This is a genomic window from Methylovorus menthalis (assembly GCF_020523625.1).
Lineage (GTDB): Bacteria > Pseudomonadota > Gammaproteobacteria > Burkholderiales > Methylophilaceae > Methylovorus > Methylovorus menthalis.
Genome location: NZ_JAJAQH010000006.1, coordinates 226,138 through 341,480 on the forward strand (window position 1 = coordinate 226,138; position 115,343 = coordinate 341,480).

At 53.1% G+C, this 115,343-nt stretch carries 109 protein-coding genes and 2 tRNA genes (2 of these 111 only partly in view); 44 read left to right on the plus strand and 67 right to left on the minus strand.

Translation table 11 applies throughout. From position 1 onward, the window contains the following. The 5 genes in view from LG204_RS06890 to LG204_RS06910 are tightly spaced (at most 59 nt apart) and all read left to right on the plus strand, a layout consistent with a single transcriptional unit that may run on beyond the window. Window positions 1-145, plus strand: the final stretch of a protein-coding gene (locus LG204_RS06890) for a TolC family protein (RefSeq protein ID WP_230336576.1). Its footprint begins 1,085 nt before the window's first position; 145 of the gene's 1,230 nt are visible here — the last part of the coding sequence; the start codon falls outside the window, past its left edge; its stop codon occupies window positions 143-145. Beyond that, window positions 142-1,260: an efflux RND transporter periplasmic adaptor subunit gene (locus tag LG204_RS06895; RefSeq protein WP_230336577.1), complete on the plus strand. Its 1,119-nt coding sequence runs from the start codon at window positions 142-144 to the stop codon at window positions 1,258-1,260. The genes LG204_RS06890 and LG204_RS06895 overlap by 4 nt, the downstream gene beginning before the upstream one ends. After that, window positions 1,260-4,325: an efflux RND transporter permease subunit gene (locus LG204_RS06900; protein ID WP_230336578.1), complete on the plus strand. Its 3,066-nt coding sequence runs from the start codon at window positions 1,260-1,262 to the stop codon at window positions 4,323-4,325. The genes LG204_RS06895 and LG204_RS06900 overlap by 1 nt, the downstream gene beginning before the upstream one ends. A 10-nt stretch (window positions 4,326-4,335) precedes the next feature. Further along, the gene (locus tag LG204_RS06905) at window positions 4,336-4,671 is read left to right on the plus strand and encodes a DUF3240 family protein (RefSeq protein WP_230336579.1); all 336 of its coding nucleotides are present in this window, start codon (window positions 4,336-4,338) and stop codon (window positions 4,669-4,671) included. A 59-nt stretch (window positions 4,672-4,730) separates the two neighbouring features. Further along, a complete protein-coding gene (locus tag LG204_RS06910) occupies window positions 4,731-5,945 on the plus strand; it encodes a malic enzyme-like NAD(P)-binding protein (RefSeq protein WP_230336580.1) in 1,215 nt (404 codons plus the stop codon). Between the two features lie 104 nt (window positions 5,946-6,049). Here LG204_RS06910 and LG204_RS06915 read toward each other — a convergent pair whose 3' ends face one another. Further along, entirely contained in the window at window positions 6,050-8,602 is a 2,553-nt protein-coding gene (locus LG204_RS06915) for a methyl-accepting chemotaxis protein (protein ID WP_230336581.1), read from the minus strand. A 367-nt stretch (window positions 8,603-8,969) separates the two neighbouring features. On the opposite strand from LG204_RS06915, the gene LG204_RS06920 reads away from it, so the two are divergent. Next, entirely contained in the window at window positions 8,970-10,241 is a 1,272-nt protein-coding gene (locus tag LG204_RS06920) for a S1C family serine protease (RefSeq protein WP_230336582.1), read from the plus strand. Between the two features lie 134 nt (window positions 10,242-10,375). Here the strand turns inward: LG204_RS06920 and nadS are convergent, their stop codons facing one another. The 4 genes from nadS to LG204_RS06940 all read right to left on the minus strand — a co-directional run bounded on the left by nadS (window position 10,376) and on the right by LG204_RS06940 (window position 14,477). Then, window positions 10,376-10,663, minus strand: a complete 288-nt coding sequence (gene nadS, locus LG204_RS06925; protein ID WP_013442922.1) for a NadS family protein — start codon at window positions 10,661-10,663, stop codon at window positions 10,376-10,378. Window positions 10,664-10,665: 2 nt separating this feature from the next. Continuing rightward, window positions 10,666-10,977: a type II toxin-antitoxin system RelE/ParE family toxin gene (locus LG204_RS06930; protein ID WP_230336583.1), complete on the minus strand. Its 312-nt coding sequence runs from the start codon at window positions 10,975-10,977 to the stop codon at window positions 10,666-10,668. A 147-nt stretch (window positions 10,978-11,124) separates the two neighbouring features. After that, entirely contained in the window at window positions 11,125-13,524 is a 2,400-nt protein-coding gene (locus LG204_RS06935; protein WP_230336584.1) for a catalase, read from the minus strand. 260 nt (window positions 13,525-13,784) lie between these two features. Next, entirely contained in the window at window positions 13,785-14,477 is a 693-nt protein-coding gene (locus LG204_RS06940) for a PEP-CTERM sorting domain-containing protein (RefSeq protein WP_230336585.1), read from the minus strand. 702 nt (window positions 14,478-15,179) lie between these two features. Here LG204_RS06940 and LG204_RS06945 point away from each other — a divergent pair. The 6 genes from LG204_RS06945 to LG204_RS06970 all read left to right on the plus strand — a co-directional run bounded on the left by LG204_RS06945 (window position 15,180) and on the right by LG204_RS06970 (window position 21,083). Next, window positions 15,180-15,413, plus strand: a complete 234-nt coding sequence (locus tag LG204_RS06945) for a hypothetical protein (RefSeq protein ID WP_230336586.1) — start codon at window positions 15,180-15,182, stop codon at window positions 15,411-15,413. Between the two features lie 471 nt (window positions 15,414-15,884). Then, a complete protein-coding gene (locus LG204_RS06950) occupies window positions 15,885-16,628 on the plus strand; it encodes an SDR family NAD(P)-dependent oxidoreductase (RefSeq protein WP_230336587.1) in 744 nt (247 codons plus the stop codon). Between the two features lie 239 nt (window positions 16,629-16,867). Next, a complete protein-coding gene (locus LG204_RS06955; RefSeq protein ID WP_230336588.1) occupies window positions 16,868-17,803 on the plus strand; it encodes a hypothetical protein in 936 nt (311 codons plus the stop codon). Between the two features lie 86 nt (window positions 17,804-17,889). After that, a complete protein-coding gene (locus LG204_RS06960; RefSeq protein WP_230336589.1) occupies window positions 17,890-18,426 on the plus strand; it encodes a hypothetical protein in 537 nt (178 codons plus the stop codon). 338 nt (window positions 18,427-18,764) lie between these two features. Then, window positions 18,765-20,792 carry a C1 family peptidase gene (locus LG204_RS06965; RefSeq protein ID WP_230336590.1) on the plus strand — a complete coding sequence of 676 codons (2,028 nt, stop codon included), beginning with the start codon at window positions 18,765-18,767 and terminating at the stop codon, window positions 20,790-20,792. A gap of 48 nt (window positions 20,793-20,840) precedes the next feature. Then, window positions 20,841-21,083 carry a hypothetical protein gene (locus LG204_RS06970; protein WP_230336591.1) on the plus strand — a complete coding sequence of 81 codons (243 nt, stop codon included), beginning with the start codon at window positions 20,841-20,843 and terminating at the stop codon, window positions 21,081-21,083. 15 nt (window positions 21,084-21,098) lie between these two features. Here the strand turns inward: LG204_RS06970 and LG204_RS06975 are convergent, their stop codons facing one another. Beyond that, a complete protein-coding gene (locus LG204_RS06975; RefSeq protein ID WP_230336592.1) occupies window positions 21,099-21,569 on the minus strand; it encodes a restriction endonuclease in 471 nt (156 codons plus the stop codon). A gap of 1,314 nt (window positions 21,570-22,883) precedes the next feature. Here LG204_RS06975 and LG204_RS06980 point away from each other — a divergent pair. The 4 genes from LG204_RS06980 (at window position 22,884) to LG204_RS06995 (ending at window position 30,363) form a co-directional block, all read left to right on the plus strand. Beyond that, complete coding sequence (locus LG204_RS06980) at window positions 22,884-26,534, plus strand: DUF6531 domain-containing protein (RefSeq protein WP_230336593.1); 3,651 nt, start codon at window positions 22,884-22,886, stop codon at window positions 26,532-26,534. 11 nt (window positions 26,535-26,545) lie between these two features. Further along, window positions 26,546-27,565 carry an RHS repeat-associated core domain-containing protein gene (locus LG204_RS06985; RefSeq protein ID WP_230336594.1) on the plus strand — a complete coding sequence of 340 codons (1,020 nt, stop codon included), beginning with the start codon at window positions 26,546-26,548 and terminating at the stop codon, window positions 27,563-27,565. Between the two features lie 6 nt (window positions 27,566-27,571). After that, window positions 27,572-28,096 carry a suppressor of fused domain protein gene (locus LG204_RS06990; RefSeq protein ID WP_230336595.1) on the plus strand — a complete coding sequence of 175 codons (525 nt, stop codon included), beginning with the start codon at window positions 27,572-27,574 and terminating at the stop codon, window positions 28,094-28,096. A gap of 530 nt (window positions 28,097-28,626) precedes the next feature. Next, window positions 28,627-30,363: an AIPR family protein gene (locus LG204_RS06995; RefSeq protein WP_230336596.1), complete on the plus strand. Its 1,737-nt coding sequence runs from the start codon at window positions 28,627-28,629 to the stop codon at window positions 30,361-30,363. A 36-nt stretch (window positions 30,364-30,399) separates the two neighbouring features. On the opposite strand, the gene LG204_RS07000 is transcribed toward LG204_RS06995, so the two are convergent. After that, complete coding sequence (locus LG204_RS07000; protein ID WP_230336597.1) at window positions 30,400-33,021, minus strand: AAA family ATPase; 2,622 nt, start codon at window positions 33,019-33,021, stop codon at window positions 30,400-30,402. Window positions 33,022-33,037: 16 nt separating this feature from the next. Beyond that, window positions 33,038-33,784: a restriction endonuclease subunit S gene (locus LG204_RS07005; protein WP_230336598.1), complete on the minus strand. Its 747-nt coding sequence runs from the start codon at window positions 33,782-33,784 to the stop codon at window positions 33,038-33,040. A gap of 46 nt (window positions 33,785-33,830) precedes the next feature. Between LG204_RS07005 and LG204_RS07010 the strand changes: the two genes are divergently transcribed. Then, window positions 33,831-34,802, plus strand: coding sequence for a tyrosine-type recombinase/integrase (locus LG204_RS07010; protein WP_230336599.1), 972 nt, complete (start codon window positions 33,831-33,833; stop codon window positions 34,800-34,802). Window positions 34,803-34,814: 12 nt separating this feature from the next. Here LG204_RS07010 and LG204_RS07015 read toward each other — a convergent pair. From LG204_RS07015 to recA, 6 genes are all read right to left on the minus strand, one after another. Next, window positions 34,815-34,891 (minus strand) — tRNA-Arg (locus LG204_RS07015). Between the two features lie 69 nt (window positions 34,892-34,960). Next, window positions 34,961-35,054 (minus strand) — tRNA-Ser (locus LG204_RS07020). Window positions 35,055-35,116: 62 nt separating this feature from the next. Continuing rightward, window positions 35,117-36,340 (minus strand): aspartate kinase, encoded by a 1,224-nt coding sequence (locus LG204_RS07025; RefSeq protein WP_230336600.1) that lies wholly within the window; start codon window positions 36,338-36,340, stop codon window positions 35,117-35,119. Between the two features lie 78 nt (window positions 36,341-36,418). Next, window positions 36,419-39,043 carry an alanine--tRNA ligase gene (alaS, locus tag LG204_RS07030; RefSeq protein ID WP_230336601.1) on the minus strand — a complete coding sequence of 875 codons (2,625 nt, stop codon included), beginning with the start codon at window positions 39,041-39,043 and terminating at the stop codon, window positions 36,419-36,421. A 30-nt stretch (window positions 39,044-39,073) separates the two neighbouring features. Continuing rightward, window positions 39,074-39,670: a regulatory protein RecX gene (locus tag LG204_RS07035; RefSeq protein ID WP_230336602.1), complete on the minus strand. Its 597-nt coding sequence runs from the start codon at window positions 39,668-39,670 to the stop codon at window positions 39,074-39,076. After that, a complete protein-coding gene (gene recA / locus LG204_RS07040; protein ID WP_013442912.1) occupies window positions 39,651-40,685 on the minus strand; it encodes a recombinase RecA in 1,035 nt (344 codons plus the stop codon). The genes LG204_RS07035 and recA overlap by 20 nt, the downstream gene beginning before the upstream one ends. Window positions 40,686-40,967: 282 nt before the next feature. Here recA and LG204_RS07045 point away from each other — a divergent pair, with 282 nt between their 5' ends. Next, window positions 40,968-41,273 carry a hypothetical protein gene (locus tag LG204_RS07045; RefSeq protein ID WP_230336603.1) on the plus strand — a complete coding sequence of 102 codons (306 nt, stop codon included), beginning with the start codon at window positions 40,968-40,970 and terminating at the stop codon, window positions 41,271-41,273. Window positions 41,274-41,376: 103 nt separating this feature from the next. On the opposite strand, the gene LG204_RS07050 is transcribed toward LG204_RS07045, so the two are convergent. The 5 genes from LG204_RS07050 to mog all read right to left on the minus strand — a co-directional run bounded on the left by LG204_RS07050 (window position 41,377) and on the right by mog (window position 45,222). Next, entirely contained in the window at window positions 41,377-41,877 is a 501-nt protein-coding gene (locus LG204_RS07050; RefSeq protein WP_230336604.1) for a CinA family protein, read from the minus strand. Then, window positions 41,850-42,344 carry a phosphatidylglycerophosphatase A family protein gene (locus LG204_RS07055; RefSeq protein ID WP_230336605.1) on the minus strand — a complete coding sequence of 165 codons (495 nt, stop codon included), beginning with the start codon at window positions 42,342-42,344 and terminating at the stop codon, window positions 41,850-41,852. The genes LG204_RS07050 and LG204_RS07055 overlap by 28 nt, the downstream gene beginning before the upstream one ends. Before the next feature lie 91 nt (window positions 42,345-42,435). Beyond that, complete coding sequence (locus LG204_RS07060) at window positions 42,436-43,530, minus strand: PEP-CTERM sorting domain-containing protein (RefSeq protein ID WP_230336606.1); 1,095 nt, start codon at window positions 43,528-43,530, stop codon at window positions 42,436-42,438. 128 nt (window positions 43,531-43,658) lie between these two features. After that, window positions 43,659-44,621: a thiamine-phosphate kinase gene (gene thiL, locus LG204_RS07065; protein WP_230336607.1), complete on the minus strand. Its 963-nt coding sequence runs from the start codon at window positions 44,619-44,621 to the stop codon at window positions 43,659-43,661. A gap of 10 nt (window positions 44,622-44,631) precedes the next feature. After that, window positions 44,632-45,222: a molybdopterin adenylyltransferase gene (gene mog, locus LG204_RS07070; protein WP_230336608.1), complete on the minus strand. Its 591-nt coding sequence runs from the start codon at window positions 45,220-45,222 to the stop codon at window positions 44,632-44,634. Window positions 45,223-45,321: 99 nt separating this feature from the next. On the opposite strand from mog, the gene LG204_RS07075 reads away from it, so the two are divergent. Continuing rightward, the gene (locus LG204_RS07075; protein WP_230336609.1) at window positions 45,322-46,098 is read left to right on the plus strand and encodes a PDZ domain-containing protein; all 777 of its coding nucleotides are present in this window, start codon (window positions 45,322-45,324) and stop codon (window positions 46,096-46,098) included. Window positions 46,099-46,215: 117 nt separating this feature from the next. Beyond that, entirely contained in the window at window positions 46,216-48,201 is a 1,986-nt protein-coding gene (locus tag LG204_RS07080; protein ID WP_230336610.1) for a site-specific recombinase, read from the plus strand. Window positions 48,202-48,273: 72 nt separating this feature from the next. On the opposite strand, the gene yjgA is transcribed toward LG204_RS07080, so the two are convergent. Further along, window positions 48,274-48,837 (minus strand): ribosome biogenesis factor YjgA, encoded by a 564-nt coding sequence (gene yjgA / locus LG204_RS07085; RefSeq protein WP_230336611.1) that lies wholly within the window; start codon window positions 48,835-48,837, stop codon window positions 48,274-48,276. A 39-nt stretch (window positions 48,838-48,876) separates the two neighbouring features. Between yjgA and pmbA the strand changes: the two genes are divergently transcribed. After that, window positions 48,877-50,244 (plus strand): metalloprotease PmbA, encoded by a 1,368-nt coding sequence (gene pmbA, locus LG204_RS07090; protein ID WP_230336612.1) that lies wholly within the window; start codon window positions 48,877-48,879, stop codon window positions 50,242-50,244. 106 nt (window positions 50,245-50,350) lie between these two features. Here the strand turns inward: pmbA and LG204_RS07095 are convergent, their stop codons facing one another. After that, window positions 50,351-51,091: an MlaA family lipoprotein gene (locus LG204_RS07095; protein ID WP_230336613.1), complete on the minus strand. Its 741-nt coding sequence runs from the start codon at window positions 51,089-51,091 to the stop codon at window positions 50,351-50,353. 233 nt (window positions 51,092-51,324) lie between these two features. On the opposite strand from LG204_RS07095, the gene LG204_RS07100 reads away from it, so the two are divergent. Next, window positions 51,325-52,326 carry a class 1 fructose-bisphosphatase gene (locus LG204_RS07100; RefSeq protein WP_230336614.1) on the plus strand — a complete coding sequence of 334 codons (1,002 nt, stop codon included), beginning with the start codon at window positions 51,325-51,327 and terminating at the stop codon, window positions 52,324-52,326. 20 nt (window positions 52,327-52,346) lie between these two features. Here the strand turns inward: LG204_RS07100 and LG204_RS07105 are convergent, their stop codons facing one another. Continuing rightward, a complete protein-coding gene (locus LG204_RS07105) occupies window positions 52,347-52,661 on the minus strand; it encodes a hypothetical protein (RefSeq protein ID WP_013442899.1) in 315 nt (104 codons plus the stop codon). 118 nt (window positions 52,662-52,779) lie between these two features. On the opposite strand from LG204_RS07105, the gene LG204_RS07110 reads away from it, so the two are divergent. Next, window positions 52,780-54,180: a sugar porter family MFS transporter gene (locus LG204_RS07110; RefSeq protein ID WP_328441380.1), complete on the plus strand. Its 1,401-nt coding sequence runs from the start codon at window positions 52,780-52,782 to the stop codon at window positions 54,178-54,180. Here LG204_RS07110 and LG204_RS07115 read toward each other — a convergent pair. The 18 genes from LG204_RS07115 to LG204_RS07200 form a co-directional block, all read right to left on the minus strand. Then, window positions 54,177-55,622, minus strand: coding sequence for a cryptochrome/photolyase family protein (locus tag LG204_RS07115; RefSeq protein ID WP_230336615.1), 1,446 nt, complete (start codon window positions 55,620-55,622; stop codon window positions 54,177-54,179). The two genes, LG204_RS07110 and LG204_RS07115, sit on opposite strands and share 4 nt — an antisense overlap. A gap of 15 nt (window positions 55,623-55,637) precedes the next feature. After that, on the minus strand, window positions 55,638-56,105 hold the full coding sequence (gene rlmH, locus LG204_RS07120; RefSeq protein ID WP_230336616.1) for a 23S rRNA (pseudouridine(1915)-N(3))-methyltransferase RlmH: 468 nt from the start codon (window positions 56,103-56,105) through the stop codon (window positions 55,638-55,640). 10 nt (window positions 56,106-56,115) lie between these two features. Next, entirely contained in the window at window positions 56,116-56,478 is a 363-nt protein-coding gene (gene rsfS / locus LG204_RS07125) for a ribosome silencing factor (RefSeq protein WP_230336617.1), read from the minus strand. Then, window positions 56,479-56,871 (minus strand): aspartate 1-decarboxylase, encoded by a 393-nt coding sequence (gene panD / locus LG204_RS07130; RefSeq protein ID WP_230336618.1) that lies wholly within the window; start codon window positions 56,869-56,871, stop codon window positions 56,479-56,481. 150 nt (window positions 56,872-57,021) lie between these two features. After that, on the minus strand, window positions 57,022-57,984 hold the full coding sequence (locus LG204_RS07135; RefSeq protein ID WP_230336619.1) for an alpha/beta hydrolase: 963 nt from the start codon (window positions 57,982-57,984) through the stop codon (window positions 57,022-57,024). A 72-nt stretch (window positions 57,985-58,056) separates the two neighbouring features. Then, window positions 58,057-58,899, minus strand: coding sequence for a pantoate--beta-alanine ligase (panC, locus tag LG204_RS07140; protein WP_230336620.1), 843 nt, complete (start codon window positions 58,897-58,899; stop codon window positions 58,057-58,059). 26 nt (window positions 58,900-58,925) lie between these two features. Next, entirely contained in the window at window positions 58,926-59,738 is an 813-nt protein-coding gene (gene panB / locus LG204_RS07145; RefSeq protein ID WP_230336621.1) for a 3-methyl-2-oxobutanoate hydroxymethyltransferase, read from the minus strand. A gap of 2 nt (window positions 59,739-59,740) precedes the next feature. Then, complete coding sequence (locus LG204_RS07150; RefSeq protein WP_230336622.1) at window positions 59,741-60,388, minus strand: deoxynucleoside kinase; 648 nt, start codon at window positions 60,386-60,388, stop codon at window positions 59,741-59,743. Window positions 60,389-60,392: 4 nt separating this feature from the next. Beyond that, the gene (gene folK, locus LG204_RS07155; RefSeq protein WP_230336623.1) at window positions 60,393-60,881 is read right to left on the minus strand and encodes a 2-amino-4-hydroxy-6-hydroxymethyldihydropteridine diphosphokinase; all 489 of its coding nucleotides are present in this window, start codon (window positions 60,879-60,881) and stop codon (window positions 60,393-60,395) included. Beyond that, a complete protein-coding gene (gene pcnB / locus LG204_RS07160) occupies window positions 60,878-62,245 on the minus strand; it encodes a polynucleotide adenylyltransferase PcnB (protein WP_230336624.1) in 1,368 nt (455 codons plus the stop codon). Before pcnB ends, folK begins: the two co-directional genes overlap by 4 nt. Before the next feature lie 119 nt (window positions 62,246-62,364). Continuing rightward, window positions 62,365-62,769 carry a DUF6691 family protein gene (locus tag LG204_RS07165; protein ID WP_230336625.1) on the minus strand — a complete coding sequence of 135 codons (405 nt, stop codon included), beginning with the start codon at window positions 62,767-62,769 and terminating at the stop codon, window positions 62,365-62,367. Between the two features lie 23 nt (window positions 62,770-62,792). Continuing rightward, window positions 62,793-63,221 carry a YeeE/YedE family protein gene (locus LG204_RS07170; protein WP_230336626.1) on the minus strand — a complete coding sequence of 143 codons (429 nt, stop codon included), beginning with the start codon at window positions 63,219-63,221 and terminating at the stop codon, window positions 62,793-62,795. Between the two features lie 84 nt (window positions 63,222-63,305). Beyond that, a complete protein-coding gene (locus LG204_RS07175; protein WP_230336627.1) occupies window positions 63,306-64,592 on the minus strand; it encodes an OmpP1/FadL family transporter in 1,287 nt (428 codons plus the stop codon). A gap of 137 nt (window positions 64,593-64,729) precedes the next feature. Further along, a complete protein-coding gene (locus LG204_RS07180; RefSeq protein ID WP_230336628.1) occupies window positions 64,730-65,797 on the minus strand; it encodes a sulfate/molybdate ABC transporter ATP-binding protein in 1,068 nt (355 codons plus the stop codon). A gap of 11 nt (window positions 65,798-65,808) precedes the next feature. Next, complete coding sequence (gene cysW, locus LG204_RS07185) at window positions 65,809-66,705, minus strand: sulfate ABC transporter permease subunit CysW (RefSeq protein WP_230336629.1); 897 nt, start codon at window positions 66,703-66,705, stop codon at window positions 65,809-65,811. 27 nt (window positions 66,706-66,732) lie between these two features. Then, window positions 66,733-67,566, minus strand: coding sequence for a sulfate ABC transporter permease subunit CysT (gene cysT, locus LG204_RS07190; RefSeq protein ID WP_230336630.1), 834 nt, complete (start codon window positions 67,564-67,566; stop codon window positions 66,733-66,735). A gap of 176 nt (window positions 67,567-67,742) precedes the next feature. After that, entirely contained in the window at window positions 67,743-68,612 is an 870-nt protein-coding gene (locus LG204_RS07195) for an EAL domain-containing protein (protein ID WP_230336631.1), read from the minus strand. 12 nt (window positions 68,613-68,624) lie between these two features. Beyond that, the gene (locus LG204_RS07200) at window positions 68,625-69,608 is read right to left on the minus strand and encodes a sulfate ABC transporter substrate-binding protein (protein ID WP_230336632.1); all 984 of its coding nucleotides are present in this window, start codon (window positions 69,606-69,608) and stop codon (window positions 68,625-68,627) included. A gap of 310 nt (window positions 69,609-69,918) precedes the next feature. Here LG204_RS07200 and epsC point away from each other — a divergent pair, with 310 nt between their 5' ends. From epsC to LG204_RS07215, 3 genes are read left to right on the plus strand one after another with little or no spacing between them, the layout of a single operon-like run. Continuing rightward, window positions 69,919-70,923: a serine O-acetyltransferase EpsC gene (gene epsC, locus LG204_RS07205; RefSeq protein WP_230336633.1), complete on the plus strand. Its 1,005-nt coding sequence runs from the start codon at window positions 69,919-69,921 to the stop codon at window positions 70,921-70,923. A 48-nt stretch (window positions 70,924-70,971) separates the two neighbouring features. After that, window positions 70,972-71,889 carry a family 2A encapsulin nanocompartment shell protein gene (locus LG204_RS07210; protein ID WP_230336634.1) on the plus strand — a complete coding sequence of 306 codons (918 nt, stop codon included), beginning with the start codon at window positions 70,972-70,974 and terminating at the stop codon, window positions 71,887-71,889. Continuing rightward, a complete protein-coding gene (locus LG204_RS07215) occupies window positions 71,876-73,747 on the plus strand; it encodes a family 2A encapsulin nanocompartment cargo protein cysteine desulfurase (protein ID WP_230336635.1) in 1,872 nt (623 codons plus the stop codon). The genes LG204_RS07210 and LG204_RS07215 overlap by 14 nt, the downstream gene beginning before the upstream one ends. Window positions 73,748-73,851: 104 nt before the next feature. Here LG204_RS07215 and LG204_RS07220 read toward each other — a convergent pair whose 3' ends face one another. From LG204_RS07220 to LG204_RS07245, 6 genes are all read right to left on the minus strand, one after another. Then, a complete protein-coding gene (locus LG204_RS07220) occupies window positions 73,852-74,067 on the minus strand; it encodes a TOBE domain-containing protein (RefSeq protein WP_230336636.1) in 216 nt (71 codons plus the stop codon). A gap of 46 nt (window positions 74,068-74,113) precedes the next feature. Beyond that, a complete protein-coding gene (locus LG204_RS07225; RefSeq protein ID WP_230336637.1) occupies window positions 74,114-74,455 on the minus strand; it encodes a DUF2325 domain-containing protein in 342 nt (113 codons plus the stop codon). Between the two features lie 69 nt (window positions 74,456-74,524). After that, on the minus strand, window positions 74,525-75,535 hold the full coding sequence (locus tag LG204_RS07230) for a sulfate ABC transporter substrate-binding protein (protein ID WP_230336638.1): 1,011 nt from the start codon (window positions 75,533-75,535) through the stop codon (window positions 74,525-74,527). 29 nt (window positions 75,536-75,564) lie between these two features. Further along, on the minus strand, window positions 75,565-76,989 hold the full coding sequence (locus tag LG204_RS07235) for an OprO/OprP family phosphate-selective porin (protein ID WP_230336639.1): 1,425 nt from the start codon (window positions 76,987-76,989) through the stop codon (window positions 75,565-75,567). Window positions 76,990-77,049: 60 nt separating this feature from the next. Next, window positions 77,050-77,250, minus strand: coding sequence for a YezD family protein (locus LG204_RS07240; protein WP_230336640.1), 201 nt, complete (start codon window positions 77,248-77,250; stop codon window positions 77,050-77,052). 159 nt (window positions 77,251-77,409) lie between these two features. After that, window positions 77,410-77,961 (minus strand): cob(I)yrinic acid a,c-diamide adenosyltransferase, encoded by a 552-nt coding sequence (locus LG204_RS07245; RefSeq protein ID WP_230336641.1) that lies wholly within the window; start codon window positions 77,959-77,961, stop codon window positions 77,410-77,412. Window positions 77,962-78,080: 119 nt separating this feature from the next. Between LG204_RS07245 and murI the strand changes: the two genes are divergently transcribed. Next, the gene (gene murI, locus LG204_RS07250; RefSeq protein ID WP_230336642.1) at window positions 78,081-78,902 is read left to right on the plus strand and encodes a glutamate racemase; all 822 of its coding nucleotides are present in this window, start codon (window positions 78,081-78,083) and stop codon (window positions 78,900-78,902) included. Between the two features lie 18 nt (window positions 78,903-78,920). On the opposite strand, the gene LG204_RS07255 is transcribed toward murI, so the two are convergent. Both LG204_RS07255 and LG204_RS07260 read right to left on the minus strand, forming a co-directional pair. Beyond that, the gene (locus tag LG204_RS07255) at window positions 78,921-79,115 is read right to left on the minus strand and encodes a zinc-finger domain-containing protein (protein ID WP_013442869.1); all 195 of its coding nucleotides are present in this window, start codon (window positions 79,113-79,115) and stop codon (window positions 78,921-78,923) included. Window positions 79,116-79,133: 18 nt separating this feature from the next. Beyond that, the gene (locus LG204_RS07260; protein WP_230336643.1) at window positions 79,134-80,054 is read right to left on the minus strand and encodes a branched-chain amino acid transaminase; all 921 of its coding nucleotides are present in this window, start codon (window positions 80,052-80,054) and stop codon (window positions 79,134-79,136) included. Window positions 80,055-80,302: 248 nt separating this feature from the next. Between LG204_RS07260 and LG204_RS07265 the strand changes: the two genes are divergently transcribed. The 11 genes from LG204_RS07265 (at window position 80,303) to LG204_RS07315 (ending at window position 90,950) form a co-directional block, all read left to right on the plus strand. Further along, window positions 80,303-81,001 carry an OmpW/AlkL family protein gene (locus LG204_RS07265; RefSeq protein ID WP_230336644.1) on the plus strand — a complete coding sequence of 233 codons (699 nt, stop codon included), beginning with the start codon at window positions 80,303-80,305 and terminating at the stop codon, window positions 80,999-81,001. A 233-nt stretch (window positions 81,002-81,234) separates the two neighbouring features. Beyond that, window positions 81,235-82,698 carry a cytochrome-c oxidase, cbb3-type subunit I gene (gene ccoN / locus LG204_RS07270; RefSeq protein ID WP_013442866.1) on the plus strand — a complete coding sequence of 488 codons (1,464 nt, stop codon included), beginning with the start codon at window positions 81,235-81,237 and terminating at the stop codon, window positions 82,696-82,698. A 27-nt stretch (window positions 82,699-82,725) separates the two neighbouring features. Continuing rightward, window positions 82,726-83,460 carry a cytochrome-c oxidase, cbb3-type subunit II gene (gene ccoO / locus LG204_RS07275; RefSeq protein ID WP_013442865.1) on the plus strand — a complete coding sequence of 245 codons (735 nt, stop codon included), beginning with the start codon at window positions 82,726-82,728 and terminating at the stop codon, window positions 83,458-83,460. Between the two features lie 21 nt (window positions 83,461-83,481). After that, entirely contained in the window at window positions 83,482-83,643 is a 162-nt protein-coding gene (locus LG204_RS07280; protein WP_230337859.1) for a cbb3-type cytochrome c oxidase subunit 3, read from the plus strand. 18 nt (window positions 83,644-83,661) lie between these two features. Next, window positions 83,662-84,600 (plus strand): cytochrome-c oxidase, cbb3-type subunit III, encoded by a 939-nt coding sequence (ccoP, locus tag LG204_RS07285; protein WP_230336645.1) that lies wholly within the window; start codon window positions 83,662-83,664, stop codon window positions 84,598-84,600. Between the two features lie 113 nt (window positions 84,601-84,713). Then, on the plus strand, window positions 84,714-86,138 hold the full coding sequence (gene ccoG / locus LG204_RS07290) for a cytochrome c oxidase accessory protein CcoG (protein WP_230336646.1): 1,425 nt from the start codon (window positions 84,714-84,716) through the stop codon (window positions 86,136-86,138). Window positions 86,139-86,146: 8 nt separating this feature from the next. Continuing rightward, window positions 86,147-86,947 carry a FixH family protein gene (locus LG204_RS07295; protein ID WP_230336647.1) on the plus strand — a complete coding sequence of 267 codons (801 nt, stop codon included), beginning with the start codon at window positions 86,147-86,149 and terminating at the stop codon, window positions 86,945-86,947. A gap of 9 nt (window positions 86,948-86,956) precedes the next feature. Beyond that, window positions 86,957-89,368: a heavy metal translocating P-type ATPase gene (locus tag LG204_RS07300; protein WP_230336648.1), complete on the plus strand. Its 2,412-nt coding sequence runs from the start codon at window positions 86,957-86,959 to the stop codon at window positions 89,366-89,368. A 225-nt stretch (window positions 89,369-89,593) separates the two neighbouring features. After that, window positions 89,594-90,079, plus strand: a complete 486-nt coding sequence (gene bfr / locus LG204_RS07305; RefSeq protein WP_230336649.1) for a bacterioferritin — start codon at window positions 89,594-89,596, stop codon at window positions 90,077-90,079. A 17-nt stretch (window positions 90,080-90,096) separates the two neighbouring features. Next, complete coding sequence (bfr, locus tag LG204_RS07310; RefSeq protein ID WP_230336650.1) at window positions 90,097-90,573, plus strand: bacterioferritin; 477 nt, start codon at window positions 90,097-90,099, stop codon at window positions 90,571-90,573. A 155-nt stretch (window positions 90,574-90,728) separates the two neighbouring features. Continuing rightward, window positions 90,729-90,950 (plus strand): (2Fe-2S)-binding protein, encoded by a 222-nt coding sequence (locus LG204_RS07315; protein WP_230336651.1) that lies wholly within the window; start codon window positions 90,729-90,731, stop codon window positions 90,948-90,950. A 113-nt stretch (window positions 90,951-91,063) separates the two neighbouring features. Here LG204_RS07315 and LG204_RS07320 read toward each other — a convergent pair whose 3' ends face one another. The 8 genes from LG204_RS07320 to lnt form a co-directional block, all read right to left on the minus strand. Continuing rightward, a complete protein-coding gene (locus tag LG204_RS07320; protein ID WP_230337860.1) occupies window positions 91,064-92,251 on the minus strand; it encodes a globin domain-containing protein in 1,188 nt (395 codons plus the stop codon). 81 nt (window positions 92,252-92,332) lie between these two features. Next, window positions 92,333-92,785 carry an Rrf2 family transcriptional regulator gene (locus tag LG204_RS07325; protein ID WP_230336652.1) on the minus strand — a complete coding sequence of 151 codons (453 nt, stop codon included), beginning with the start codon at window positions 92,783-92,785 and terminating at the stop codon, window positions 92,333-92,335. 57 nt (window positions 92,786-92,842) lie between these two features. Further along, a complete protein-coding gene (locus tag LG204_RS07330) occupies window positions 92,843-93,553 on the minus strand; it encodes a M48 family metallopeptidase (RefSeq protein WP_230336653.1) in 711 nt (236 codons plus the stop codon). Further along, entirely contained in the window at window positions 93,546-94,262 is a 717-nt protein-coding gene (locus tag LG204_RS07335; RefSeq protein ID WP_230336654.1) for a lysophospholipid acyltransferase family protein, read from the minus strand. The genes LG204_RS07330 and LG204_RS07335 overlap by 8 nt, the downstream gene beginning before the upstream one ends. Continuing rightward, window positions 94,263-94,805 (minus strand): D-glycero-beta-D-manno-heptose 1,7-bisphosphate 7-phosphatase, encoded by a 543-nt coding sequence (gene gmhB / locus LG204_RS07340; protein ID WP_230336655.1) that lies wholly within the window; start codon window positions 94,803-94,805, stop codon window positions 94,263-94,265. It lies immediately after the preceding gene. A 2-nt stretch (window positions 94,806-94,807) separates the two neighbouring features. Further along, a complete protein-coding gene (gene glyS / locus LG204_RS07345) occupies window positions 94,808-96,913 on the minus strand; it encodes a glycine--tRNA ligase subunit beta (protein WP_230336656.1) in 2,106 nt (701 codons plus the stop codon). Then, window positions 96,910-97,848: a glycine--tRNA ligase subunit alpha gene (glyQ, locus tag LG204_RS07350; RefSeq protein WP_159355208.1), complete on the minus strand. Its 939-nt coding sequence runs from the start codon at window positions 97,846-97,848 to the stop codon at window positions 96,910-96,912. Before glyQ ends, glyS begins: the two co-directional genes overlap by 4 nt. A 119-nt stretch (window positions 97,849-97,967) precedes the next feature. After that, window positions 97,968-99,389, minus strand: a complete 1,422-nt coding sequence (gene lnt, locus LG204_RS07355; protein ID WP_230337861.1) for an apolipoprotein N-acyltransferase — start codon at window positions 99,387-99,389, stop codon at window positions 97,968-97,970. A 244-nt stretch (window positions 99,390-99,633) separates the two neighbouring features. Here lnt and mscL point away from each other — a divergent pair, with 244 nt between their 5' ends. Next, the gene (gene mscL / locus LG204_RS07360) at window positions 99,634-100,053 is read left to right on the plus strand and encodes a large conductance mechanosensitive channel protein MscL (RefSeq protein WP_230336657.1); all 420 of its coding nucleotides are present in this window, start codon (window positions 99,634-99,636) and stop codon (window positions 100,051-100,053) included. Between the two features lie 128 nt (window positions 100,054-100,181). Here mscL and LG204_RS07365 read toward each other — a convergent pair whose 3' ends face one another. The 9 genes from LG204_RS07365 to LG204_RS07405 all read right to left on the minus strand — a co-directional run bounded on the left by LG204_RS07365 (window position 100,182) and on the right by LG204_RS07405 (window position 108,712). Further along, window positions 100,182-100,607 carry a hypothetical protein gene (locus LG204_RS07365; protein WP_230336658.1) on the minus strand — a complete coding sequence of 142 codons (426 nt, stop codon included), beginning with the start codon at window positions 100,605-100,607 and terminating at the stop codon, window positions 100,182-100,184. A 100-nt stretch (window positions 100,608-100,707) separates the two neighbouring features. Then, window positions 100,708-101,547, minus strand: coding sequence for an HlyC/CorC family transporter (locus tag LG204_RS07370; RefSeq protein ID WP_230336659.1), 840 nt, complete (start codon window positions 101,545-101,547; stop codon window positions 100,708-100,710). Between the two features lies 1 nt (window position 101,548). Next, on the minus strand, window positions 101,549-102,016 hold the full coding sequence (gene ybeY, locus LG204_RS07375; protein WP_230336660.1) for an rRNA maturation RNase YbeY: 468 nt from the start codon (window positions 102,014-102,016) through the stop codon (window positions 101,549-101,551). Then, a complete protein-coding gene (locus LG204_RS07380; RefSeq protein ID WP_230336661.1) occupies window positions 102,009-102,992 on the minus strand; it encodes a PhoH family protein in 984 nt (327 codons plus the stop codon). Before LG204_RS07380 ends, ybeY begins: the two co-directional genes overlap by 8 nt. A gap of 57 nt (window positions 102,993-103,049) precedes the next feature. Beyond that, window positions 103,050-104,381, minus strand: coding sequence for a tRNA (N6-isopentenyl adenosine(37)-C2)-methylthiotransferase MiaB (gene miaB / locus LG204_RS07385; RefSeq protein WP_230336662.1), 1,332 nt, complete (start codon window positions 104,379-104,381; stop codon window positions 103,050-103,052). 165 nt (window positions 104,382-104,546) lie between these two features. Then, entirely contained in the window at window positions 104,547-105,389 is an 843-nt protein-coding gene (locus LG204_RS07390; RefSeq protein ID WP_230336663.1) for an ABC transporter ATP-binding protein, read from the minus strand. After that, on the minus strand, window positions 105,386-106,432 hold the full coding sequence (locus tag LG204_RS07395; protein ID WP_230336664.1) for a FecCD family ABC transporter permease: 1,047 nt from the start codon (window positions 106,430-106,432) through the stop codon (window positions 105,386-105,388). Before LG204_RS07395 ends, LG204_RS07390 begins: the two co-directional genes overlap by 4 nt. Before the next feature lie 220 nt (window positions 106,433-106,652). Then, window positions 106,653-107,564 carry a heme/hemin ABC transporter substrate-binding protein gene (locus tag LG204_RS07400; protein WP_230336665.1) on the minus strand — a complete coding sequence of 304 codons (912 nt, stop codon included), beginning with the start codon at window positions 107,562-107,564 and terminating at the stop codon, window positions 106,653-106,655. Then, the gene (locus LG204_RS07405; protein WP_230336666.1) at window positions 107,561-108,712 is read right to left on the minus strand and encodes a hemin-degrading factor; all 1,152 of its coding nucleotides are present in this window, start codon (window positions 108,710-108,712) and stop codon (window positions 107,561-107,563) included. Before LG204_RS07405 ends, LG204_RS07400 begins: the two co-directional genes overlap by 4 nt. Window positions 108,713-108,921: 209 nt before the next feature. Between LG204_RS07405 and cysG the strand changes: the two genes are divergently transcribed. Further along, window positions 108,922-110,313 carry a siroheme synthase CysG gene (gene cysG / locus LG204_RS07410; protein WP_230336667.1) on the plus strand — a complete coding sequence of 464 codons (1,392 nt, stop codon included), beginning with the start codon at window positions 108,922-108,924 and terminating at the stop codon, window positions 110,311-110,313. Window positions 110,314-110,384: 71 nt separating this feature from the next. On the opposite strand, the gene LG204_RS07415 is transcribed toward cysG, so the two are convergent. Together LG204_RS07415 and ompR are read right to left on the minus strand one after the other, a co-directional pair. Further along, on the minus strand, window positions 110,385-111,704 hold the full coding sequence (locus tag LG204_RS07415; RefSeq protein ID WP_328441416.1) for an ATP-binding protein: 1,320 nt from the start codon (window positions 111,702-111,704) through the stop codon (window positions 110,385-110,387). Between the two features lie 48 nt (window positions 111,705-111,752). Next, complete coding sequence (ompR, locus tag LG204_RS07420; RefSeq protein WP_328441418.1) at window positions 111,753-112,481, minus strand: osmolarity response regulator transcription factor OmpR; 729 nt, start codon at window positions 112,479-112,481, stop codon at window positions 111,753-111,755. Between the two features lie 395 nt (window positions 112,482-112,876). On the opposite strand from ompR, the gene LG204_RS07425 reads away from it, so the two are divergent. The 4 genes from LG204_RS07425 to LG204_RS07440 all read left to right on the plus strand — a co-directional run. Further along, window positions 112,877-113,425: an EF-hand domain-containing protein gene (locus LG204_RS07425; protein ID WP_230336669.1), complete on the plus strand. Its 549-nt coding sequence runs from the start codon at window positions 112,877-112,879 to the stop codon at window positions 113,423-113,425. Between the two features lie 154 nt (window positions 113,426-113,579). Then, the gene (locus LG204_RS07430) at window positions 113,580-113,804 is read left to right on the plus strand and encodes a glycine zipper 2TM domain-containing protein (protein ID WP_013442833.1); all 225 of its coding nucleotides are present in this window, start codon (window positions 113,580-113,582) and stop codon (window positions 113,802-113,804) included. A gap of 206 nt (window positions 113,805-114,010) precedes the next feature. Next, a complete protein-coding gene (locus LG204_RS07435; protein WP_230336670.1) occupies window positions 114,011-115,135 on the plus strand; it encodes a GNAT family N-acetyltransferase in 1,125 nt (374 codons plus the stop codon). Window positions 115,136-115,196: 61 nt separating this feature from the next. Then, a protein-coding gene (locus LG204_RS07440; RefSeq protein WP_230336671.1) for a LexA family protein crosses the window boundary here: on the plus strand, window positions 115,197-115,343 show its 5' end (the start). 432 nt of this gene lie beyond the right edge of the window; 147 of the gene's 579 nt are visible here — the first part of the coding sequence; its start codon is at window positions 115,197-115,199; its stop codon lies beyond the right edge, outside the window.

The following is a 115,343-nucleotide window of genomic DNA, read 5'->3' on the forward strand; positions in this document are numbered from 1 at the left end:
ATTCCAGCTCGGCGAAACCGATCTGGTCGGCCTGATGCGCATACAGGCGCTGGCCTATGAGGCCGAGCGCGCACTCACTACCCGGCGCATACAGCTGCAATGGGACATTGCCCGATATAACCAGGCGGTTGGAGTATTACCATGAAGAACATTATTAAGAACACCATGAAACAGACAATCTGGATATGCACCCTGATGCTGGGCTTGTTGCCCGGCCAGTGCGTGCAAGCGGCGGATATCGCCTTTACCGAAACACAACAAAACACCTTGGGCATCCGCGTGGCCGCCCTGGGGCGCAATACGCCGGTCAGCAGCCATCGTCTGCCTGCCGAAATCATGATCCCCATCGGGCAGGAGCGCATGGTCTCCGCACCGCAATCCGGCCTGGTAGATACCCTGTATGTGGCCGCGGGCGAAGATGTCAAAGCCGGTCAGCCGCTGGCGCATATCAGCAGCCCGGAGCTGATTGCCCTGCAGCGCGATTACCTGCAGGCACTCACGCAATATCGTCTGGCGCAAAACAACCTCAAGCGCGATCAGGAGCTGTATCAGGATGGCATTATCGCCAAGCGGCGTTTCCAGACTACGCAAAGCGGGCAGGAAGAACTGAGCGCGCTGCTCAACCAGCGCAAGCAGGCCTTGCAGCTGGCAGGCATGGGCGCGGGGGGTATCGCCCAGCTGGAAAAATCCGGCCGCATGACGAGTGGCATTACGCTCACGGCCCCGGCCGCCGGGCAGGTGCTGGAGCAACTTGCCGCCGTAGGCCAGCGGGTGGATTTGTCAGCGCCGATTTACCGTATCGGGCGCCTGCATCCGCTGTGGCTGGAAATCAGCGCGCCTTTGGAAGTGCTGCCCTATGTCAGCGTTGGCATGCCGGTGAGCGTGCCCAAGTTCGGCGCCAGCGGCAAGCTGATCCATATCGTGCGTAGCGTGAACAAGAACGACCAGACCGTGCATTTGCGCGCCACCATTACCACCGGCACCGAGAAGCTGGCCCCCGGCCAGTTTGTCGAGGCAGAAATCGGCGGGCTGGGCACCAGCACGCATTTCAGCGTGCCGCGTCCCGCCATTGCCCGGCATGATGGCAAGACTTATGTGTTTGTAAAAACCGCGCAGGGCTTCCGTGCCATGCCGGTGGAGGTGGTATCCGAGCAGTTTGAAGAAGTCGTCATCAATGGCGATTTCACCGGCAAGGAGCAAGTTGCCGTCAGCGGGCAAGCCGCCATCAAGGGGCGCTGGCTGGGACTGGGAGCTGAGTGATGCTGGCAGCCCTGATCCGGTTATCCCTGACCCAGCGCGTATTGATGCTGGTGCTCACCGCCATGCTCTCCTTTGCCGGGGTGCAGGCGTTTCAACAACTGCCGATTGATGCGTTTCCGGATGTTTCATCCACGCAGGTCAAGATCATCATGAAGGCGCCGGGCATGACCCCCGAAGAGGTGGAGGCCCGCATCACCGCGCCGATTGAGGTGGAAATGCTGGGCCTGCCCAGGCAGACCATGCTGCGCTCGGTGGCGAAATATGCGCTCACCGATATCACCATCGACTTTGCCGAGGGCACTGACATTTACTGGGCACGGCAGCAGGTCAATGAGCGGCTGAGCGCCGTGCTGGCTAACCTGCCGCCGGATGTCTCGGGTGGCGTTGCGCCGATGACTACACCGCTGGGCGAGATGTTCATGTTCACGGTGGAAGCGCCTAATCTCAGCCTGGCCGAGCGCCGCAGTCTGCTGGACTGGGTGATACGGCCCCAGCTGCGCACGGTGCCGGGCGTGGCGGATGTGAATTCGCTGGGTGGCCTGGTGCGCAGTTTCGAGATCATTCCCGATAACTCGCGCATGTATGCCCGCGGCGTAACGCTCGATGCCCTGCAAAATGCCCTGATCGAAAACAACAACAACGATGGCGCTGGCCGCCTGAATGATGGTGAGGAATCGCTGCTGGTGCGCGCCGAAGGCCGCCTCAAGACGCTGGAAGACGTGCAGAACACCGTGATCCGCACCGAAGATGGCATTCCGGTGCGGGTAGCGGACGTTGCCGCCATCCAGCTCGGTGCACTTACCCGCTATGGCGCCGTGACCAGCAATGCCAAGGAGGAAGTGGTCGAAGGCCTGGTGCTGGGCCTGCGCGGCGCCAATGCCCGGCAGGTGGTAAGCGGCATCAAGGCCAAGCTGGCCGAGATGCAGCCGACCTTGCCCAAGGGCGTCAGCATTCATGTGTTTTATGACCGCAGCAGCCTGGTGGATAGAGCCGTGTACACCGTGTCCAAGGCGCTGGTGGAAGCCATTGTGCTGGTGCTGGTGTTGCTGCTGCTGTTCCTCGGCAATCTGCGGGCGGCGCTCACCGTGGCGCTGATCTTGCCACTGGCGGCCTTGTCCACGTTTTTGCTCATGCAAGAGTTTGGCCTCTCCGCCAACCTCATGAGTCTGGGCGGGCTGTCTATCGCCATCGGCATGCTGGTGGATGCCGCCGTGGTGGTGGTGGAAAACATCGCCTCGCATCTGGCGGATAACAAACGTGGCGCCGGGTTGCCGCGTTTGCATCTCATCTACCGTGCGGTGCGCGAAGTGAGCGTGCCGGTGGCGGCGGGCGTGCTCATCATCATCACGGTATTCCTGCCCTTGCTGACGCTGGAAGGGCTCGAAGGCAAGCTATTTCGCCCGGTGGCGATGACCATCGTGTTTGCCCTTTCCGCCTCGCTGCTCCTTTCGCTGACGGTGATTCCGGTGCTGGCTTCTTTTCTGCTGCGCAAGATGCCCCACGAAGAACCCTGGGTAGTGCGCAAGGCGCTGGCGCTGTATGACCCCGCGCTGAGGTGGGCGCTTGCTCACGGCCGAGCCCTTGTCATGGCTGCGTTTGTTGCATTGGGGTTGACGGTGGTGGTGTATCTGCAGATCGGCAAGATTTTCATGCCGACGCTGGATGAAGGCGACATTATTGTCGGCGTGGAAAAGCTGCCCTCGATCAATTTGCAGCAGAGCCTGACCACCGACATGAATGTGCAACGCGCCATTTTGCAAAACGTGCCGGAGGTAAAGGAAATCTATTCGCGCACCGGCGCCGATGAGCTGGGGCTAGACCCCATGGGCCTGAACCAGACCGATAACTTCCTTATCCTCAAGCCGCAATCCGAATGGCGCCAGCCGGATAAGGCCGCCCTGATCAACGATCTGCGCAAGGTAATGGAAGAGCTGCCGGGCCTGGCCTACAGCTTCACCCAGCCGATTGACATGCGCGTGAATGAAATGATCCTCGGCGTGCGCGGCGATCTTGCCATCAAGATTTTTGGCAACGATCTGGATGTGCTGGACCAGAAAGCTCAGCAGCTGGTGCATATCCTTCAGGGCATCCCCGGCAGTCAGGATGTCTACACCCCGCAAAACAGCGGCGTGCAGTACATGCGCATTGCCATTGATCGTCTCGCGGCTGGGCGGCTCGGGTTCAACATGACCGAGATCGAGTCCATTCTTCGTGCGCAGCTCGAAGGCAAAGTGCTTTCGGTGGTGCAAGAAGGCCAGCGCCGCACACCCTTGCTGGTGCGCGGTGGCGAGAGCCTGCGCCAGTCCGCCGCTGACTTTGGCAACCTGATGCTGACACTGCCCAATGGCCGCAACATTCCGCTCTCTGCCGTGGCCAAGCTGGAACGGATAGAAGGCCCGGTGAAGATAGACCGCCAGCGCGGCGCCCGCATGGTGATTGTCACCAGCAATGTGCGTGATCGCGATCTGGTGGGCTTTGTGGAAGAAGCCAAAGCCCGCGTGCAAAAAGAAGTTCAGCTGCCCGAAGGCTACTCCATGAGCTGGGGCGGCCAGTTTGAAAACCAGCAGCGGGCGGCGGCGCGTCTGGCGATTGTGGTGCCTGCGGCCATTACCATGATCTTCCTCATCCTGTTTGCCACCTTCCATTCGGTGCGGCAGGCCACGCTCATTCTGTGCAATATCCCGTTTGCCATGATAGGCGGCGTGTTTGCCTTATGGCTGTCGGGCGAATACCTGTCGGTGCCTGCGTCGGTGGGTTTCATTGCGTTGCTGGGCATTGCCGTGCTTAATGGGGTAGTGATGATGTCGTATTTCAACCAGTTGCACGTGCAAGGCCTGCCCATGCTGGAGGTGGTGACCGAAGGCGCCAGGCGTCGCCTGCGGCCAGTGCTGATGACGGCCTGCATCGCCGCCTTTGGTCTGCTGCCCTTGCTGTTTGCTACCGGCCCCGGCTCCGAGATTCAACGCCCGCTGGCGATCGTGGTGATCGGCGGCTTATTTACCTCCACCGTGCTCACGCTCATTCTTCTGCCCATGCTTTATCAGCGCTTTGCGCATGCCAAATAAGGAAAAACAAATGCAAGAATCCGTTACCACCATGGCCCTGTTACAAGTAAGCGTACAGCCGGAGCACGAAGAGCAGATGGTGGATTATATGATCCAGGCGCTCCCCGGCGTGCGCTACAGCAGCCAGATGATCAGCCTGCATGGTCAGCCCGAAGGTGGGCTGTCCTTGCGCGAGCAAGTGCTGGGCACCACGCGGCGCTGCCTCTTTAGCGTGCAGGCCGAGGCCGGGCGCTTGCAGGCATTAGCCGCTGCGCTGGAGCAGGGGGCGGTGTCTTTCCCCGTGGAATACCGCCTGTTGCCGTTGTTGCTGGCGGGCGAATACGCACCCAGCATGCAGCGCGATTAAGCTGGCAGGGTTGATGCTTACAGGCTAAGGTGTCTTATCAATGCCGTGGAGAAAAGCTTATGCCGGATATGAAACAGCGTGCCCTGGATTACCACGCATTACCCACGCCGGGAAAACTCTCGGTGGAGTCGAGCAAGCCCTGCGCCACTGCGGCTGACCTGGCGCTGGCCTATACGCCCGGCGTTGCCGAGCCAGTCAAGGCCATCTACCAGGATCCCGCTGCCGCTTATCGCTACACCAATAAGGGCAACCTGGTGGCGGTGATTACCGATGGCACCGCCGTGCTTGGCCTGGGCAATGTCGGTGCACTCGCGGGCAAGCCGGTGATGGAAGGCAAGGCGGTGTTGTTCAAGCGCTTTGCCAATATTGATGTGTTTGATATTGAAGTCACCGCGCCCAGCATCGAGAGCTTTATCGAGACTGTGGTCAATATTGCCCCCACTTTTGGCGGCATCAATCTGGAAGATATTGCCGCCCCGCATTGCTTTCGCATTGAGCGCGAGCTGCGGGCCCGGCTCGATATCCCCGTGTTTCATGATGACCAGCACGGCACGGCGGCGATTATTGCCGGGGCGCTGTTGAATGCGCTGGAGCTGCAAGGCAAAACCCTACCTACTGCCCGCATTGTGTTTCTGGGCGCGGGCGCTGCTGGCATGGCAACCGCCCGGCTGCTCAAGGCCATGGGCGCGCAAAATATCATGCTGGTGGATATCGCCGGGGTGCTGCATGCCGGGCGTGACGACATCAGCGAATATGGCCGCGACCTGCTGCGCGAAACCTCGGCCCGCACGCTGGCCGATGTGATGCCGGGTGCCGATGTGTTTATCGGCGTCTCTGCCGCCAATGCGCTGCCTCCAGACCTGCTTAAGCTCATGGCGCCCCGGCCCGTGGTATTTGCCCTGGCAAACCCGGACCCGGAAATACTGCCCGCCACCGCCATGGCCGTGCGTGACGATCTGATCATGGCGACTGGCCGTTCTGATTTCCCTAACCAGGTGAATAACGCGCTGTGTTTTCCGTATCTGTTTCGCGGCGCGCTCGATGCCAAGGCACGCCAGATCACCACCACCATGCAGGTGGCCGCCGCCCATGCGCTGGCGGCGCTGGCGCGTGAAGAAGTGCCGCAAGAAGTGCTCGACGCCTATGCCATCAGCGAGCTGCACTTTGGCCGCGATTACATTATCCCCAAGCCGTTTGATCCTCGGCTGCTGGAGAAAGTGGCAGGCGCCGTGGCCGAGGCCGCCCGCGCCGAGATGGTTTCAGCTAGCGCTTAAGCCCGCTGATGTTGGATGTGAGGCGAGATGATTAGCGGGCCAGAGGGTTAAAAGGCTAGCGGATTAGGCGGCGACAGGATTTGAGTCAGTCGCCCCGCTGAACCCTAGCGATTCACCAGCTTGAGCGGCGCCCGCAACACGGGCAGCTCAGCCGTGCGTGCGCTGAGGCGGAAAGCACTCACCGTGGCAAACAGCTGATCCGATTGCTGCAACAGTGATTCCGCGGCTGCGGCCGCTTGCTCCACCAGTGCTGCATTCTGCTGCGTTACGCCATCCATCTGGTTCACCGCCATGCGCGCCTGCTGTATGCCCAGGCTCTGCTCGTGCGATGACGCCGCAATATCGTCCATGAATTCACTGGCGCGCTGCACGGCGGTCATCACCTCCTGCATGGTGCTGCCCGCTTGCGCGACCAGCGCGCTGCCCTGGTTGGCCTTGCTCACCGAGTCTTCAATCAGCTGGCGTATCTCGGTAGCGGCGGAGGCCGAGCGCTGTGCCAGCGAGCGCACTTCGCCCGCCACCACGGCAAAGCCACGGCCTTGCTCACCCGCGCGTGCCGCTTCCACGGCGGCATTCAGCGCCAAAATATTGGTCTGGAAGGCAATGCCATTGATCACGCCGATGATGTCTTCAATCTTCTGCGCACTCTGGTTGATCGCCGTCATGGTCGCCACCACATCGTTCACCACAATATCGCCTTGCTTGGCTACACCGGCGGCGGTTTTCACCAGACCATTGGCCTCTTGTGCCCGGGCGGCGTTTTGCCGTACGGTGTCGGCCAGCTCGTCCATGTTGGAAGCCGTCTCTTCCAGTGCCGAAGCTTGCGACTCGGTGCGGGCAGATAAGTCCGCATTGCCCTGAGCGATCTCCTGCGCGGCTACGTGAATAGTCTCGGCCGAGGTTTTCACCTGCAACATGGGCTGCACCAGTATCTCCAGCGTGTTGTTCACGCCCTCGATAATGCGGCGGAAATCGCCCTGATGGCGGCTGGCATCGGCCCGCGTCATGATATTGCCCGCCTTGGCCGCGGCCGCCAGCATCTGCGCATCGTCATTCAGCGCCTGCAGCTTGTGGCGTATGGTGTCCATGGTGTGGTTGATGTACGCCTGCTGGCCGGGGAAGTTTTCCAGCGGCGCATCAAAATCGCCCTCGCTGAATTGCGCCATGCAGGCCAGGGTTTTGCGGTTGATGGTGATGTGGTTTTCCAGCGTGCGGTTCATGCTCTGCATGATCAGGGCATAGTCGCCCTCAAACGCCTCCGGGTTCAGCATCTGGTCGATCTCGCCACGCGCATGCGCCGCGGCCAGCTGCGAGAGCGAGTCGATCACCGCCTTCAGGTGGGCCCGCACGCCTTCAATATTGTCGTTGATCGAGGCCAGCTGCCCGGGGAAGCGCTCCAGCGGCGTATCAAAATTGCCACGGCTGAAGGCCTGTATGCAGGCCAGCACCTTGTGGTTGATGGTGAGATGCTGCGCTACCATGGCATTCACGCCCTCGGCCACCCGCTGAAAATCGCCCTGGTAATTCGCCGCCGGAATCCGGCTATCCATCAGACCGGCATCGTGGTCTTGTGCCATGCGCTGCATGTCTGCCATCAGCTGGCGAATGTTGTGCCGCAGCTTTTCAATGCCGGTGTTGATCATCGCCTGCTTGCCGGGGAAGGCCGGTAGCCGCGCATCAAAATCCCCCTCGGCAAAGGCATGCACGCAGGCCATGGATTGCTGCATGAGCTGCACATAATTCAGCAGCATGCGGTTCAGCCCCTCTGCCAGCGCCTGGTATTCGCCGGTGTAAGGCGTGGTATCAATGCGCGCATCCATATCGCCCGCCTCGTGGCGGTCCGAGAGATCGCGCATATCATGTATCAGCCGCTGCAGCGTGTACGACATATCGCGCATAGAAGCCATCAGGCTCTGTTTATCATGCGGGGCAATGGTAATCGGCGCCGACAAATCGCCATCGGCAATGCGCCGCGCCATCTCCGCCGCGGCATGCGGCTCGCCGCCCAGCTCGCGCTCCACCGAGCGTATCACCCAGTAGCCAATCAGGCTCAGCACAATCAGCAAGCCCAGCGTGACAATGCCGCCAATCAGCATGGTGCGCGCAAACGCTGCCTGCGTGGCCGCCACCGCCTGCTGCGCCAGCTGGCTCTTGTAGCTGAAGAGCGCCTTCAGCGCCGCATCCACGCGGTCAGCGTATTCCATGTTATCCATGTACGATTCGCGCGCCTCAAAAAACGAGTTATCACGCGAAAACTGCAACGACTCATCAATGCGCGGCAGATAACGCTGCATCGCCTGCTCGGCATTTTTCAGCAGTGCTGCATCCTGCGGGTCCGCAATCAGGCGCTGGTAATTCGCCAGCCCGGCCTTCAGTTCAGCGATGGATTGCTGAATTTCCTTATCCAGCGTGGCTTTTTTGGCCGTGTCGTTATTCAGAATAAACGCCGAAATCTGCAAACGCAGATCACCAAACAAAGCCTTCTCCCGCCCCAGGCTTTCCAAGCTAGGCACCGCATTCAGGTTCACCACACTCGCCCCCGCCTGTAGTTTGCTCAGATAGGCATACGCCCAGCCCGCAAAGCCCGCCAGGCCGAGATACGCCGCAAACAGCAAGATCAGCATGCGTTTGTTTACAGTGAGTTTAGGGATGTTCATGATGGCGCTCCTAAGTCCCCGCGGGGGCGGGGAGGGATTCAGATTAGGAGCTTAGTTTGTGGAGGGGGTGTTACTGGTTTGTGACACTTCCATTCACTGTGACAGTTTTGGTCAGATTTAGATCGAGGCTTATTCACCCTTAGATGTTTGCGATAGTTAGGTGCAAATTTTGTTGGTCCAGCTAATTTCCTAGTTCTTCAACGCAGCAGCCAAGCGTAAAAGTGGGGCTTAACTATTTTTACAGATCAAAATAGATATTCCAAGTAAGGTATTTTTTTGGACACATTACTTCTAAACATTGCATAATCAAAATGTATAAACTAAAAAAATTCCAAGATCCAGGTTTAATTTTTACTAAAGGGGAATCATGCGCTACTTATCTTCCGCACTACTTATTGCTCTATTGGCTGGATGTGTTCCACCTGCAACAATAAAGCCAGTATCTGATCAACTCGTGGAAAGTCTTCCGGCAAACACGAATATTAAGCCGATTCAATTCTCAAAAATTGTTGTTAAGATGAAAAGAGGTGAGAAGATTGGTGCCTTGCAGATGGGCTTGCTGTGCGTTGGTCAAGGTAGCCTTGATTGGAAAGGGGGGAAGCTTAGTATTGATTCTGATGAGTTTACTGAAGCCTTCAAAGATGAATTAGAAAAAGCATCTTTTAAAACCGTTGGTGACTCAAATGCTTTGTTTGAAGATCCATCGACATGGAAGTCAGAAATTTTAGTTGCAGGCTTGGTAAAAGATTTAAAAGCGAATATTTGCTATCCAAATGCTGGCTTCGGGGATTTTAACTCAGCTAAAGGTGAAGCCTACCTTAAAGTTGACTGGCAAATATATTCAAAATTGGATCGTGCAGTCGTGCATAGCGTTATAACAGAGGGAGCTGCTAAAAGCACAACAGCAGTGGGTGGCGGCGATATTAATATTGTGCTGAATGCTTTCGCCCAAGCGACAAGAAATCTTTTGGCTGATGATAAGTTTCGATCAATTGTCATGCGTGGAGGGCAAACAATCAATGACACTGTGACAGTTTCCGGAGAGCAGGTAGTTATTTCAAATAACAAAGCGAAGCGAATAGGTAATAACCCGAGTGAGTGGTCTAGTGCTGTTGCTACAGTTTTTGCGGGCAATGGCCACGGAAGTGGCTTCTTGATTTCCGATAATCTGATTTTAACAAACCAGCATGTGGTTGGAGATGCGAAAGCTGTCAATGTTAAATTTGGCAATGGTCTTGAGCTAGTGGGGAATGTAATTGCCACCAACTCAGCGCGTGATGTGGCTCTTGTGAAGCTAAATGCGGTGTTACCGAAATTCTTTAATATAAGCAAAACACTCCCAGATATTGGTGCTGAAGTGTATGCCATAGGTACTCCACTGGATCAAAGTTTAAGCTCAACAATCTCTAAAGGAATAGTAAGCAACATCCGGGATATTGATTCTAAAAACTTTATCCAAAGTGATGTAAATATTCGGCCAGGTAATAGTGGTGGTCCACTGCTAGATAAAAACGGGAATGTTATTGGAATTGCGGTTTCCGGAGTTGTTATCAATCAAGTTTCCCAGGGTATAAACTTTTTCATACCTATAAATGACGCATTAAAAGTTTTGAACGCAATATATGCATCAGGCTCATAGATTTACAATGTAAATTAAGCTTAACGCTGGTATGTCAGCAGCTAATGACAGCCGATTTGCTAAGAGGCATCCAAACTGGGTGCCTCTTTTTAGTAGTCATCGGATCATGAGTTTCTTTATTCCGCTGGACAGTTCTAATGCAATGCCCTCAGCGCCGCCGCTGGTTCTTTCTCCACAATCGTCAACAACGCCGCTGCTGCCCCTGTTGGTTTACGCCGGTTCTGCTCCCAATTTCGCAAGGTGGCTACCTTTACGCCGATGAGTTGGGCAAACTCTGTCTGGCTCAGGCCGACTTTGTCGCGGATTGCCTTGGCGTCTGGCGTGTGGATTTCAGTGACTTTGCCGGGCGCTATCTCGCTGCGGCGAATGGCAACGGCTTCTTTCAGGCTTTGTTGCAAATCTTCAAACAATGTTTTGTCCATGTTCATAACTCCTTTACCAACTTGCGCAATATTGCGGTTTCTTTATCTGTGAGGTTGTCTTTTACGTTCTTGGGGTAAGCCACCAGCATCAAAATCTGGTCGTCTTCGGTAATCCAGTAATAGATCACCCGTATGCCGCCACTTTTGCCGCTGCCTGTTCTTTTCCAGCGTAGCTTGCGGATTCCTCCGCCATTCTTGATGAGATCACCTGCATCTGGCTGGCGGGCAAGCTCTTCTTGCAATTTGCCATATTCCTCATCGGGGAGCAGGTCTGTAATCAGTCTGGTGAATGTAGGCGTTTCAATGAAAATCATCCGGAAACTATACGCCATTGGCGTATTTATTCAAGAGGTGTGCGGGTGGTTTATAACGAAAATATCTAAATCAATCAAAGCCAAAGGGCTAGAAAAAGCTAGCCCTTTGGCTTTGTGGTAATGCTTAAGTGCTTGGCACTAATACATCTAAACCATAGGCGGATCCGTCTCCCGGGCAAAGCTTCTCGGGCTACCCACTAGCTGCACAAAGTTTTGCAATGCGTCTTCCAACGCATTCACTGCCAGCAACGTTGGGTCTGGCGAGCCATCGACCAGGGTTTCCGGGATGCCTGCGGTTTGCAGTAGTTGACGGCTGGTGCCGATGGCGAGCATGGGTTTGCAGTGGCGGTATTGGTCGCGCAGGAATTCCAGGGTTTGGCCGCTGGCGGCGAGGTTTTCGGCGACGAGCTTGCCATCTGGCAGGGCGACGGCGTCGAACAATACGCTGGGCATGGTTTCTATGCTGCCTTCGGCATCGAGTGCTGCGCCGCTATCTGCTTTTACCGGGCCTAACTGCAGGCCGAGTAGGCGGGGCACGCCACCGTCGGCGAGGATGGCGTCGTAAAGCGTTTGCACGCTGTCACCATCTACACCATCGGCCACGAGTATGGCGACGCGGCGGCCGAGCAGCATGCCGTTGCCGGGGAAGTGTTGCTCGGAGAGGGCGGTGGAGGGTGGTGGCACGGGGAAGTCTGTGCTGCTGGCGAGTGGGGCGGCCTCGGGCAGGGCAATGCCTAACCCGGCGGCGACGCCTGCGGCCAGCTCTTCATCCACATTTACCAGCAATGAGACGACGCGCTCGCGTATGGCCTGGGTTTGCACGCGGGTGAGCTCAAAGCGGAAGGCGTTGATGATGTGCTGCTGCTCGGGTGGGGATTGGCTGATCCAGAACAGCCGGGCTTGCGAGTAGTGGTCGGCAAATTTCTCTGGGCGGCCGCGCACTTTGTCTTCGGTGATGGTTTCGGGGAAGCTGGTGAAGCCTTGCATGCCGGCCTGAAACGGACAGCCGCCCGCCAGGGAGTTGGGCTCATACGCGACACGGCCACGCGGAATGGACTGGCGGTGCATGCCATCGCGCTGGTTGTTGTGCACGGGCTTGAGCGGGGCGTTAATAGGCAGCTCGTGAAAGTTGACGCCACCGAGGCGGCTGATCTGCGTATCCAGATAAGAGTGGATGCGGCCTTGCAGCAGGGGGTCGTTGCTGAAGTCGATGCCGGGGATGATGTGGGCGGTGCAAAACGCCACTTGCTCGGTTTCGGCAAAGAAGTTGTCGGGGTTGCGGTTTAGCACCATTTTGCCGATGGGGGTGACGGGCACCATTTCTTCGGGGATGAGCTTGGTCGGGTCCAGCACGTCAAAGCTGAATTCCTCGGCCTGCGCTTCGGTGAATACCTGCACGCCCAGCTCCCACTCGGGGTAGGCGCCTGCTTCGATGGCTTCCCACAAATCGCGGCGGTGAAAGTCGGGGTCGGCGCCGCCCAGTTTCACGGCTTCATCCCACACCAGCGAGTGCACGCCAGCGATGGGTGTCCAGTGAAACTTGCAGAACACGGATTCGTTTTTGTCATTCACCAGGCGGAAGGTGTGCACGCCAAAGCCCTGCATCATGCGGTAGCTGCGCGGAATGGCGCGGTCCGACATCTGCCACATCAGCATGTGGGTGGATTCGGGCATCAGCGAAACAAAATCCCAATAGGTATCGTGTGCGCTGGAGGCCTGCGGCATGCCAAAGTGCGGCTCGGGCTTCACGGCGTGAACCAGGTCGGGGAATTTCATCGCATCCTGGATGAAAAACACGGGGATGTTGTTGCCGACCAGATCCCAATTGCCTGCGTCGGTATAAAACTTGACGGCGAAGCCACGCACATCACGCGCGGTATCCATGGAGCCACGCTCGCCCGCCACGGTGGAAAAGCGCACAAATACCGGCGTCTGCTTGCCCGCCTCGTTAAACGGCGCGGCCTTGGTGAGGTCGGTGAGCGGTTTGTAATTCTCAAAATAGCCATGGGCAGCGGAGCCACGCGCATGCACCACGCGCTCGGGGATGCGCTCATGGTCAAAATGCGTGAGCTTTTCACGCAGGATAAAGTCTTCCATCGCCGTCGGTCCGCGCAGACCGATCTTCAGCGAATCCTGATTGCTGGCGACATTCACACCTTGATTGGTGGTCAGCATCTGCCCGGCGGAATCTACCCGCACACGGTCCAGATCGCCCTTCATGCGGTTTTCACCCGCAGGCGCTTTGCCTGCGCCGGTCTTGGGCGATGCCACGGTTTCATTCACTGTGCTGCCGGTAGTCGCAGGCGAATCCGGCAAACTGAATGCCCCGGTGTAAGGGCAACGCGCCGCCTCGCCATACTCCTGAGCCTTGGAAGGGTTGTGCGGAATACTCGACGAGAGTTGATCCGTGCCGCTGACTTTTTCTACCAGCTTGGCAGGCCCGGCCGCCTTGGGCGTGGCCGGTGGTGTATGTGTAGAAGGGCCCGACACCGTGCCCTGCGCTGCCCCTGTACCAATCGAATTCTTAGCCTTACGTTGAGACGCCATGACAGTTCCTTATGAGGTTGGGAATGCGTTGCCGCAGAAGACCCCGAGCATAGGTGGAACCACCATGCCCTCTAATCGGTAAAGTCCTTAAAGGGGTGTAGGAGGATTTGGTGGGGAGGGGAAAGGTACGCTGGTGGGACTCGCTTAGCGAGGGAGTGCCTTAGTTCCTGAGCTTAAAACGAGAAAGCAAGAAGCCTCCCGAAGGGCCAACGTAAGTTTTGTATACCTAAAAATAAACCCCGAATAATTCGGGGTTTATTTCATGATTTAACTTTTTTACGTCTTGAAACTGTCATCATCAGTCCGAGTCCTGCTGCAAACAAAGCTAAACTACTAGGCTCTGGAACAGCAGACGCATATGGTGTTCCAACATCACCAGCATGAACTGCCCAAGCATAAAATTTTAACACTTTTCTATCTGTGCCTTGATTTCCACCTTCAGTGGAAAACAGCCAAGCTTCTGACCTTCCATACGAATCATTAAGCCAATAATAATAGCTAGCGATGTTGTCGAATTCGGCCGTGTTTTTCACTCCATAACCAGAGCTAGGATATCCTGCATTTCCCAATGTAATGTAATATAGGTGCGCCAACTCCGAAGTCACTGGGTTGGGCCGATAACCAGCATTACTTCCCCCTTGAAAGTTATAGTTTGGCCCACCGGTACCTAAGTATGCTGGTAAACGCCAGCCACTCACTCCAGCAATATTTAAGTTGGATACCCACGCTTGAGCATCATCCCAACTAGCAGTTGAATTTAGGCCGCCTGCATCCTTTAACCAAGTAATATTCAACGATGAATCATAGTATGCCTCAAACCCGTTTTTAGCATTTCCATCCATATCTCGTCCATGTAGCGTTGTTTCCCATGTGCCTTGTCCAGCAAGGGGGCCTGCAAGAGCAAATGAAGATAAAATTAAGCCAATAATGACTTGAAGAATCGCTGTATACATCCTTATACCACTCCCATTGTTTTTATTTGAGTACTGAGATTATTACTTACCTTAACTAATCCTATCTATAGGGCGAATGAACTAATAACTCTCAGCTCTTGAGTCTCCTCTAATTACGGGACCAGATATTGGGCTGTCTCACTCGTATGTTACGTTATTGCTGCTCTTGAGGATCAGCATAGTGTTCGAGCTAACCTTCTTAAATAACTGCGTAGCTCACATGTTCCATGTTCGATATGAGGCTCTTAGATGGTCTTGATACTCCACCCAGCGAGCCGTTTCGGTGACACGATCTTCGTCACACAATTGGCAAGGGCCGCGCCCAAAAATGAACGCTATTGAATGTTTTGCAGGAGCTAGGCGGCTGGGCTATGGGAGATGTAACAGCATTACGCACACTCTCGCTGCTGGGCCGGCTCAATAGCTAACTCGTCCCGTCCGCCACAAGGCAAGGGACTGACATTTTTATTAAGGAAAAGCAAAAAGCCAGCCGAAGGTGGCTTTTTATATTGGTGCGCCCGAAGAGATTCGACCTGACCCCTTGGATATGCTATTGGCCAATAGCAGGGGCTTGCAAATGGTGTTAGATTGGACGAATGATCATATTGTGATGAATGAGTTTTGATTTGGTTGGCAAAAATAGTTAACCAATCCCTAGCCTAACAATTTTAGAGTGCGATTTAATCTACTTCAGGAGAATCCATGGAATCCAACCCAAGAGAGCATTTGGAATTTGTCAGAAACTTAGATATATCAAGTGAGATTTATGACGCTTATTCTTATGAAAATATCGTTGGGAAACTGGTCTATGTCCACGCAACCGATAGCTATCATTACCATGATTACACAGTGACACCGAACCAATCCCTAGATTTGGCCTCTGAAAATTTGGAAATTTGTGAAGAAAAAGTGGCAGACTATTACTTATCTAAGTAAAGCCAGGCGCATTGATCTGTCTGAAACCTACTGGGAAAAGTCAGATGAAAAATCGAGTATTTAACGCGGCCTGAAAGCTAAGGCATCACAAGGCGGCATGGCAGTGCCAGAAATGACAAAAGGCTAGCATAAGCTAGCCTTTTGTTTGTTTGGTGCGCCCGAAGAGATTCGAACTCCTGACCCCTTGGTTCGTAGGACGAAATTCTTGGTAAATCGCTATTGTAAACAGTCACTTATGACGCCTGCGAATTTCATATTTAGCTGCAATTAGCGTGATTAAAGCCTAAGTTATACCCACTGCGTTACAATTTCCCTACAGCAGTGTCTGCTATCAGCCAAAAGCGGACATTCAGAAAATAGCCCCGCCTGAAAAATGATAGCGCTGGCGTATACTCTTGGGCACTTCAACCCGATCAAAGCACACAATTAGTATTCCGCTAAATTCGGCAACTATATGCTTATCAAATCCCTATGAAACCTCAACCCCCTGTCGCACTTGTCACCGGCTCAACTTCCGGTATCGGCGCTGCCATCGCTCGCCGACTCTCCATGGAGGGATTCTTAATCGTCTTACATTCACGCAATTCGGCTGACGCGGGACATGCGCTTGCCCGTGAACTCGGTTCGGCAGCTTATGTGCAAGCAAATTTGGCCGACGATGCGGATAGAGTGAGACTCATCCGTGAATCCATAGCCGTATGGGGTCAACTCGACATTCTGATCAACAATGCCGGAATCAGTCGGGTTATTCCACACAATGATCTGACTGCGGCCACATCGGATATTTGGCAGGAACTGCATGAGGTAAATGTCGTTGCACCTTTTCGTTTGGTGGCAGAAGCAGAATCTGAGCTTCGTAATGCTGCTGGAAGAGGCAGGCCCGGCTGCGTTGTTAACATCAGTTCGCACGCTGGCGTCCGACCAAAAGGGGCGTCAATTCCTTATGCTGCGACCAAGGCCGCGTTAAATCATGTGACTCGATTGCTCGCGCTTTCACTAGCCCCAGATATCCGTGTAAATGCTATCGCTCCCGGTTTAGTAGACACACCACTCACATCGAGCTGGACACAGGCGCAGCAGCTTTGGAAAGAGCGAGCTCCTATGCGTCGAGCGGCTAGCCCCGAGGATATTGCTCAGGCTGTCTCAATGTTAGTCGCATCAGACTTTATGACTGGAGAAATTCTGCTTTTAGATGGTGGATTGAACCTAACTTAGGAAGCTCTTGTTAATCGATTGCCGCTTTGGGTAGATAGCAGACCATTTTTGCGTTGGAAGCCCATAGTTATATCGAACCAAATTATAAAAGGCTGAACCTTTGACGAATCAGCCTTTGTATTTGTTGCGCGACCATTAAGATTTGAACTGCTGACCCGATGGGTCATGGGACGAATGCTCATTGTTTTTCTTGATCATCAGAAGCTATGATTGCATAAACCTTCATGAAAGAACATTGTATGAATGTGATTGAAATACCAAAAGAAGTTAATCGGTTTGTTCTTTACTTCAACACGCAAAAATATGATGTCAATGCATACGCACTAGCCACAGCTCTAATTGGATTGGCTGATGCGGTGAAGGAGGTTAACGCAGCCGTGAACCCTGGATATCGGGTTGAGGTTGTCGTTGAGACCTTGGTGGATGGTAGTTTTCAAGCAGTTGTACGAACGGTCTATGAAAAGGCGAAGAACCTTTTCTCTAATGAAGCTGTAAAAGCAATTGTTTATGGGATCATTTCGACGCATATTTATGAAACCTTAATTCAGACGAATACCCCACCAAGAATTGAAGTTAGCAAAGAGATGGTCATTATTGAGTCTGGGGATAATAAGATTATTGTGGATAGAAGTGTCTATGAGGCGAAGAAAGGGCTCGAAAAATCAGAACGTTTCAACGCTGCGATAGGTAAAGTTTTTCATGGGGCATTGGCTGATCCTGAAGTTTTGGGTATAGGACTTAAAACTGACTTTAGTAAACCCCCCCCATTAATCTATGTGCCACGTGATAGATTTGTAATATTCGATCACAGACGGATAGAGGAGGATGGGGTAAGAGAAATCGTCGAGTTCGCTAATTTAGAGATTTCCAGAGCAATCCTTTCCCGTGGAAACCGAAAATGGGAGTTTTTTTGGAGGGGAATTAAGATTTCAGCACCGGTAATGGATAGTCGATTCTATGATCGGTTCTTCGCGCATGAAATAACGATAGCGCCGGGCGATGGCTTATATGTGGCATTGAGGATAGTGCAACGCCAAGATCCGGACACTGGAATATTTAAGAATGAGCGTTACGAAGTTATTGAGGTGCATGAGCATCTGCCAAAGATGCAGCAGCAGTTGATTAAACAAAACGATGAGCCGGGGGGCATGGAGTCAAAAGCAGGATCTTGGTGAGATTCCGCAAACCAGATTCTTTCAAATTTTATCTGAGCCTGAAATTCCATGCCCTTATAACTGTTTAGCTTTCAAAGAGGAAACTCATGCAAACCACACTAGGCACGATGAAGCTTTGGTTGGAAATAGCCGCCTTCGGTTTCGCAGCGGTTTTCATTCTTACTAAGCTGATCGGAGGTCAATTCAATGCTGGAGCGGAAATGTCAGTGGAGACAATCAGAGAGCATATCCCAGGAAATCAAGCTGAAGATTTTGTAGCGATAGTCATCATACTTAAGCGATCGGATATCGGCCGCATTGAGGTCCACGACATACTGATTGAAGCAACCGACCTTAATGATGGGTCCAAGATCAAAGTGCCGAGGCAAGAGAGACTGGTCACCGAACGCACAACTGAAAAGGACCAAAATGGGCGATTCCAGGCAACTGAGAACCTATCAAATGAAGGAGTATTTCTTCCTCCTGGTGACGCCACGCAGTTCGCCTATTTGCTACGGGTTAAACGAACCGCACCAGTTATTGTCGATGCCACGATACTGGCAAGCAGGTCAGGGCCATGGATCGGCCAGCCGCAGTGGCGAGGTTCGGCCGTCTCCCTGCCAAAGGAAAACAGTAACAACTAACCTTTCCTTCAAGCGGACAGCCCATAGCTATCATTTACTTTTCGCGGTTTAAATTTTCTAAAGATTGCCTGCACAATATTACCATCATGATAATAAAAACCTTACACATTGGCTTTTTAAACTGCAATGTTTAATCTCAGTGGTTTATTATGACTCTAGTATGTCTATTGACACGTATTTCTATAGATGAGATATTTGCGATTATTAATCATCTTGCTGAATTATCTAGTAAATTTTAGAATTTTGGACTTATAAAATCAATTTTTCACAAGATTAAATAATTAAAGATTGATTTGTTGTTTGACGTTTTTGTTTATCCATATTGTCAGGGGATGCAAATGGCCAAGACGCAAAAAAAATCTTCTTTTAGCCCAACTGCTGCGCACACTTCATTCAAAGATAGAGTGCTTAACGCCCGCCCGGATACCACTGATTTCCGTGACAAGATGTATATCCCCACGTTAGTCGAAGTTGGTCAAGAAATTCCCCTCGATAACTATCGTAAATCTAAAACCCCAGTTCTGGATCAGGGTAGTGAAGGGGCATGTACAGGTTATGCCTTAGCAACTGTAGCAAATTATTTGTTAAGACGTCGTACTGTTAGTCCTGATGCAATTGATGTCAGCCCCTCTATGTTTTATGAACTTGCTAAAAGATATGATGAATGGCCTGGTGAAGATTACTCAGGGTCTAGTGCCAGAGGGGCTATGAAAGGTTGGAATAAACATGGCATATGTTCACACGCGGTATATCTTGCAGACCAGAAAAATAAGGTTGAAGGGTTGTCAGAGGCAAAATCTAGAGATGCTCGGTGCAGGCCACTAGGAGCCTATTTCAGGGTTAACCATAAAGACATCGTTGCAATGCATAGTGCAATTGCAGAAGTAGGGATCCTGTATGCGACCTCTGTAGTGCATTCAGGTTGGAGCAAAGTAGATAAAAAAGGCGTTATTCCTTACTCTAACGAATCACTTGGAGGCCATGCATTTGCTATTGTCGGATACAACTCCCAAGGATTCTGGATTCAGAACTCATGGGGTGCCAGCTGGGGATACGAGGGTTATGCCCTAGTTACCTATGATGACTGGCTCGAGAATGGCACTGATGTTTGGGTCGCCAGATTAGGCGTGCCAATAACTTTAAAAACACCCAATGCTGTCTCACAGCAACATGCTGCATTAAGCGGATCTTCCAAAGCTTATTCTTATACAGATCTTCGCCCTCATATTATAAGCATTGGTAATAACGGCAAACTATTGCCTGGCGGTGACTACGGTACTAGCCCCGCTGAGCTTAAAAATATTTTTACCCGTGATTTCCCTCGAATTATGAAGGACGTCAAGAAACCACGATTGTTGATTTTTGCTCATGGGGGGTTGGTGGCGGAGGAGGATGCAGTCAATAGGGTAGCCGGATACCGGCAGGCATTGTTGGATGAAGGAGTTTATCCAATATCATTCATATGGCATTCCGACTACTGGTCAACAATTACAAATATTCTTAAAGATTCAATGAGGAATCGACGTCCGGAAGGATTTATTGATGATGCCAAAGATTTCATGTTGGATAGAGTTGACGACACTCTAGAGCCGTTAGCCAGATTTCTTACCGGAAAATTGTCTTGGGATGAAATGAAGTCCAATGCCATAGCTGCCTCCGATAATGACGGCGGCGCGTATTTGGCCTTTCAACACATCGTAGAGCTAAAGAATAGTTACCCTAATCTGGAAGTGCACTGTGTTGGGCATAGTGCAGGTGCAATATTTCACTCTGCATTTTTACCCCTTTTGGCTTCAAAAGTTGAAGTGGAAACCCTCACTTTATGGGCACCAGCATGTACCACTAAAGTTTTCAAAAAAGCTTATATTCCACTTATCGAAAGCAAAAAAATTAAAAAGTTTTCACTGTTCGTACTAAATGATCAAACAGAACAGGATGACAATTGTGCTAAAGTGTATAACAAGTCACTGCTGTATCTTGTGTCAAATGCTTTTGAAGAAAAGGAAAAAATTCCATTATATAGGGATGGTGAGCCTATCCTTGGTATGGAAAAATTCATTCAAAAAGATTCTAAAATACAGAGATTATTCACTACTTCGAATTGCGAACTAATATTAACGCCAAATAATTTGACTGAAGGTGATAGATCAGCATCCAGGGCTAAATCACATGGTGACTTTGATGATGATCCAGCAACAGTGAAAGCTGCACTTGTTAGAATCTTAAATAGTTCAGTAAATACTGTTACTACACTTGCGCCGGCGCTTGAAGGCAAAAAAATGGAGTTTAATATATCTAGGTCATCGCTAAGAAGGCGGCGAATGCAGATTCTTAGCCAATCTGATAATAATTATAAAGATTATTAGTAGATTAATTTTTTTGGCTGTTAAATTAATCTAAAATAGGAGAAGGTAATGTCTTGTCCAGGCGATAAAAAACCTGTAATTGCGCAGTTTTGTAATGATGCTGAGTCTTTTTGGGAAGAGTTTAAGAAGGAAAATCCAGGTAAATCTGAAATTGCATTAAGTATTTTTTTTGATGAGCGTTATGGGCGGTGCTTTGGAAGAAACGCCCCCCCTCATTCTCCAGCAACATCTTTTAACCTTGATCAAGAGATTAAAGATGCAGTTAAAGAATGCATGCTAAAGCATGATTAGGCGCTTGAGCGGGATTCATTGATTTAGTAGATCAGTTACAGACTCTGCTACTACAAAACAGGCAAAGTTCTGATCAATTTTTAGTGATTGGAAATGTGCCTTGCCGCAAGCAATCTTTGCGTTTTCGCTATCACGTAATTCGTCGTAAAACAGCGTGCTTTTCGATTCCACCACGAAGTAAAGACGTTCGCCGCCGCCATCTTCAACCACTAGTGCCCAATCTGGGTTGTAGGAGCCAAGAGGGGTTGGAATTTTGAACCACCCAGGTAGCTTTGCATATACCTTGATGTTTTCATTTTTCTCCAGAGCATATGCGAAGTCACGTTCGGTGTTGGAATCATATATTACGTACTCATAGACTGATTTCTTTGTATCTTTAAGCATTTTTTTTATATAGCCAGTCACCTCTTCTTGTTCGAAGAGTTCTTGGGCGTAATAATGCTCATCACCAATGCGTTGATACTTGATGCCATTGATCAGGGCCATACGTTTGCATCGCTCGATTACATCTGCGACGAGATCAATAAATTGCTAGGGTTATGCTTGAAATCATTGAGACGGCCACTTTCAGTCAATATTCGGACAATAGTTCGACGAGTAAGATGAATCCGATTTTGCAAATCTGTCAGCAAGTCCGGTAATTCAATATCCGCCTCATCAAGCACTACTGGCATAGTGCCAGTGGTTTCAGTTGCCTCCCCCCAGCTTTCTCTATGGCAATTTCCGCCTTGCGCCAAACCAACCGCGTTTTGGTGATAGGCGGCGCGCTCTGCAATGATGCTACGCAGTCGGTACAGACGTTTTTACTACGGAAAAGAAAAAGGCCACCGAGGTGGTGGCCTAATTCCTTGATGTATGGTGCGCCCGAAGAGATTCGTACTCCTGACCCCCTTGGTTCGCAGGTTATATTTGATAGTAAGTATTTGACTTAATGACAAATTTCCATAACGTTCCTCTATACTGTGCTGCTTTGCTCACTTGTGTTCCCCGATTTCCACAAATCTCCCCAATGCCGAGAAAAAATAAGACATACCTCTCATATGCAAAAAACTGTATTACTTAGTTTTGTTAGTGGATATTTGTTCATATGAACTTTTCATCAGAATTTTTTTAGTGAATTGGAGCGCTGAGGGTGCCTGAATGGGCTTATCACGAAATTTCGACAATTAAGCGATCAATTTTCGAAGTGACTACTACACCATTATCCCCATCGGATTGATTCGCCCCTTCTACGGCTACGCCTATAAAGAGTTTATTGTTATCAAAATCAGGACCCCCGCTGTATCCGTTGCTTTCAAGCTTAATGTAGCGATTTGTAAAATATTTAATAAATTCAAGTAATTAAAATTCAGCGAGGATGACTAGATGTAAATAATAAATTGTATTATCATGATAATGATTCCTATTAACATTAATGGGTTGTGTATAGGTCGCCTGAATTAATGGGTAATTACAGGAGGGGCGCGGACTCAGAATTTTTTTAGACTTGGTGGCTGGGGCCATACATAAAGATTAGCAGGGGATATCTATTTGTGAGCGAGCAAGTTATGCGCAAATAGAGATGAGATTTTAAAGAAAATTGAGTGACAATCAATGCAAAGTTATCTTGCATTTATAGTGTCGGATAAGTTTGTGAATAAGTTTGGGTTTTTTTAAAGGCAATCAGATTATATGCATAGCTAATAATTACTAGTTATGGCGGATATTATTAAGAAAAGAGTAAATAAAAAATATTTAAATAATAAATGTTAACGCAAGATTTTGCTAAATTTTTGTAAAAAAATAAGGGGTTGAGAAGGTATGGGCAAGGCTATTTTATTTTTTATGCTTCAAATTCTGCTTTCTATTAAAGTCGTATATGGAGTTGAGACAAGTCAGGATCGTGATTATCGGCAACCACATAGTGATAGGGGGCTTTGGGGACAGGTGGATAAGGTTGATCCATATAACGGAAATCTTATTGTTACTCATACGGATATTAATATACCGGGTAACGGTGGTTTGGATATAAGTATAAAGCGGATATATAACTTTGCCGCGACCTCTGCCGCATTGACTGCGACTTATGCAAGGTCATATAAATGGACTGCCCTTGGTCCTGGATGGTCTTTGCGAGCTGCTCCCAGATTAGTTTTTGATAATGTATTTGATATTCAAAATGATAAAGCAAATTATATTTCCAATTCATTTAAACAATTATGTGGTACAGAGGCAATGGGGCTGGATGCGCATGATCAGATAACCCTTGAGCAGCCCGATGGAAGTGATGAGGTGGTGTTTTTTGAAGCTGGACATGGAGTTACAAAAAATAATTGGAAAGTAACTTGTGAATCTAATATTGTTACAGCATATTCCCCTGACGGAGTAAAGTTTGAATTCGGAAATATTTCCAATAGTAAAATTGGTAAATACTCCTTACAGATGTTGGCTCCAGCGCCAGGTCCAGGTACTGGCGGAGTTACGGTCATTGGTAACACTCGAACCGTAAGTTATCTTGATGCTATAAAAGCAACTAATCCAAATGGAGAATGGATAAGTTACGGTTACACGATGTATGGTACCCCCATCGCTATCTCTATACCATCGAATAATAATGGACGAATATTATTCGGAGCGGATGATGATAAATCGACAGAAAAACCATCTTCTTTGCTCACCAGTATAACGGCAAGCGATGGTCGCAATGTCGCATTGGTCTACAATATGTCAACCGGGAAATTATCTTCAATTAATGATGGTGCTGGGCTTATTTGGACATATGAGTACATTTCAGCGGATTCGAACACATCTTATACCTTGTCAAAAGTTACCCGCCCTGATGGAGAGAAATGGGAGTATACGTATGTCCCAGGTGCGTTTAGATACGGTACTCAGGACATGATAAAACCAGTCTACACATATATAAATAGTTATCCAACGGCGACTCCAGGAACTCGAAGATTGTCGAGTATTAAATATCCTCATGGTGGGGTAATAAATTACACCTATAATTATTTGGATTTACAAGCTAATGGTAATTCAACGGCTTATTATTTAAGGGTTGAGCGCGTTGCATCGCGTACTTTTTCAAATGGCTATCAGTGGTTATATTCATACAATCGTGGCGGAACTGGCGCATACGATATCACAACTATTAATGGTCCAGAAGGAGTGGAGATATATAAATATATAGGTGCTGGATATGCTATTTCGACAACTGGTTTACTTTGGCAGAATAATGCGTGGAGAGTTGGTAGTTTAGTTGAGCATGAGTATGCTAATGGTGCGCGAGAATATTATGTGTGGCAACGTCGAGAAATATTTCCTTATCGACGTCATTTGAAAGAGCTGGGTATGGTTTGGGATGAAAAGATATGGTTCCCTGACATGCAGAAGAGAACAGTTGAGCGAGACGGAGCGACCTACACGACGGAGTATTCGAACTACGATGCGTATGGAAATCCAGGCACGATTGTTGAGACTGGATTGAATGGCGGTAACCGCACTACCACGAGAACGTATCTGAACGATACGGGGAAGTGGATCATCGGTCGGTTAAAAGATGAGAGCTTCACAGGTAGTTCAACCACGCGTACGTTTGATGCGAATGGTAATCTGACCAATATCACTAAAGAAGGTGTCTCGACTAGCTACACCTATGATTCTGCAGGTAATGTTGCTACAGCAACGATGCCAAGGGGATTGGTGTATAGCTTCTCAAATTACAAACGTGGCATTCCTCAAACGGAGAATCAGCCAGAGGGTGTCAACATCACTCGTGTGGTAGATGCTGCTGGAAATATCACATCGGAAACCAACGGTGCCGGTAAGACGACCACTTATACGTATGACGGACTGAACCGTGTCACCTCAGTGACGACCCCTTTAGGTAACCCGAAGACAACTACCTATACAGCGACCTCAAAAACGACTACCCGTGGCAGTTTGATTGAGACAACACAGTATGATCCGTTTGGGCGAGTTGCGAGTATCACCTTAGGTGGTATTACGACAAGTTACGCCTATGATGCGCTGGGTCGCCGTACATTTGAGTCTAATCCTGGTGCGACAATTGGTACAACTTACCAATACGATGCCTTAAATCGCGTTACCAAGATTATAAATGCCGATAACACCTTCCAGACGCATGCTTATGGTGCTGGCACCAAAACCGTTACTGACGAACGTAACAATGCCACCACTTATGCCTATAGGGCCTATGGTGACCCAGATAAACAATACCTGATGGGAGTCACAACCCCAATCTCCTCCGCGAGTGTGACGTTGGCGCGCAACAGCAAAGATCTGATTACATCAGCGACCCAGGGTGGTCTTACCCGGACCTATGGCTATGACAGCCGTTATTACCTCACGACAGTGGTTAACCCTGAAACCGGCACTACCACATATGGGCGTGATGCTGCTGGCAATATGACGTCGCTGACGGTGGGTAGCTCTGGCACAACCAGCTATACCTATGATGGGCGTAATCGCTTGAGTGTTGTAACGTACCCCAATCCATTAACCACTCCCACAGTGACGCATACTTACACACTGACGGATAAACCTTTAAGCGTGAGCTCGTCCGCAGCGACCAAAGGTTTTATCTATGATGACAATGGAAATCTGAAAAAGGAAACGCTGACAGTCGATAGCATTCCATTTGTGACGGAATACATTTACAACGCAAATGATCAGATTGCATCAATGATTTACCCTCGCTCTGGTCAGCAGGTTAACTATGTTCCTGATGTGCTGGGTCGTCCAACGCAGGTTTCTGGCTATATCAGTGCGGTGACTTACTGGCCGTCCGGACTAATGAAGCAGATTAACTATGCAAATGGCGTAGTGACCAACTATGAGCAGCAAGCCCGGCTGTGGCCATCGACATTTACAACGAAGAAAGGGGCAGTTGCATACTCCGACAGTTCATATACGTATGATGAAGTGGGTAATTTAAAAGCGATTGTAGATAGTGCGGATACGAGTTTTAACGTGGCTTTGGACTATGACAATCTGAATCGAGTCGTGAGTCATACCAATCCGATATTCATCTCAACAATCGCTTACGATGGCGCTGGCAATATTCTTAATCGAACATATTCAGGGGTTTCTTCTAACTACAACTATGACTCATACAATCGCCTGGCAAGTATCACAGGCTATTTACCAACAACCTATGCATACGATGCCTATGGGAATATCGCGGCTGGGACAGGTAACACATATAGCTATGATGATGCTTCGAATCTGGCATGTATTAACTGCTCAGATACGGCCAATAAAATCCAGTATGGGTATGACGGAAGTAAGAGTCGGGTCACGGTCATTAAGGCCGGTGTGAAGAGCTATGAAGTCTATGGGGCACAGGGAACCCAGTTAGTTGAGTACACACCTAGCCAGTCTCAAAAGCTGATTGAATATATTTACCTAGGTGGTAAGCGTGTGGCTCAAAGGGTTACTACTCAGTAAAACAACGAAAAATGACAAAAAATAAAATCAATTTTACTCTGAGGGTTATTGTGATTAACAATTTTATATTACGTTGCATGGCAACGATGGCATTGACGGCTACATGGATATTAAGTATCGGCTTGAGCCAGGTAGCCCTTGCAAGCACAGAAGTCATTACTTATTACCATAATGACATTTCCGGTACGCCTATGATTGCAACGGACGCTAATGGAAATGGATACTGGAAAGAAACATATCTTGCCTATGGTATTAAGTTAACGGGTAGTCCCAATGCTTCAAGCAACAAGATTGGCTATGCGGGGAAGCCATATGACAACAATACCAGGCTCTCATATATGGGAGCCCGGTATTACAGTCCGGATATAGGTCGCTTTATGGCGGTTGATCCGGTTGGGTTTGATCCTGAAAACGTACACAGTTTTAATCGCTACGCCTATGCAAACAATAATCCATATAAGTATGTGGATCCGGACGGTCACAGTCCGGTAGATGTAGCATTCCTAGTTTATGATTTGGGTAAGTTAGGTGTGGCAGCTTACACGGGTGTAGGGGTTGGCGCTGCCGCGATTGATGTTGGTTTAAGTGCTGTAGGTGTGTTGAGTCCAATTCCTGGTGTAGGCCAGGGGTTGAAAGCTGAGCGAGTAGTTGAGCGTGCTGCAGAGGTTGCAAATGTTACTGATAAGGCTATAGATTCAGGAAAGGCAACTGCGGAAGTGATTCCGCAATATGCACGTAATAAATATAGTTCTGTAAGCAAAAGTGAACGTGAAGCAGTATTAAAGAAAGATCCAGTCTGCGTATATTGTGGAGATAAAAAATCTACGACGATAGACCATGTCCGGTCACAAAAGCAAGATTGGGTACAGGGCGGCTGGAAAGATACTAAAGAAGCACGCAGTGCTAGAGTTAATAATCCATCAAATCTTTCTGGTGCTTGTGTGTCCTGTAACTCAGGTAAAGGCAGCAAGGAGTTGGGAACTCAATGGATTTCCCCTATTGAACGAAATAAAAATGGAATGGGTTATTGATTTATTATGATTATTGATCACTATTTTAAGAAATTCGGTAGCCCAAGTAGAGAAGCAGAGTTCTCTACTCAAAAGAACAGTATTAAGGTATTAAAATGGGATCAAGATAAAACTGGTGAAGGTGTGGCTATCTATGCTACAGAAGGGGCATCAAATATCCATGGGGATGAAAATAACGGATGTGAGTTTTTCTTAGGGATTGCACCAGAGGTTGACGATGTTGTTGATGCTATTGCTGAAGCTGCTTTGCATGGTAATGGGACTTTATTAATACCCAATAGCGGAGATTCGATAAACTTAAGCTATCCATTATGGGTGGGAACAGAAGCACATAGTTTTATGTTTACCAATGGTGATGAGATTATCGAGCCAATTAACATAGTAAACAAAAAAATAATATTCATTCAACTGGTTCCAATTTTTGAATCAGAATTGAAATACAAAAATGACCATAGTGAAATAGATTTATGGAAGAGGTTTGAAGCTTTAGAAGTGGCTTATTGGAATGCAAAACGTAAGCAGGCGTTCTAGCTAAATCATCGTATAAAAAATACTGAAGCATGACCTTGATTTTGAAGGTTAGGGTTGTATCCTTCGATCCTCTTGACGATGAAATTAAAGCTGTTTCGAAAATGAAACCATAAAGAAATTTTTAATGAGGAAAGAAATATGAGTTGTAATGTTAAATTAATAAACGATATTTGGATCGTGCCTCTGAATAGTGCTCACAATACATTTTCTTCCTAGGAGGCGTGGGAAGAAAAAATCTTTCCCCAAATTAAAAAGGGCTAGAAGCATATACTTCTAGCCCTTCAAGTATGGTGCGCCCGAAGAGACTCGAATTCCTGCCCCCTTGATTCATAGGACGAAACTCAATTCAAAGCACATTAACAAACAGTCACTTACGACGTCTGCGAATTCAATATTTAACTACATTTAGTGTGATTGTTAGCAAATTCAGTATCGTTTTGTTACGATTTCCCTACAAAAGCAGGTAAGGTTGTGTTTGGGTAGTTCAATAAAATTGCTCTGAGAAAATCGGTAGCAAAATAGGGGAGCGTATGTACACAAAGATTACGGCGGATATTGCCCAAAGCTATTACCAGCAGAACTTCCCCAATGATGGCCAGCGCTTTGTAGCTTGGTATGTACGCAATATTCACGGTCAAGATTCTAGTCAAGCACGCTATTGCATTACAGATGGGGCTGATGACAAGCAGATAGATGCCATCGTAGTGGATGATGACGCACAGGTAGTTTACGTTGTGCAAGGCAAGTTTATAGGCGCTGGTACAGTTGATGCGTCCCCACTACGGGAGGTCCTGTCGTCATGGATACAACTAAAAGATTTGTCTGCACTACAGGAAAACGCCAACGTCAGACTAAAGCAACGGCTAATGGATTTATCAGCAGCGCTCGAAGATGGATATGACATTCATTTCGAACTGATCACCACTGGTGAACTAACCGAAGCTGCACGCAGTGACTTAGCGGTCTTCCAAAGGGAAATGGCCGAAGCTGACGATCTCCCATCAACGTTGACTTTAATCGATACCGATGAGTTACAGCGTCGATATGAAATGGCACTGGAAAAAGAAAATCCTTACCTAAAGCATCGACTCACGTTGGCTCCAGGAAAATTTATGAATATGGAGATTGCTGGTACGGCTGTGGTCGTGGCAGCAATTCCATTGAAGGATTGCTTAGCATTCCCAGGCATCAAAGATGGCGCTTTGTTCCAGAAAAATGTGCGTCAATCTTTAGGGCTGAGCAATAACGTCAATAAGCAAATCAAGGCGACCATTTATGGTGATCGCCATCGAGATTTCTTTTTCTTCCATAATGGGATTACCGCGATTTGCTCGCGCCTTGAGTTAAACGGTAACGAGCTTAATCTGCAAGGGCTGAGTGTGGTCAATGGCTGTCAGTCACTGACTACAATTTTGTCCTGTAGTGAAAAGGTGAAGAAACTAGACGACACCTTCGTGATGTTTCGCTTCTATGAAATCCCCCAGCATGACCGTGCAGACCGGATCAGCATCTCGACCAATTCTCAATCTACGGTTAAACCGCGCGACCTGCGTAGTAACGACAAACGGGTGCTGGCTCTTAAAAAGACTTTCGAGCAACGCTATCCAAACGGCCAATTTCTCTCCAAGCGTGGTGAACTGGCACAGGCAGGGAAAGAAGCACTTCGAGTGGTTGATCTCGGAAGCTTAGGCAAGCACCTAATGGCTTGGCATTCGCAGCGCCCAAACATTTCGTACAGCGAAACCAAAATCTTCGACAAGTATTTCGAGCAGCTATTTAAGCGCGACTACACCCCAGAGCGCATTGCAGCCCTCCATGACTGGATGCATCTGATATACAAAGGCTGGGGTAAAGATAATCCTCATGGCTTTAACGAAACTCTTTTAGCCATGCGTTCATATGCCCCTTTCCATCACCTTTACGCAGTGTCAATGTGCTTTGCTGTGGCTAGTAAACATATTGACCGAGTGCCCGTGCCTGATATTGCATGGCAGCAGGCGGAAACAAAAGGCATTGCAGATTGGGTAATTTCCGTAGCAGCAACCGCGCTCAATTTCGCACTGGAGACGGCTGCTAATGAACTCCAGCCCGGCGGCAAGGTGTTCAGTCCTGTTAACTGGATTAAGACCAAGACTTGCTTAAGTGGTATTACGAATGCAATACAGATGCAGTTAATGATGATGCCAAATATACCTGGGGGGAAAGAAAAACGAGATTCACTGATGTTAGATGCAGAATCGTTCGAGTATCGCTGGCAAGCGGATTGAGGGAACGAATTTGTATGGAAGCATGGTCCGGAACTTCTACGTTAAGGCTGCGTCAAGCTGCTCTAAATTCGCAATAATGGTTTGAACAGTATTTCTATCGAATTCGGCTCTGTCGTTTTCCTCATGTGTTCCTTTATTGAGATAGCGCCACTCACGTGATTCCCCATTCAGCCCCAATAATGTATCGATGGGGGTAAAAACTGAATTCTTGTTCGGATCTGCAAAATCATTTTTTCCAATTTTGCTCTTCAGTTGTTCTGTGAGGTTTCTGAGTTCAATAGGTGCTGAGGATGAGCGCAATTTTAGGCTTAGGGTGCCATCCCCATACCTAGTGACATATCTCCAAACTTTATTTTTTGTCAATGATTCAAGTGCTTGGCGCGACTTAGCAAGAGCCTCTCTGATTTCATTCCGATTTATGTGTCCACGAGCTGCAAGAATGTAGTTTCGAGGAGCGCAATTAAAGTCGACCCGTATATGCGGATCGCCCAAACGAGGTAAGAAGCTAAAAGACTTGGCTTGACTAGCAGCCTGAGCAGGCAACAGATTCTGAATGTCCTTAAAGAATTCTTCTCCATGACAAGTCAGGAGTATCTGTTTGTCTGAAAAATATTGATCCTCAAACAACGTTCGCCGAATCGACTCCCTATGATCATCGTCAATGGCGTTTACAGGGTCATCAAATATTAATACCGGAGCATTCTCTTTAAGGTTTTTTGCCAGCAATATTGCCAGCCCAAGGCAACGTATATGCCCTTCACTCAGAACGTGTAGGGCGTCATAGAGTTTGTTGGGTTGGTTTTGGAAGGCAATTTTCAGGCGCTGGTTCTGGGCCAATGGTAGCGTAACGTTTGCTAATAGCTCAGTATGCGCATCATTCCGATTAAAGGCGTTATAAAGGGCTACGACTGTTTCTCCAAGGTCTGCGACTAGCTGTGCAGGGAGATTATTGCTGTAATCGTTCAGTTTTCTGACAAATGTTACATAGGCGGAAGTGATCGCCTGGTTCCTCGATATCACGGCTTTTTCTGCTTCAACATCTGTAATCAGCTGGACATTTTCATTTTGAAAATTGTCGATCAGTTGTTGGACGGAAGCTATGGTTGCATTGGCTGTCTGCCTTCTAGTTTGAAGCACTGTAATTTGGTGCGCATATTCTCGCAGCTTGTTTAGTTCAATTTGCTTATTGCTTCTTTGTTGTGCCGCCTGATCGATCTGTTTGTCACTCTCTTCAAGGTGTTGAACCTGCGAGGCTAAATGCTGCCATGGGGTAAAGCCGTCAGATATTTTGTGGTGTAAAGAATCCCACCAATGAATACTAGGTTGCCCGTTATTTTCCACTTCATATGATTTGATAGGGTTGTTTTGCGGGTAGCTCTTCAGACAAGTATTTAATATTTGGGAAAGGTGGAACAGGGATTGTTTTGCACTTTGCTCAAGTTGCCCAGCATCATGCTGGATGGCAGCCAATTGCTGAAGTTTTTGCAGCTCTTGGTCTGCATTGGTATAAGGGTTTATGGCAACTTGGGCTAGCGAAGTTTTGCATGCTGGGCATGCGCTTGGACTACTTGGTTGTACTTGAGTGACCGCTTCATATAGTTTTTTAAATGACACCTGCTGGCTTGCAGCAGCTAGCTCTTGCTGTTTTCCATTCATTTCTTGGATGGTTGTGGCAATACTATTGCCCAACGCTTCCAACGCGACCCTGGTTAGATTACTTTTGGTTGCAATAGGCTGTTGCAGCTCAATCTCAAGGCGCTCTATTGTTCCAGGTGTTTCGTCACTCCCATTTAGTTCTAGCACCATTTGGCTAAAGTTGGCACCTTCTCTATATTGATTAGCCAGCCTTACTTCCTCAGAAGCAATTATTTGAAGATCATTGTTACTGCTCTGAGTTTGTTGTCGTGCACCAGACAGTGCCTGCTGCTTCTGTACGAGTAGTGATGCTTTTCGTCCTACAATATCTATGTATCGGTCATCAATTTCTGCTGTGAAGTTGTGAACAAACTCGGTAAACGATTCCAGGCCAAATAAGGTGGAAATCAGCTCAGTCTGTTTTGCAGGCGCCTGGGCTGCAATTCGGGAAAAGCTGTCGATACGGTTCTTTTCGACAAAGCAAAAGCGATATGCAGTCTCGTTTGAAGTAACAGCTATTTCATTCCCTTGGCCATCATCCGCGTAGATGTCTGGGGGTGAGAACTGGTCAACGTAAGCATTCTTCAAGTATTCGTTTTGATCGCGGAAACGTTTACTGTCAGCTTCTACAACATTACCCAACAAGCCATATTCCAGAGCTTCGCAGAAGCTTGATTTACCCGTCCCATTGGGGCCATAAATCAATACTAGGCGACTTGCCAGATCAAAAACTTCCTGTCGAGCAAAGCCACGAAAGGGGCCAACCGTCATACGTTTAAGCTGGGAGAACTTTGCTACCTGCTCTTCATCGTTTTCTGGGATTGGTTGGATATCGGGGCTAATTGCCTCCCAATTTGTTTGTGCTAGAGCAACAAGCCGTCTGATCCGCTGGCCTTGATAAGTGCTCAGTGGCACTAACTCATCTAAATTAGCTGCAACTAAATTGGCAATTTTACGGACAGCTTCAGGTATTGATGGGGTGTTTAATATTTGTAAAAAACGAAAGTACTCAGACCTGATCATAGAACCTCTCCCCTCCTTACTTTAAGGTTACCTGTCCGTTCATTAGCATGGGTAAAAGCCAATCTCGAAGTTTGATGAGTTCTCGATTTTCAAGGCTTCTTTCGAAAATCATCTTGTTGTAGTTCGTTACTACGTCGTCATACATCTTTAGCAGCTCTGGTGTTGGGTATGCCAGTGTGAGAGAGTGCAGGTCGTTTTTCGTGATAGAGCCAAATGTTGTGCCTTCAGAGTTGCGACGATCAAATACTTGCTTGAAATATTTCATGACATAGAAAAGAAAACCGTCCGAACCGGATTTGCTGTTAAGCGCCGCTAAACCACGCCCGATGCAACAATCACTGTTGGCTATGTTCATATCGCCCACAGGGGCTCGAACACTCAACAAAATATCGCCTTTCTTTGCTATTCGGGCTGGAGAAGTTGTGTATTGGCGCGTGGCCGGAAAGAGCCATCCAAAGTCCGTTGACCCTTGGAAGAAAACTGTACCGTTTCCTTCTTCATTGTATGAGCTGCCTTCTGGAGATTGCCCCATGGTGATATTGGCAATTTGTGACAAAGTTTTGTTACTCCATCCCTTCGGTATTTCGCGTTTCAGGGTTGGGTTGTATACCATTTTTCCGCCTGAGGTTTTGTAGGGCTTGCCATTGGTGTCAGGGAAGTCGAACTGTACAAACCAGTAGTCGTATAGGGTTTTGGCCATGGTTTCCAGTTCGGCGTTGATGGAGTTGTTGAGGTCGATTTTTTCGTCGATATTTCTCAGCACCTTGGAGATTTTTCTTTGTAAGTCTATAGGGGAACTGCATGATCGCTTGAAAGCGCAAATGTGGGACCAAAAAAGGCTCGGTGTTAAGCCGCGCCGCACTTGGCAGGAAGCAGTGTTGCGTTATTTGTCTGAGAAGTCACAGAAAACGACATTGGATGCAGACAAGTCACATTTACGTTGGCTTGATCCATTTATGCGTGGAAAGTGCCTGGAGGAGATCAACCGTGATCTGATTGCAGAAATCACTGCTGCTCGTCAGGAACCATATGAGATCCCACGCAAAAAGGGTCCACCGCGTTGGATTGACCCAAAGCCGACAACTGTGAATCGCACATTGGAAATCATACGTGCCATTCTTCGTAAGGCGCGAGATGATTGGGAATGGATAGCTAACTGCCCTAATATTCCAATGTTGAAGGAACCAGCAAAGCGGGTGCGATGGATCACCAGAGAGCAAGCGGAAATATTGTTGGGTTTGTTGCCGAGACATCAGCAGCCAATGATGATTTTTGCACTGGAGACCGGATTGCGGCGAAATAATGTGACGCATCTGGAGTGGTCTCAGGTTGATCTGGAACGGCGCGTTGCTTGGATACATCCTGATCAAGCAAAAGCTGAGAAAGCTATCGGCGTCCCGTTGTCAGATCAGTCTGTCGTTCTCCTTAAGGGGCAAGAAGGGAAACACTCAACATGGGTGTTTCCATATCGTAGTAAACCTGTAACGCAGACATCAACTAAAGCGTGGCGGGATGCAGTAACAGCAGCTGGAATTGCCGCAGGTTTTCGGTGGCACGATCTTCGGCACACCTGGGCAAGTTGGCACGCCCAAGATGGAACGCCGTTGAACGTGTTGCAAGAGCTAGGCGGCTGGGCTTCTGCGGAGATGGTGCAGCGTTATGCACACCTCTCAACTGAGCATCTAGCTCAATGGGTAAATCGTCGTACTGGGTTGCGCGTAGGACAAGGTACTGACGTTTTTACTACGGAAAAGAAAAAGGCCACCGAGGTGGTGGCCTAATTCCTTGATGTATGGTGCGCCCGAAGAGATTCGAACTCCTGACCCCTTGGTTCGTAGCCAAGTACTCTATCCAGCTGAGCTACGGGCGCGTGAGGCGTGCATTATACAAGAAGCAGGATTTTATTCCAGTAAAACTTGATGATGTGCCTTTAAAACTTTGGCGGAGAGCGAGGGATTCGAACCCTCGATACAGGTTTAAGCCCGTATGCTTCCTTAGCAGGGAAGTGCCTTCGACCACTCGGCCAGCTCTCCGCACGAGGGCGTAACAATACTTGATTACGCCCCAAAAATCAACGCTCGTGGCGCTTATCTTTTTAAGCCTCTTCCAGATCAAATGCTTTATGCAGAACGCGGACGGCGAGCTCCATGTATTTTTCGTCAATGACGACGGCAATTTTGATTTCGCTGGTGGAAATCATCTGGATATTGATGCCTTCTTCGGCCAGGGTGCGGAACATCTGGCTGGCGATGCCTACGTGCGAACGCATGCCGACACCGACCACGGATACCTTGGCGATTTTGTCGTCGCCCACGATTTCGCGGGCATTGATGTGGGCTTGTACGCCGCGCAGGATGTCCAGGGCCTTGCTCAGCTCATTTTTATGAACGGTGAAGGTGAAGTCAGTGGTGCCATCGGCGCTGACGTTCTGGATGATCATGTCGATGTCGATATTGGCATCGGCGATGGGGCCGAGGATCTGGTAAGCGATGCCTGGGCGGTCGGGCACGCCGAGCACGGTCACTTTGGCTTCGTCGCGGTTAAAGGCGATGCCGGAGATGATAGGTTGTTCCATGTTGTCATTTTCCTCAAACGTAATCAGGGTGCCGTCGCCTTCTTCTTCAAAGCTGGACAGCACGCGTAACTTGACCTTGTATTTGCCTGCAAACTCGACCGAGCGAATCTGCAATACCTTGGAGCCCTGGCTGGCGAGTTCCAGCATCTCTTCAAAGGTAATGGATTTGAGCCGGCGAGCTTCGGGTACCACGCGCGGGTCGGTGGTGTAGACGCCGTCTACATCGGTGTAGATCTGGCATTCATCGGCCTTGAGCGCAGCGGCAATCGCCACGCCAGTGGTGTCTGAACCACCGCGGCCCAGGGTGGTGATGTTGCCGTGCTCATCCACGCCCTGGAAGCCTGCAACGACCACCACATAACCTGCATTCAGGTCAGCGCGGATGCGCGACTCATCAATATTCAGGATGCGGGCCTTGGTAAAAGCGCTGTCGGTGACAATACGCACCTGGCTGCCGGTGTAGCTCTTGGCCTTGAGGCCCAGGTCCATCAGCGCCATGGCGGTGAGGCCGATGGTGACTTGTTCGCCGGTGGAGACCATCACATCCAGCTCGCGTGGGTCTGGTGTGGGCATGATTTCCTTGGCCAGGGCAATCAGGCGGTTGGTTTCGCCGGACATGGCCGAAACCACGACCACGACTTGATGACCAAGCGCTTTGTAGCGCGCCACGCGGCTCGCCAGGTTCTTGATACGCTCTGGGTTGGCGACTGAAGTGCCGCCGTATTTTTGTACGATAAGTGCCATGTGTCTTGTAGCCTAATTAATTAAACTGCAGATGCGCGCCTTTACCGACAGGGCGTGAGGCCTTGTCGATGCGGGAGCTTAATTCAACTTTGCTTTTACCCAGCCTTCAACGCTGCTGAGCGCCTGTGGCAATTTGCTGGCGTCGGTGCCGCCTGCCATTGCCATGTCGGGTTTGCCGCCACCCTTGCCGCCCACTTGCCCGGCGACGAAGTTGACCAGTTCGCCTGCTTTTACCTTGGCGATCAGATCAGCTGTCACGCCAGCTGCCAGGCTGACTTTGCCGTCGTTGGCACTTGCCAGCACGATGGCAGCCGATTTCAGCTTGTCTTTCAGCTTGTCCATCGTCTCGCGCAAGGTATTGGCATCTGCGCCTTCCAGCGTGGCTGCCAGCACCTTGATGCCGCCGAGGTCCACCGCCTGATTCACCAGATCATCCCCTTGCGATGAAGCGAGCTTGGATTTGAGTCGGGCGAGTTCTTTTTCTAGCGTTTTGACGTTGTCCATCAGTTGGCCCAGTTTGGCCGGGACTTCGCTGGCGGGCGCTTTCAGCTCTGCGGCGATCTGACCCAGCAGGGCTTGCTGCTGCTGCATGAGCTTCAGCGCATTTTCGCCAGTGGTGGCTTCCACGCGACGCACGCCTGCGGCCACGCCACTTTCGCCGGTGATCTTGAACAGGCCGATATCGCCGGTGCGGCTGACATGGGTGCCGCCACACAGCTCGCGTGAGCTGCCAATATCCAGTACGCGGACTTCATCGCCGTATTTTTCGCCGAACAGCATCATGGCGCCGGTTTTCTGAGCATCATCAATGCCCATCACGCGGGCCTGAGTGGCTTCATTAGCCAGAATTTCAGCATTGACAAGCGCTTCTACCTGACGAATTTCGTCGTCGGTCAAGGGCGCGGTGTGCACGAAGTCAAAGCGGGTTTTTTCGCTATCCACCAGCGAGCCTTTTTGCTGCACGTGGCCGCCCAAGACTTCACGCAGGGCTTTGTGCATGAGGTGGGTGGCGGAGTGGTTGCGCATGGTGGCAGCGCGGGCGCGGGTGTTGACGCGGGCTTTCAGGCTATCGCCCTTGCTCAGTTTGCCGGTGGTGACCACGCCATGGTGGCCGAATACGCTGGCTTGTACTTTCTGGGTATCTTCCACGCTAAAAATGCCATCGTTGGCGCGCAACTCGCCGCTATCGCCCACCTGACCGCCGGATTCGGCATAGAACGGTGTATTGTCCAGCACGACCACGCCAACTTCGCCTTCGCTCAGGCTGTCGACAGCCGCGCCGTCTTTGTACAGTGCCAGCACCAGCGCGTCGCTTTCCAGTTTTTCGTAGCCATGGAACTGGGTGGCGGCACCTTCGTATTCCAGGTTGGCGGACATCTTGAACTTGCCAGCGGCTCGTGCCTGATCTTTCTGGCGCGCCATGGCGGCGTCAAAGGCGGCGGCATCCACGGTAACCTCGCGCTCGCGACAAACGTCAGCGGTCAGGTCCAGCGGGAATCCATAGGTATCATGCAACTTGAAGGCGGTTTCGCCATTGAAGGTCTTGCCACCCTTGGCGGCGATGTCGGCCAGTTCGGTTTCCAGAATCGCCATGCCGTTTTCGATGGTTTCAAAGAAACGGTCTTCTTCCTGCTTCAGGGTATCCATCACGCGGGTCTGGTTGCTGACTAGCTCGGGGTAGGCTTCGCCCATTTCGATCACGAGGTCCGGCACCAGCTTGTAGAAGAAGGCAGCGCGCACGCCCAGCTTGTAGCCGTGGCGAATGGCGCGGCGGATGATGCGGCGCAGCACATAGCCGCGGCCTTCATTGCCGGGAATCACGCCATCGGCAATCAGGAAGCTGCAGGCACGGATGTGGTCGGCCAAAACTTTTAGCGAGGGGCTGTCGAGGTCGGTCGTTTTGGTTTCGCGGGCCGCGGCCTTGATCAATGCCTGGAATAGATCAATCTCGTAATTGGCATGCACGCCTTGCAGCACGGCGGATATACGCTCCAGACCCATGCCGGTATCCACCGATGGCTTGGGCAAGGGATGCATCACGCCTTGTTCATCGCGGTTGAACTGCATGAACACGTTGTTCCAGATTTCGATGAAGCGGTCGCCGTCTTCTTCCGGGCTGCCGGGAGGGCCACCCCAGATGTGCGCACCGTGATCGTAGAAAATCTCGGTACAGGGGCCGCAGGGACCGGTGTCGCCCATCATCCAGAAGTTGTCGGAGGCATAGCGCGCGCCTTTGTTATCGCCAATGCGGATAACGCGGTCGGCAGGCACGCCCATTTCCTTGGTCCAGATGTCGTAGGCTTCGTCGTCTTCGGCGTAGACCGTGACCAGCAGTTTTTCCTTGGGCAGCTTGTAGACTTCGGTCAACAGTTCCCAGGCATAGGTAATGGCATCGCGCTTGAAATAATCCCCAAAGCTGAAGTTGCCCAGCATTTCAAAGAAGGTATGGTGGCGGGCGGTGTAGCCGACGTTTTCCAGGTCATTATGCTTGCCGCCTGCGCGTACGCATTTCTGGCTGCTGGCTGCGCGGGTATAGGGGCGCTTGTCAAAACCCAGGAATACATCCTTGAACTGGTTCATGCCCGCATTGGTAAACAGCAGGGTAGGGTCGCCATGCGGTACCAGTGAACTGGATGCCACGACCTGATGCCCCTTGGACGCGAAAAAGTCCAAAAACTGCTGACGTATTTCTTTGCTCTTCATGTTGTGCCTTATGCTTGGCAGCGCAGTGCGCTACCTGTCTTCACTGTCTGTTGTTTCGACGTTCTTACCCGCGGTTATCACCCGCTTGATGATGTCCATGCTGAAGCCACGGCTTTGCATGAATCTTGCCTGCTTCGCCCATTCTTCGCGGCTGGCTGGCAGCTGCGAAAATTTCTTGCGATAAATCTGCAGTGCATGACTGAACTCATCCTGTTTTACCTGCTGCATGGCTTCGGCAATCAGCGTGTCATCCACGCCTTTTTGCTTGAGCTCATGCGCAATGCGCATGCTGCCAAACTTCTGCTGGCGCGCATGCACCACCTGCTCGGTAAAGCGTTGCTCGGATAACCAGCCACGCTGTTTGAAGTCCTGCAGCAGCTGATCCACGTGCTCTTCCAGCTCGTCGTCTGGTATTGCCTGCTGCTCAGGCTCATCTGCCTGTGCTACTACATCGGCGTCTGCCGAAAAATCTTCAGCATCTTGCCGGGCAACGCGTTTTCGGCCTGGCTGCTGGGGTTTGCGCATCAATTTGCGTTTCAATTCCAGCGCCGTATGCTCGCGCCTCGCCAGCAAGGCGAGGGCGCGTTCGCGCAGCGCGGTGAGGGCTTTACTCTTCGCCGTCGTCATCCGGTGCGACGGTCATGGCTGCACCGGCTAGATTGGAATTGGCGCGGATTTTGGCGTCGATTTCGTTGGCGATGTCAGCATGCTCGCGCAGGTATTCGCGCGCATTATCCTTGCCCTGACCAATCTTTTCACCCTTGTAGCTATACCATGCACCGGATTTCTCAACCAGTTTCAGGTTAACGCCCATCTCGATGATTTCGCCTTCGCGCGAAATGCCTTCGCCGTAAAGAATATCGAACTCAGCCTGCTTGAATGGCGGGGCGACTTTGTTCTTGACGACTTTGACCCGAGTTTCGGAGCCAATCACTTCATCACCCTTCTTGATCGCGCCAGTGCGGCGGATATCCAGGCGTACCGATGCGTAAAACTTCAGGGCGTTACCACCGGTGGTGGTTTCCGGGTTGCCGAACATCACGCCGATCTTCATGCGGATCTGGTTGATGAAGATCACCAGGGTATTGGTGCGTTTGATATTGGCCGTCAGTTTGCGCAGCGCTTGCGACATCAAGCGGGCTTGCAGACCCATATGGGAGTCACCCATTTCGCCTTCGATTTCGGCTTTTGGTGTCAGTGCAGCTACCGAGTCCACCACCACGATATCCACCGAGCCTGAACGCACCAGCATGTCGGCGATTTCCAGAGCTTGCTCGCCTGTGTCAGGTTGCGATATCAGGAGGTCGGAGACGTTAACACCGAGCTTTTGTGCATATTGCGGGTCGAGTGCGTGTTCGGCATCGATAAACGCTGCGGTGCCGCCCATTTTTTGCATTTGAGCGATGACAGACAGCGTCAGTGTGGTTTTACCGGAAGATTCCGGACCGTAGATTTCAATAATGCGGCCGCGAGGCAAGCCGCCAATGCCCAGCGCGATGTCGAGGCCGAGCGAGCCGGTCGATACGGCCTGAATGTCGGCTGCGACATCCGTATCGCCCATGCGCATGATAGAACCTTTGCCGAATTGCTTCTCGATTTGCGAGAGGGCTGCGGCGAGCGCTTTGCTTTTGTTTTCGTCCATGAATCTGCCTTTGTTGGTGTGCCTGATAAAGCCTGTAATTATTTCATAATTCAGTACTTAAGGTAAGCAAAGACGCGCATTGCTGTCGCCTTTCCGCTCTGCAGACTCAAGATAAATGACATGCATCACGGCAAGCGAACCTCATGCGCTGAATACGGTCATAGGTACACAACGGTTGTGTATAAAAATAAACGTATTGAGTTTTAAAGCGGTAAACAGAATTCGGGGCAAACACGTTTTTAAGCATGACTTCCACGCCATGGAAGTGATGAGGAGATGAAAATGAGATTATTCAAACGCTTGCTGCTGGGGTTGACGCTGACACTGGCTAGCATGGGTGCCGCCCACGCCCACGATTCTTTCAGTATTGGTCTGAACATTGGTGGGCCAGGTTATTACGGCCCGCCTCCCGGTGCTTATTACGCACCGCCGCCTGTAATTTATCGCGCACCGCCAGTTGTGTATTTCGGGGCACCACCGCCGGTGTACTACCGGCCATATGAGCCACGCATTTACTATCGGGAATATTATGATGGGGGTGGAAGACACCATCATCATGACCGTGGTCGCCATGGTGGCTGGCGCTAACAAGGGCTGCGTTCGCCCAGGATGTAAAAAAGCGATTGCTCGAAAAGCAGTCGCTTTTTTTCATGCCTGCTTCCTAGGCGAGTGTGATGCGTTTGGGCTACGCTCAGGCCTGCATGGGCTGTTTGAGGAGTTGCAGCAACCCCTCAAAAACCGCTTGTACAGCCTGCGCCCGGATTTGTTGGCGATTGCCACTGAAATGGCGGGTGGTGCTGACAATATTACCCGGTGTGGCCCAGGCAAAGCACACCATGCCCACCGGTTTGGCCTGCGTGCCGCCGCCGGGACCGGCTATGCCGGTAATCGCCGCTGCGATATGGGCGCGACCGCGATGTAACGCCCCGTGGGCCATTTCAATCGCCGTCTGTTCGCTTACCGCGCCATAAGTCTCCAGCGTCGCCGGATTAATCCCCAGCATGCTGATTTTTGCTGCGTTGCTGTAAGTGATATGCGCGCTCTCAAACCAGGTCGAGCTGCCCGGAATCTCGGTAATCAGGCTGGCGGCCATGCCGCCTGTACAAGACTCCGCCAGCGATAGCAGCAAGCCTTGCTGTTGCAAGGTGTTGCCCAAGGTGCGCGTCAGCTCCAGTAGTTCAGCTTTATCCATAAGCCGCCTTGCAAAAAGGCAATGGCATACCCTGCTGCCAGCAAGTCATCCAGCATGACTCCCAGGCCGCCCTTGATATGTCGATCGCTCAGGTTGATGGGAAAGGGTTTCCAGATATCGAACAGACGAAACAACAGGAATGCGGCAAGCCATGCCTGCCAGCTCAGCGGCGTGAACTCCAGCACCAGCATGAAGGCCACAATCTCATCCCAGACGATGCTGCCGTGATCAGAGGCGCCGAGCGCCTTGCCCGCAATGCCGCAGATATAGATGCCCAGCAGAAACATGCCGGCGAGAATGAGGTAATGCAGCGGCTCGGCCAATTGCATCAGGCCGATAAAGCAGGGGATGCCCACCAGTGTGCCCCAGGTGCCGGGCGCCTTGCGTGGCAGGCCACTGCCAAACCCCAGCGCCAGGAAATGCGCCGGGTGTCGCAGCAGAAAATGACGGTCGGGCCAGTGGATCAATCTTTATTCCTGAATGACATGCATGATTGATCATCATAGCGCATTCATCTCAGGTGCTGCCAACCCTGGCAAGCATATGAAGTGCGCTAGCTTATTGGGTAGGGCGTCTTCGCCAGGCTACCATCACCCCAATCAGCAGCATCAGCCATGTACTGGGTTCAGGTACCGCGCTGATGGGTTTGAGCAGAAACAGCTGAGATTCCCCTGAAAGGGTGTTGTTCATGATACCTACTATCCATCCCAGTTCATTGATGTCTGTCGCTTTGCTGAGTATCCAGCCACTCGCCAGAATAGCCGGGTCTACCAACAGATTAAGGTCCAGCACCTGCCCGGCATGGAAAGAGACTGCGCGGTCATTCGAGTCACCTACCGCGATCCCGGCCTCATTGATTTTATAGGCATTGCTATAGTCGGAGGCACCCAAGGTGCCAAGATCCAGCATGCTGCCGTTTTCCCATAAGGTGGCATGCAATCCGGCTTCGTATTCCGCCTGGCCGATCACCTGTCCGGCGTTATTGATGTCATTCGCTATACTCTGCCAATAAGCCACAATGTTGTTATCCACATCCGTGATCACTCGGTTGTCCAGCAGCTGCATGCCAGAGGCGGTCCATAATGTTGCTTGGGCGGCGGTGATCTGTTCATGCGTAATGGCTTGGCCGACCGCATCTCCCACATCATTAAGCCCCTGCAGCGTTGCCCTTCCATAATAGGTACCAGACCCTAATGTGAGGCCTTCTAACAAGGGGTAGGCAAACTGCTGATTCTCTGCATATCCCACCCAGTGGCCATGGTTGTTTATGTCGGTCAGGGTGCTTCCCCGGGATGCGCCATCATCGATGCCGGTGGGGGTAGTGCCATTCCAGACGACCGCACCCATATACATGCCCGTGGTCGTTGATGAGCCTACGGTTTGCCCGAGATTATTAATGCCAGTGACGTAGGCATATCCAGGTCCGGAGTCAAATGAGCCAAGTGGGTTAAGGTAGCTCCAATTGCCTGACGCACTGCGAACACCGTTGCTGACGGCTATATCCCCCAGGTCATTGATAAATGGGGTGGCGTAGGGATTGGTTAAGCTGGAGTTGTAAATCGAGGTGAGGTTGTAACTTGGAGCAGCCTGCAGATTGCCGACGGACGCCAGCAGCCCAATAAGGCTTAGTGCAATTCCAGAAATCACTTTCATGATAAGTCTCCCCGGATAACGCAAGAAACTGATCGTATGCCTGTCTGAAATTTCCCGGTATAGCCCTAATGTACTAATCTCGGCCTAAAAGAATATATTGAATGCAAAGTTTTGATTTGCTGTGAATATTAAGCCTGGGTGAAATGATCAAAGCCTGGTTTTTTGATATCCAGCTGCATATTGCTGGCATCGTATACATCCACACCTGGCTGAACTCTTGTTTGGCCTATCATGCTCATGGTTAAGCCCAATTGTCTGCCCAAGGCGCTGATTTGTTCACGCCTGGCGGATGGCGCCGTAAAGCAAAGTTCATAATCATCACCACCACCTAGCACAAAGGATTGCACCGTTTTGTCTGCCATGTGCTGGCGTGCGATGGGAGACAGAGGAATATCGGCAAACCGGATGTCGGCACCGAGCTGGGATGCTTGCAGAATATGGCCAAGATCGGCCAGCAAGCCATCGGAAATATCAATGGCGCTGTGGGCCATCTGGCGCAATGCGAGGCCGAGCTCAGCGCGGGGCTCTGGTTGATGCAGCGCCACGCTGCATTCGGCCAGCGCTTCTGCTGTGAGAGGGTAGTGACCTTGCATGGCGGCGAGAGCCAATGCGGCAGTGCCCAGTGGGCCTGAGACCCAGATGTCATCGCCCGCCTTGGCGCCGTTACGGGTAAGTGCCTGCTGCATCGGGACTATGCCCATGATTTGTACGCTGATGGTGAGCGGGCCGCGGGTGGTGTCGCCGCCTATCAGCGATACGCCAAAGCGGTCTGCACAATCAAAAAAGCCGCGACTGAATTCGGCAAGCCAAGGCGCCTTGATTTCTGGCAGGGCGAGAGCCAGTGTGGCCCAGCGTGCTTCCGCACCCATGGCGGCCATGTCCGAAATATTGACGGCCAGCGATTTCCAGCCGATGCCATAGGGGTCGGCGTCCGTAAAGAAATGCGTGCCTGCCACCAGCATGTCCGCTGAAATGGCGAGTTGATGGCCTGGGGGCACCGCGATCAAGGCAGCATCGTCGCCTATTCCCAGATCGGTATGCTGCTGTGGGCGGGTAAAGTAGCGGGCGATCAGGTCGAATTCAGGTGTCATGCAGAGGGATTCAGGCTTGCGGTTTGATGGCGGACTTGGGGCGAAATGCCTTGACGATGCTTTCTTTGGTTTCGATATACGGCGCACCGATCAGATCCAGACAATAAGGCACGGCGGCAAAAATGCCCGGTACAATCGTCTTGCCATCAGCATCTTTCAGGCCTTCCAGCGTTTCTTGTATGGCTTTGGGCTGGCCGGGCAGGTTGATGATCAGGCTCTGTTTGCGGATGACGGCCACCTGGCGCGAAAGGATGGCAGTGGGCACAAAGTGCAGGCTGATTTGCCGCATTTGTTCGCCGAAACCGGGCATTTCCTTGTCGGCGACGGCCAGTGTAGCTTCGGGGGTGACATCGCGTAGTGCCGGGCCAGTACCGCCTGTGGTGAGGACCAGGTCGCAGCCTTCATGGTCGACCAGGTCGCGCAGGATGCTTTCAATCTCGGGCTGCTCATCGGGGATCACACGTGCGACGGCCTGCCATGGGGTGAGCAGCACATTGTCCAGCCATGCCTTGAGGCTGGGGATACCTTTGTCTTCATACACGCCAGCAGAGGCGCGATCACTCACGGAAACTAATCCGACGGTAAGGAATTGTTCTGACATAGTGGTTGTCTACGCAATCGTAATTAACAAAATCAATGATGCCATTATCATAACATCAGCCGACTAACGCTCTCGGCTGAAACTCCGAGGAGAGTCACCATGCAATACATCACGAGCCTGTTACTAGCCGTTGCGTTGGTAGGTTGCGCCAGTCAGAAGCCACAGCCCGTGCCGATGGAAAATACACGTGCCAGCAATGGCAACCCGTATTCAGATACTTATGTCAGCCATCCGCAGCCAGCGACCTTGCTGGCACCAGATCCTGCCGGGCCAAAACTCTATCTTGGGGATAAAAAAGAAGACGATTACAAGCGCATGCTGGAGCAAGGCTACGACATGTTGGGCTACTCCAGTTTTGAATCCGGTGACGTTGCGCCAGAGCTGGCTACCGAGCAGGCCAGGCAGGTAAAAGCTGATTTGGTGCTGGTCTATACCCAGCTGACTGGTAGCACGCCCGCCAGCATGAAGTTGCAGCAATTGCGCCAGCAGGCCGCCGCACAAAAAGCAGCAGCGGCAGAGCCGAAAGCCGCAGGCGAGGCGCCTGCACCCGTGGATGAAGCCAAGCAGCGCTATCATTACTTTGCCTCTTACTGGGTAAAGCTGGCGCCACCCTTAATCGGTGTGCATGTGAATGGCCCGGTGGCAGAAGATCAGCCTGGCCTGCCTGTGGTAGCCGTTGTGCAGCAATCGCCTGCGGCCAAGGCTGGCCTGGTGAATGGCGATGTACTGACTCGCCTGGGTGAAGTGAATCTCGACAAGCCGGAAGCCCTGACCCGCGCCGCCAGGCAATATGCCGGTAAAACGGTTGAGGTGGATTTTCGCCGTAGCGGCAGCCCTGGCAAAGCCATGATTACCCTGAATCAGCGTTCGCAGTAATGCGCGTGAGGCTGCGCATGCTAGGCATGTGCAGCCTCGCTCTCACTTCCCTTCCATTGGCAGGCACGTTCGTGCATGCTTACAATCCAGCCAACGACACAACAAAAGCAATAAACCATGATGGACAAAATCCTCCACGACTACCTGCAACACAAAAGTGAGCCGGTGCGCTTGCTGGCCGACTTGGTCGATCAGATACGCCCGGCGCGCGGTGATCACCGAGACCATGCCGCGCATGCCATCCAGGCCTTGTGTCATGTGCTGAATCGCGAACCCGAACTCGCGCAGGCGCTGCATGAAGCGGTGCTTGGTTTGCTCGGTGGGCGCAGGCCCGTATCGCTTTACGTGGATGCGGGCATCCAGCCTAGCAGTGGTTTTTTTACCGAAATGTTTCGCCGGGTGGGCCACAAGATTTTGCCTGAGGCGGTCGATCCGCAATATCTGAAAGATATTTTCGGGCAGATTTTCCGCCGTCGGCAGGATGAAGTCTGGGTGATCGATGTGCCGGACGAGGTGTGGCTGCAATTGCTTGAGGCCATGCGATTTGACGAGGCGGATACTCGTCTGCTGGAGGCTTGCAAGCGTGGCCTGCTGGATGCCGTGCAGGTGCTGTCGTATCGCCTGTCTGCCTCTGGCCTGGAGCCGGAGCTGATACGCAGTCATCCTGAGCTGGAAAACCATGCATCGCCCTTCATCATCCAGAATGTGGAGCTGGGTAATTTTCTTGAAGTACCTGAGGATGACAAAAACGACATACGCCATATTCTGGTGATGCTGGATCAATGCCGACAGGTGGTTGGCAAGATACGCCGTAACAGCTCGCAAACCGGGACCAGCATTCATCTGACCTTTTTGTTACAGCGCATGACGCAACAAATTCGCCGCCTGGAAAGCCTGTTGCGCATTATCGCGAGTCAGCGGGTAGGAGAGAGTGCCAACCTGGAGTTTGTGCATCTGCTGAAAGAGCTGGTCTCCGCCGAGTGTCACAAAAACGATGTCCGCAAGCACTGGCGCGAGAACATGGAGCTGCTGGCACTACGCGTGACCGAAAATGCCAGCCGTACCGGTGAGCATTACATCACCGCTAACCGCCGTGAGTACTATGGCCTGATGCGCTCGGCCATGGGGGCTGGCATTATCATCGCCTTCATGGCGATGCTCAAGATCGTCACAGCGGGCAAGCATTACGCCCCGCTAACTGAAGCTATCCTGTTCAGCCTCAATTACGGCCTGGGCTTTGTCATTATCCATATCCTGCACTTCACGGTGGCGACCAAGCAGCCCGCGATGACGGCCGCCGCCATTGCTGCCAGTATTGATGCCAGTGATGGCAAGAGCCGGGAGATGGATAATCTGGTGAATATCATCGCGCAGACCATACGCAGCCAGACCATTGCCATTATTGGCAATGTGTCGCTGGCGGTGCCAGTAGCGATGCTGATTGGCTGGTCAATTTATACGCTTACTGGCAGTCATTTTATTCCCCCGGAAAAGGCGCATAAGTTGCTGGCAGATATTCACCCGTGGCATAGCGGCGCGCTGATTTACGCCGGTGTTGCCGGGGTTTGCCTGTTTTTGTCTGGCTTGATAGCCGGGTATCACGACAATCTCGCGATTTACAACAAGATCCCGCAGCGGCTGAAAGCACTCGGCTGGCTGCGGATGCTGCTGGGGCCTGCCCGACTGGAACGCGTGGCGAAATATGTGGAAAACAATCTGGGTGCCTTGGCAGGTAATTTTTATTTCGGTTGCCTGCTGGGCGGCATGTCGGGCCTGGGGGTGTTGCTGGGCTTGCCGATTGATATCCGGCACATTGCGTTTTCATCCGCATTTGTCGGCTTTTCGTTCACCGCCCTCGATTTCAACATTACCTGGCAACTGGCTGTTATCGCCGCGGTAAGCGTGTTGCTGATTGGCACCGTCAATCTTCTGGTGAGTTTCAGTCTGGCGCTGTATGTGGCGATGAAATCACGCAAGGTGAGCTTTGTGCAGTGGCGCCGCTTCCTGGTGACCTTGCTCAAGCGTTTGAACAAGGAGCCCGGCAAGTTTTTTCTGCCACCGCCGCGTGGCGAGCCGGAGACGGAATCTGGTCATGGGCATTAATGCCATGTAAAAAAAGCCCGCTGGTTTGAGCGGGCTTTTTTATGCGGCGTGGAGCCTGGTCACGTTGGCTCGTCACTCTTCCGCTTCGTCTTCTGCTTCTTCCTCAGGAGCTGCGCTGGGGGCAGTGACTTCGCGCAATAACTTGAAGAGTTCGCGGCTGCTTTTGGGTGGTTTGTTGGCTGCTGCTTCGCGTCGGGCATTGCGTATCAGGGTGCGCAATTGCTGGATATCCACCGCCGGGAAGTGCGACATGAAGTCTTGCAGCGCGGCTTCTTCTTCAATCAGGCGGGTGCGCCAGCGTTCAAGCTGATGGAAATAGGCAGTCTGCGCGTTGTGTTTGCCTTCCCAGCGTTGCAGCTGGTCGATGATAGGCGCGGTATCCACATTGCGCATCAGGCGGCCGATGTATTGCATCTGGCGGCGAATCGCGCCATTGGCGGTAATGCGCTTGGCTTCACGTATCGCATCATTCAGCGCTTCTGGCAGATCCAGCTTGGCCAGCCGTTCCTTGGGCAGATCGACCAGGGTGACGCCCAGATCCTGCAGTGCGTCCATGGCCGCTTTGCGCTTGGTCTTGCTGAGCGGGCTGTCTTCGATATCCGCCTCGGCGGCGTTGTTTGTCTCATTAGGTTTCATGCTGGGGTATGATAGCAGTTTTTCCTCAAGAGACTTAATGTGAGCGTAACCCACGTTGCCCCAACCACCGGATTCAGTCATACGCTGGATGACCTGCGCGAGATGAGCGCGCGCGTATTGGCGCTGGCCAAGGCCGCTGGCGCCAGTGCCGCTGAGGCTGAAGTCAGTTTTGGTGTCGGGCAGAATGTGTCCGTGCGCATGGGCGAGACGGAAACCATTGAGTACAACCGCGATAAGGGCATGTCGGTCACGGTGTATTTTGGCCAGCAAAAAGGCCATGCCAGTACCTCGGACCTGAACTCGCAAGCCTTGCAGGACACGGTGGCGGCAGCATGCAACATCGCCCGTTACACCGCTAAAGACGAGTTTTGTGGTCTGGCTGACGCCGCCTTGATGGCGCGTGACGTGCTGGATCTGAATTTGCATCATCCATGGACGATTTCGGTGGATGATGCCATCCGCCTGGCACAGGAGTGTGAAGGTGCCGCCCGTGCAGTCGACGCGCGCATCACCAATTCGGAAGGCGCCTCAGTCTCGACCTACGAAGGCCTGTTTTCGTATGCTAATAGCCATGGGTTTTCTGGTGGCTACCTGAGCTCGCGCCATAGCATCAGCTGCTCGGTGATCGCCGAGGAGGCCGAGGCCATGCAGCGCGATTACTGGTATAGCACGGCTCGCAACGCTGACTGGCTGGATAGCCCGAAAAACATCGGGCAGCTGGCAGGTGAGCGCACGGTGCGTCGCCTGGGTTGCCGCCGCATCAAGACCGCGCAAGTCCCTGTATTGTTTGATGCCTCGCTGGCTTCGGGGCTGATTTCGCATCTGATCAGTGCCGTTTCTGGCGGCAGTTTGTATCGCAAATCATCCTTCCTGCTCGACTCCCTCGGCAAGCCAGTGATGTCATCCATTGTGAATATCAGCGAGCAGCCGCATATTCCCGGCGCACTCGCCAGTGCCCCGTTTGATAACGAAGGCGTTGCTACTACCCCGCGCATGCTGGTTGAAAACGGCGTATTGCAAGGATATGTGCTTTCGAGTTATTCGGCGCGCAAGCTGGGCATGCAAACGACAGGCAATGCAGGCGGCAACCATAATCTGATGGTGACCCAGCAGGGCAAGCCTGCAGAAGACCTGAGCGGCTTGTTGCGGCAAATGGGCACCGGCTTGCTGGTGACTGAGCTGTTGGGTCACGGCATCAATATGGTGACCGGCGATTATTCGCGTGGCGCCGCAGGTTTCTGGGTGGAGAATGGCGTGATCGTCCATCCGGTAGAAGAAATCACGATTGCCGGCAATCTGCGCGATATGTTCATGCAGATCGTGGCCATAGGCAGTGATGTGCTGGTGCAGGGCTCCAAGCAGGTAGGCTCTATCCTGATTGAACAGATGACCGTGGCGGGTGACTGATTGTCCAGTTAAGGCTATCTGGATACAAGAAAACCAGATAGCGTGAATCCAGATAAACAAAAAGCCCGGCATGCCGGGCTTTTTGTTGGATCAGATCAGGTCTGACTTACTTCTTGTCGCCATTGACGTTAGGCTCTGGCAGATCATCGTCGTCGTCATTGCTGACACTGACGTTGTCGTTGATCTGGTTGGCACGACGTTGCAGGTAGGCATCACGCATGAAAGCATATGGATCCAGTGCTGCATCGTCCAGCAGGTCGCTCGCTGGCAGATATTGTGCGCGCTTGTCGATCAGGTTCAGCAGGCGAGCCTGATTGCGGGTACGTGGATTATCTACATAGGTGATCGGATCAAACGCCATGGTATCGACGACCAGACCGCCAGTGTCGCGCAGTGTGCTTGGGCCGAGGAAAGGCAGAACCAGATAGGCGCCATTGCCTACACCCCAGTAACCCAGGGTTTGACCGAAGTCTTCAGGGTGACGCTCAATGCCATCTTTGGATGCCACATCAATCAGACCTGCAACACCGAAGGTGCTGTTGATGACAAAGCGGCCAGCTTCGCTCATGGCGTTATCAATCTTGAACTGCAACAGATTGTTGATAACGGAGACAAAGGTGCCCAGATTGTTAAAGAAGTTGCTTACGCCAGAACGTACGGGGGACGGCAACACGGCCTTGTATGCCCCGGCGATTGGCTTGATGACAGCTTTGTCAGCAGTGTCATTGAATTTGTAAACGCCACGATTGAGGCCTTCGAGCGGGTCTTTGTTGGCTTGCGAGGCACAGCCTGATAACAGGGAGGCCAAGACGAGGCTGGCAATGACGGCATATGATTTGGTGCGCATGCGTTGTTCCAAACTGTATGATTGATATTATTGCGTTGGACGACCGGCCCGGGCCGGAAACCACATCGGACTTTAACCGACGGCCTGTGCATTGTCCACTTTTTTGCTGAGCTTCACCAGAGATTCAGTTGCGAAAATCTGACAGTGGTGACCAGAATGGTCACCATGCTTCTGCTGATGATTTTCGCTGGTGAGTGCACCCCATGAATTGTCTATCAGAGGAACCTTGTCGCATGTCATTGATGACCATACAACATTACCTGACGCGCGCCCAGCAGCAGCATGCCGGCGCGACAGGCGAACTCACGCTGATACTTAACGACATCGTGACCAGCTGCAAGCGCGTGGCGCAGGCGGTCAATCAGGGCGCGTTGCTGGGCACCATGGGCGACCTCGGCAGCCAGAATGTGCAGGGTGAAGTACAAAAGGCGCTGGATGTGATTGCCAACACGATTTTCCTGGAGAGTAATCAGGCCAGTGGATTGCTGGCTGGTATGGCCTCTGAGGAAATGGACGATCCATACCTGATGCCGGAGGGTGTGCAGGGTCGGTATTTGCTGCTGTTTGATCCCCTGGATGGTTCATCCAACGTAAACGTCAATATTTCAGTGGGCTCCATTTTTTCAGTATTGCGTTGTCCGGCAGGGGGCGTAACACCACAAGTGGCAGACTTTTTGCAGCCCGGCGTGCAGCAGGTATGCGCTGGCTATGCCTTGTATGGTTCTTCTACCATGCTGGTCCTCACGACCGGTAATGGGGTGGATGGGTTTACGCTGGATCATGGGACAGGCGAATTCATGTTGACGCATCCGCAAATGCGGATACCCGAGGATAGTCGTGAATTTGCTATCAATATGTCCAACCAGCGTCACTGGCCGCCAGCCATCAAGCGCTATGTGGACGAGTGCGTGCAGGGTACCAGCGGGCCACGCGGAGTCGATTTCAATATGCGCTGGGTGGCCTCCATGGTGGCCGAGGTGCACCGCATTCTGTTGCGCGGCGGCATTTTCATGTACCCCATGGATAATAAAAATGCCGCACAGGGCGGCAGATTACGGTTGCTCTATGAGGCCAACCCCATGGCGATGCTGGTGGAACAAGCAGGAGGCTTGGCCAGCACAGGGAGCCAGCGTCTGCTGGAGCTTGCCCCGCAAGCCTTGCACCAGCGCGTATCGGTGATTCTGGGCTCGCGCCATGAAGTTGAGCGCGTGCAGGACTATTTCAGCGCCGAATAACAGAGGCACCAGAAGCCGACTTAGTGCTCGGTCTCGTCGTCGTAATCATCCTCGACTTCTTCGTCGTCTTCATCATCATCCAGCAGGGGTTGAATGTCGTCCAGGTAAAGACCGCTGCCGCCGTTATAACTTTCGACTTCTTTATCAGTAAATTGCAGCACCTCTGTGGCGACGTGTTCAGAGAATACCTGTTCAATGTTTTCGAACAGTTCTTCAACAAACTCGCTGAAGGTGGTGTCGGTATCGTTAACTTCATAGGCGTTATCAAAGGCTTGCTGCACCAGTTCGGTAAAACGATCGGCAATGGCTTCAATGGCGGCTTGATTGTGTGACATAAAGACTCCTGTGGTTTACGAATGTTGTCTGAATGACTATGGAAAGCGCGCTTTGTTCAGAAGCTTTTGACGCAGCCCATGCTAACATGCGGCATCAACCCGGCACAGGAGTTGTTTTGTGAGCGAAATACTCTCTGCTACCAGCCGTCATGCCACGCAGGTAAGGCGCAAGGTGTTCATGACCGGCCTGCTTGGCGCCTTGGCAGGCCTGTTGTTTGGACTGGATATCGGGGTGATTTCCGGTGCGCTGCCATTTATTGCCCGCGAGTTTGATGTGCCCGACCAGGTGCAGGAATGGATTGTCAGCTCCATGATGTTCGGTGCCGCATTTGGCGCGCTTGCTGCGGGCTGGTTATCTTACCGGCTCGGCCGCAAGTACTCCTTGCTGCTGGGCGCCTTGCTATTCGTGGTGGGCTCGTTGTTGTGTGCGGCCGCCTGGGGGCCATTGCCCCTGATACTGGCGCGCGTGCTGCTTGGGCTGGCGGTGGGTATTGCCTCGTTTACCGCGCCTTTGTATTTGTCCGAAATCGCGCCTGGCAAAGTGCGTGGTTCCATGATCTCGCTTTATCAACTAATGATTACGCTCGGCATTCTGCTGGCGTTTCTTTCCAATACCTTCTTTAGCTACAGCGGCGCATGGCGCTGGATGCTGGGCATTATTGCCATCCCGGCCGTGATTCTCTTTTTCGGGGTTTTATTGCTGCCGCGCAGTCCGCGCTGGCTTATGCTGCGCGGGCGTGAAGCCCATGCCCGCCGCGTCTTGCAGCAGTTGCGCGTGAATGAAACCGAGGTTGAAAACGAGCTGGATGAAATCAAGCAACAGCTCGCGCAAAAACAGCAGGGCTGGGCCTTGTTCTTTGCCAATCGGCATGTGCGTCGGGCCGTCTATCTCGGCATGTTGTTGCAGATCATGCAGCAATTGACCGGCATGAATGTGGTCATGTATTACGCACCACGCATTTTTGATCTGGCCGGGTTTAATGACCCCGTGGCCCAGATGTGGGGCACGGTGATTGTGGGGTTGACCAATGTACTGGCGACGTTCATTGCCATTGCGCTGGTGGATCGCTGGGGGCGAAAGCCAGTGCTCTACGTCGGCTTTTTGACCATGGGCCTGGGCATAGGTGTGCTGGGCCTGCTGATGCATGTCGGCATTGATAGTCAGGCGCAGCAGATGGCCGCAGTGGCGATGCTGCTGATCTTTATTACCGGCTTTGCCATGTCTGCCGGGCCGCTGGTCTGGGTATTGTGTTCTGAGATACAGCCTTTGCGTGGCCGTGACTTTGGTATTGCGGTGTCCACCTTCACCAACTGGATTGCCAACATGGTGGTCGGTGCGACTTTCCTCACCATGTTGAATGTGCTGGGCAGTGCCCATACCTTCTGGTTCTACGCTTGCTGCAATTTGCTGTTTATTTTGCTGACCCTGCTGCTGGTGCCGGAAACGCGAGGTGTATCGCTTGAGCGCATCGAGCGCAACCTCTTAAGCGGAAAGGCCTTGCGCGCGCTGGGTGATTAATGCTCAGGCGCCGGGGCGGCGGAGGCCTTTTTGTAGAGGGACAAGGCTTTTTCGCGCTGCACGCTATGCTCTACCACAGGCGCTGGATAATCTTTGCTGATAACCAATCCCATACTCTGCTGGCGCAAGAGCGGTATCAGCCAGGGCGCATGAATTTCCTTTTCATGGCAGGCTGCTAATTCCGGCACGTATTTGCGGATGAATTTGCCCTGAGCATCAAATTTTTCGGATTGCGTAACGGGATTGAAAATGCGGAACCAGGGCTGGGCATCGCAGCCAGTCGAGGCCGCCCATTGCCAGCCGCCATTGTTCGCAGCAAGATCAAAGTCAATCAACCGTTCGGCAAAATACCGCTCACCCCAGCGCCAGTCGATCAGCAGATCCTTGACCAGAAAGCTGGCGGCGACCATGCGCAAGCGATTGTGCATGTAGCCGGTCTGGTTGAGTTGGCGCATCGCCGCATCGACTAGTGGATAACCGGTAAGGCCTTCGCACCAGGCATCGAAAAGTGCCTGCTGATTAGGGAAAGCCAGGGCATCAAATTCCGGTTTGAAGGCGCGGCCAGCAGCCACCTTCGGGTGATGATGCAATATCTGAAAATAAAAGTCGCGCCAGATCAGTTCGTTCAGCCAGGTTTCTGCGCCCGCATTATGCTGTTGCCAGGCGGCGCGCGCCAGATGGCGGATCGACACCGTGCCAAACCGTAAATGCACGGAAAGATAAGATGGGCCTTTGACGGCAGGAAAGTCACGCGCCTCCTTATAACGTGACATGCGCTGCTCAAACTCTTCGAACAGCCGTTTTCCGCCTGACATCCCCGTCGGCAGCTGCATCTCGCCAAGGTTGGTGCGGGCAAAGCCCATGGATTCCAGTGTCGGGATATCCGTTTTTTCAGAAGCGGCCAGATGCTGGCGATAACGGTCTACTGGATACGTTTGCAGATAAAAGTCATTGAGCTTTTTCAGGTGGGCATTTTTATAGGGTGTGAATACGCCATAAGGTTTGCCAGCCTGCGTCAGCACTTCATCCTGCTCAAAAATCACCTGATCCTTGTATTGATGAAAGGCGATATCGTGGCGGGCGAGCTTGGCTGCTACCTCGGCATCGCGCGCGACGGCATCAGGCTCATAGTCGCGATTGCTGTAAACCGCGCTGGCCTTGAGTTTAACCGCCAATGCCGGGATAGCGCTCCTGGCGGAAGCATGCAGCACGATCAGGTCACCGCCTTGCGACCTTAGTGCCTGTTGCAGCTCACGTACACTTTCCCAGATAAACTCAACCCGGCGGTCGGCGCGGTCTGCCAGGGCATCCAGAATGTCGGTATCAAACACAAAGGCGCAATAGACTTGCATATGCGCTTTGAGGGCATGGTAGAGCGCGGCGTGGTCAAAATCGCGCAAGTCGCGGCGAAACCAGACCAGGGCGTAGGACGAGGTTGTCATAAAGGTGAGAGCCCGCTATTCGCGGTGATAAGGATGATGCTGAATGACTGTCCAGGCGCGATAAAGTTGCTCGGCCAGCAATACGCGCACCATGCCATGCGGCAGGGTGAGTTTGGATAAGCCCCATAACCAATCGGCTCGCGATTTGACACTGGCATGCAACCCGTCGGCGCCGCCAATGACCAAGGCAATATCCCGCCCGCTGGTCAGCCAGGTTTCCATGCGGGCAGCCAGCTGTATGGTGGTGACTTCTTGGCCGCGCTCATCCAGGGCGATCAGATAATCCTTGCCGGCGGCTTCCAGGATGCGTTTGGCTTCCGCTTCCTGTACAACTTCGGCGTTTTTGCCTGAGGCGCGCTTGTCCGGCTTGATTTCGATAATCTCGACGACCGCTTCACGCGGCATGCGCTTCAGGTATTCACTGCATGCACTTTCCACCCAGTCAGGCATCTTGTGGCCGACCGAGAGAATACGCAGTTTCAAGGGAGGAGACTCAGGCGCTGGCGGCCTGGGAGGCAGAGCGACGGCTCTCGGTTTCGCCCCAGAGTTGTTCCAGATTGTAGTAGGCGCGGGCGGTAGGAATCATGATGTGAACGACGATATCGTCCAGATCGACCAGCACCCACTCACCTTCTTTTTCGCCTTCGGTGCCACGCAGCGGTACGCCTTTTTCGCGCAGCTTTTCACGCACGTTGTCTGCGATAGCCTTGGCCTGGCGCGTGGAGTTGGCGCTGGCGACGATCATGTAATTGGTCATGGAAGTCAGCTTGCGCACATCCATCACGGTGATATCAAAGGCTTTGATATCTTCCAGCGCGTCGATGACGGCCAGTTTCATTGCTTCTAGTTCTAACATTCAGGCGGCCTGTGAAGATACTTGTACGGGGATTGCCTGGCGCTGGTCTTTGATGCGGTTTTGAGCATCAACGTAAACCAGCTGGGGCTTGAATTTTTCCAGCTCAACTTCGCTATAGGTGGCATAGGTCGCAATAATCAGCAAATCGCCAGGGCTTGCCTTGCGTGCGGCTGCGCCATTGACCGAAATGACACCGGAATTGCGTTCTGCACGAATGGCATAGGTCGTGAAGCGTTCGCCATTGTTGACGTTGTAAATGTCGATCTGCTGGTACTCGCGAATATCGGCGGCGTCCAGCAATGCCTCGTCAATCGCACAGGAGCCCTCATAGTCCAGCTCCGAGTGCGTCACGCACACACGGTGCAATTTGGATTTGAGCATGGTTCTTTGCATGGTTGGTCTGGGTTTGTTCAATTCGGTCGATCATTATAAGGTAAACAACACGCTGAATAAACGAAGTTTTTAGCGTGCTGCCGACAAACTCGGCCCTTACCCTGGTGATCGCAGCCTGATGAATGGCGCGGATACCGCCTTGCTGGAGGGCTAGGGCTTGCTCCCCAGTTTTTCAGATAAGCCTGCCGATTGCTCCGATATAAATTTTTCCACGCGCTTGGTATAGGGATTTTCCAGCCCAAGTTGACCATTGATCTCGCCATGGTTGAGGTTCTGCTCCAGCACCTCAACGCGTACACCCAGTTCCTGCGCCCGGCGTTGATAGCCGTATGCCTGTTCGCACGGGTTATCCCGGCGCTGGGTAGAGCATACGGCGAGCAGGGGGAGTGACTGCTGAGTGAGTTGCTGTAGCGGGGAGGTGGCGCGCCAGTAGTTGGCGTCTTTGCCAAAGGCCTGGTCATAAAAGCGTGGGTGGCGGCGCTGCATGATAGTGGGGACATCCAGTGCGGCACTATCCAGTGAGATGGTCGCAAGCCAGGGTTTGGCACCGAAGGCGGTAGCGATGGACGGCTGTGATGAAAGCAGGCTCACCAGGTGCGCACCTGCGGAGTGGCCCATCAAGATGAGCTGGCCTGAGTCTCCTTTCCAGCCGGGCGCTTTTTGCTGGATCACCGAGAGGGCGAGGGCGACATCCTCAGCCTGTGCCAAGGGGGCGGTGCCGGGCAGCATGCGGTAGTTGAGCGAGACGAGAATGATGCCTTTGGGCACCCAGCGGGCTATTTTGTTGGTGACTACCTTGCTGTGGGTTTTGTCGCCTATGCGCCAGGCGCCGCCGTGCACCATGACAATAATCGGAGCTTGGGCAGTGGGGGCCTGAGCGGCTTGTGACGGCAGATATACATCCATTTTTTGCAGCTTGTCCGAACCGTAGGCAACATCGGCCAGCAGCTTGACGCCTGCGGGGAGGGCCGCGCCGGTGTCGGCGGCATCTTCTTCTTCCATGTCGCTGTTGCGAGCGTCGGCACGCTTGTTGATCAGGTCGCGCAAGGGGCCAGCCTCAGCCATATGGCTGATGAAGAGCAGACTGCTTAAAACCAGAACCAGCAAACGCATGGTGAGCTCCCGGTGAAGGTTAGCGCGAAAAGGTATTCCAGTCAGCTTTTCGCCGCTGATGATGGGGGTAAATCAAGCTTGGTGGCTTGCGTCAAATTCCAGATTGTCGATCAGCCGCGTTTTGCCCAGCCGTGCAGCTGCCAGTGCGACCAGCGAGGTATCTGTGGCGGTGGCGGGTTGCAGGGTCGATGCTGCACGCACCTCAATATAATCAACGATCCAGCCGAGCTGCGTCAAATACTGGCGTGTCTGCTCGCAGATGGCGGGGTAATCATGATTGCCTTTTTGGATCGCCTGCTTCACCAGCTGCAATGCAGCATGCAGGCGCTTGGCCTCTTGCCGTTGCGCCGGGCTGAGGTAGCCATTGCGTGAGCTCATCGCCAGGCCATCGGCCTCGCGCACGGTTTCGCCGCCGATGATGGTGATCGGCAGATTGAATTGCTGCACCAGCGCGCGGATCACGCTGAGCTGCTGGTAATCCTTTTTTCCGAATATGGCCACTTGCGGCTGCACGAGGTTAAAGAGCTTCATCACCACGGTGGCGACGCCGGAAAAATGGCCGGGGCGGCTGGCGCCACAGAGACTGTCGGCAATGGGGGGCGCGCTGATGGTCATGGTTTGCGCGGTGGGGTACATCTCGCTGACCGAGGGTGCGAACACCACATCGGCACCGGCTGCTTGCAGGCGAGCGCAATCCTGCTCCAGCGTGCGCGGGTAGTTATCCAGATCTTCGTTGGGGCCAAACTGCAGTGGGTTGACGAAAATGCTGACGACCACACAGTCGCCATGCTCGCGCGCCAGGTTCACCAGATGGAGATGCCCATCATGCAAATTACCCATGGTGGGCACAAAGCTTATGCGGGTTTCGCCAGCGAGGCGGGCACGGAGTTCGGTAACGCTGTGTAGGATGTCCATAAATGCTCGATGGAGAAGTGCAACGCTTAGTAAGCGTGGGCCGCGGAGGGGAATTCACCAGATTTGACCGCCTGCACATAGCGGCTAACGGCTTCCTGAATGCTGGTGCTTTCCTGCAAAAAATTGCGCACGAAACGCGGTGATTTGAAGCTGGCCGGGTCTTTGTCAGCCGGGCCGGTGTAGATGCCGAGCAGGTCCTGAATCACCAGCACTTGGCCGCTACACTCTGCACCAGCACCGATGCCGATAGTCGGCGCAGCAATACGGCGCGTGATGTCGGCAGCCAGCGCGGCGGGCACCATTTCCATCAATACCAGACATACGCCAGCTGCGCTCATGCCTTCGGCATCAGCCATGATCTGGGTGGCGCTATCTTCGGTTTTGCCTTGAATCTTGTAGCCGCCCAGCTGCTTGACTGATTGCGGCGTGAAGCCTAGGTGCGCGCACACCGGAACGCCATGCTCGACCAGATACTGCGCCGTGGTGACCATGTGGCCGCCGCCTTCGATCTTGACGATATGGGCGCCCGCGGCCATCAATTGCCTGGCGTTATCAAGCGCTTCTTCGGGGCTAGCTTCATAGCTGCCATAGGGCATGTCGGTCATGATCAGGGTGTGGCGGCTACCTGCGGCTACGCTGCGGGTGTGGTAGACCATATCCGTCATGCTGACGCTCAGTGTATCGGTGGCGCCTTGCAATACCATCCCCAGCGAGTCACCCACCAGCAGCACATCCACGCCAGTCGCTTCCATCAGCTTGGCAAAGCTGGCGTCGTAGCAGGTCAGCATGGCGATTTTTTCGCCTCGGGCCGCCATGGTCTGCAAATCGTGTACGGTCACGCCTATTCCAGGTTCGGGTTGAAAAACTCGCGACGGCCACGCATCTGCAAGGTGCGCTCGATCAGCAGGTCCAGCGCGCCTTCACGCTTGGTGATGTCGAGATTCTCATTATTGACGATGAGCACGGGCGCAGCATCGTATTGGTGGAAAAACTCGCTGTAGGCATCGGCCAGCCGCTTCAGGTATTCGCGCGGAATCTCCTGCTCATAGCTGATGTTGCGCTGATTGACGCGTTCGGCCAGGGCGTCGACGGGTGTTTGCAGGTAGATCACCAGGTCAGGCGTCGATACCTGCACTTGCAGGTGCTGGTAGATCTGGCGATAGAGAGCAAACTCTTCATCGTCCAGATTCATACGGGCAAACAGCGGGTCTTTTTCCAGAAAGAAATCAGCGATGGTGGCTTTGCCAAAGAGATCGCGCTGGCTCAGGTCACGGATCTGTTCGCAACGCTGAAACAGGAAAAACAGCTGTGTAGGCAGGGCGTAACGGGGCGCATCCAGGTAAAACCGTGGCAGGAAGGGATTGCTCTCGGCATTTTCCAGCAGCAAGCTGGCGGAGAATTTATCCGCCAGCTTGCGCGCAAGCGTGGTTTTGCCGCTGCCTATCGGGCCTTCAATGACGATATACGGAAATTTGTCGATCAAACTCATGGTGCTAACTTTCAGCCTTTATTTTGATAACGCCCTGATCGCCACAGGCTTTAGCCAGATCGTTGGCCGTGCCGTACTCGGCAATCTTGAGTTCTGGTGCAATCTCGGCCAGCGGCAGCATCACAAAGCCGCGTTCATGCATGCGCGGGTGCGGTAGCGTCAGCTCGGTGGTCTGCATTTGCACATCTTCATATAGCAGCAAATCCAGATCCAGCACGCGCGGCGCATTGGGGAAAGGCCGCTCGCGTCCATAGTGGTTTTCCAGCGCCAGCAACGCGCGCAGCAGCTCAACAGGAGGGAGCGTGGTGTCCACTTCGGCAACCGCATTGATGAAATCGGGCTGGTTGTCATAGCCCACCGGTGCGGTGCGGTAAAGGGATGACGGGCGAATGACCCGCGTGTCAGGCAAGGTGTTCAGCGCGGTTAGCGCCGAACTCACCTGCGCTTGCGGGTCTTTGAGGTTGCTACCCAGTGCAACAAAGGCGCGACTCATGCCGCTTCAGGTTTTGCCGCCGGTTTTTTGCGCGAACGGCGGCGACGTTTCTTGGGTTCGGCAGTCGCGGGTTGCAGCATCGCGGTGCGTTGCTCGCCATCGTTATTGGCAAAGTCGGTCCACCATTGGCCCAGTTCCATGGGCAGCTCGCCAGACTCGCAGCGCAACAGCAGGAAGTCATAAGCCGCACGGTAACGCGGGTGTTCCAGCAAGGCATAGGGACGCTTGCCTGAGCGTTGCTCAAAGCGTGGCTGCATGCCCCAGATTTCCTTCATGGTGGTGCTATAGCGTTTGTGAATGGCGAGTTTTTCAGCCTGGATATCGCATACCTCATGCATGGCGAGATGCAGCGCAGGGATAGGGCGCTCGCCATTGTCCTGATATTGCTGCCAGGCGGTGAGCACCTCATGCCAGAGGAGTGTGGCAAACAGAAAGCTGGGCGACACCGGCTTGTCCTGCAGTACGCGTTCATCGGTATTTTTCAGCGCCAGCGTGACAAAACGTTCGCCCATGGGTTGTTCCAGCACGACATCGAGCAGCGGCAGCAAGCCATGATGCAGGCCATGCTGACGCAAGGCCTTGACGCTTTCCATGGCATGACCGGAAAGGAACAGCTTGAGCATTTCATCAAACAGGCGTGAAGCGGGGACTTCCTGCAATTCGTCAGCCAGTTTGGGGATAGGCGCTTCCGTGGCTTTATCCAGCTTGAGGCCGAGCTTGGCGGACAAGCGAATGGCGCGCAGCATGCGCACCGGGTCTTCACGGTAGCGTGTGACCGGGTCACCGATCATGCGCAGGATGCCTGCCTGGATATCTTCGTAACCATGGTGAAAGTCCAGCACATCTTCGCTGGAGGGGTCGTAATAGAGAGCGTTGGCGGTAAAGTCACGCCGCAGGGCATCGTCTTCCTGGCTGCCGAATACGTTGTCGCGCAGAATGCGACCGCTGTCGGCAATCTTGGCATCGCCATCATCATTCAGGTGGCTGCCGCGGAAGGTGGATACCTCAACCGTCTCATCGCCGAACAAGACATGCACCAGGCGAAAGCGCCGACCAATGATGCGCGAGCGGCGGAAAACGCGATTTACCTGCTCGGGCGTGGCGTTGGTCGCGATATCAAAGTCTTTGGGGCGCTTTTTCAGTAGGAGATCGCGCACGGCGCCGCCCACAATGAATGCCTCAAACCCGGCTTTTTGCAGGCCTTCGGTGGTTTTGATGGCCCCTGTGCTCAGCAGCTTGCGGTTGATTTTATGCGTCTTAACCGGGATGCGATTGACGGAGCCGCTGGCCTTGGCGGTGCGAGGGCCAGCTTTGGATGTGGAGGTAGAGCCTTTAAAAACGCGTTGCAGCAGTTTTCTGATCATTATGAAGTTTAGCCTGACGTCCAGAAGCGCTAAATGATGCGATTATAGCCTAAGGTGTCGCGGATATGTTGGCAGCGCAGGCTAATTCCTGCGCGCCGACATGACAGGAAGGAAGACGGTCAGGAGAGTTTGCTGCTGACCCACATGCCGCCCAGCATGGCGGCGGTGAAAATCAGGGGCTGGGTGTAATCACTCAGCAGGCTGGCAATGGCGGGGCCAGGACAGTAGCCTGCCAGCCCCCAGCCAATACCAAACAGCAAGCTGCCGCCTAGCAGTTTTTTATCAATGCTGTGGCTGGTGGGGAGTTGCATGGTGTTGCCGAGCAGGCTGGTTTTGCGGGATTTGGCATAGCCAAAGGCAAACACGCCCACCAGGATGGCGCCGCCCATGACCAGACCGAGGGAGGGGTCCCAATGACCGAAAATATCGAGAAAACCAATGACCTTGGCCGGGTTGGTCATGCCGGAAATGATGAGGCCCAGACCAAAGATCAGGCCGGAAACAAACGCGGTCAATAAGCGCATGGTGGTTGTCCAGTCAGGAAAGCTTATGCCAGCAGGTGGCGAACAACAGGCACAGTGACGATGCCTGCCAGCATGAAGGTAATGGTCGCCGCCAGTGAACGTAGTGACAAACGCGAAAGCCCGCACACGCCATGGCCGCTGGTACAGCCCGAAGCCAGGCGTGTACCGATGCCAACCAGCAAACCGGCAATAATGAGGCGCGCATGTCCCGCTTCAATTTGTGCTTCTGGCAGGGGCGCTGCCAGGCTGTAAAACCATGGCGCCAACACCAGGCCCAATATAAACAGCACGGACCATGCGCTTTCCTTTCCCCAGCTCTGCAGCAGCCGGCCCAATATGCCACTTACCCCGGCAATACGGCCATTGAGGAGGATTAGCATGGCGGCTGCCACGCCAATCAGCAAGCCGCCAACAAAGGCGGGAATGGGGGTGAAGTTTGCCCAGGCTATCATGAGGGTTCCTAAATGAAGGGACTGCAGATGGCGGCTATTCTAGGCCAAAGCACGTCATCTGTCCGCATGCCTTGCCTATGCTTTTTACAAGACCCAGCTATAAGCCACGCCCAGTGAATCCTGGTACATCTTGAGGTTGACGTCGCCACCCCCAAACGCGGCAGGAATGGAGCCATTACCCTTGATTTCGTTTTCAAAGGCATGGGTATAGCTGAATGACAGCTCGCTGCTATTGGCAAACTTCCAGGTAGCACCGAGGGAGACATGGTCTTCCACAACTGCCGGGGCCAGCGTATTGAACAAGGTCTGGCTGCTGGGGATGGGCTGGTTGACATGGTTATACCCGGCGCGCAGGGTCAGTTGTTCGCTGTAGGCATACAGCGCGCCCAGTTTGAAGACGGTGGCATCTTTCCAGCCAAAGCCTGCGCCGTTATCCGTGCCTAGTTGCGCGGTAAAGAAGTTGGCGATGCTGGCGCCGACCGCATCGACCTCGCTATAGCGTATGCGCTGGATGTCGCCCGCCAGCGTGAGCGCAGGGGTGGCCTTGACGGCAATGCCCACGCCAAAGTTGGCGGGAATGTCAAAATCGCCCTGTTCGGCAAACAGGCCTTTGTAGCGGTCAAACCTGGTCATGTAGGTGCGTGTCTGGTAATGCGCACCCAGGGTCACCTGGTCGTTGATCTTGCCTTGCCAGCCAAGATGCAGGCCTGCGCCGTAGGAGCTGTCTGCGCCTTTATTGGTGACATGGTCCGGCGATGATGAAAAGGAGCTATTGGCAAAGATTTGCAGGCCCTTGGCTTCAAAACGCTGATATGCCAGATTGAGGCCGATGCCCACGGATTGGGTCGGACTCAGTTTCCAGGCAATGGTGGGCGTGACGAAGGCCTGAATGAAATTGACCCCTACCCGGCTGCCGGTGTTGTTAAACAGGGGAAAGCCATTTTTGTAGTCGGTGTTCATGCCGCCATTGCCATACAGGGCGACACCGATGGTAGTGGTGTCATTCAGCTGCTTGCTGTAACCAAACTCCGGGATCAGAAAGTTCTTGGTGTCATTACCGTCGTACTTGCCATTGATGGGAGATGGGCTGCCCTCGATTTCAGCATCGCGTACCGGTCTGAACCAGGTGGCGCCAATATCGAGGCGATTGCCAATCGCTGTGAGGCCTGCCGGGTTGGATGCGATGCTCAAGGTGTCTTGCGGCAATGCAATCCCGACGCCGCCAGCGCCTTGTGCCTTGACGCCATAGCCATGGGAAAAATAGCCATCGGTCGCATGGGCTTGGAGGGGAATGGCGGCGCCCAGGGCCAGCCAAAGTAAAGAAGACGAAGGGGCAGGCAATGCCTTGAAAAGGTGATGTTGTTTTCTCATGATGATTCCCTGTTGATTGGTTCTGTCAGGTCGACTTGTGTTTGTCGACTCGAAAAAAAAAGAGGCTAGTACTTGCGTACTAGCCTCCAGTCGTCTGGTTGGCCTGTGCTGTCAGGTCGGGTGTTTAGCTGGGGTGTTTAATTTGGCACATCCAGAAACACGCGAACATTGCGCGGCTGGATATACACCGCTTCACCCTGTTGCAGGGCCAGTTCGCGGAAGCGTTCACGGGTAAGCTCGGCTTCGACGATGCTCTGGTTATCCTGACGTTGCAGCTCTACGCGCACCAGCGGACCTATCGCATTGATATAGCTGACCACGGCGCTGAATGCGGGCTGGGTGCCGCGCTCGCGTAGCACTTCAATATCATGCGGACGAACGAAGGCATGCGCCGGCGTGTTGTCGGTCTCGTGATGGTCGTCGATATCCAGTGCCAGCGTATCGATATGCGCCTTGCCTGCATGCACGCGGCCATGGAACTGGTTAACGTTGCCGAGGAACTTGTAGACGAACGGCGATGCCGGTTGGTCATACACGTCCTGCGGGCTGCCAATCTGCTCGATATTGCCCTGGTTCATGACCACGATACGGTCTGCGACTTCCAGCGCCTCTTCCTGGTCGTGGGTCACAAATACACTGGTGATGTGCAGTTCGTCATGCAGGCGACGCAACCAGCGACGCAAATCTTTGCGCACCTTCGCATCCAGCGCGCCAAATGGCTCATCCAGCAGCAGTACCTTGGGCTCCACTGCCAAGGCGCGGGCCAGGGCGATACGCTGACGCTGACCGCCAGAGAGCTGCGGTGGATAACGGCCAGCCAGCCAGTCCAGCTGCACCAGCTCAAGCAGGGCATGCACGCGACGGTGGATTTCTGCTTCGGATGGACGTGTTTTGCGTGGGCGTACGCGCAGACCAAAGGCGACGTTTTCAAATACTGTCATGTGGCGGAACAGGGCGTAATGTTGGAAGACAAAGCCGACTTCGCGTTCACGTACATCGCGGCTGGTGGCATCGCTCCCATGAAACAGAATGCTGCCTTCATCGGCGGCTTCCAGGCCGGCAATAATGCGCAGCAGCGTGGTTTTGCCGCAACCGGACGGGCCGAGCAAGGCCACAAGTTCACCTGTGGGAACATCCAGGTTGATGTTGTTCAGGGCATTGAATTTGCCGAAGCGTTTATGGATATTGCGAATTTCGATGCTCATTGCGGCCTCTTTTATTCTTCAGATAATTGTTCGGTAGTACGTGCGCTGCGGGCTGATTGCCATTCGATGAAGGTTTTCAATGCCAGGGTGACCAGCGCCAGGAAAGCCAGCAGCGATGCCACGGCAAACGCGGCAGCGTAGTTGTATTCGTTATAGAGAATCTCGACATGCAGTGGCATGGTGTTGGTCATGCCGCGAATGTGGCCTGACACAACGGATACGGCCCCAAACTCGCCCATGGCGCGGGCATTGGTCAGAATCACGCCATACAACAGGCCCCATTTGATATTGGGTAGCGTCACGCGCCAGAGTATCTGCCAGCCGGAGGCACCCAGTACCAGGGCGGCCTCTTCCTCTTCCTTGCCTTGCGCCTGCATCAGTGGAATCAGCTCACGCGCTACAAAGGGAAATGTGACGAACACCGTGGCGAGCACAATGCCCGGGATGGCAAAGATGACTTTGTAATCATTGTCGATCAGCCATTCGCCAAACCAGCCTTGCAAGCCAAAGATTAGTACATAGATCAGACCGGCAATCACCGGTGATACGGCGAAGGGCAGATCAATCAGCGTGATCAGCACGCTTTTGCCCTTGAAATCGAATTTAGCAGTGGCCCATGCGGCGGCCACGCCGAACACCAGATTCAGTGGGACGGAAATGGCGGCGGCAATCACGGTGAGCTTGATGGCGGAAAGCGCATCCGGCTCTATCAGTGCCGCAATATAGGTTTCAAAGCCCTTGCGCAAGGCTTCGGTAAACACCGCTGCCAGCGGAATGAACAGGAACAGGCTGAGGAATGCCAGGGCAATGGCGATCAATGACCAGCGTATCCACGCAGGCTCAGAGGTGGCGCGGCTGCGGGCAACCTTGGCTTGGTAATGACCGAGATGAGAGACAGTAGATGACATGCGTGCTTGCCTTTGACTTTGTGTATGTTATTCGGCGGATTTAGCGTTGCGCTGACTGCTCCACCATTGCAGACCATTGATGGCCAACAATAGGATGAAGGAGATCACCAGCATGACAACGGCAATGGCGGTAGCGCCGGTGTAGTCGTATTGCTCAAGCTTGGTAATGATGATCAGTGGCGTGATTTCAGACACCATGGGCATATTGCCTGCGATGAAAATGACCGAGCCATATTCGCCTACGGCGCGAGCGAAGGCCAATGCAAAACCGGTGAGCAGCGCGGGCCAGATCGCAGGCAGGATGACTTTATGGAAGGTCTGCCAGCGGTTAGCGCCCAAACTCGCGGCGGCTTCTTCGGTTTCGGCTTCGAGGTCCTCCAGCACCGGCTGCACGGTACGCACCACGAACGGAAGGCCGATAAAGGTGAGAGCGACCACCACCCCCAATGGGGTAAAGGCGACTTTGATGCCATGCGGTTCGAGCAAAGAGCCCAGCCAGCCATTGCCCGCATATACGGCGGTAAGTGCGATACCGGCCACTGCTGTTGGCAGCGCGAATGGCAGGTCCACCAGTGCATCCACCAGGCGTTTGCCGGGGAAGGTGTAGCGCACCAGCACCCAGGCCGTGAGCAAACCGAATACGGCATTGATCAGCGCGCCTATCAACGAGGCGCCGAAGGTGAGTTTGTAGGAAGCCAGCACGCGAGGTGCGGTAACCGTTGTCCAGAATTCAGCAAAGCTGAGTTCTGTGGTTTTCAGGAAGGCTGCTCCCAGCGGGATCAGCACGATCAGGCTCAAATAGAGGATGGTGTACCCGAGGGAAAGATTGAATCCAGGTAAAACGTGATGTCTTTTAGCCATTTTTATCGTCGTTGTAGGTGCATTAAAGTGCAGTAATCGGGCGCCAATGTAACAAACTTGCTTATATATTAAAAATACTATGTTTTTATATTGATATAACTAAATGATTATAAAAAATAACCGGGGCATGCCACGCATGCACACCGGTCTTAAGGAGGAGATATGAACTGGGATAATCAGGCCGCGACCCGGATACTGGGCTTGAAAACCGAGACGGCTTGCAACTCCTTGGCCGTGACTGGTTTGCCGAGGAAATAGCCTTGCAGCAAGCTCGCGCCGGATTCAATCGCAATATCAAACTGAATCTGGGTTTCAATACCTTGAATGACAGGTTGCGCGCCCAGATCGCTAATAATGCCGAGCAGTTTCGGAATGATTTTGCGTACACGTGGATTGCGCTCGGCCTCCTGAATCAACTGGATATCCAGCTTGACGAAATCAGGAGAAAGCTTCCACAGGCGATCCAGATTGGAATGCCTGCTGCCGAAGCCATCAATCGCAATCTTGTAGCCGCGGTCGCGGTAGTTTTCTACCGCCTCCGTCAGCGGTTTTTCCTGGTCAACTGCGCTTTCCTGAATCTCGATGACCACGCGGTTGGTTGGCACCGAATTGCTATGCAGGATGCGCTCAAATACCTTGCCGTGGGCATTCACACTTGCCAGCAGCTTGGTATGCACATTCAGGAACAGCAGGCCGTTTTCGGCATGCAGCTGGCGGAAATTCAGCACATGCAAGGTGCGGCTGACGCGGTCAAACTTCACCAGCTTGCCTGATTGCTCGGCGTAGTAAAACGCAAAGTGCGGGCTGACTTCCTGCACGCCACCGAGGGATGGCCGCAGGAAGGCTTCGTGGCCGAAAAGGTCGCCAGCTTCGCTGTCATAAATCGGCTGAAAAGCCGTGTGCAACTGGATGCCCAGGAAGGTGTTGCTGAACTCGCCACGCGAAAGCTCGTCCAGGCCGTAATCATCAAGGTCCAAATGCAGCGTCTCACGCAGCTGGGATTTCAGGGTTTCAAGATAACTCAGATCTTGGTTGGGAATAGTCATGAATGGACTCCTTCATTTTGCGTAAATTTGGTCAAAGATACCGCCATCAGCAAAATGTGTTTTTTGTGCTTTGGTCCAGCCACCGAATACTTCTTCAACAGTAAAGAGGTCAATCGGCTTGAAGTCGGCTTTATGCTTGGCGGCAACACTTTCCAGCTTGGGACGCAGGTAATGGCGCGCGGCGATTTCCTGACCTTCTTCTGAATACAGGTAATTCAGATATGCCTCGGAAACTGCACGGGTATTGCGCTTGTTGACGACTTTGTCGACGACGCTTACCGGATTCTCGGCAAGGATGCTGGATGACGGATACACCACGTCGAATTGATCATTGCCCAACTCCTTTTTGATCAGAAACACTTCGTTTTCAAAGGTCAGCAGCACATCGCCAATCCCGCGTTGCGCAAAGGTCGTAGTGGCGCCACGGCCGCCGGTGTCCAGCACAGGCACATTGCGGAACAGCTTGCCGACAAATTCTTTTGCCTTGTTTTCATCCGCGCCATTACGGACGGCATACCCCCATGCGGCAAGATAACTGTAGCGACCATTGCCGGAGGTCTTGGGGTTCGGCACTACGACGGCCACGCCTGGTTTTACCAGATCATTCCAGTCCTGGATTTTCTTGGGGTTGCCCTTGCGCACCAGGAATACCGTGGTTGATGCGGTGGGGGAGCTGTTATAAGGCAGGCGTTTTTGCCAATCCTTGGGTATCAGCTTGCCGCGCTCGTAGAGAATATCAATGTCATTGCTCTGGTTCATGGTGATCACATCGGCCTCGAGTCCATCGGCCACGGCGCGGGCCTGCTTGCTAGAGCCGCCATGCGACTGGTTGATGGTGATTGTCTCGCCGGTTTTTTGTTTCCAGTAACTGGCAAAGGCAGGGTTGAAGTCCTTATAAAACTCGCGCGTCACATCGTAAGAAACATTCAGGATTGAGGTATCTGCCCAGGCAGATTGGGAAAACAGCAGGGCAATGATGGCGATGCGCTTGAACATGCGGGCTCCGTAAATGAATAAGTTGGAATGGACGCCATGATAAGCAAGCATTTAAATAATGTAAAAGAATATAAAAATATATTTATATTCATAATATTTATTATGAATTGCCTCAATTGCCATGAAACAATGCATTTTTTAGCGTAGCTTTACTTCAATATAACCTTGCGGTTTCTTAAATAACTAAATAGAATTAGCTTATAACTGGTTGTTATAGCCAGTTGCTGACCGGACAACCGGAAGCCAGTGCGCCTCATGTCGAGGCCGCTGGCTTTTTTGTTTTTAGGGCCGCCGATTTGGGAATAACGAGATGACCGATGCAGTGGATTTAACGGCAAGCCAACCCGTTGCGGATTGGGATCTTGCCAGCATTGTGGATGCGCTTCGCACCGTGCGGCTTAATGCGCTGGAGCATCGCAAGCGCCGACAGAACCCGCCAAAACTCCCCTCACGTATAGCGCTTGAGGCTATTGTTGATGGCCTGGCAGCAGCCTTGTTCCCCAACAGGCTGGGCTTGCCCGATTTAAAGGAAGACGGCCTCGATTATTTTGTGGGCCACACACTGGATGTCGCATTAAAAGACCTGCACACGCAAATTCGCCTTGAACTGGCGTTTGTATCCTCCCTCGATGCCGACAAGACGGATGCTGATATTCCTTCGGCGCGTGGCATTGTCAGCCAGTTTGCCGCTGCACTTCCCCAAATACGTCAGACCCTGGATACCGATATTCTCGCGGCCTATGAGGGTGACCCTGCCGCCCGCAGTGTTGATGAAGTGCTCGTGTGCTATCCGGGCATTACCGCCATCATTCACCATCGCCTTGCCCATCAGCTTTACAAGCTTGGTGTGCCGCTCGTCGCGCGCATGATTGCCGAGATTGCGCATTCGCGTACCGGGATTGATATCCATCCTGGCGCCACCATTGGGCATAGTTTCTTTGTCGATCATGGCACTGGCGTGGTGATCGGTGAGACCACCATCATCGGCAATCACGTTCGGCTTTATCAAGCCGTGACCCTTGGTGCAAAGCGCTTTCCTGCCGATGAAAGTGGAGTGCTGATCAAAGGCAATGCGCGCCATCCCATTGTTGAAGATGATGTCGTGGTGTATGCCGGAGCGACGATCCTGGGCCGCATCACCATCGGTCGCGGTTCCTCTATTGGTGGCAATGTCTGGCTGACCCACAGCGTGCCACCGGGCAGCAATATTACCCAGGCGCAAATGCGCAGCGGTGTGCTGCCTCTGCCTGAAGGCCAGATGGCTGCCAATGCCGTTCCTGGCGCTAATCCCACCGGGCCTGCCCAATATGGCTAGGCCTGTTTTACCCCCTTGTAACTAACCCACACTAGACAGGAGATTTAAATGGCAGATATTCATGAAGGACAAACCGCACTTGGAGATGTAGCGGCCCGTACGCTAGCAAATGCCACCAAAACGGTGCCCATGCTCAGCACGATTACACCGCGCTGGCTGGTGCATTTGCTGCAATGGGTGCCCGTAGAAGCCGGTATCTATCGCGTTAACAAGGCCAAGAATCCGAATGCGATTGAAGTGGATTGCTCCAACAAGGATGAGCGCGAGCTGCCAGCGACCTTTGTTGACTACGAAGAATGGGGCCGTGAGTATGTGTTGAACGCTGTGAATACGGTCGTGGATGTGCACACCCGCGTATCCGATCTGTATAGCAGCCCACATAACCAGATCCGCGAACAGTTGCGTTTGACCATTGAAACCGTCAAAGAGCGTCAGGAAAGCGAACTGATCAACAATGCCGAATATGGTCTGTTGAACAATGTGGCTGACTCGCAAAAAGTGAAATCCCGCACTGGCGCTCCAACACCAGATGACTTGGACGAGCTGATCAGCAAGGTATGGAAAGAGCCCGCGTTCTTCCTGGCGCATCCGCAAGCGATTGCTGCTTTTGGTCGCGAGTGCACTCGCCGTGGTGTACCTCCACCTACTGTTGCCATGTTTGGCTCGCAGTTCCTGACATGGCGTGGTATTCCGCTGATTCCTTGCGACAAGCTGAAGGTCACCAAAGGCAAAACCAATATTCTGTTGTTGCGCACCGGTGAAAGCCGTCAGGGCGTGGTTGGTCTGTATCAGCCTAATTTGCCAGGTCAGCAAACCATGGGGTTGTCGGTGCGTTTCATGGGTATCAACCACAAGGCGATTGCCTCCTACCTCGTGTCGTTGTATTGCTCAGTCGCTGTTCTGACGGATGATGCGATTGCCGTGCTGGAGAATGTCAGCGTGGACAACTACTATGACTACAAGTAATTTCAACGATCTTTCGGCATTTGAGCCGGAAGCCATTCTGGCCGCATTGCCGGGTGAGCATCCTCGCATGGCAGCAGGCCTGGCTGTTGGTCGTGCCGCGGCTGAGTCCGGGCATCTGGATGTAAGCGAGCTGGCACGTATCGCCAACGAGCTTTACGCTGAGGGGTTCCCTGCAGGGGCGGCTTTTGGCCAGGCCCCGGATGTTTACTCCACCACTGCACTGCCCGATAGCTCAGGTGCTGCTGCCGGTATCCGTACTGGCTCACCTGGCCCTGCAGTCCCCGTTAGCTCGCACCCTCATGCCTCAGCCGCTGGTCTTGAAAGTATCAACTTGTCCGAGACTTCGTTGCTGCCACCGCAGTTGGATATCGCAAGTGCAGCGGCTACGAACAGCGGTGGCCAATATCAATCCGCGATCAGTGTGCCCAATGGTGGGGAACTGGAGATCAGTCGTTTGCTCGGCAGCGTTGAGATCCCCTATGCGGGCGATTTGCAGCATTTGCTGACGTCCTTGAGCGCGCCGGCATCCGCGGCGAGCGCCCAGCCAACCGCCAGTCCGTATTACTTTTTGCAGGGTGCCTCGGTCAATTCGCTGAATCCTGGCGTACAACATGGCGGCGCGTTAGCACCTTCTGCGCATCCGCCCTTTGATGCCAATCTGGTACGCAAGGATTTCCCCATTCTGCGTGAGCAAGTGAATGGCCGTCCACTCATCTGGCTGGACAACGCGGCTACCACGCAAAAGCCCCAAGTCGTCATCGACCGTCTGGCGTATTTTTACCAGCATGAAAACTCCAATATTCACCGTGCTGCCCATGAATTGGCTGCCCGTGCAACCGATGCATATGAAGAGGCGCGCGAAACCGTGCGTCGATTCATCAATGCGCCATCGGTCAATAATGTGGTGTTTGTCCGTGGAACGACGGAAGCGATTAATCTGGTAGCGAAGACTTGGGGCAAGAAGCATTTGCGCGAGGGCGACGAGATCCTGATTTCGCATCTGGAGCATCATGCCAATATCGTGCCCTGGCAGCAGTTGTGCCAGGAAACCGGAGCCAGGCTGCGTGTGGCCCCGGTGGATGATAGCGGCCAGGTGTTGCTCGATGAATACCAGAAGTTGCTGACTTCGCGTACCAAGCTGGTGTCATTCACCCAGGTTTCCAATGCACTGGGAACCGTGACGCCTGCGCGTGAAATGATCCAGATGGCCCATGCGGCAGGGGCAAAGGTTCTGCTGGATGGCGCACAGTCGGTATCGCACATGCGTAGTGATGTGACGGCTCTGGATTGCGACTTTTTCGTGTTCTCTGGTCACAAGGTATTTGGCCCGACTGGCATTGGCGCGCTCTATGGCAAGGCCGATGTGCTGGCAGAGATGCCCGCATGGCAAGGTGGCGGCAATATGATTCAGGATGTCACGTTTGAAAAAACCGTGTATCACGAAGCCCCTGCCAAGTTTGAGGCGGGCACGGGAAATATTGCGGATGCCGTTGGCATGGGGGCTGCGCTGGAATATGTGGAGCGTCTAGGCATCGACAATATTGCGCGTTATGAGCATGATCTGTTGGTGTATGCCACCGCGGCGATGTGCAAGGTGCCGGGCTTGCGTTTGATTGGTACCGCCCGTGAAAAGGCCAGTGTGCTGTCCTTCAGCTTGCCGGGGTATCGGAGCGAGGAAGTGGGGGCCGCCTTGAATGAAGAGGGCATTGCTGTCCGTTCCGGACATCATTGCGCCCAGCCGATTTTGCGCCGATTTGGTGTGGAAACGACAGTACGGCCTTCATTGGCGTTTTACAACACCGCCCAGGAAGTGGACGTCATGGTGGATGTATTGCAAAAGCTGGCGCGTACCCGATAAGTAATCATGTACCGAGTTAGGCCTTAAAAAGCAGCAAACAAAAAGCCGATGGTAAACACCATCGGTTTTTTTATTACGGTATTGCTTTAATTACCCGCTGAGACTTATATCTTGGCGATGGAAACCTCCGTCGCCTTGATCAATGCCAGTACCTCGGTACCGACTTGCAGATTGAGCTCAATCACCGAACGAGTAGTAATGACGGAGGTAACAATACCTCCGGCTGTTTCAACATCAACTTCAGAAACGACGGGGCCGGTAATAATCTCGACGATGCGTCCTCTTAGCTGGTTGCGCACATTAATGGCTTTGATGGTCACGGGAGCCTCCTTTGCGGCAGTGAATGACAGTTCGGGAATTTCGCGATCAGGCTGCGATCGGCCAGTGATGATTGTCGGATGGACACTCGCCCTCCGACAGGGTATCCAGATTCAGTTTGTCCAGTCTGGCCTGCAGCGCAGCTGGGCCATTCGGGGTGTAAACAATCCGTACGCCACGTTTGGCCGCGGTTTGTTTGATCTTGTGGGTAAAGGTGTGGCTGATCCAGTTGGTGACCAGCACGATGAGCTCTGTGTTGTGTGGGATGGTTTTCTTGCCATCGCCAACTTTGCGCCCTGACCAGTGGTCAATGCGTGTAATGCCGTGCTGGGCTAGCACCTGTTTAATGCCGTCTATCTGGTCGCCGCCTACTATCAATGCTGTACTCATGGTGAGAGTCTCCTGTTGAAATGGGGCCACCGAATTTTGTCCGGAAGGCCCCTGATGTTGTAAGTGTGTTTATTTCAGGTAAATCTGGTCAAACGTGCCGCCATCAGAAAAGTGCGTTTTCTGCGCTTTTTGCCAGCCACCGAATTCGCTATCCACCGTTACCAGATTCAGTTTTGGGAAGTTCTTTTCGTACTTCTTGGCCACCGATTCCAGAGTAGGACGGTAGTAATTCTTGGCAGCAATTTCCTGGCCTTCTTCGGTATACAGGTACTGCAGGTAGGCTTCGGCAACTGCGCGGGTACCACGCTTGTTAACGACTTTGTCTACCACAGTCACTGGAGGCTCAGCCAGAATCGATAGAGACGGCACAACGATTTCAAACTTGTCCGGACCTAGTTCCTTTTGCGCCAGGAACGCTTCGTTTTCCCAAGCCAGCAATACATCACCAATGCCGCGCTCTACGAAGGTGGTGGTGGAGCCGCGGGCACCAGAGTCAAGTACTGGTACGTTCTTCAGGATTTTGCCGATGAAGTCGCGGGTTTTGCTTTCGTCGTTATTAAACTTGCGCTGACCGTATGCCCAGGCTGCCAGGTAGTTCCAGCGAGCGCCGCCCGATGTTTTGGGGTTAGGGGTAATCACGGAAATGCCTGGCCGTGCGATGTCATCCCAATCCTTGATGTTCTTGGGGTTGCCCTTGCGCACCAGGAATACGATGGTCGAGGTGTAGGGCGAGCTGTTGTGAGGCAGACGTTTTTGCCAATCCTTGGGGATCAGCTTGCCTTTTTCATACAGCGCATCAATGTCATAAGCCAGTGCCAGCGTTGCCACGTCAGCTTCCAAGCCGTCAATAATGGCGCGGCCTTGCTTGCCAGAACCACCATGCGATGCCTTGATGGTGACATTGTCACCGGTCTTGGCTTTCCAGTACTTGGCAAACGCGGCGTTGAAGTCCTGATACAGCTCACGCGTTGGATCGTAAGATACATTCAGCAGGCTGATGTCGGCCGCCGAAGCCGCCAATGGGGCAGCCAGGGCAAGCGCTACAGCGGCGCTACGCAAATGTTGGAGAATATTTTTCATTGGTTTTTCCTGTCTTTCAAGTTGTCTAGTTAAAACTGGAATTGCAAGCGACTGAACAGAATGCGCTCGTCATCACGATCGCGGATGTTGGCAAATGTACCTGCACCTCCGTCAAACTTCGTCTGCTCGTAATTAGTTGCCAAGCGCACCCACTGATTGAGGTACCAGTTCACGCCAATGCCCCAAGTTTTGGCTTCTTTGGCGCTCGTGGTTGGGTTGGCGAAACGGGCAGCTACACCTGATGCTGCTGTACCAAATGCGCTGCTGTCGATGCTGTTTTCCTGATAGCGTGCGACCAGTTCCCATGCACCCCAACCATCTTTGCCGGTTTCAAATGGGCTCTTGGGCTTTACGCTCTTGAACGAAGCATCTTCACCGGTCAATACCCACGAAGCTGCAATCTGCCATGCGTCATTTTTCAAAGTGTCATGGACGGTATCCGCAGCATTACGAACCTCCTGAGAGGTGCGGGCGTATTCTGCAAGCACACCAAATGGGCCGTAGTAGTAATACGCTTGTGGGGAAACACGTACACGGCTGCCATCCCCTACGGTACCTGTGGTGTAGGTAAAGAAGTTGAGCTGTTGCGAAGGCGTCCTGTAATTTGGCAATGCGCCTGTGGCTGAATTGGTGTAGGTTCCGGCAATGCCGAAGCCCAGGCCTTCCAGCACGCTATCGCTACCCTTGAATGGAGTAGTGAAAATGCGGGCGGTGTAGTCTTTGTCATTATCAGTGTCGATGCGTGTGTTTTCTTCACCACCATCTACTGTGCCGTTGAAAATCCCTAGGGCATAGTTGACTTTGTTATCCAGAACATCGCCGTAAATAGATGCACCTAGGCCACGGTTAGGCAGGAAGTTGTTACTTACATAACTGCGCTCAATGAACTTGATGTCGCCACCGCCCTGCAAGCGTTCCAAGCCTACGAAAGGCTTGAATTTACCAGCGCGGATTTTGAATGCCGGATCAAAGCGAGCATCGACATAGGCATCAATGACGCGCGAATTGTTGCTGGATGGTGATGTTGCATTGTTGTTCAATGTTTCACCAAACTCAGGCGTAAAGCGGAAGTCATATTTGCCGAACAAGGTGCCTTGGAAAGTTGGGCGAATACGGCGAGCTGTGAAGCCGTCATCGGAACTTTCGGGCTTGTCGAAATGGCGATAGTCCAATTGGATCAAGCCCTTCAGGCTGTATTCAAACTGACCATCCGGAGACTTGATGCCAAAGCCGCTTGGGCCTGCCACCACAACAGGTGTTTCTTTCTTTTTGGCAGCTGCATCTTCAGCAGCAATTTCATTCTTGCGCTCGAGAACGCGGATCTTCTGATCCAGCTCTTCAATAGTCTTGCGCAGTGTTTCGATATCAGGATCTGCAGCGAGCGATACCTGTGCAGAAAGCAGGATGCCGCTGGCGAGCAAGGCGGAGGTAATATTTTTGAGTTTGAATTGCATGATGAGCCCCTGTAAATTTATTGCTTCCGGCGGTCCGGTCAGGTCATCGATATTTTTTAACTAGATTGCGGCCGCTGCAGTTGCAGTAGGCTTGGATTTTTGCGGTTCGTTACCGAAGCGGACTTTTTCGCGACGCTCGATTTGCGTCACGCGGCCATCGTGTACCGTGATCTCGACAGCGCCAAAGCGCAGCTGCTCTACCGCACGCAGGATTTCCTGTACGACCTCGGCAGGAAGTGAGGTTTGAAACGGTTGTGACATGGCGTTGCTCCAGCAAATTTAAATCGAATGCTGCGCACTTTACCAATCTAATTTAATAATAAAAAATAATTTGTTTTTATAATTTTATAACTTAAAAGAATATTAAGCTCAAAATAAAAGCCCAACGTAGGCGTTGGGCTTTCTCGTGAATCAAGGCGTTTATTGACGGCTATCGTTCTGCCATAAAACATCACTTACGCCTTGTTCTTTATTCAGGTAGCGACAAAGTACGAAAAGCAGGTCTGAGAGGCGGTTAAGGTAACTGCGTGCAATCGGTGTCACCTGTTCTGTACGCGATAGCTCGACAACCTCACGCTCCGCCCGGCGGCACACCGTGCGCGCCAGGTGGCAATATGCCGCGGCGCGCGAGCCGCCTGGAAGAATGAATTCCTTGAGAGGGCTTAGCGTTTCATTCATTACGTCCAATATTCTCTCCAGATCATCCACGCGCTCTGGTTTTACCATGCTGTGGCCGGGAATACAGAGCTCACCGCCCAGATCAAAAAGATCATGCTGGATGCGCGTGAGGTGAGAGGGAATGTCGGCGGGCAGTGACTCGGTCAGCAAGATGCCGATAATCGCATTCAGCTCATCCACGGTGCCCATGGCGTGTACCCGAAGGCTATCTTTTGCAATGCGTGAGCCATCGCCGAGGCCGGTGTCGCCTTCGTCGCCGGTGCGAGTGTAGATTTTACTAAGTCGATTGCCCATGATGATCTCCTGAAGAAGGCTGAATTGTAGTACATGCGGCTGAATGACTGTGCCATGCCCCTGCAAGTTCGGCTACACTGGCGCGATTCATTCATTTTTTACACGGCTTATTTTTCACTGTGTTGGCTACCTCACCTTCTGCTAGCCAGGATATCCCGGTTGGCGTGTTTGATTCCGGCGTCGGCGGCTTGTCGGTGCTTGCCCATATTCGCCAAGCTCTGCCGCAGCAGTCACTTATCTACGCGGCAGACTCCTTGCACGCGCCTTATGGCAGCAAGTCGCAGGCATTTATTGTTGATCGATCCATACAGCTATCTGATTTCCTCATCTCGCGAGGGGCTAAGGCCCTGGTGGTGGCGTGCAATACGGCTACGGCTGCGGCCATCGGCGAGTTGCGTCGGCGCTATGCCATTCCGATAGTGGGCATGGAGCCCGCGGTTAAACCGGCTGCTGCGGCCACACGCTCCGGTGTGGTGGGCGTGCTTGCGACCAGCGGTACCTTGCTGAGTGCACAGTTTGCCGCCTTGCTTGAAAGCTATGGTCGCCAGGTGCGGGTGGAAACACAGGCGTGTATTGGGCTGGTAGAGTGCATTGAGCGTGGAGAGCTGCAAGGTGCTGCAACGCGGAAGTTATTGCAAAAGTATATCGCTCCTTTGTTGGAGGCAGGTGCAGATACCCTGGTGCTTGGCTGCACGCATTATCCCTTTCTGCGACCGCTGATCGAGGATATTGCTGGGCCTGATGTGGTGATTATTGATACCGGGGCGGCAGTCGCCCGCCAGTTGAAGCATCGCTTGCAGGATGCAAACCTGCTTGCCGATGGTTTGGCGGGGAGGCCTGGTGTGACAGCGTTCTGGAGTAATGCAGATGCTGGATCAGCACAGTCGGTGATCAGCCTGCTATGGGGAAAATCGGTCGAGGTGTTGCGCTTGCCAGATTAAGCGCGAGGCCAGCAATGGTCAGTGATGATGAGCGACAGCCTCGCCCGCCTTCAGTCTGTATTTGGTGCCGCAATATGGGCACATGGCCTGACCACTCGCAGTAATGTCGAGAAATACGCGGGGGTGGGAACACCACAACGAGACTTCCTTGGTAGGACAGTGCAACGGCAGGTCGCTGGCCGTGACTTCAATCTCTTTTGCTTCGTATGCCATGATGTTCCCTCTGTTGCTTTAAACGATGGTGAGCCAATCCATGTGCTTGGCGGATTTGCCGGTAACCACGTCAAAATACATCTTTTGCAGTTGCTCGGTAACCGGGCCGCGTTTGCCCAAGCCAATAGCACGATTATCCAGCTCGCGAATCGGTGTTACTTCAGCAGCCGTGCCAGTGAAAAAGGCTTCGTCAGCGGAGTAGACTTCGTCGCGGGTAATGCGCTTCTCAATGACGGTATAACCAAGCTCGGCTGCCAGTTGCACGATGGTGTCGCGCGTGATGCCTTCCAATGCGCTGGTCAGATCAGGCGTGTAGATCTTGCCGTTGCGCACGATGAAGATGTTCTCGCCCGAACCTTCGGCAACAAAACCATCCACGTCCAGCAACAGGGCTTCATCATAGCCGTCAGCAGCGGCTTCCTGATGTGCCAGGATGGAGTTCATGTAGTTGCCATTTGCCTTGGCTTTACACATGGTGATGTTGACATGATGACGTGAGAAGGACGAAGTCTTGACGCGAATGCCGCTTTGCAGGGCTTCTTCGCCCATGTAGGCGCCCCATTTCCATGCGGCGACGATCAAATGCGTAGACAGTGTCTTGGCTGAAATGCCCATCGCTTCAGCACCGTAAAATGCCATCGGACGCATATAGGCGGATTCAAGGTTGTTTTCGCGCACAGCGGCTTTCTGAGCTTCAACAACAGTCGCTTTGTCGAAAGGCATTTTCATTCCAAGAATATGCGCGGAACGAAACAGGCGGTCCGTATGTTCTTTCAAGCGGAAAATGGCTGTGCCTTTGTCAGTCTTGTATGCGCGCACGCCTTCAAATACACCCATCCCATAGTGTAATGTGTGGGTTAAAACATGCGTGGTTGCTTCACGCCATGGCACCATTTTGCCGTCATACCAAATTAGACCATCACGGTCAGCCATCGACATCTTCAGTTCTCCATCAATACTAAAGCTATTAAAAGTACCATTGTAATCGCAAGCCCTTGTATTTGAATAGCGGAAATCGGCGCTATGTAGCGGTGTTGCCAAAGATTTGCTGGTCGTGGATATAGGCTTGGCCGGTGAAAAGGCTAAAGCCGAGCATTATGGTCAAGTATAAACCACTTTTAAAATATGGTTAATGCGTGTAAAGTTAATCCATGTTCTTTTTATGGTCATTTCAAGAGGGGATTATCATGCATAAAAAAATTCTGGTTTCTTTGTTGGCTTTAATGACGCCCGTGGCCGCAATGGCTGAGGCAGGTGATTGGGTTGTTCGTGCCCGTGCAGTGAATGTCAGCCCAAATGAAGATAGTAAGTTGGGACGTACTGTGAATGGTTTGGGGCTGGGCAATGTCATGAGCCCAGGTGCCAAGCTCGAAGTGGATAGCAACACTATCCCTGAAGTGGATGTTTCCTACTACTTTACCAAGCATATCGCCGCCGAGCTGATTCTGGCGCTGGGTACGCGTCATGATGTCAGCATTCATGGGGATTCGGCAGGCGTGATCGGCAATCAGAACTTGGGGTCGGTAAACATGCTGCCACCCACCCTGACTTTGCAATGGCACTTTCTTCCAGATCAGAAATTTGATCCTTATGTTGGTGCTGGTGTGAACTATACCTTTGCCCTTGATCGCAATCTGAAGTTTGCAACTGGTGCGACTGCGGGTGAGAAGATCCGGATTGATCGAGACAGTGTTGGTCTGGCACTGCAGGCAGGCTTTGATATTAATCTGCAGGATGGCTGGCTGATCAATGCTGACGTCAAGTATGTCTGGATGGATACCGACGTTGAGATGCGTAGCGCACTTACGGGTAATAAATGGACCAAAATTGACAGTCTCGATATCAATCCATGGGTGGTCGGCGTAGGGTTCGGCAAGAAGTTTTAATAATAAGAAAATAGTGAATGGTTAGGTGTGGACGGGCGCCTGCTGGCTGTGGCGCCTGTCACATCGGGCTAAAGTCCCTTGGCGAGTGAATTTTCAGCAAATCTGAATAACGCCGGAATATGAATGTGTGAAAACTCATGTAGTAAAAAGGGTTTTTATGTTGTTCTGTAAAGCTGTTACAGAATATAATCGCAACTCTTTACTTTAGCTGTTTTTGATCGGGAGACGTAGTAATGGCAACGGCGAGCGTCGCAACTTCTGGCGTCAATGTGAGTGCGGTAAGCGAACAATATAACTACGATGTTATTCGCAAATTCACCATCATGACGTTGGTATGGGGTGCGATAGGTATGTTTGTCGGGGTGTATATCGCCTCGGAACTGGCTTATCCCTTCCTCAATTTTGATATTCCTTACATTACTTTTGGTCGCTTGCGTCCAGTGCACACCGGTGCGGTAATTTTCGGGTTTGGCGGTAGCGCGCTGTTTGCTACGTCTTACTATGTGGTTCAGCGTACCTGTCAGGCCCGCCTGTTCAGTGATGGCATGGCGAGCTTTACGTTCTGGGGCTGGCAGGCGATTATCGTCTGTGCTGCGCTGGGTAACGTTCTGGGCTACAGCCAAGGCCGTGAATATGCGGAAATGGAATGGCCAATCGACTTGATGATTGAAGTTGTCTGGGTAACCTACCTGATCATCTTCGTTGGCACCCTGATGAAGCGCAAGCAACCTCATATCTACGTTGCCAACTGGTTTTACCTCGCGTTCATCCTGGCAACCGCCTTGCTGCATACATTCAACAATCTGGCCGTGCCTATCAGCCTGTTCTCCATGAAGTCCTACAGCCTGTTCTCGGGCGCGCAGGATGCTATGACTCAGTGGTGGTATGGTCACAATGCCGTGGGTTTCTTCCTGACAGCAGCTTTCCTCGGCATGATGTACTACTTCGTGCCCAAGCAGGCTGGTCGTCCTGTGTATTCATACCGACTGTCGGTGCTCCACTTCTGGGCGATCATCTTCCTGTACATGTGGGCCGGTGCGCACCACTTGCACTGGACTGCGATTCCTGACTGGACTTCCACGCTGGCTGCCACGTTTTCCATCATGCTGTTGCTGCCATCCTGGGGCGGCATGATCAACGGTATCCTGACGCTGTCCGGTGCTTGGGACAAGCTGCGCACTGATCCTGTAATGCGATTCCTGATTGTGGCGCTGTCGTTCTACGGCATGTCCACCTTCGAAGGCCCGATGATGTCCCTGAAGGATGTGAACGCCCTGTCGCACTACACTGACTGGACCATTGGTCACGTGCACTCAGGTGCTCTTGGCTGGGTAGCGATGATTTCCTTCGGTTCGCTGTACCATCTGGCTCCGCGTCTGTGGAACACGCCTATGTATAGTCAAAAGCTCATCAACGTTCACTTCTGGCTGGCGACTATCGGTATTCTTCTGTACATCGTTGCCATGTGGATTTCCGGCATCATGCAGGGTCTGATGTGGCGTGCGTTTGATGATTTCGGCAACCTCCAGTATTCCTTCGTGGAATCTGTTGCGGCAGCCCATCCTTTCTATGTCATGCGTGCATTGGGTGGTGCGTTCTTCCTGAGCGGTATGTTGTTGATGTGCTACAACATGTACAAAACCATCCGCAAAGGCAGTACCGAGCAGCAGGTTGAAATCAGCCCAGTGGCTGCTTAATACGGAATAGAGGGTATTGGAGTCAAAATGAAACACGATAATATTGAGCGCAACCTTGGCATCCTGCTGGTGCTGACTATGCTGGCTATCAGTGCTGGTGGCCTGGTTGAAATTGTTCCTCTGTTTTTTATCAAGGAAACGGTTGAGAAGGTAGAGGGGGTTCGTCCTTATAGCCCTCTTGAGCTGCGTGGTCGCGATATCTATGTGCGTGAAGGCTGCTATTTATGCCACTCGCAGATGATTCGCCCATTCCGGGATGAGGCGCTGCGTTATGGTCACTACTCACTGGCTGCCGAGTCCAAGTACGATCACCCGTTCCAATGGGGTTCCAAGCGTACTGGTCCTGATCTGGCCCGTGTTGGCGGCAAGTATTCGAATGACTGGCAAACCCAGCACTTGAATGCACCTCGCTCGCTGGTGCCACAGTCGGTGATGCCTAACTACCCATGGCTGCTGAAGACCGATCTCGATTACTCGGATATCGAGTTGCGCATGAAAGCCTTGCGTACTACTGGCGTTCCTTACTCCCTCACACAGGCCGAATACGACCGTAATGTGAAGGAGTTCGGTGAAGACGTTGCCAAGAGCCTGCATATTCCTGATGCTGAAAAGAATCTGGTGGCGCAGGCCCAGCTGGGTAACTACGACACTGATCCGGGCAAGTTGAGTGAAATGGATGCTCTGGTGTCTTACCTTCAGGTGCTGGGTACGATGGTCGACTTCAAGAAATACGACGACGATTACTTCGTTAAATTCCGTTAATAGACTGCAAGAGGCTTCATGATGGAATGGTTGATGTGGTTTACCAAGTTTGAGAATACCAAGCCGGTTTCATTGGTGATTTTCTTTGTCTTGTTCTGCGGGGTCATGATCTACCTTTACGGTAGCCGTTCCCGCGGCGAGAAGCTGGAAAACTTCAAGAACATTCCTCTGCAAGACGATTAGATTTAATTAGGACGAATCATGAGTCAGGACAAAATCAAGACACCGACGACCACAGGACACGTGTGGGACGACGATCTTCAGGAGCTTACCAATCCATTGCCTAACTGGTGGGTGTGGGGTTTCTACATTACGTTTGTATTCACCATTGTGTACTGGCTGTTTTACCCGGCCTGGCCAATTGGTCATACCTACACCAAAGGTATTCCTGGCTGGAACAGCATTACCTACACGGCTACGACAGTGGATGGTAAGGAAGTCGAGAAAACCACGCACTGGAACATGCGCTCCAAGTTCATGCATGAGATGAATGAGCAGCAAGCCGAGCAAAAGAAATGGTTCGACAAGGTAGCGGGTTCTTCTTATGAAGACGTATCCAAGGATGCCGACCTGATGCAGTTCGTTAACTCGGCCGGTAAGACCCTGTTTTCGGACAACTGCGCACCATGTCACCAGTCCGGTGGTCAGGGTAAAGTCGGCTTCTCGCCTAACCTGACGGATGACCATTGGCAGTATGGTGGTACCTATGACCAGATTCACACCACGATTGTGGGTGGTCGCCGCGGTTATATGCCTCCTTTCAAGGAAGTATTGAATGATCAGCAGATCACCCAGTTGGCCAATTATGTATTGAGCCTGTCTGGCGAACCCCATGATGAGACGGCCGCTGCAGCTGGCGCCAATATTTTCAAGGGCGATTCGGCTGCTTGTTACTACTGCCATGGTGCCGATGCCAAAGGCCGTATCGAGCTGGGTTCTGCCAACCTGACCGACAAAATCTGGTTGTGGGCTGATGTGCCCGCAGCCAAAGATGCGACGGCCAAGCTGGATGCTGTCAAGCATGTGATTTCTGGCGGTCTGGACCGTGGTGTAATGCCTAACTGGGATCACCGCCTGAAGCCTGAGCAGATCAAACTGTTGACGGTGTATGTACACGATAGTCTGGGTGGCGGTAAGTAATACGTTTTACTCTAAGTACCATCTGAACGATGCAACTTAATCAAAGGCTCACGCCCTAATGTGGGCCTTTGTCGTTTTTTAGCGGTTATTTTCAAAGCGAGTCAGAAACAGCCATGGAAGCAAGCAAAGCCAGTCAGTCTGCCCTCTACGCCAAGCATATTCCGATTTTTACGCGCTCGGTCAAAGGCAAGTACCGCAACTTCAAGACCGCGGTCATGATCGTGGCGTATAGCGTTTATTTCCTGCTGCCGTGGATGCCTTGGGAGCGTGCTAGTTCTGCCAGCCAAGCATTGCTGTTTGACCTGAGCACCCGCCGGTTTTTTATTTTTGATCTGATTGTCTACCCGCAGGATATCTTCTGGCTGGCGATGTTATTGTTCATCGCCGCCGCCTTGCTGTTTTTTGCTACTGGCCTTATCGGCCGTGCCTGGTGTGGTTACTTCTGCTTTCAGACCTTGTGGACTGATCTTTTCATCATGGTGGAAAAGGCCATTCAGGGGGAGCGTCCTGCACGCTTGCGCTTATACAAGCAGCCCTGGAATGCTGAAAAAATCCTCAAGATAGGCTCCTCGCATTTCCTGATGCTGCTCATTTCCTTCTGGACGGCGTTCACGTTTGCCGCCTACTTCAATTACGCCCCGGATTTTCTGGTCAACCTGTTTACCGGCCATGCCGCGGATGCGGCCTACATTACAGTGGCCGCGTTGACGGTCACGACCTATGTGGCTGCAGGCCTGTTACGCGAGAATATCTGTACGCTGGCTTGTCCTTATGCGCGCTTTCAGGGCGTGATGTATGAGCCAGATACACTGGCCGTCAGTTACGACGCCAAGCGTGGCGAAGGCCTGGCCGGCCGCACTCTGCCGATAGCCGGTTTGAAAACCCGCGAAGAACGTCAGGCCAAAGGGCATGGCGATTGCATTGATTGCGGTTTTTGCGTGCAGGTTTGCCCGACCGGTATTGATATCCGCAATGGCCTGCAATATCAATGCATCTCATGCGGCCTGTGTATTGATGCCTGTAACAACATCATGGATTCCGTGGGGTATCCGCGTGGTCTGATCCGCTATGATTCTGAGAAAAACCTGGCAGATGCAACGCCACATGCCCCCCGCCTGGAGTGGAAGCGCCTGAAAGTGCTGGGCTACGCCATTGCCATTGTGGTGATGACAGGAACGCTCTTTTACAATATTGGTACCCGTACCAATGTGGAAGTATCTGTACAACAGGTGCGGCAGCCTATGTTCATCATGTTGTCGGATGGCAGCTTCCGTAATCGTTACCAGATTCATATCGTCAATAAAACCGAGCATGACGAGACATACCATATCAGTGTCAGTGGCATACCCGCAGATGCGCTGGATATGGGGAATATTCCGCAAGTGCATGTCCGTGCAGGTAAGGATTTGACGGTGAATGCCAAGGTCAATCTTGAACATGAACTGGCCGAGCGGACTAAAACCTTCAACTTTGTCATTCAGCCGCAGACTGCTGGGGCGGAAACCATCACTCTTCCCACCAATTTCAACAGTAAGTGAGTTTAGCCGTGAATTTGTTTGCTCTGCCGCAAGTGTCCATGACGGAAACCCTGTTTGGTGGCTTGCTCCTAGCTGCTGCCCTGTTTTTTGTCAGTCGACGCCTGGGCTTGCCCAATTTCTGGGCGGGTATCCTGAGTGGAGCCTTGCCTTTCCTGCTTTATCTGGCTTATAGCCAGCAGCACTGGACCGGGGGAGATGTGCTGGCGATCCACTTTGCGGTTTATCTGGCGAATGCCGGGCTGCTGATGGTATTTGGCGGCATGCAGCAGAAAAAGCAGAAACTGCACTGGGCACCGCGACTCATCATCGGATTTTTTATTGGCCTGGTAGTGCTGAATGCCGTCTTGTTATCCATTTCCAGCCGCGGCTTGCCGGATAGCATCAGTAACCTGTTTTTGCCGCATCCTGCCAATGAAACCGTGCATACTGCATTCCCTGGTCTCATTCCGCATGATCGCAACAAGCTCTACGAGCCTCATCTGGCCAGGCTTGAACAGCAACGTCACCTTGGCTGGAAAATTGGTATCGAAGGTTGGGATACCTTGAAAAGTAAAACTCCATCTATAATTACCCTCAAACTGGACGATGCCCAAGGCGCAGGGATTGCCGGCGCCGAAGTGACGATGGGTTTATGGCGCATGGCCAATAGCCGTGACGATCAGAAATTTTCCCTGACCGAAGTCAGTCCGGGCGTTTACCAGACGACCATGACTTTGAATGACTCTGGCAGATGGATACTGGATCTTTATATCCAGCATGGTGAAGATTCCTACATCAAGCAGCAAACTCTCTACATCGATGGCGATTAGCCTGCGCGTATGACGGACGTGGTGGATTGTTATCATTGCGGCTTGCCCGTGATGACGGGTGAGCGTTATGCGCTTGAAGTCTTGGGTGCGCGTCGTCGCCTGTGTTGTCATGGTTGCCAGGCAGTGGCTAGTTCCATTGTCGACAATGGCCTTGAAGACTATTACCGTTATCGTACCGAGCTTCCCCAAACGGCTGAAGAACTGGTTCCCGATGAGCTGCGCAAGCTCGCCCTGTATGATCATCCTGATGTGCAAAAAAGCTTTGTACATGAATCAGCGGGGTCTCTAAAGGAGGCCGCCCTTATCATCGAGGGGATTACCTGCGCCGCCTGTATCTGGCTGAATGAGCGCCATCTGCAGCAATTGCCCGGTGTGCAAAGCGTCTCTTTCAACTACGCTTCACAGCGCGCCAGAATCAGCTGGGACGATACCAATATTCATCTGAGCGAGATCCTCGCCGAAATCCGCAAGCTGGGCTATCACGCCCATCCTTTCAGTGCCCAGCAGCAGGATGAAGTCCGCCAGCAGCAGAAAAAGCGGGATTTTCGTCGCTTGGCAGTGGCCGGGCTCTCAGCCGGACAGGTCATGATGATCGCCGTGGCGCTGTATGCAGGACCTGCACAGGGGCTTGAGCCCGCTACCGCGCAGATTTTGCGGTGGTTCAGTCTGCTGATGAGCGTGCCGGCTATGACGTATGCTGCGTGGCCATTTTATCGGGCAGCCTGGCGCAGCATTGCCAATCGCAGTCCAGGCATGGATGTGCCGATTGTATTAGGGCTGCTCACCGGGTTTGCTGGCAGCATATGGGCGACCCTGCAAGGCCATGGCGTTGTGTATTACGACACCCTGACTATGCTGATTTTCTTTCTGCTATCCACGCGCTATCTGGAGCGCAATGCCCGGCTGAAATCCATTGAGGCGGCAGAAAATCTGCTCAGACTGGCACCCGCCATGGCGACGCGGTTGCGCGGTCAGGAGCAGGAGATCATTCCCGTGGTCGAGCTGAAAGCGGGGGACCATATATTGGCGCGCCCCGGAGAGTCGGTAGCAGCTGATGGCGTGGTTATTGAAGGTGAAAGCAGTGCGGACGAATCTTTGCTGAGTGGCGAAAGCAAGCCAGTTCACAAAACCATGGGAAATACCGTATACGCGGGCAGTATCAATTATGAGAGTCCACTCGTCATTGAGGTGACCGGTGTGGGCGAAAATACCATGCTGGCTGGTATTTCCCGCTTGCTGGATCGCGCCCAAGCCGAGAAGCCGCGTCTTGCGCATGTGGCCGATCGTGTTGCTGCCTACTTTACGACCACCCTGTTGCTGGCCGTTATTCTCATTGCCTGGATATGGTGGCACATCGACCCTGAGCGCACGCTGGATATCGTGCTGGCGGTCTTGGTGGTGAGCTGCCCTTGCGCGCTTTCGCTGGCGGCCCCTGCAGCATTTGCCGCTGCTGGCTCGCATCTGGTGAGTCGTGGAGTTTTGTTCACGCGCGGGCATGCGCTGGAAACCCTGGCCCGGGCAACACATTTCGTCTTTGACAAGACAGGCACGCTGACCATGGGCAAGCCCGTGCTGGTGCATACGGAATGCTATGCCAACATGGACGTGCAATCTTGCCTGCGTATTGCTGCTAGTCTGGAAAAAAGCTCGGAACATCCCCTGGCGCGCAGTTTTATTGAAGCGATACCCGCGCAATCATTAGTCACGGTTATCGATAATGCCAATATTCCGGGACAGGGTGTCGTTGGCGAGATCGACGGGGAGCGCTACACCTTGGGCAATGTGCGCCTGAACCCCGCCGCAGAGGGGGTACATCTGCCACTGGATGAATATCCCGCCGGGGCTTCAGTTGTCTGGTTGAGTGACAGTCGTCAACTGCTGGCGGCATTTGTGCTGGCAGATCAGCCACGCCCCCAAGCGGACCTGCTGATACAGCGTCTGCTGAATCAACGCTTGAGGGTGTCCATATTCAGCGGGGATGCCAAGGCCTCGGTGAATTATTTTGCCGATGAAATGGGCGTGACAGACCGGCGCGCCGAAATGTCACCGCAGATGAAGTTGCAGGCGCTGCAGGCGTTGCAGCAACGGGGTGAGGTTGTGGTTATGGTGGGGGATGGCATTAACGATGCGCCCGTGCTGGCCGGTGCGCAGGTTTCCATTGCCATGGGCAGCGGTACCCAGATGGCCAGGGCCAGTGGCGATATTGTGTTGCTCACGGAGCATATGCCTGAGATCGAGCATGCCCTGCAAACCAGTCGTTTTGGCATTCAGATCATTCGCCAGAATTTTGCCTGGGCGCTGGCATACAATCTGGTCGCATTACCGTTTGCCGCCAGCGGATTGCTATCACCCTGGATGGCCGCGATCGGCATGTCTGTCAGCTCGCTAATCGTCGTCCTCAATGCCTTGCGCTTGCGCTAGCCCAGGTCAATATACGCTTGCATTATCATGGCGTGTCCAGAAATATTAGGCGGATAATACCCCTCCCGATCTTAGCTGGAATGATTGCTATTGGTGTTATTGTTACAAAAACCATTTATAAACAATAAGATAGTGAATTTTTCCGAGTGCTTTTTTAAGCTTTTTACGTTATCATCCACCCCAATGTCATGCTTTGCATGATGCAATTTTGGAATGGAGGTTGGTATGAAAGGTGATAAAAAAATAATCGGGATACTGAATGACTTGCTGGCAGGCGAGTTGACGGCTGTCGATCAGTATCTGATTCATGGCGAGATGTATGCGGATTTTGGTTTGCAGCAACTGGCGGATAAAAGTTTGCATGAGTCCGAACATGAGCGTTCACACGCACGTGCCATTATCCAGCGTATCCTCTTCCTGGAGGGCAAGCCCAATCTGGAAAAGCGCGATCCCTTGAATATTGGCAAGTCCATTCCCGAGATGCTCAAGTCTGATCTGGCCCTGGAATACCATGTAGTGGGATCGCTGAAAAAGGCGATGGCGGAATGTGAAAAAGCACAGGATTATGTCACTCGCGACATGTTGCTTACCCAGTTGGACGACACCGAAATGGACCACGCGTACTGGCTCGAGCAGCAATTGCGCCTGATCAATCTGGTTGGTCTGGAAAACTACCTGCAAAGCCAGATGAAGTCATCTGGTGCGGTTTGAGCGTTAAGGAGTAGAAGATGAAGGGTGACAAGAAGGTCGTCGAAATACTGAACAAGGTGCTCAAGAACGAGCTAACCTCCATCAACCAGTATTTCCTGCATGCTCGCATGTTTCGCAACTGGGGTCTGGAGAAGCTCAACGACTACCAGTACAAGCAGTCCATCCGCGTGATGAAGGAAGCCGACAAGGTAATCGAACGGGTGCTGTTTCTGGAAGGCCTGCCCAATTTGCAGAATCTGGGCAAATTGCTGATTGGCGAAGATGTCGTGGAATGCCTGAATGGTGATCTGAAGTACGAAAAGGACATTCAGCGTCCACAATTGATCGAAGCCATCGCCCTGTGCGAAGAAGTGCAGGATTATGTCAGCCGTGATTTGCTGCAGGATCTGCTGGAGCACTGCGAAGAAGCCATTGATTGGCTGGAAACCCAGCAAACCCTTATTGCAGATGTCAGCTTGCCGAATTATCTGCAGGCGCATATCGAATCCGATTAGTACCGTCGATTTCGCAGAATAAAAAAACCGCAGCATGTCTGCGGTTTTTTTTGTCCAAAAATGTCAGTCACTTGGAACTATATTGACACGCATTGCTCTATGAATGATAATGGTTCTCAATTTATTTTAACTGATATACAGTCGGCCTAAATTATATGTATGTATGTGTTTGTCGTGCGGTAACTGAGCGTCAAATTTTTCAAGCAGCCCGTGCCGGGGCAAAAAATCTCAAAGACTTGAAGCATGAACTGGGCGTTGCTACAGAGTGTGGGCGTTGTGCCAGCTGCGCCAAGCAATGCCTGCGTGAAGCTCATCAAGAGGCGTCTACTGTCGCCAACATCATTCCCTTGCATACGCCAGGCTTGGGCTACGCTTAACGGAAGCATGTCGAGGTAGTGCTTAGTCCTTCGACTCATCACATTCGTCTTTCATGTAAAACGCCAGCTTAAAGCTGGCGTTTTACATGAAAGACTTCCAGAAGGATGCAAAATTAAAGCAGGTGCTCCAATAGCTCCGGGCCAAATACTTCTCTGTGCAGGCGATCTGCGCTGACACCTGCATCCAGCAGGTACTGGCGTTGCTGTTGCATGAATCCGGCAGGCCCGCACAAGTAAAACTCGCCTTCAGCCAAGAATGGCTGCCACGCTGCACTAGGGCGCACTTCATCGCCTGACGATAAGGCATTTTCTATCTGGTAAAAGCGCTCGACGATTAAACCGGGCAGTCTACGTTTTGCAGCTTCCAGTTCGTCTTGCAGAATATGCTGTTCTGCTCTGCGATTGCCATGGCTGAACAATATCTGGCGAGTGCTCCCTAGGTCGCGCAAGGTATTGAGGATGGAGAGCATGGGGGTGATGCCAATACCTGCCGACAGCAATGCGATGGGCTTCCCGGCAGACAAATCTACCTGAAGGTCACCAAATGGTTTGCTGACGTTAATGAAATCACCTTCCAGGATATGCGTGTGCAGCCAGTTGGATACTGTACCCTCCGGTTTGCCGGTATTTTCGGTCTCGCGTTTTACGCTGATACGCCACCATGGCTGCTGCGTCGAATCCGACAGGCTGTATTGCCGCAATTGACGCCGCTCCTTATCCAGCTGAGCTTCTACGGTGATGTATTGGCCTGGCAGGAATGGGCCAGGGCTGAGTTCATCTTCGGTTTGCAGGTAGTAGGACGCGATGTCCGCACTTTCCTGTACGCGTTTCACCACCCTGAGTCTGGTAAGTGTGCCAGCATCAGCGCCACTCTTGGCATAGAGTTTCTTTTCCTCATCAATCAGCAGGTTGGCCAGCAGCCAATACGCCTCTCCCCAGGCATCGATCAGGGCCGGAGTGGCGGCATCACCCAGCACGGTTTTGATGGCACCCAGCAAGTGCTCGCCAACGATAGGGTAATGATCTGGAGTTAATCCTACAGCGGCATGCTTATGTACAATGCGGCTAACAACGGGAGCCAGGGCCTCGGCATTGTCGATATTGGCTGCGTAGGCAAAGACAGCTGCAGCCAGAGATTGCTGTTGCGAGCCATTGGCCTGGTTACCCATATTGAAAAGATTGGTCAACTCAGGATGTGCGGCAAACATGCTGCTATAAAACGTGGTGGTAATGGCAAGGCCGTGCTCGCGAAGTACCGGTACGCTGGCATCGATATAGGATCTGGCGGTCGCTGAAAGCATCATAACTCCTTATGTTGTATTTAAAATGAAACAATATGGTGATTAAAAAACCGGGGTATCCCGGGTTGCTGGTCCATGTCTTTATGCTGTCATGGTCTGAAGGTGTTTCTGTTGGAGGTGCACGATAATCTCGCTGGTATGTTTTGGCGTCACATCGGCGAGCGAGTACGTATCCAGATGCCGATAAAAGACGGACAGGCTTTCATCCAAAGCGCCTTTCAGGCCGCAACTGCCTGCCAGTGGGCAGGGCGGTTGTGCACAATCCACCAGGGATTGTTTTCCCTCCAAAGTACGCACTACCAATCCCAATGACAAGCTGGCGGGATCAATGCCTAGGCGCAAGCCGCCTCCTGGTCCACGCGTTGCCTGTATCCAGCCCGTCTTGTTGAGGAATGTCACCACCTTGATGAGATGGTTGCGTGGCACGTTGAGTTGCTGGGCCAGCTCGCTAATGGAGACCATGCGAGTATGCGTGCTTTGTGACACATACATCAGCACGCGTAGGCCTAGATCAGTAAATTTGGTCAGTTGCATGAGCGCCATCATAATATTGTTGCTTTATAAAAGCAACAATGTGGCGCGAAGAAGGTTTTAGTCGATGCGATGCAGTTGACGCGAAAGCTGTCGTAATTCAGCTTCGGCATCGCGGTAGCTGGGGAACAGCCGCGCGACAATCGCCCAGAAACGGGCAGAGTGGTTCATTTCTTTCAGGTGGGCCAATTCATGCGCAATCACATACTGGATGATATGCGGCGGCGCCTGAATTAAACGCCAGTTCAGCCGGATTTCGCCTTTGGAGTTGCAACTTCCCCAACGACTGCGCGCGCTGGACAAAGCAATCGGGGGCATGGGCAGGCCCAGTTTCTGTACCAGCAATTCGGTGCGCCGGCTGAAATCGACCAACGCCTGCTGTTTATACCACTGCGTCACCCGGCGCTTGATCATGGCGCTATCACTGATATTGGTGAGGCGGACATCAATCCGGCTGCCATCGCAGCTGATCGCGCGATTGCGGCTGTCTGTGGCAAGATAAAGCGGAAGGCTGTTGCCCAGCAGCCATAGCGTTTCGCCGTGCTGCCAGCTCAGGGCTGGCACTTTGGCGGCGGCTTGCTGCTGGACTTTTTGCTGTATCCAGTCGAGCTTGCTATAGAGCAGGGCTTCAAGCTCGCGCAAGCTGAGCCGCTGAGGGATAGAGACAACCAGGCCCTGCTCGCTGATACGCAGTCCTATCGATCGTCGCTTGCTGCTACGCTTCAGTTCATAAGGCAAGCGAGTGCCGTTGGCCAGGGCTAGCTCAGGCATTGCTGGCAGGGAGATCCGCCATGGCGGACTCTATCCAGGCTTCTACGCGCTGGTTCAGCTCGTCTGGTTTCAGACCAGCACTGGCAATGACCGGGCCAATATGCACGGTAATGGTCCCAGGTTTTTTAATGAAAGAGTTTTTAGGCCACAGCGTGCCGGCATTGTGCGCGACCGGCACTACATTGCTTTGGGTATGGGTGGCCAGCCAGGCACCGCCTATATGGTACTTGCCCTTGGTACTCGGTGCCATGCGTGTGCCCTCGGGGAAAATCACCACCCAGAAGCCTTTTTTCAACCTGTCCTTGCCTTGTGCCACCATTTGCTTGAGCGCTTCGCGACCGGCCGAGCGGTTGATGGCAATCGGCGATGTCATGGCAAGCCCCCAGCCGAAGAACGGGATCCACAACAGCTCGCGCTTCAGCACCCAGACCTGCGGGGGGAATATTTGCTGAAAGGCCAGCGTTTCCCACGCCGACTGGTGTTTGGCAAGAATGATACTTGGGGTAGCGGGAATATTTTCCTGGCCGATGATGCGATAGCGGATGTCGCAAGTGACGCGCAACCACCAGAGCATGCTGCGAGCCCAGCCCGAGATGATCTGATAACGCCAGATGGGCGGCAGCGGGAAGGTCAGGATGGCAATAAGGGCATAGATGGGCGTCAGTAGCCACATGCCCAAGGTATAAAGTAATGAGCGCAGAACGAGCATTTATTTGTCTTCAGCGATGATGCGTTGAACCGCCTCGGCCAGGTCCGCGCAAATCCAGGTGTTATCCGGCAGGCCGCCCGCTTCCAGAGTAGCTTCACCCTTGCCGGTGCGCACCAAGATGGGTTGGCAGCCGCAGGCCACACCGGCTTGCAGGTCACGCAGGGAGTCGCCCACGCAGGCCACACCTTTCAGATCCATGCCAAAGCGACGGCCGATTTCTTCCAGCATGCCTGCTTTAGGCTTACGGCAATCGCATTTGGCTTCTGCTGCATGCGGGCAATAAAACAAGGCATCAACACGCCCGCCAAGCTGACTAAGGCTGCGGTGCATTTTGTCATGAATGGCGTTGAGGGTGGCCATATCAAACAGCCCACGCCCAATCCCGGACTGGTTGGTTGCCAGCGCGACGCGGAATCCGCTCTGGTTCAGTAGCGCTATCGCTTCCAGGCTGCCTGCAATGGGAACCCACTCATTTGGGCTTTTGATGAAGTGCGGGGAGTCATGATTGATCACGCCATCGCGGTCCAGGATCACCAGCTTCATGATCAGCCTGCCAGTCTGGACAGGTCGGCGACCCGGTTCATGGCCTGATGCAAGCTGGCCAGCAAGCCAAGGCGGTTGGCCTTGAGGGCTGGGTCTTCTGCATTCACCATGACACCATCAAAAAACGCATCCACAGGCGTTCTCAAGGCGGCCAATGCCTGTAGCGATGCACGATAATCCCCGGCGGCAAAAGCGGCATCTGCCTGCGGGGTAACACTCGCCAGAGCTTGGGCCAGGGCCTGCTCGGCAGGCTCTACCAGCAGTGCCTGATTGATGCTGGCTTGCACATCACCTTCAGCTTTTTTCAGGATATTGCCAACGCGCTTGTTGGCGGCCGCCAGACTCTCTGCTTCCGACAAGGCGGCAAACGCTTTCACCGCTTCCAGGCGCTTTGCAATGTCCGCCAGTTGCTGAGGCTCAAGCGCCAGCACGGCATCTACTTCCTGGGCGCTATAGCCTTGTTCGCGCAAACTGCCAGAAAGGCGATCGTAAATAAAACTGCGCAATGCGGTCGATGCATTTTCCACATCGGCGGCAAAGCAGCCAAAGGCGGTATTCAGCAAGGTATCGAGTGTCAGCGGCAGACTGTTTTCGATCAACAGGCGCACGACACCCAGCGCATGGCGACGCAAGGCAAAGGGGTCTTTGTCCCCGCTCGGAATCTGGCCGATGCCGAACATGCCGCATAGCGTTTCCAGCTTGTCCGCCAGCGCCACCACCACACCTACCTGATTGCGCGGCAATTCATCGCCAGCGAAACGAGGTTTGTAGTGGTCTTCAATGGCGTAGGCGACATCGTTGTCCAGGCCTTCATGCTGCGCATAGTAACGCCCCATGATGCCTTGCAACTCGGGGAATTCCCCCACCATGTCCGTGACCAGATCGGCCTTGGCGAGGCGGGCAGCCTGCGCGGCCTTGCTTGCCAGTGCGTCACCGCCCAGTTGCTGACCGATGGCGCTGGCAATGCTGGCAACGCGCGTGGTGCGTTGGCCTTGTGAGCCGAGCTTGTTGTGATAAACCACTTTATCCAGCGAAGCCAGACGGCTTTCCAGGGTTTTCTTGCGATCCTGATCAAAGAAGAACTTGGCGTCGGCCAGCCGTGGGCGCACCACGCGCTCATTGCCACCGATCACGGCACTGGCATCCTCTGGCGAAATATTCGACACAATCAGGAATTTATTGCTCAGCTGGCCATTGGCACTCAGCAGCGGGAAGTATTTCTGATTGGCCTTCATGGTGAGAATCAGGCATTCCTGCGGCACTTGCAGAAACTCGTCTTCAAACTGGCCCAGCAATACATTCGGGCGCTCCACCAGTGCGGTGACCTCATCCAGCAGGGCTTCGTCCTGGATGGGGGTCAACTGGGGACCTGCCTTGGCGGCAGCGGCTGTGAGCTGGCGAAGGATCTCGGCACGACGCTCAGCAAAGCTGGCAATCACGGCGCCTTCGTTATGCAACTGCTCGGCGTAGTGGTCTGCATGACGCAGGGTCACCGGGCTGACTTTAGCTTCAAAGCGGTGGCCTTGCGTGGTGTTGCCAGACTGCAAGCCGAGCACACCGACCGGGATGACCTCACTGCCATGCAGCGCTACCAGGCCATGGGCCGGGCGCACAAAATTCACACTGGTCCAGCCATCCTGCAGCTGGTAGGTCATCACCTTGGGGATAGGCAGCTTGGCAAGCGCTTCATCCAGCGCTTTCTGCAGCCCTTCGCTCAGCGTGGCGCCAGCGGCGGTGCCTTCCAGAAACAGAATGTCAGCCTTGCCGTCATGTTCACGCTTGAGCTGGCTAACAGCAGATTCATCCGCGCCCAGTGCCGTCAGCTTTTTCAGTAGCGCGGGCGTGGCGTTGCCGTTGGCATCCAGACCTACCGTGGCAGGCATCAGCTTGTGGGATAAGGACTTGTCTGCTGCCTTGGCGACCATATCGCTGATATGCGCAGCCAGGCGGCGCGGCGAGGCGTAGGCGGTGACATGAGATGTCTCGCTGGTCAGGCCTTGGGATTTCAGCACCTCTAAGAGGGTGGTGGAGAATGCTTCACCCAGTTTGTTAAGGGCTTTGGGGGGGAGTTCTTCTACAAACAATTCAACTAACAGATTCTGCTTCATGCGGCGGCCTTCTTATCCAACTGTGCCAATACTTCATCTGCCCATGCTTTTGGGGCCATGGGGAAGCCCAGGCGGGCCCGGCTGTCCAGGTAACTTGCGGCGACAGCACGGGCGAGATTGCGGATGCGGCCGATATAGGCGGCGCGCTCTGTGACCGAAATAGCACCGCGTGCATCCAGCAGGTTAAAGGTATGGGCGGCTTTCAGCACTTGCTCGTAGGCGGGCAGCGCCAATTGATGTTCCATTAGGTGTTGCGCCTGCTTCTCGTGGGCATTGAATGCCGTGAACAGGAAGTCGGCATCACTGTGCTCAAAGTTGTAAGTGGATTGCTCGACTTCGTTTTGCTTGAACACGTCGCCATAAGACAGGTCGCGGGCACCATGCAGGCCTTTGGCGTACACCAGGTCGTAGACGTTTTCCACGCCTTGCAGATACATGGCGAGACGCTCCAGACCATAGGTGATTTCACCAGTGATCGGTTTGCAGTTGATACCGCCGACCTGCTGGAAGTAGGTGAACTGAGTCACTTCCATGCCATTCAGCCAGACTTCCCAGCCCAGGCCCCAGGCACCCAGTGTCGGGTTTTCCCAGTCGTCTTCCACAAAGCGGATGTCGTTTTTCTTGAGATCGAAACCGAGGGCTTCCAGTGAGCCCAGGTAAAGCTCCAGAATATTGTCAGGCGCAGGTTTGAGCACCACCTGGAACTGGTAGTAATGCTGCAGGCGGTTCGGGTTTTCGCCGTAGCGGCCATCCTTGGGGCGGCGGCTAGGCTGAACGTAGGCGGCTTTCCAGGGCTCAGGGCCCAGTGCGCGCAGGAAGGTGGCCGTGTGCGATGTACCGGCACCCACTTCCATGTCGTAAGGTTGCAACAAGGCACAGCCCTGAGCATCCCAGTATTGCTGCAGCTTGAGAATAATCTGTTGAAATGTCAGCATATTTCCATTTCTGAATCTTGGTGAGTGATCCGGCAGCCAATGTGCTGCCAGTCAGTGTTGGCCGGGCCGATTTTCGTGTTTTTTTAACGGCCTGCATGCAAGGCAAATAACCGCTAATTCTACTTGGTTTTACGGCCCCACAAAAGAGCGAGACTGCCTGCCAGCAGGATGAGCAAGGGCCAGTTGCCGAAGCGCACATAAGGTGTCATGCCCACATAGCCTTGCGCTTCGCCCTCCAGCGTGGTGGCGATAAAGTGCGGCGCATGTGCCAGCACTTCGCCCTTGGGATTGATAATGGCGGTGGCGCCGGTATTGGTGCTGCGCAGCATCATGCGCGCCGTTTCTATCGCCCGCATCTGCGAGAATTGCAAATGCTGATACGCCGCAATGGATTCGCCATACCAGGCGTCATTGCTGGTATTGACCAGTATGCTGGCTTGCGGCAGCTGGCGGATGATTTCTTCGCCAAAGACATCTTCGTAGCAGATATTGACGGCCACACGCTGACCAGCCACCTGCATCGGCTGCTGATCCAGCCCGCCGCGGGCCACATCCGCCAGCGGCATGTTGAGCCAGTCCCGATAGATCCAGCCGAATACCCGTTTCAGGGGAATGAATTCGCCAAAAGGTACCAGGTGCGATTTTCGGTAAAACTGGGTGTCGGCACTGCCCACGCTCATCATGCTGTTGTAGAACTGCTCGTGCTCGTATTCCACCACCCCGATGAGAATATCGCCGCCATTGGTGTTGGCATGATGTTTCAGCCCATCAAGGTAGTTTTGCGGGACTTGCTGCAGCAATACGGACAAGGCGGTTTCCGGCATGATAATGAGCCGGGCCTGACTGGTCAGCGCCATATCGTAATACTGGCGCATGCTGCGCATCACTTCATCTTCGTTCCATTTTTTATCTTGCGATACATTGCCTTGCAGCAGCGCGACACTGACAGGCTCACCTTCGGGCTGACTCCATTCGATCTGCTTCAAGGCCCAGCCACAGACTATCAGTACGGCCATTAAAACGAGGCCCACGCGCCTGCGGGCTAGATGCAAGTACACGCTAACCAGTAGGCTGGCAAGCAGTGCTACTACCAGCGACACCCCATACGCGCCGATAATCGGCGCATAGCCTGCCAGCGGACTGTCGGGTACCTGCGTATAGCCTATGCTCAGCCATGGGAAGCCGGTGAATATCCAGCTTCTGACCCATTCAGAAAGCGCCCATAGCAAGGGCAGCGCAATCAGCACTTGGTGAGCTGGTCGACTGCGCGCGAGCGCCGCGACGATCGCCGGAAAAAGTGCCAGGAATGCACACAGCAGAAAAGTGGCCAGCCCGGCCATCCAGAAAGGCATGCCACCAAAATCATGCAGGCTGATGTAGATCCAGTAAATGCCAGCGCCAAACAATCCCAGGCCGTAGGTGAATCCCAGCCATGCGGCTTCTCTGCGCCGCGCTGTGGTGGTGACCAGGTAGAAAAAACCGGCAAGCGACACAATGCCAGCCGGGTAAACATAAAAGGGAGCAAAGCCGCTGACCGTCATTGCGCCTAGCAGGGCGGTCAGCAAGTGTCTGACCCATAAGGGCTTGAATAGGGTAGGCAAAGTCGTGAGTACAGGGAAATGAAATTGGCTGCCAGTATACCTGATGGCAGGCGGCTCAACCGGCAGCCAGAGGCTGAATTATCTGGCGCCATCAGGTTGACAGGCTACCGCAGCAGCCCCTATATTCGAGTCAAACAGCAGTCAAAAACATCCCTTTCCATATTCACAACAGGAGAAATCACGCATGGCCCTTTTGACAGAATTCAAGAAATTTGCCCTGCGCGGCAACGTAATGGATCTCGCGGTGGGTGTGATCATCGGTGCCGCCTTTGGCAAAATCGTTGACTCACTGGTGGGCGACCTCATCATGCCTTTGGTCGGCATGCTGGTTGGCAAGCTCGATTTTTCCAATATGTTCATCCAGTTATCCGATGCCCCGGCGGGCGTGTCGCAGACCTATGCCGCTCTTAAGGCCGCCGGCGTACCCTTGCTGGCGTATGGTAACTTTCTGACGGTTGCCCTTAACTTTGTGATTCTGGCGTTTGTTATTTTCCTGCTGGTTAAGCAAATGAATCGCTTCCGCGATCAATTGACCCCAGAAGCACCACCTACACCAGAAGATGTGCTGTTGCTTCGCGAAATTCGGGATTCGCTGAAAAAATAGCTTGCATGCATTTTTCTGACTGAGGTCACCGCATCTCATAAATGACAAGCCCCGCAATGCGGGGCTTGTCATTTGTAATACAGGACGGCTTAAAATCAGTGAGGAATTCGCTAAAGTATTCCCAGCGCTCAGATGTCCGAATCCGTGGATCTGCCTGGGGCAGGTGCAGGTGAAGCTTCCGGACTGCTTTCACCATCATGATTCATGAACACCACCATGACCACCTTGTCATCCACGATATCCAATTCGGTGGTCTTGTAGTAAGCACCTTTTTCATCGGTATTTAAATAGTGGTAATGCCATACGGAGGCGATCACCTTGCCATCGGGGTTGGTGATATCGTCGCGTTTGCTGGGCTCGCCAAACTGTTCCACGATTTTGGATTTGTCGATACCGGAAATCCCTGCGACGAATTCTTTTTCCGTGACAGCAATATCGCCATTGGCTGAATTCGGGGCTTTTGCGTTTGGTACTTGTATATTGGGCGCCTGTGCAGTGCCTGCGACGGATTGCCAGGCAATACCCAGCATCAGTGCCAGAAACAAGGTTTTCATGATGTATCCCCTTCAAAGTGTGGTACAGCTTCAAAGGGTATGAGATGTTTTTTTGCGCTTGGTTCCATGCATCAATTCCAAGCTTATTCAATGGCTTGGCTTACTCGATCGCGCCCTCGGGTTTTGCCTGGATTTCCACCAGCATGGAGTGCAGGCGGCGGCTGTCCGCGCGCAATACCGTGATATGCAAGCCATCAAAACTGATCTGCTCGCCACGTTTGGGCAGATGGGCAAACTTGCTGACGACCAGACCACCGATGGTGGAGAACTCTTCGTCGCTGAACTGGGTGCCCAGGGCTTCGTTGACGTCGGCAATTTCGGTCAGCGCCTTGATGCGATAGCGGCCCTGCGCATCGCGGATGATGTTGTCTTCGGTTTCGTCAAAGTCGTATTCGTCTTCAATGTCACCGACGATCTGCTCCAGCACGTCTTCAATGGTGACCATGCCCGCCACACCGCCGTATTCATCCACCACGATGGCGATATGGTTGCGATTGCTGCGAAACTCTTTCAGCAAGACATTCAGGCGCTTGGATTCAGGAATGAAGACGGCGGGGCGCAGCATGTCGCGTACGTCAAAATCTTCACCAGCGTAATAACGCAGCAAATCCTTGGCGAGCAGAATGCCGATGACATGGTTCTTGTCGTCATCAATGACGGGGAAGCGCGAGTGTGCAGCTTCAATCACAAACGGGATGAATTTCTCAGGCGCATCGGTAATGTCGATGACGTCCATTTGCGAGCGCGGAATCATGATGTCGCGCACCTGCATCTCGGATACTTGCAGCACGCCTTCAATCATAGAGAGGGCATCGGCATCCAGCAGATTTTTTTCGTAGGCAGAGTGCAGCTGCTCGATCAGTTGTTCACGGTCTTCCGGTTCGCGCAGCAAAAAGTTGCTGATCAGCTCCAGCCATCGTGGTTTGTCGGTTTCAGCCATGTTAGGCGATTGCTTTCTTGGTCAATTCTGTTTTTTCGGCAGCGTAAGGGTCACTGTAGCCGAGTTTTATGACGATTTCTGTTTCCAGCCCTTCCATCAACTCAGCTTGCGGCTCGGTTTCATGGTCGTAGCCATGCAGGTGCAGCACGCCATGGACGGTCAAATGGGCGTAATGCGCTTCGATGGGTTTGCCTTGCTCTGCGGCTTCACGGGCAACCACAGGTGCACACAAAATGATATCGCCCATCAGGTGCGGCTCTTCCGTCAGCGGAAAGGTCAGCACATTGGTGGCGTAATCCTTGCCGCGATAATCGTGGTTGAGCGCGCGGCCTTCTTCTTCATCCACGATACGTAAAGCAATTTCCGTGTCAACGCGCAGTGTTGCACGCGCCCATTTGCGAAACAGCTTATCGTCTGGGATATCCGTAGCCTCGCTCGCGACCTGCACATCCATCGCTAATCTAGGCATCGGAGCGGCCTCGCCTATCCGTGTCATGCGGTTGGGCATGGCGCTCGCTATCAAAGGTTTCGTAAGCATTGATGATCTTCTGCACCAGCGGATGGCGCACCACGTCTTCCGACAGGAAGTGGGTAAAGGCGATGCCGCGCACATCTTTCAGCACTTGCTTGGCTTCGACCAGACCGCTCTTCTGGCCGCGGCCGAGGTCGATCTGGGTCACGTCGCCCGTGATCACGGCTTTGGTGCCAAAGCCAATTCGGGTGAGGAACATCTTCATTTGTTCCGGCGTGGTGTTCTGCGCTTCATCCAGAATGATAAAGCTCTGGTTCAGTGTGCGACCACGCATATAGGCCAATGGCGCGACTTCAATGGCGCCGCGCTCGAACATCTTGTTCACGGTGTCGTAGCCCGCCAGGTCGTACAAGGCGTCATACAATGGCCGCAGGTAGGGGTCGACTTTCTGGGCCAGATCGCCTGGCAAAAAGCCCAGCCGCTCGCCCGCTTCTACCGCAGGACGCACCAGAACAATGCGTTTTACCCTGTCGCGGGTCATGGCATCAATCGCGCTAGCCACCGCTAGATAGGTTTTACCCGTGCCTGCGGGGCCAATGCCAAAGGTAATGTCAAAGTCCTGAATCTGTTGCAGATAACTGACTTGGCGCGGCGTGCGGCCATGCAGATCCTGACGGCGTGTCATCAGTACCGGCATTTCCTTTTGCACATCTTCCGGCTTCATGCGGTCGATCTCGACCAGACCCAGCTGTATCTCTTCCAGGCTGACGGGTTTGCTGGCGCGATCGTAAAAGTTTTCGATCAGTTGCGCGGCAATCCGCACATTGGTTTTCTCGCCAGAAAAACGGAAATGCGCGCCACGGCGGGCGATGCCAACATCCAGGGCGTCTTCGATCTGTTTGAGGTTTTCATCCAGCGCGCCACACAGGTTGGCAAGACGCAGGTTATCTTCGGGACTAAGGGTAATTTCCATTATGGGGTAACCGCCCAATGGGCAATAAGTGCATCAGTTAAAAGGGCTGGGAGGCGCTTAAGCAAGGCATTCTCCACGCAGGGTGTGCGGCATGGCCTGGGTGATTTTTACATGGACAAACTGGTTGATCAGCTTGGCGTCACCGGGAAAATTCACGATACGGTTGTTATCGGTGCGTCCTGCCAGTTCGCCGCTGTCTTTTTTGGACAGGCTTTCGACCAATACACGCTGTACGCTACCGACCATGGATTCGCTCACGGCCTTGCCTTGCGCTTCATTCAGTTCCTGCAGGCGGCTGAGGCGCTCCAGCTTGGTTTCTTCGCTGGTGTCGTCCGGCAGATAGGAGGCGGGCGTGCCGGGACGGGCGCTGTAGGTAAAGCTATAGCTGAAGTCAAACCCCACATCCTGCATGAGCTTGAGCGTGGCGGCGAAGTCCTGCTCGGATTCCCCCGGAAACCCTACGATAAAGTCGGAAGTGATACAGATATCCGGACGCGCACGGCGCAACTTGCGGATGATGGATTTGTATTGCAGCGCGGTGTAATTGCGCTTCATGCCCATCAGCACCCGGTCTGCCCCAGCCTGCACTGGTAGGTGCAAATGCGAGACCAGCTTGGGAATGCGCGCGAAGCAGTCAATCAGGGTTTCGCTCATTTCATTGGGGTGCGAGGTGGTGAAGCGTATGCGCTCGATTTGCGGGATCTCGGCAATGTAGTCAATCAGCATGGCGAGATCCGCCGCCGTGGCATCGGCACTGGTGCTGCGGTAGGCATTGACGTTCTGGCCCAGCAGGGTGATCTCCTTGACGCCTTGTTCCGCCAACTGGATGGCTTCGACCAGAATATCTTCAAACGGGCGCGAGAATTCCTCACCGCGCGTATAAGGCACCACGCAGAAGCTGCAATACTTGTTGCACCCTTCCATGATGGAAAGAAACGCGGCGGCACCTTCCACACGTGGGGGTGGCAGATGGTCAAACTTTTCGATTTCGGGGAAGCTGATATCTACTTGCGACAGCCCGCTGCTACGCCGATTGGCGATCAGCTCAGGCAGGCGGTGCAGGGTTTGCGGGCCGAAGACCACATCAACATAAGGCGCGCGGTCCACAATATGCTGGCCTTCCTGGCTGGCAACGCAGCCGCCAACGCCAATGACCAGATTGGGGTTCTTTTCCTTGAGCGGAATGAAACGACCCAAGTGGCTGAATACCTTTTCCTGGGCTTTTTCACGCACGGAGCAGGTGTTCAGCAGGATAACGTCCGCGTCTTCTGGATTATCGGTGGGCTGCATGCCGTCGGCCGAATTCAGCATATCGGCCATGCGCGACGAGTCATACTCGTTCATCTGGCAGCCGAATGTCTTGATGAAAACTTTTTTTGGCGTGTTCATGATTGCGTGTGGAACCGCAAGTCAGAGGATGTGCGCATCACCGGCACAAGGGGAGAGAGCTGGAGGTTTCGGTGCAAAATATCTTAAAAAAACAGTACGCTAAGGTCTAATTGTAGCCTAGCCCAAGGCTAAATGCCAATCAAGGGCATGGCAGAAGACATTCGCTTAGCTGTTCAGGCGATTGTGCGTCTGCGCGCGTGGCGACAGACTGGGGTTCTTTTGGCGGTAAACCACCGCCTGGCCATCCGGTGTCATCAGGCTGCCCAGTTGAATGCCGTACAGCGATTGCAAGGCTGGCAAGGCATGCAGGTCCGCGTTTACCTGCTTTTCCAGCTGGCCATTATTCACCAGCAGCAGGCGATCAAACGCATGCAGTGCCTGGTTGATGTCATGCAGGATGGCGAGAAGGGCATGGCCCCGTGCTTCAGCATAACTTTGCATGCTATCCAGCAGTTCGCCTTGTAAGCCGGGGTCGAGCGCCGCCAATGGTTCATCCATCATCACCAGCCCTTGTTCGATATCCCATAGTTGCGCAAAGATCCTGGCAAGGTGAATGCGGGCCTGCTCGCCACCAGATAGCTGATCCATCTTGCGTCCCGCCAGATGGGCGGCATGTGCCAGTTGCATCGCACTATGCACGATGGTGGTCAGGTGCGGGTCAATCTCCAGAGCGGCACGTCCCAGAGACACCACCAGCTCGGTCTGCATGCCAAAGGCAACGTGCGTGGTTTGTGCCAGCACAGCTCGCCGGCGGCTCATTTCGCGCAGGCTGTAATGCCGTATATCGCGCCCGAGCAGGCTGATATGGCCGTCTGAGTGGTGAAGCTCACGCGCGGCCAGCTTGAGCAATGTGGATTTGCCAGCACCGCTAGGGCCCAGCACAGCGACGCGCTCGCCTGCATGCAAGGTCAGCGTGTAAGGGCCAAAGTGACGGCGACCAAGGCGCAGGCTTGCTGCTTCCATGACGAGGAGTGGCTGGTTGATCAGGTTGATGGTGGCTGGGTTCATCCTATCCGTTCACGTGTTTGATTAAGCAGCATCAGAAAAAATGGCCCGCCAAGCAGGGCGGTAAAGATGCCAACCGGAATTTCAGCAGGTGTTGCCAGCGTCCTTGCCAGCGTATCGGCGATCAGTAACAGTAATCCGCCAAAAAAGATGGACAAAGGTAAAACCCGTCGCTGGTCTGATCCATGCAAAGTGCGTACCAGATGCGGCGCAATCAGGCTGATAAAGCTGATCATGCCACACCATGCAACGGTGGCGCCGACCAGCAGGGCGACGATCAAAATGGTGCGGGAGCGCAATGTCGCTACCTCTATTCCGACATGCGCTGCGGCGGCTTCTCCCAGCGCCAGCGCATTCATGGCACGGGCTAATCTGCGCACTTGCCAGATCGCCATCAGCAGCATCAGCAGCGCCACGCCGACGATGGTCCAGCCAGCGCCTGCCAATGAACCCAAGGTCCAGAAACTCAAGCTGCGCAGCTGTTCATCCGTCGACAAATAAGTACAAAGCCCCAGCACAGCGACCGCGATGGCATTAAGGGCAATCCCCGTCAGCAGTAGCCCGGCGATGGAGCCCGGGGTAATCCACCGTGCCACGCGATCCAGCGTAAAACAGACCAGCAGTGCGCCAGCAAACGCCGCCAATGGCAGCAGCCATGGACGCAGACCTGCGGGCAATGTCCAGGGCAAACTGTCTGCAAAGACGATGGTCAGGGCGGCCGCACATGCGGCGCCGCTATTCACCCCCAGCAGGCCAGGGTCTGCCAATGGGTTGCGAAACAGCCCTTGCGCCAGTGCGCCTGCCACACCCAACATGCCACCCGCAAACAAGGCGAGCAGCGTTCTTGGCACGCGAAGTTGCCAGAGGACATAGCTATTGCCGGTGCTTTCGGCTTGTAATGGAGAGAGCCAATCGCGCCAGCCGATAGAGACGGCACCGATGGAGCTTGCCAATGCAAGCGCCAGAACGGTGATGGCAACCAGCAACACTACCTGCCATTTGTTACCCCAGTGCGCGCGTGGGATTAAGCGAAAAGGAATGCGCATTTGTCAGGCCAGGATCAAGCGTTCTGCGATGTTCCATCCACCTGCCTGAACTACATTTCTGCGGTTTGCATCGATTTTCGCTATATATTTGTCATTCAAAAGTGCATAAAAGTTCAGGGAAGAGAGATGGTGTTGCCCCCATGGTAGCGGCCCATCTTGCGATGGCGCCCGACGCCGGATTTGATGCAGAGCAGACATGATGGATGTGCTAAATGGCATTTTATCCGGCCTGCATGGCGGATTGCAGAGAGCGATCAAGCTCTTTGAGGGCAAGCGGCAAGCGTGGGCCAAAGCCGAGCAGCAGCATGGTTTCCATGCTGACGATGCGTTGCTTGCGCCCGGCAGGTGTTTGCGCCAGGCCTGGCAGCTTGAGAATCGCGGCTTTGCTGCCCGCCGCTTTAAGGCCCAGGTCGGTCAACAGGATAATGTCGGGTTGTGCCGCAATCACGGCTTCGGGTGTTAACGGTTTGAAACCGGTAAAACCTTGCATGGCATTCCTGGCCCCGGCATAGCGCAGCATGGCATCGGCGCTCGTCTCCTGCCCGGCGACCATGATCTGTGACATGGAGTGGGAGAGGATAAACAGCACGCGGGGAGATGCCGCTGGATGCGCTTCAACATTGGTTCGCACCATTTGCCATTCATTGCGCAGACGCGTTTGCAGCTCGGTGGCTTCACCTGCGTGGCCGGTCAGCTCCCCCACTTTTTGTATGCGTTGCAGCAAGCCTTCGAACTGATGGTTGGCGGCAAGTATATGCACGGCAATACCTGCGTTTTCAAGCTGTCGAAGCACGGTTGATGGTCCGGCATCTTCTGTTGCCAGCACCATGGAGGGGGCGAGCGCCAGAATGCCTTCGGCAGACAGGGTGCGCGCATAGCCGACACTCGGCAGCGATTGTGCCGCAGGCGGATAAAGCGAGGTGGTATCGACGCCTGCCAAGTCGGCAGATGCCCCCAGTGCGTAAACAATTTCTGTCAGCGCACCACCGACGCATATCAGGCGCCGGTTGGCGGCATGGGCACCATGAGGCAGCAGTCCTGCTAATGCCATTGCGCCCAACCCCAGCCATTGCTGCAAATGCGCTCGCCGCGATGGCAGGGCTGGCTGCCCATCCTGATGTGCTGAGGTCATGCGGTGCATGGTGTTTCGGTCAGCTCGTTAATCAATGCGCGCCATGACTCCAGCTCTGGCTTGCCTGGTTTGCGTTCCCCAAACAGCATGGCGATGTTTTCGCCCTGGGAATCAAACAACTCAAGCGAGGTAACGATGCCATCTTCCGTAGGTTTTCGTACTATCCAGGCGCTGGCGATCAGATCCTGCCGCAAATGCAGATTGAAGCCTTCATCGAGCACATTAACCCAAGGGCCCATCAGCTTGATATTGCTTACCGGGCCGCTGTGAATCTGAATAATGCCAGGGTTGCCGACAAACACCATGATGGCGACATTCTCCGCGGCCGCAGACGCTAGCACGCGGGTAATGACATCGGGAGCAACCGCTATTGAGAAGCTGGGGTCGGCAAGACGCAGCCCCTGTGTGCGCGTCAGCTTGTATTGCTTGAGCAAGCCGAAGAACTCGTGCGTGTCTTTCATGGCAGCCCAGTCACGCCGAAATCCGGCGATGTCGATATCGCTGTCATCCAGCGCGACAGCCAATGGACGGGTGGCCTCCACACGTATGCCGCCAGACTGATCGTCTGCACGGAACTGCTGGATCAACGGCGCGTATGCGTCGACATGGCTGGCTGGTTTCAGGAAGATTTTATGCAGCGCTGTGCCAGTGGCATCAAAAAACTGCAGGCTTTGTTGCAAGCCTTTGCTGGTGTGTTCTTCCACCGCAAAGGCATGGCGCCACTGGTGATAAAACAAGCGAAGATCGATGCTGCCAGCCAGGACTAAGCCGACGGGCCCCTGATGGCTGACCTTGCGATAAACGCCAGATTTTTCATGCACGCAGCTCTCATTGCGCGTCAGGGCCATGACTTCACCCAAGGGTTCAATCGCAGCAATGATCTGGGGAAAATCGGGCCGTAGCCGTGTTGCGTGCATATCGCTATCAGCGCCGATGGCGTCCAGACCACAATGCGCGGCGATCAGCTCCCCCTCGCTTATTTCCAGCGTGGCGGCAATTTCTCTATGGCGTAAACCGCTTTCGCGCCGCATGCGGCTAAAAGCTTCGATGATGGCGTCCTGCCTGGCGTGCATGGTGTCCTCCTGTGAGGCACGGGCTGGCAAGCGCTGGCTGGTGCAGTCAATGGCGAGCAGTCGGTGCTGCTCCATTGGGTTGGTGATGTGGGAAGTGATTATATAATGAGAATGGTTCTTATTACAAGAATAGCCGCGCTGGATGTTTTTATGAAATACAACCCGAATAGGGCGATGGTGACGGCTTTTGCGAGGATATTTTTACCTTGGTTTTCTCTACATTCATGGTGCATCTGTGAGAAAAATTGAAACGAGCGGGCATGGCCAGCGTGTAAAATGGCGGGATGGACGCACTCCCAATTTTCATGAATATCAAGCAACAGCGCTGCGTGGTCATTGGCGGCGGTGAAGTAGCGACGCGCAAAGTGCTCATGCTGCGCAAAGCGGGAGCTGCCGTTGAGGTGTGTTCTCCCGAGCTATACCCAGAGCTGCAGGCCTTGGTCGATCAGGGCGACATTCTCCACACTGCCGCGACCTTTCATCCACAGCAGCTGGATGGTGCCCGTCTGGTGGTGGCTGCGACTGATGATGAGCTGGTCAATCAGGCTGTGTCGGAGCAAGCGCAGGCGCGCAATATCCCGGTCAATGTGGTCGATGCGCCTGCCTTGTGTACCTTTACCATGCCGTCGATAGTCGACCGCTCGCCGATAGTGATTGCCATCTCCAGCGGTGGTGCAGCGCCCGTGTTGGCGCGCAGCATACGCAGCAAGATTGAAACTATGGTGCCAGCAACGTATGGCCGGTTGGCGACACTTGCGGCGCGATTCCGTGAGCGTGTGAAGCAGCACTTCCCTACCACCCAGCAAAGGCGGATGTTTTGGGAAGAAGTCTTGCAAGGCGCCATAGGCGAGCAGGTGCTGGCGGGGCAGGAACTCGCCGCAGAGGCTGCCCTTGTGCAAAAGCTTGAGCAACCTGCCATCGCCCCACGGGGCGAGGTTTATCTGGTGGGTGGGGGGCCGGGTGACCCGGATCTATTGACCTTTCGCGCCTTGCGACTGATGCAGCAGGCGGATGTCTGTGTGTATGACAAACTGGTCAGCCCGGAAGTCATGGAACTGGTAAGGCGCGATGCCGAACTGGTGTATGTGGGCAAAGCCCGAGATCAGCACACTCTCCCGCAGGAAGAGATCAACGAATTATTGGTACGACTGGCGCAAGAGGGTAAACGCGTGCTGCGCCTCAAGGGCGGAGATCCCTTTATCTTTGGGCGTGGCGGCGAAGAGATCGAGACTCTGATGGCGCATGGCGTTCCCTTCCAGGTGGTGCCTGGGGTGACGGCGGCATCTGGAGTGGCAAGTTATGCCGGTATTCCGCTCACACACCGTGATTTTGCCCAGACCTGCATCTTTACCACCGGGCACTTGAAAGATGGCACGGTCGACCTCGACTGGACAGCATTGGTGCGGCCGCAGCAAACCGTGGTGATTTACATGGGCCTGGCCGCGTTGCCCGAGATATGCCAGCAGCTCATTGCACATGGTCTTTCTGCAGATACTCCTGCAGCGGTCGTTCAGCACGGGACGTTGCCCAGTCAGCGCGTGGTGACCGAAAGTTTGCAGAATCTGGCCGCCAAGGTCGCGGAGGCGCATCTGAAATCGCCATCGTTGATTGTTATCGGTGGCGTGGTTGGTTTGCGTAGTAAGCTGGCATGGTTCGAGGGGGAAGCTGGCGTTTAGCTATTCGCCAATTAGCTGGAGAAGGTAAAACAGTGGCGGGGGATGGGTTTTAGCCCGAATTGACGCTACGTTTAATTTGCCACGTTCTTGACGATAGGCAATATCAGGCGCGCTTCCAGGCCACCTTCCTGGCGGTTGATCAGCTCAAGGTGGCCTTTATGCAGACGGGCAATACGGTCTGCAATTGCCAAGCCCAGGCCGCTGCCACTCTCATTGCCGCGTGCGGTATCCAGGCGTTCAAAGGGTCGCAAGAGGCGGCTGATCTGCGATGGCGGAATGCCAGGGCCATTGTCCAGCACACTCAGGATAATGGTGCCGGCAGTGATTCTGGTCTCAACCGAGACTTCGCTGCTGCCATATTTGAAGGCGTTATCAATCAGGTTGCCCAACAGCCGGTGCATGGCAAGGGGGCGTAGCGGTATCAGGTGGGTTGGCGCCAGTCGCAAGATCATGCGGCGGCCAGCGCGGGTATGGCGGTCATAAATCGATTTCAGCAGTCCATTGATATCGATCATCTGCGTCGGTTCGCCCTCCACCCCACGTACGAAATCCAGGAACTGGTGGATGATGTTATCCATGTCCGTGATGTCCTGAATCATGCCGTTTTTCAGGCTGTCGCCCAGTTCATTCGGCAGCATTTCCACCGACAGGCGCAAACGGGCCAGCGGGGTGCGCAAATCATGCGAAACTCCGGCCAGTAACAACGTCCGTTCTGAATCCAGCCGCGCCAAAGCTTCCATCATGTCGTTAAAAGCATGGTTCACATCGCTCAGCTCATCCAGTCCATCTTCTGGCAACTTGGGCGGTTGTTCACCTTTACGAAGGCGGTCTGCCGAGCGTATGAGCAGGCTGAGAGGCCGGTTGATGCGTGCAGCCAGCAAATAGGCGCCTGCCAATGACAGCAGGATCACCAGTGCACCCCAGCCCAGCCATTGCCATGGGAAAGGTCGATCTACCTGAATGCGGGGAATCACTACCCAGTAATCATCCTGCCCGATGGTAAAGCTGACCCATAAGCCGGGAATGCCGAAATGGTTCACCGCGACGATTGTTTCGTTCCCAAGCTTTTCCTTGATCTTGGCAGCTATCAGCGCAATCACTGGGTCATCCGGCAGCTTCTCGATTTCTTCCAGCAGGTCGGCGGCGTAAATGCGCACCCCTTCCTTGCCTGATAGCTCCGATAAAAGCGCCAGGCGGCGGTTTTCATGGGCGGCAAGCAGGGAGGCACGAGTGAAGTTCACGACCGTCACCGCCTGCAGGGCCACGGCTGTGGCACGGGGTTTACGCTCGAAATAATCGAAGATTTTGAGTGAAGCGTACTGGCCGATTACCAGCAGAATAGCAATCAGTAGCATGGCCCTGGCGAGCAGGGTGCGCGGGAATAATCTCAATTGAAATACAAACAATCGTGGCAAGCATTAATCAAGGCACAGCCCTGATTAATGCTTGATGGTTTCGCCGTCGGGGATAAACACATAGCCAAAGCCCCACATGGTCTGCAGGTAGCGTGGGTGTGTCGGGTCAGCTTCAATCAGGCGGCGCAGACGCGAGACCTGCACGTCAATACTGCGGTCAAACACATCCAGCTCGCGACCACGTGCCAGCTGCATGAGGCGATCTCGCGACAAGGGCTGGCGCGGGTGATCCACAAATACTTTAAGCAGCGCATATTCACCGCTGGTAATCGTGATCTGCTCGCCATTTTTAAGCAGGCTGCGGGTGGATGGGTCAAATACGAATTCGCCAAAGCTGATGGTTTCGGTGCTGTTGGCAGGTGCGCCGGGCACAGGGCGCTCATTGCGCCGCATGACGGCATTGATGCGCGCCAGCAGCTCACGTGGGTTGAAGGGCTTGGGCAGATAATCATCCGCACCCATTTCTAGGCCAATAATACGATCCACCTCATCGCCGCGTGCGGTCAGCATGATGATGGGCATGGTGCTGCCCGCAGCCCGCAGACGGCGGCAGATGGCCAAGCCATCCTCACTGGGCAGCATCAGGTCAAGAACCAGCAAATCAATATGCTCGCTGCTCAGAACGGTATTCATCTCGGTTGAGTCTGAAACGGTTTTTACGCTGAAGCCTTGTTCGCTGAGGTAGCGTTGCAGTAGCTCACGCATGCGCAGATCATCGTCAACCATCAGGATTTTTTTAGTGTTGGTTTGCATGGCGCTCATAGCAATATGTTGTCTAGTCTGGCGAGATTTATTATGTGAAATATTATACGGTTAGCCGCTGGCTGTTTGGGAATATAATGTGATTTTTGTCACAAATTGTTACATTCAGACTGCACAGTGAAACACTCGATTTACATTCCTGCTTCATTATAATCACGGCTGCGGTACCAAATAATAATATGCGGAATTCCCAAGCGCACCAACACTCAAAGCAATATGTTTTGCGGAATCAGGCGAGGAGCTATCAAAGCTCCCCCAAGAAGTGGAGAAATGGAACAATGAATGTAGTTGATTTCAATCTTTGTCGGGCGTCTGGCTGTCGCTCCTGTTCGGCCTGATTTATCCATCCCATGATGTCTATCTCATCGGTTTCCCGGTTTGGTTGTATGCACGTTGCGATTGCTGCTTGCCTGGTGATTGGCGCTGTGGATGTGTTGTACGCCGCTCCCAAGGATGCGAACGATAACGCAGACGATGATGGTCCCAAGCCATCCCTTGTCCTTGCCCCCGATAACAGTGCTCCTGCCAAATCATTAAACGGCAACATCAGCATTGAAGAAAACATGCGTTTGCGCCGCGATTTGTATGAATATTCCCGCGCGGTAGATCCTGCCCACATTCAGATTGAAGAGCGTAGACGCGTGATGCATCAGCGCCTGCAGGCACGGTTTGACCAGGCAGATAAAGATAACGACGGCGCCATTTCCCGTATTGAAGCCTTTGAGCTGTTGCCGCAGATTGCCCGTCATTTCAGTCAGGTAGACGCGAATAATGATGGTGTCATTACCATGGAAGAGCTGGAGTCTGCCCAGGCCAAAGCCATTGAGCGCCAGCAACGCCCCATCCCTGTGGTCAGGGAGGAGGCACAGGTTTTGTCCTCCCCGAAGCTAAAGGAAAAGGGTGCCATGGTGAATAGTCGAAAGCGCGCCTTGTAACTACGTATCCCCGCCCGTTTTTAGAATGCCATTTAAATGCATGAATTTAAATGGCATTTTTTATTGGCATCATCCTTGCATATAGTCATTCAGCAGTACCTGGATAAAGCGGTTTTATTCAGGATTGATTGATCGTGTAATAAGGAGAATTAATATGGTCGCTACTAGACAATTGGTAATCAGTACATTGCTTATCGGCGTGCTTACTGCCTGCTCAGGCATGAGTACCAAGCAAAAGAACGCTGCTGTCGGGGCTGGTATTGGTGGCGTAGCAGGAGCTGTGCTCACGGGTGGTAGTGCCCTTGGGACAGTGGGCGGCGCTGCCATTGGCGGTGTCATTGGGCATGGTGTCGATAGCGCAACAAGCAAGAAGAAATAGGCTGTCGTTTTTTCACACAAATTATCCCATTGATGTGTATGCGTATTTTAATGGGGTATGAACGACTGTCGTGATTTTGCGACAGACCAGGCGGCTGATGTGATGCATCAGCCGCTTTTTTATGTCATCTTGCACTACACGGCGGTGAACTCTTGCACGCCACATCTCTCTTTCATCTGTAAACCTTGCCATGTGATTGGAATGCTATGACGATAGAAGTGAATATAGCGACCGGCTTTTCGCAGATCAAAGCGCAGGAGTGGGACACACTGACGGATGGCTCACCCCTGCTTAGCCACCGCTTCTTCAGCGCGCTGGAAGATACGCTCTGTGTAGGCGAGGCTACTGGCTGGCAACCCTATCCCGTCACGGTGCATGAGCAAGGCAAACTGATAGGCGCTACGCCGCTTTATCTCAAGCAGCACTCATACGGCGAGTATGTGTTCGATTGGGCCTGGGCCAATGCTTATGAGCAAAATGGTCTCAATTATTATCCCAAGCTGCTGGTGGCTATTCCTTTCACCCCCATCAGCGGCCCGCGTTTGCTGAGTCCTCGGCAGGAAGTGCAGCGACTGCTTGCGCGGGTTGTGCAGCAGCAGATGGAGCAGAATGCCATGTCTTCCAGCCATATATTGTTTCCTGATGCTGCATCGGCAGAGGCTTTGCAGGCAGAAGGCTGGATGCAGCGCGATGGCGTGCAATTCCGCTGGGAGAATGAAGGGTTTCGCGATTTTGCCGAATTCATTGGCCAGCTCTCGCACGATAAGCGCAAAAAAATCAAACAGGAGCGCAAGAAAATCCTCAGCGCGGGTGTGGTTTGCCGACGCTTGCAAGGTCGCGATATCCAGCCTGCCGATTGGGATTTTTTCTATGAGTGCTACGTCAATACCTACCACGAGCATCGCTCATCGCCTTACCTGACACGCGCCTTTTTTGAGCAGATTGGGCACACCCTGCCTGAGCACCTGTTACTGATCATTGCCGAGCTGGATGGCAAGCCCATCGCCTCGGCGCTTAATTTGTATGATGCCGACACGCTGTATGGCCGCTATTGGGGAGCACTGAGCTATATACCTGGCTTGCACTTCGAGCTTTGCTATTACCAGGCGCAGGAGTTCTGCCTGGAGCACAACATCCGGTTTTTTGAAGGTGGCGCGCAAGGTGAACATAAATTGGCCCGTGGTTTCATGCCTCGGCCTACTTGTTCGTTTCACCGCATTGCCAATCCAGAGTTTGAATCTGCCATACGCCGCTTTGTTGCCATGGAAGCCAGCAACATGCAGCAATATCAGGATGAGCTGGAAGAGCGCGCACCTTATCGTGCCAATTAACGGAATCATACAACGATGTGACACTTGACTTTGTGTACGTTCGTACATTATGGTAACGCGTATGGGAAACGACATTGACTACCTGGGGCGCATCCAGGACTACTACGCGGAGCATAAAACGCTGCCATCCTATTCGGTGATTGCGGATATGCTCGGTTTCAAATCCAAAAACGCGGTGACAGCGCTTGTTGCCCGCTTCAAGCTGCAA

Excerpts from the sequence above, each read along its gene's own strand:
- LG204_RS07235 (WP_230336639.1), bottom strand. The coding sequence starts at position 76,989 with ATGCAATTCAAACTCAAAAATATTACCTCCGCCTTGCTCGCCAGCGGC.
- nadS (WP_013442922.1), bottom strand. The coding sequence starts at position 10,663 with ATGGACAAAACATTGTTTGAAGATTTGCAACAAAGCCTGAAAGAAGCC.
- LG204_RS07435 (WP_230336670.1), top strand. The coding sequence starts at position 114,011 with ATGACGATAGAAGTGAATATAGCGACCGGCTTTTCGCAGATCAAAGCG.
- LG204_RS07315 (WP_230336651.1), top strand. The coding sequence starts at position 90,729 with ATGTATGTATGTGTTTGTCGTGCGGTAACTGAGCGTCAAATTTTTCAA.
- LG204_RS06965 (WP_230336590.1), top strand. The coding sequence starts at position 18,765 with ATGGCCAAGACGCAAAAAAAATCTTCTTTTAGCCCAACTGCTGCGCAC.
- LG204_RS06930 (WP_230336583.1), bottom strand. The coding sequence starts at position 10,977 with ATGATTTTCATTGAAACGCCTACATTCACCAGACTGATTACAGACCTG.
- LG204_RS07210 (WP_230336634.1), top strand. The coding sequence starts at position 70,972 with ATGGCAGATATTCATGAAGGACAAACCGCACTTGGAGATGTAGCGGCC.
- LG204_RS06975 (WP_230336592.1), bottom strand. The coding sequence starts at position 21,569 with ATGGCCCTGATCAATGGCATCAAGTATCAACGCATTGGTGATGAGCAT.
- lnt (WP_230337861.1), bottom strand. The coding sequence starts at position 99,389 with ATGACGGTCAGCGGCTTTGCTCCCTTTTATGTTTACCCGGCTGGCATT.
- cysW (WP_230336629.1), bottom strand. The coding sequence starts at position 66,705 with ATGTCATCTACTGTCTCTCATCTCGGTCATTACCAAGCCAAGGTTGCC.
- LG204_RS07000 (WP_230336597.1), bottom strand. The coding sequence starts at position 33,021 with ATGATCAGGTCTGAGTACTTTCGTTTTTTACAAATATTAAACACCCCA.
- LG204_RS07170 (WP_230336626.1), bottom strand. The coding sequence starts at position 63,221 with ATGATAGCCTGGGCAAACTTCACCCCCATTCCCGCCTTTGTTGGCGGC.
- LG204_RS07370 (WP_230336659.1), bottom strand. The coding sequence starts at position 101,547 with ATGGCTGAAACCGACAAACCACGATGGCTGGAGCTGATCAGCAACTTT.
- bfr (WP_230336649.1), top strand. The coding sequence starts at position 89,594 with ATGAAAGGTGATAAAAAAATAATCGGGATACTGAATGACTTGCTGGCA.
- ccoO (WP_013442865.1), top strand. The coding sequence starts at position 82,726 with ATGAAACACGATAATATTGAGCGCAACCTTGGCATCCTGCTGGTGCTG.
- LG204_RS07215 (WP_230336635.1), top strand. The coding sequence starts at position 71,876 with ATGACTACAAGTAATTTCAACGATCTTTCGGCATTTGAGCCGGAAGCC.
- LG204_RS06920 (WP_230336582.1), top strand. The coding sequence starts at position 8,970 with ATGCGCTACTTATCTTCCGCACTACTTATTGCTCTATTGGCTGGATGT.
- LG204_RS07150 (WP_230336622.1), bottom strand. The coding sequence starts at position 60,388 with ATGAGTTTGATCGACAAATTTCCGTATATCGTCATTGAAGGCCCGATA.
- LG204_RS06955 (WP_230336588.1), top strand. The coding sequence starts at position 16,868 with ATGAATGTGATTGAAATACCAAAAGAAGTTAATCGGTTTGTTCTTTAC.
- LG204_RS07075 (WP_230336609.1), top strand. The coding sequence starts at position 45,322 with ATGCAATACATCACGAGCCTGTTACTAGCCGTTGCGTTGGTAGGTTGC.
- yjgA (WP_230336611.1), bottom strand. The coding sequence starts at position 48,837 with ATGAAACCTAATGAGACAAACAACGCCGCCGAGGCGGATATCGAAGAC.
- glyS (WP_230336656.1), bottom strand. The coding sequence starts at position 96,913 with ATGAAGCAGAATCTGTTAGTTGAATTGTTTGTAGAAGAACTCCCCCCC.
- recA (WP_013442912.1), bottom strand. The coding sequence starts at position 40,685 with ATGGACGAAAACAAAAGCAAAGCGCTCGCCGCAGCCCTCTCGCAAATC.
- LG204_RS07175 (WP_230336627.1), bottom strand. The coding sequence starts at position 64,592 with ATGAGAAAACAACATCACCTTTTCAAGGCATTGCCTGCCCCTTCGTCT.
- thiL (WP_230336607.1), bottom strand. The coding sequence starts at position 44,621 with ATGACACCTGAATTCGACCTGATCGCCCGCTACTTTACCCGCCCACAG.
- LG204_RS07380 (WP_230336661.1), bottom strand. The coding sequence starts at position 102,992 with ATGGAAATTACCCTTAGTCCCGAAGATAACCTGCGTCTTGCCAACCTG.
- mog (WP_230336608.1), bottom strand. The coding sequence starts at position 45,222 with ATGTCAGAACAATTCCTTACCGTCGGATTAGTTTCCGTGAGTGATCGC.
- LG204_RS07230 (WP_230336638.1), bottom strand. The coding sequence starts at position 75,535 with ATGAAAAATATTCTCCAACATTTGCGTAGCGCCGCTGTAGCGCTTGCC.
- ccoN (WP_013442866.1), top strand. The coding sequence starts at position 81,235 with ATGGCAACGGCGAGCGTCGCAACTTCTGGCGTCAATGTGAGTGCGGTA.
- pcnB (WP_230336624.1), bottom strand. The coding sequence starts at position 62,245 with ATGATCAGAAAACTGCTGCAACGCGTTTTTAAAGGCTCTACCTCCACA.
- LG204_RS07405 (WP_230336666.1), bottom strand. The coding sequence starts at position 108,712 with ATGGAGCAGCACCGACTGCTCGCCATTGACTGCACCAGCCAGCGCTTG.
- LG204_RS07115 (WP_230336615.1), bottom strand. The coding sequence starts at position 55,622 with ATGACAACCTCGTCCTACGCCCTGGTCTGGTTTCGCCGCGACTTGCGC.
- cysT (WP_230336630.1), bottom strand. The coding sequence starts at position 67,566 with ATGGCTAAAAGACATCACGTTTTACCTGGATTCAATCTTTCCCTCGGG.
- LG204_RS07035 (WP_230336602.1), bottom strand. The coding sequence starts at position 39,670 with ATGACGACGGCGAAGAGTAAAGCCCTCACCGCGCTGCGCGAACGCGCC.
- LG204_RS06895 (WP_230336577.1), top strand. The coding sequence starts at position 142 with ATGAAGAACATTATTAAGAACACCATGAAACAGACAATCTGGATATGC.
- panD (WP_230336618.1), bottom strand. The coding sequence starts at position 56,871 with ATGCAAAGAACCATGCTCAAATCCAAATTGCACCGTGTGTGCGTGACG.
- LG204_RS07100 (WP_230336614.1), top strand. The coding sequence starts at position 51,325 with ATGTCATTGATGACCATACAACATTACCTGACGCGCGCCCAGCAGCAG.
- LG204_RS07255 (WP_013442869.1), bottom strand. The coding sequence starts at position 79,115 with ATGGCATACGAAGCAAAAGAGATTGAAGTCACGGCCAGCGACCTGCCG.
- LG204_RS07200 (WP_230336632.1), bottom strand. The coding sequence starts at position 69,608 with ATGTTCAAGCGCATCGCCATCATTGCCCTGCTGTTTTCCCAATCTGCC.
- LG204_RS06950 (WP_230336587.1), top strand. The coding sequence starts at position 15,885 with ATGAAACCTCAACCCCCTGTCGCACTTGTCACCGGCTCAACTTCCGGT.
- LG204_RS07400 (WP_230336665.1), bottom strand. The coding sequence starts at position 107,564 with ATGACCTCAGCACATCAGGATGGGCAGCCAGCCCTGCCATCGCGGCGA.
- folK (WP_230336623.1), bottom strand. The coding sequence starts at position 60,881 with ATGAGTCGCGCCTTTGTTGCACTGGGTAGCAACCTCAAAGACCCGCAA.
- LG204_RS07060 (WP_230336606.1), bottom strand. The coding sequence starts at position 43,530 with ATGAAAGTGATTTCTGGAATTGCACTAAGCCTTATTGGGCTGCTGGCG.
- LG204_RS07025 (WP_230336600.1), bottom strand. The coding sequence starts at position 36,340 with ATGGCACTTATCGTACAAAAATACGGCGGCACTTCAGTCGCCAACCCA.
- LG204_RS07080 (WP_230336610.1), top strand. The coding sequence starts at position 46,216 with ATGATGGACAAAATCCTCCACGACTACCTGCAACACAAAAGTGAGCCG.
- LG204_RS06980 (WP_230336593.1), top strand. The coding sequence starts at position 22,884 with ATGGGCAAGGCTATTTTATTTTTTATGCTTCAAATTCTGCTTTCTATT.
- cysG (WP_230336667.1), top strand. The coding sequence starts at position 108,922 with ATGGACGCACTCCCAATTTTCATGAATATCAAGCAACAGCGCTGCGTG.
- ccoG (WP_230336646.1), top strand. The coding sequence starts at position 84,714 with ATGGAAGCAAGCAAAGCCAGTCAGTCTGCCCTCTACGCCAAGCATATT.
- LG204_RS07280 (WP_230337859.1), top strand. The coding sequence starts at position 83,482 with ATGGAATGGTTGATGTGGTTTACCAAGTTTGAGAATACCAAGCCGGTT.
- LG204_RS06905 (WP_230336579.1), top strand. The coding sequence starts at position 4,336 with ATGCAAGAATCCGTTACCACCATGGCCCTGTTACAAGTAAGCGTACAG.
- rsfS (WP_230336617.1), bottom strand. The coding sequence starts at position 56,478 with ATGTTAGAACTAGAAGCAATGAAACTGGCCGTCATCGACGCGCTGGAA.
- panC (WP_230336620.1), bottom strand. The coding sequence starts at position 58,899 with ATGGACATCCTACACAGCGTTACCGAACTCCGTGCCCGCCTCGCTGGC.
- ompR (WP_328441418.1), bottom strand. The coding sequence starts at position 112,481 with ATGCAAACCAACACTAAAAAAATCCTGATGGTTGACGATGATCTGCGC.
- LG204_RS07425 (WP_230336669.1), top strand. The coding sequence starts at position 112,877 with ATGCACGTTGCGATTGCTGCTTGCCTGGTGATTGGCGCTGTGGATGTG.
- LG204_RS07180 (WP_230336628.1), bottom strand. The coding sequence starts at position 65,797 with ATGAGCATCGAAATTCGCAATATCCATAAACGCTTCGGCAAATTCAAT.
- epsC (WP_230336633.1), top strand. The coding sequence starts at position 69,919 with ATGACCGATGCAGTGGATTTAACGGCAAGCCAACCCGTTGCGGATTGG.
- LG204_RS06990 (WP_230336595.1), top strand. The coding sequence starts at position 27,572 with ATGATTATTGATCACTATTTTAAGAAATTCGGTAGCCCAAGTAGAGAA.
- mscL (WP_230336657.1), top strand. The coding sequence starts at position 99,634 with ATGGCCCTTTTGACAGAATTCAAGAAATTTGCCCTGCGCGGCAACGTA.
- LG204_RS06940 (WP_230336585.1), bottom strand. The coding sequence starts at position 14,477 with ATGTATACAGCGATTCTTCAAGTCATTATTGGCTTAATTTTATCTTCA.
- LG204_RS07260 (WP_230336643.1), bottom strand. The coding sequence starts at position 80,054 with ATGTCGATGGCTGACCGTGATGGTCTAATTTGGTATGACGGCAAAATG.
- LG204_RS07365 (WP_230336658.1), bottom strand. The coding sequence starts at position 100,607 with ATGAAAACCTTGTTTCTGGCACTGATGCTGGGTATTGCCTGGCAATCC.
- LG204_RS07195 (WP_230336631.1), bottom strand. The coding sequence starts at position 68,612 with ATGACTATTCCCAACCAAGATCTGAGTTATCTTGAAACCCTGAAATCC.
- LG204_RS07050 (WP_230336604.1), bottom strand. The coding sequence starts at position 41,877 with ATGGATAAAGCTGAACTACTGGAGCTGACGCGCACCTTGGGCAACACC.
- LG204_RS06970 (WP_230336591.1), top strand. The coding sequence starts at position 20,841 with ATGTCTTGTCCAGGCGATAAAAAACCTGTAATTGCGCAGTTTTGTAAT.
- LG204_RS07395 (WP_230336664.1), bottom strand. The coding sequence starts at position 106,432 with ATGCGCATTCCTTTTCGCTTAATCCCACGCGCGCACTGGGGTAACAAA.
- LG204_RS07105 (WP_013442899.1), bottom strand. The coding sequence starts at position 52,661 with ATGTCACACAATCAAGCCGCCATTGAAGCCATTGCCGATCGTTTTACC.
- LG204_RS07245 (WP_230336641.1), bottom strand. The coding sequence starts at position 77,961 with ATGGGCAATCGACTTAGTAAAATCTACACTCGCACCGGCGACGAAGGC.
- LG204_RS06915 (WP_230336581.1), bottom strand. The coding sequence starts at position 8,602 with ATGAACATCCCTAAACTCACTGTAAACAAACGCATGCTGATCTTGCTG.
- LG204_RS07265 (WP_230336644.1), top strand. The coding sequence starts at position 80,303 with ATGCATAAAAAAATTCTGGTTTCTTTGTTGGCTTTAATGACGCCCGTG.
- LG204_RS06960 (WP_230336589.1), top strand. The coding sequence starts at position 17,890 with ATGCAAACCACACTAGGCACGATGAAGCTTTGGTTGGAAATAGCCGCC.
- ccoP (WP_230336645.1), top strand. The coding sequence starts at position 83,662 with ATGAGTCAGGACAAAATCAAGACACCGACGACCACAGGACACGTGTGG.
- LG204_RS07430 (WP_013442833.1), top strand. The coding sequence starts at position 113,580 with ATGGTCGCTACTAGACAATTGGTAATCAGTACATTGCTTATCGGCGTG.
- ybeY (WP_230336660.1), bottom strand. The coding sequence starts at position 102,016 with ATGCCTAGATTAGCGATGGATGTGCAGGTCGCGAGCGAGGCTACGGAT.
- LG204_RS06995 (WP_230336596.1), top strand. The coding sequence starts at position 28,627 with ATGTACACAAAGATTACGGCGGATATTGCCCAAAGCTATTACCAGCAG.
- bfr (WP_230336650.1), top strand. The coding sequence starts at position 90,097 with ATGAAGGGTGACAAGAAGGTCGTCGAAATACTGAACAAGGTGCTCAAG.
- LG204_RS07045 (WP_230336603.1), top strand. The coding sequence starts at position 40,968 with ATGAGATTATTCAAACGCTTGCTGCTGGGGTTGACGCTGACACTGGCT.
- LG204_RS06935 (WP_230336584.1), bottom strand. The coding sequence starts at position 13,524 with ATGGCGTCTCAACGTAAGGCTAAGAATTCGATTGGTACAGGGGCAGCG.
- LG204_RS07330 (WP_230336653.1), bottom strand. The coding sequence starts at position 93,553 with ATGCCTGAGCTAGCCCTGGCCAACGGCACTCGCTTGCCTTATGAACTG.
- LG204_RS07320 (WP_230337860.1), bottom strand. The coding sequence starts at position 92,251 with ATGCTTTCAGCGACCGCCAGATCCTATATCGATGCCAGCGTACCGGTA.
- LG204_RS07095 (WP_230336613.1), bottom strand. The coding sequence starts at position 51,091 with ATGCGCACCAAATCATATGCCGTCATTGCCAGCCTCGTCTTGGCCTCC.
- gmhB (WP_230336655.1), bottom strand. The coding sequence starts at position 94,805 with ATGAAGCTGGTGATCCTGGACCGCGATGGCGTGATCAATCATGACTCC.
- LG204_RS07325 (WP_230336652.1), bottom strand. The coding sequence starts at position 92,785 with ATGCAACTGACCAAATTTACTGATCTAGGCCTACGCGTGCTGATGTAT.
- LG204_RS06900 (WP_230336578.1), top strand. The coding sequence starts at position 1,260 with ATGCTGGCAGCCCTGATCCGGTTATCCCTGACCCAGCGCGTATTGATG.
- LG204_RS06910 (WP_230336580.1), top strand. The coding sequence starts at position 4,731 with ATGCCGGATATGAAACAGCGTGCCCTGGATTACCACGCATTACCCACG.
- LG204_RS07300 (WP_230336648.1), top strand. The coding sequence starts at position 86,957 with ATGACGGACGTGGTGGATTGTTATCATTGCGGCTTGCCCGTGATGACG.
- LG204_RS07240 (WP_230336640.1), bottom strand. The coding sequence starts at position 77,250 with ATGTCACAACCGTTTCAAACCTCACTTCCTGCCGAGGTCGTACAGGAA.
- LG204_RS07335 (WP_230336654.1), bottom strand. The coding sequence starts at position 94,262 with ATGCTCGTTCTGCGCTCATTACTTTATACCTTGGGCATGTGGCTACTG.
- LG204_RS06985 (WP_230336594.1), top strand. The coding sequence starts at position 26,546 with ATGACAAAAAATAAAATCAATTTTACTCTGAGGGTTATTGTGATTAAC.
- LG204_RS06945 (WP_230336586.1), top strand. The coding sequence starts at position 15,180 with ATGGAATCCAACCCAAGAGAGCATTTGGAATTTGTCAGAAACTTAGAT.
- miaB (WP_230336662.1), bottom strand. The coding sequence starts at position 104,381 with ATGAACACGCCAAAAAAAGTTTTCATCAAGACATTCGGCTGCCAGATG.
- LG204_RS07165 (WP_230336625.1), bottom strand. The coding sequence starts at position 62,769 with ATGCGCTTATTGACCGCGTTTGTTTCCGGCCTGATCTTTGGTCTGGGC.
- glyQ (WP_159355208.1), bottom strand. The coding sequence starts at position 97,848 with ATGCTGACATTTCAACAGATTATTCTCAAGCTGCAGCAATACTGGGAT.
- LG204_RS07225 (WP_230336637.1), bottom strand. The coding sequence starts at position 74,455 with ATGAGTACAGCATTGATAGTAGGCGGCGACCAGATAGACGGCATTAAA.
- LG204_RS07390 (WP_230336663.1), bottom strand. The coding sequence starts at position 105,389 with ATGAACCCAGCCACCATCAACCTGATCAACCAGCCACTCCTCGTCATG.
- alaS (WP_230336601.1), bottom strand. The coding sequence starts at position 39,043 with ATGAAGAGCAAAGAAATACGTCAGCAGTTTTTGGACTTTTTCGCGTCC.
- LG204_RS07135 (WP_230336619.1), bottom strand. The coding sequence starts at position 57,984 with ATGCGTTTGCTGGTTCTGGTTTTAAGCAGTCTGCTCTTCATCAGCCAT.